The following is a 104,897-nucleotide window of genomic DNA, read 5'->3' as shown; positions in this document are numbered from 1 at the left end:
CCCGGAGGAGGCCAGCTGTGCGTAGTCCCCGGAGGAGGCCAGCTGTGCGTAGCCCCCGGAGGAGGCCAGCCGTGCGTAGTGCCCGGAGGAGGCCAGCTGTGCGGAGTCCCCGGAGGAGGCCAGCCGTGCGTAGTGCCCGGAGGAGGCTTCTCCGTCTGCCTTTACATTATTCATCATCCATGAGACGGCGGCTTTGATGAACTCAGGCAGCTTCAATTCGGCTTTGATGGTGATCTCGCCAGAAGCGAATTTTGTGTCGTTTGCTTCGGCGCGGCAAATCTTGCCGCTGGCCTCAACGACTGCGTATCGCGCAAGAGACCCGTCGTCGGCCAGGACTGGGTAGTAGGACCAGATATCGAGCGGGTTGTCGCAGCTATGGAACCCACCCGCAGCGCAGCGAACGATATTGGCGCTGTCGGATTTGTAGGTCTTGCCGATTTCATATTGGAAACTACGGCAAGCGAGGTTCTTATCAAACCCCTTGAACGCAGTGATGACTTCAGGCGTGGGTTTTGGCGCGGGCTTTTTGGCCATCACGTCGGCTCCTTATTCAGCGGCGACGGGGAATGTTGAGGGAGATGGGCTGTGGTCGTTGATGAAGACGCGCTTGCGTCGGGACATGCGGGCCTTGGCCCGTTTCATGGCTTCCTCAAGCGAGATAGGAGAGAGTGAAGGGCGAATGCCTCGATTGACGAGGATCTCGGTTGCGTCGCTCATCGACATCTCAGGCCAGCCGTTGTCAGCCAGTTCCCCGATGATTTTGCTTTCGCTGTAGGGAGTCATGCCGTCGCTCCCATGTCCTCGAGAATGATCTCGACCATCGCGAGAGCTGCTGAGATGTGACCGGAGAGAGCCGAAGCGTTCTCGTATGGCTCGTCTGAGGAGGTGTCGCGAATGGCGCTGGCTCTGATCAGATCGGCCAAAGCATCCGTCGCCGAGAGTTTTGCTTTCAGAGCGGCGAGACGGATCATCTGCTGATCGTTGGATGGCTGGAGCATCACCGGGCCCCCATCGCGATACGGTCGACGAGTTGAGCGGCGCTCAGGCGGTGCTCATCGTTCCAATCGGGGATGGCAATGCCGTCTTCTGCGAGAGCGAGGACAACGGCCTCGTCTATGTCGGCTCTGAGGCCGGAAACGACAGCGTTCCAGATTTCGCGGTTATAGCGGTTGTCGAGGTAGATAGCGCGCTCGTCTTCAGCGCTATCCTTGACCACAAGCTGGATCTCGCGAGCCGTCCATTCTCCATCGTCATCGTAGGAGACTTCGACCTTGCCTGTGGCGAGAAGTGCGGTGGCATCGCTCAGTGATAGGAGCGGGGCGTCTTCGAACTTGTGTGTGAGGGTCTGCGGCATCGGGGCTCATCCTCGTTGGATGAACCGACAGTCACATATTATGACCGACGCGTCAAGCGGTCCGGATATAAAAAATAGCTATTTCTAGAATGCGAGGTACGAGCCCTTCAGCACGCCAAGGATCTTTAGGGATATAACGCCGTTGGTCAGCTCGGTAGCGCCCGAGTGGACCGGGAATGGTGGATGGTCGCAGCGGGTATGAAGGGAGATGCCGTCAGCGGCGCGAGAGGCGCGCAAGTAAACGATGCTGGTTGAGGCGCCGCCGTCATACTCAAGCATCACCATGTCGCCATCCCGGATCTCGGTTTCCTGGCTCCATAGAATAAGGGTTTCAGAGCTATCGAAGCGGCAGATAGTTCCGCCCTGCCCGCAACAGGGAGGTGGTTTTGCCAGTTGGAAAGCGCCCCTTACTTTGCCCATCGTAGCCCCCGCCCTACCCATAAAGGGGTATGCTCACCGATCGGCTGTTCCCGCGCAATCGTAGAAATCTAACGGGCGATTCAATTGTTCTGTATATCGGGTCTGGGTGTTTAGTTTTTGTTCAGTAACTTTGGCTGAATGGTCGGAATCTGCCTATAACGAGCGCAACGAGGGTAACAGTCTTGCTATCATCATCTATAGCCCACGGTTGCGTTTCGTTCTCTGGGGTACGTGGGATTATAATCGGGTGGAAGAATGACGGTTGGCTTGATCTCGGCCATAATTCGTAAGCTTCATTTCCTACAATCAATTCTTTGCAGGTCCGCTCAATTTCACCGCCTCGGCTGGTTTCAACCACAACGATATCATAGCTCTGCGGTGCGGTTCTGGCTGCTATGTATGGAACGCATATTATGAAGTCCCCGTCGTCTATGCGTTTCTGGTCCATCGATGGCCCGACGACGCGATAGGCTGTCTGAGGCAGGTCAGCAAAACGACCGGGCACGAAGGGTACGGGCTCGTACTTGGCCTCGTCGTGGAAATCGACCGACAGCCAGCGGCCAGCCGCAACCTCTCCGACAACATCGGCATGAGGCACCGATGCCTGTTCCGGTGCTGCTTCCGTCTCGGCGTCCTCCGGGGTCTCGTCGCCCGTCATTAGCCAAGATGCCGAGACCTTGAACGCTTTGGCATAGATCCTGGCGTCAGGCGTGTCGAAGCCGTTTGTCCCGGCTTCGTGGGCCTTATAGGTCGAGATATTCACTCGCATGGTACGAGCGGCAGCGGGCATGCTTTTAAAGCCCGCTTTGAGGCGTGCCTCTTTCAGGCGAGCGGCCCTCTGTTCCCGCTCTTCTTTCTTGCTCCGTGCCATATCCTCGCTTAGCGAGGTTGGTGGATATATTTCATCACTCATTGCTTGACTTATGTCGGTCATGATTTATAGCTATAGCTATGACTCAGTATAGCATCATTGATCGGTGGCCGTCTTTGTCGGATTTCGTTGCGGATCTCGGCATCACGTATTCCGCTGGGAAGGGGATGGCTCACCGTGAGCGACAGGGGTTTGTCATCCCAAGTCCATACTGGAACCGTGCGGTAACGGCTGCTCGGTCCCGAAAGATTACAGGGGTCACACTGAAAAGCCTCGCGGATATGGCCGAGGCCCGAGTGGCCCCACGAGGCGCGCGGGCATGATGGCCGCGCTCACATTATCCAGTTTCTGGGGCCAATCACTGCCCCCTCATAGCTTGCCGCATCGTGCAGCAAGAGCGCCGACCCCTGCCATAGGGTCGCGCCCCACCCTGAAAATAGAGGCCCGTTTTCGGAGTTCTTTGACGAGCTTTTCCGGTTGCGCTCGTGGGGCAAGCAACCGGCTTCCAGTTTTGGGGCATTCACTGCCCTTTCCGAGCTTGCCGGATAGTCCGGTAAGAGGGCCGGGGTTCTCCCGGCTCGTTCAGTGTGGCCTTGAAGCGCGTTTCGACCGGCTTCCTGCCCGCACTCTGTTTGACGCCTCCCTTGACTTGGCCGGGGGCACGAGTCCCGCGCTCCCGGCTCTTTTTCTGAGTTCCCTTCAGGCCATCGATGTACTCGCCAAAGTCGAATCGATGGCCGTTGATGATCATTCGAAGCCCTTCGCTGCGGTGAGTTCAACTCACCACAAGAGGCGTCCGTTATGTTGGACAGTTCATCCAGCGCGAGAGGTCGTGTCGTGACCCTCGTTGTCGACGAAATGCGCGATGCGATTATTGAGCTAGCAGGCAATCGACGGGGCGATGAAACCCGCGACCGTTGGCTAGAGCGCGCTGCCCGTGCAGCGGGGATCTCTTTCCGCACCGCCAAAGCCTTTTTCAACCGGGAAGCCAAGAACCCAGGCATTGAAGCCGTGGAAAAAGTTCGGGTTGCCCTTCGACAGAACACTCCTGCAGACCTGGGGCAGATCCGTGACAAACTCCAATACCTTCAAGCTGAGCAGAATAGGATTGCGGAGCAGGTGCAAGCGCTGGCTAGAGCGCTGGAGCGAGCGGCAAGCCGTTCGCAAGCTGCCCCTCTCTAGGCGGTTCCGCGCGGACCGAGAACGCAAAGCCAATCATATTTTGGAACAAGTTGCCCGGCTCCAAGAGCAGGAGCGCGCTCTATTGGCAAAGGCATTTGCCCTTGCGCCTTGGCTCTCCGGCGAAGAGGGGGAAGAGTAATGGCCGGCTTCACCACGCTTGCTCGTCCGCGCCCGGTTTTCAACCAGCGGCCCGCCATGCCAGTTGTCCCCTTTGAGCGGGTAGGGCGGGCCGCGCCAGTTATCCCGGTCGCCCTGCCGCCGCCAGTAGTCGAGGTGAGACAGCCAACTGTCGCTGAGCTTCTGGATAATTTCAGGCTCGTCTGCTCGTCCGAAGCGGCCCCACGGCTGACGATGCATCTCATCTTGGAGCACGTGGCCGCTGGGTTCCAGGTCACGACGCAGGATCTTAAGAACGAGCGGCGAACCATGCGCGTGGTCCAACCTCGGCAAGCGTTCATGTATCTCGCGAGGGATCTGACGGGGAAATCATACCCGTCCATTGGCCGCGTTATAGGCGGCAAGGACCACACGACCATTATCAAGGGTGCGACCCGCTGCGAGTCCCGCATGGCGGCAGATCCTGATTACCGGCTTGCCGTCCTGACCATCAAGAAACGGCTGGAGGTGCTGGCATGAAAAACGCCACCATCCTCGCCCTTGGTCGCCTCAAGACAGGCGAAATGAACAAGACTGAGAAGGCTTATGCCGACTTCCTTTCCCTGCGCCAAAGGGCCGGGGAGGTAGCTTGGTACAAGTTCGAAGGCGTGAAGCTCCGTCTTGCCGACAGCACGTTCTACAGCCCTGACTTCGCCGTCATGCTCAACGACGGCACCATGGAAATGCACGAGGTCAAAGGCTTCTGGCAGGATGACGCTCGCGTGAAGATCAAGGTTGCGTCAGAGCTTTACCCGTTCCGGTTCATCGCCCTGAAGGCCCGCGCCAAGAAAGACGGCGGCGGGTGGGCTGAGGAGGCGTTCTGATGACTCGTTGGTTCCGCCATTACACAGGACTGGCGACAGATCCGAAGTTCGGCGGCATTGCGCGTCGGGCTAAGGCGACGCGGGAGCGTGTTGTCTTCGTGTGGTGCTACATCCTCGAAAGCGCCTCCGAAACACAGGACGGCGGGGCCTTCGATAATGACGCGGATGCTATCGCGGACGTTCTGGGCTGCGAGACTGAAAGCGTGGCCGGCATTCTGGCGGAAATGGCCCGGATGGGGATGATTGAAGATGGCCGCGTGTGCCGGTGGTCTGATCGCCAATATGAAAGCGACACGTCAACGGAGCGTTCCCGCAAGTCACGGCAACGGAAACGCAACGGCGACGCAACGTTGCATGACCGTTGCGCAACGCCCCCAGATACAGAGACAGATACAGATATTACCTTAGCTGACGCTAAGGATTGCGCGGACGAGGCGGGCGGTGATTTGATCATCGTAGCAGAAGCTCATTCCAATTGGCCGAAGGACGCCTTTGCGCAGTTCTACGGGCTGTACCCTCGGAAGGTTGGAAAGCCCGATGCCGAGAAGGCGCTGGGCAAGGTCCGCAAATCCGGCAGGGTCCCCTTCGCCAAGATCCTGTCAGGGCTCCGGGCCTACCTCGAAACAAACCCAGACCCCCAGTTCATCCCACACCCAGCCACTTGGTTGAACAAGGGCCGCTGGGAAGACGAGCACCCAACAACCGCAACGATTCAGCCACGAGGTGGACCACATGAACAACCTCACCGTAAGTCAGAATTCGCGAGCGCCTTCGACCGTATCGACGAAAGGTTTGAACGGCTTGCTTCCTGGGGAGGCGATAGCCAGAGTTTTCCAGACGGCTCACACCGGGGTTCCGGACACGACGGCATGTGACATCGTGCTCGCGATGGATGAGGCGATGGATTGCGGCCGCGCTGACCCGATCGCCGCGAAAGAGGCTGCAAAGGCCATCGTCGGCAGCTACCGCGCTCGAGACTTCGTTGACCCGGATACCTACCTCATCGGGCTCATTGCGAACCTTGCGCAGTTCCCGGTGGTCGTCATCAAGCTTGCCGCTGACCCGGTCCACGGCATCCCCCGGAAATACAAGTTCGTCCCATCCGTTGCCGAGGTCGCTGACGAACTGGCGGCCCTGTCCGCCCGGATTCGCCTAGCGGCGACAGGGGCGCGACGGGCTATTCCCGCGCAATCGAAGAACCACTGAGGACAACATGACCGACGCATTCCAAACTGAATCCGTATCCGCCGACCAGCTAAAGGCTTTCATCGAGCGCATCGAGCGTCTCGAGGAAGAAAAGGCGGGCCTCTCTGAAGACATCAAAGGGGTCTACCAGGAGGCCAAGGGCAACGGCTTTGATGGAGCCACGATCCGCAAGATCATCGCCCTTCGAAAGCAGGATTACGCAGAGCGCCAAGAGGCTGAAGCCATTCTTGAGCTCTACATGCAAGCCCTTGGTATGGCTGGCTGACCATCATCTTTAGACAGAGGAGGGAAGATACCCACATGCAAAGCGACCTGAATTTCTACGTTGTTTGGAATCCGAACGGAGGGCCTCCGACCTATCGCCATCCATCATACGAGGATGCAGAGCGCGAGGCTGCCCGTCTTGCGGAGAAGTGCAAGGGGCATGAGTTCTTTGTTCTTCACGCGGTGGCGGCGGCGAAACTCCGTGCGCCAGTTGAAATCCGGCGCCTGGACCCAGATCGAGATATCCCATTCTAGGAGCCCCACCCATGACAGAAGGAATGAGCCCGGAGGCAAGGGCGGAGGCCATCACTGGCGTGGGAGACGACGGCGGTCCGTGCGCTGCTGGGTCTCCAATGGCCAAAACCAGGGCTATCTCCAAAGCCATCCGCCAAGCCGAGAACGATGCTCTGGAGAGGGCGGCGGATAAGCTTTGGCCTGAAGGCCAGGAGATCACCCACCCTACGCAGCTAGTCGCCAAGGCGTTCGCGGATGAGGTCCGCTCCCTCAAGCACAGGGACGACCAATGAACGAGATGATCGAGAAGATGGCCGGGGCTATGGCGAAGCGCCGTGAGGAGCTAATCGCCCAGCCCTTGGCGCGGATCTATCCTGAGCTTGCCATCGCCGCCCTCCGCGTTCTCCGAGAGCCTACGGGCGAGATGGTAGCGGGAATGCGCAAGTGGGGCTTGGAAGAAAACTTCGGGGAGGTCGAGGCCAACTTCGAGGAGGCCTTCAAAGCCGCCATTGACTCCATCCTTCCCAAAGAGAGCGAAAGCAAATGAGTGAGGCTGTTCTATCACAAGTCGTCGCGGCGTTGCGCGATACCGCAGACAAGACGCTGAAGGTCGAGGAGCGCAAGCGCACTGGCTACAACCACGTCCCTGGCGGGTTTGGCGAGCAGATTTCCGTTGTTGAGACCTATCCGCGCGAATGGGTGGCTGGGCGTCTCCTCGGCATGGCCGACATGATCGAAGCAATCACCAAGGCCTCCACTCCTACCGATCCAACTGAACCCACCAACTCCCAACAGAGCGGTCACTAAAGCCCGCCTATAGACCACCAACTTTTAAAGGGGACCGACCTTTTGCAACGGGGAAGACCTATGTCCTTCGAGCCTTCATCTCTGACCCATCGCGTCCCGCGTACTTTCAAGACAAAGGCCCGCTCCCGGCCATCGCCGCTTGCGCGCCCGGTACTCAATCCGAGCTGGTACGTCATCTTCACCAACCCGAAGTGCGAGGAGCGTGCACAGGGCGGCTTGGAGGCCCTCGGCTATGCCACCTTCCTGCCGATGATGGCGAAGTGGGTGAAGGTGCCTCCGCATCGCGCCAAGGGGGACAAGAACAAGCGTGAGAGGGTGGAGCGTCCGCTCTTCCCTCGCTACCTCTTCGTCGGCTTGGAGCAGGGGCTGGATTCCTTCTACCCAATCCGCCTGACCGATGGCGTTGCGGACATCCTCAACAACAAGGGGGCACCGATCCGCGTGCCAGACGAGATTATGTCCCGCATGCAGGATGCCTACGAGCGTGGCGATCACGACGAGACGGTGAAGGAAGCCCAACGCTTCGCCGCGAAATTCGCATCTGGCCAGACCGTCCGCATGGCAAGCGGTCCATTCGAGGGCTTCACAGCAACGATCCTCAACGCTTCCAAGACGACCATCGCCCTTGAAGCCGAGGTCTATGGCCGGAAGGTGAAAATCGACATCCCCGCGAAAATGGCTATTGCAGAGCTTGACGCCGTGTGCTAGTCATTGACGTAGGATGACCAGCAAAAACGGAGCGCCTCCTGAGGCGTCGGCTGGCCCAGGCAACGCAACCCGTTAGCCGGTATGGATTTTTATGCCCCGGATCAGAGATGGTCGCGGGGCCTTTTCAGTTTGGTGCAGCGGCGTGGAAGGACACGCAGCGGAGGCGCGATTTGCGTGGGGCGTAAAGCGCTTAAAGATGGCTGACCCGCGCCGTATGAAAGGCGGGCAACGCCGCCCTTAGCCGGTATCAAGCCCGGCCTGCATCAATCCCTTTTGGGGCCGTCATCTCCCACAACCAAAAGCGCTTATCCCCTTGTCGCAAGGTGGTGAGTATGCGCGCCCCAATCCCTTAAGGACGAGCTTTTGCCCCCCCCTGTCGATACGATCAGGCTCGGTGAAGGCGACGAAATCTAAAATAGATAGGTTTAGAAACCATGCCCCGGCCCAAGGGGCTTCCTAAGACTGGCGGTCGCCAGAAGGGCAAGCCCAATATCGTAACCGCTGACATCAAGGCTCTTGCCCGCCAATACGTGCCCTCCGTTGTCACGGAGCTGGCGCGGTTGGCCCAAGAGGCTGAGAGCGAGCAAGCCCGCGTTTCAGCCATCAAGGAGATCCTTGACCGTGCTTACGGGAAGGCGACCCAGCCGATATCCGGCGATGATGACGCGCCGCCTGTCCAGCACAGCATTGCAGTGATCTTCAAGCGGCCCGATGCCGGTTAATGCTGAGTTCCCCGAAAAGCTCCAGTGCTTGTTTGAGCCTGGGCGCTACAAGGTGCTCTACGGCGGGCGCGGCGGTGCGAAGTCATGGGGTGTTGCTCGCGCTCTCCTGATCCTAGGGGCGCAAAGGCCGCTTCGGGTGCTCTGTGCCCGTGAGATTCAGAAGTCGATTGAGGATTCAGTCCACCAGCTTCTTAAGGACCAGATACGGGACCTCGGCCTTGAGGACTTCTATCAGGTTCTCAACACGGAAGTGCGGGGCAAGAACGGCTCGCTGTTCATCTTTGCCGGGTTGAAGCACAACATCGGCAACATCAAGTCAAAAGAGGGCGTTGACATCGTCTGGGTTGAGGAGGCCCGAACGGTTTCAAAGACTTCGTGGGAAACGTTGATACCGACGATCCGCAAGGAAGGGTCGGAAATCTGGATCACGTTCAACCCCGGCCTTGAGGAGGACGAGACCTATCAGCGGTTCGTTCGCACCCCACCAGCCGGGGCCGTCGTCCAGAAGATCAATTGGTCGGATAACCCGTGGTTCCCTGAGGTTCTGAAGGCCGAAAAGGACGACCTGAAAGCCAGAGACGAAGACGCCTATCTCAACGTGTGGGAGGGCTTCTGTAAGCAGACGCTAGATGGCGCTGTGTACGCCTCTGAGATCCGGGCGGCGACGGAGGGCGGGCGCATTACACGCGTTCCGTATGACGCGTCAAAGCCCGTTCATACGATCTGGGACTTGGGTTGGGCTGACAATACGTCGATCTGGTTCGCTCAGGCCGTAGGCTTTGAATTCAGGCTGATTGACTACCTTCAGGACTGCCAGAAGCCGCTCTCTCATTATCTCCAGAAGCTCCAAGAGCGGGGTTACGTCTACGGCACCGATTGGCTGCCGCATGACGCGCAGGCGAAGCAGATGGGCTCCGGTCGCAGCGTCGAAGAGCTGATGCGTGCGGCTGGGCGGACGGTCCGCATCGTGCCACGCCTTTCACTGGCTGACGGCATCAACGCTGCCCGCACAGTGTTCGGCAAGTGCTGGTTTGACGACGAGAAGACGGCGGACGGCCTCCAGTGCCTTCGCCACTACCGCTACGAACTGGACGAAGACAAGAAGACGTTCAAGCGGACGCCTCTCCACGATTGGGCGTCTCATGGCTCTGACGCATTCAGGTATTTCGCCGTTGCGATGGAAGAGCCCCGCGCTGAACGGGAACGCAAGCTGAAGACTCGCCGCGCTGGCGGCTGGATGGGTGCTTAATTCGATGGCAACTGACGAGAACAAGGCACGGAAGGGCAAAGACGCCCAAGATGATGCCGACTTCCTGACGGAAGCTCATCAACGCTATGAATCTGCATGGCAGCGCGAGCGCGATAATATCCGCGAGGCTTACTACGATCTTGAGTTTCTGGTTGGCCTGAACCAATGGGACCAGCCGGCTAAGGCTGCGCGCGATGCTGAAGGACGCCCCTGCCTGACGATCAACGCGCTCCCGACCTACGTTCGTCAGATCACGGGCGATATCCGGCAGATGCGCCCTGCGATCAAGTGTGTCCCCGTCGATGACCATGGCGACCCCAAGACGGCTGATGCCATGGCTGGGGTCATTCGGTACATCGAGAACCGTTCAAAGGCGCAGACGGCGGTTTATGCCAAGACGGCGGATAGTCAGGTTTCCTGTGGCGTTGGCCATTGGCGGGTGCGAGCTGAGTATTCCTCTCCCTCTACCTTCAACCAGGATCTGAAGCTTGAAACGATTGAGGATGGCGTGTCCGTCCTCTGGGACCCGGATGCAACTGAGCTTTCGCGCGCCGACGCCAAATTCTGCTTTGTGCCCGTGGACATGAGCCGGGCGGGGTTTAAGGCCAAATTCCCCGGCAAAACGCCTGAGAGCTATGGTTCAGAAACCTACGCTAGCCAAATGACCGACTGGCTGACCGATGACCATGTCAGGGTTGCGGAATATTGGTACAAGAAGCCCGCCAAGCATAAGCTCGTGTTGCTCAAGGATGGCTCGGTCTTTGACCTGAGCGACAGCAACCCGAAGCGCGCGGAGGAAGCGGCTCTAATCGTCGAACAGGCCCGCGCGGCTGGTATGATCGAACGCGAAGATGAGAGGGACGTTGACGAGGTGTGGCGTTGCGTCATCTCGTGTTCCGAAGTCCTTGAAGGCCCTGAGAAGCATCCGGGCCGATACATCCCCATCGTCCCCGTTTGGGGCAATCAGATCACGATTGGCCGCAAGGTCGTTCGCTTCGGCGCGATCCGTTACGCTCGTGACCCGCAGCGGATGTACAATTACAGCCGGTCGGCTCAAACCGAAGTCGTGGCGCTTCAGCCTAAGGCTCCGTTCATTGGGACGGAAAAGAACTTCGAGGAGCATCAGGACATTTGGGGGACGGCGAACACCGTCAACCATCCGTATCTGCCATATACGCCCGACCCAGCTAACGGGAACCAAGCGCCCCAGCGTGTCCAGCCGGCAGTTTCGTCCACTGGTCTGAGCCAAGAGATTCAGCTCGCGCACGACGACATCCAGCGGACGATCGGCATTTTCAACTCGGGCTTGGGCGCGCCATCGACCGAGCACAGCGGCAAGGCCATCCTCGCGAAGCAGCGAGAGGGCGATATTGGGTCGTTCGTCTACGTGGACAACTTTAGCTTCGCGATCCAGCACACAGGGACGATCCTCGTTGATCTAATCCCGCACATTTACGACACGGCGCGCACTCTCCGTATCACTGGAGAGGACGGGAAGACAGAGGAACTGAAGGTCAACCAGCCTCAAGGCGTGGCGTTCGACGGCCAGGCTGAAATGGTCATGAATGACCTGACGGTCGGCGCTTACGATGTGGTCATGTCCATGGGGCCGAGCTACACCACGCGGCGCGAAGAAGCTCGAGACGGTATGCGTGAGCTCCTCCAGACCAACCCGCAAGCCCTGCCTGCCATTGGCGATCTATACGTCAAGGCGCAAGATTGGCCGATGGCTGATGAGATGGCCGAGCGATTCAGGCTTCTTGCCCCTCCGCAGATCCAAGCCGTCATTCAGGCGGAGTCTGACAAGCCTATCCCGCAGCCGCCCCCCGACCCGATGCAAGAAATGGCCGCGCAGATTGAGCTTAAAACCAAGGATGCCGAGCGGGAATTGACGGAACAGAAAGCCCGCGAAACTAAAGCGAAAGCGGACAAGGCCGAGGCTGAAGCTCTTGCCATTATGGCACCGCTCCAGATCGACCCCGCCGCCGTCGAACAACGGTTCGCGCTTCTTGAACATCTCCTTGGCCAGATCGGGCAGGCGATTTCAGCGCCCCCGATGCCGCCAGAGCCACCAGAAATGCCCCCGGGAGGCCCAATGCCTCCAGAGATGGAGCAATACCCCATTCAGCCACAAGAGCCGCCTCCGGGCGGCTTTTTTAATGGCTCAACCGATCCCGGCGCACCACTGCCGGTCTGACCTTCACGCGAGCAGGCGCAAGAGGTGCCAGCCGCGATGATGAGCAAGCCGTCCCTTCAACCGGGCGGCTTTTTCTTTGGAACCACTTCACATGGATGACAACCTTTCCAATGAGCAGGCGTCGAACGAGGCGCTAGTCACTGAGGAACAACAGTCTGAGGTCACTTCTACGGAGGAAACTCCGAAGGACGAAGCCGATACAGGGACTGAGAGCGACGGCACCGCTGATGATAGCGAAGCCGACCACTCTGAAGACGATCAAGACGAAGACGAGCAGCCAAAGCGCAAGCGCCCATCCGGCGTTGAGCGCCTGAAGCGCCGAAACGAAGCTCTTGAAGCCGAACTAGCTCAGATCCGCAGTCGCCCACCGGTAGACAGTGGCAATCTGGACGCGGCTATCAAGGCTGAAATCGGGGAGCCGCCCAAGGAAGCGGATTACGCCGACTATCTCGCTTTTGAACAAGCGCGCACGGCGTATGAAACCGCGAAACTCGTCATCAAGCCACAAATCAAACGCGCCCTGGAAGGTCAGGCGGCCCAATCGGCTGCTAGGCAGGCAGAAGCGTTTGAAGACTACAGCGAGCGGTTGGAGAGTGCTGAAAAGGCCATCCCTGGCCTGAAAGCCACCATCACGAAAGCCAACATCCAGATTTCTGGAACGCTGACGCAATTGATCGTCGAAAGCGAGAAGGGTCCGCTTCTCGCGCACCATCTGGCGAAGAACCCCGCCAAGGCCGCCGAACTCAACCGATTGCCGCCTCTCAAGGCCGCAATGGAAGTGGCGCGCCTGGAACACCGCCTGTCCCTGCCGAAACCCAACACAGCAACCAAGGCCCCTGCTCCGACCGCTCCAGTCAAGGGCGGTGCTGGTGTGATGTCGCCGTCTCAGGAAATCGACGCGTACATCTCCAAGACCTACCGGCGCTAGGACCATCTCCCCTCGAAAGGAATAGCCTGAGATGGCTAACACTGTCCTTACGTCCAGCATCATCGCGGAAACCTCTGTGAAGATCCTGGAAAACGAACTCGTGATGGCGAACCTCGTCTATCGTGGGTACGAAAACGAGTTCGATAACCGCGTCAACGGCTACAAGCCGGGTGCTTCGGTGTCGATCCGCAAGCCGACCCAGTTCACCGTCCGCGATGGCGCTGTTTCCTCGTCTCAGGACGTTGTGGAAGGCACGACCTCCATCACGGTCAACAAGCAGAAGGGCGTGGACTTCGAATTCACCTCGTCTGACCTGACTCTGAAGATCGGTGAGCTTGCCGATCGCGTGATCAAGCCTGCCATGGTGCAGCTTGCCAATCAGGTCGATCAGGACCTCATGGCGCTCTACAAGGATATCCCGAACTGGGTCGGCACCCCCGGCCAAGTCGTGAACTCCTTCGCAGATTTCGCCAAGGCTCCGGAGCGTCTGGATCTGGGTGCCGTCCCGTCCGATATGCGTTCTGCCGTCCTGTCGCCCACGGACCAGTGGGGCATGCTCGGCTCGCAGACTGCGCTTTACATGCAGGATGCGGCCAAGGACGCCTATCGCAAGGCAAAGCTGGGCGTCATCGGTGGCGTGGATACCTATTCCACCCAGAACGTTCCGACCCACACGGTTGGCCCGCTGGGCGGCTCCCCGCTCGTTAACGGCGCGAACCAGGCCACGACCTACGCCGCGACCAAGGACACCGGCACTCAGTCGCTTATCACTGACGGCTGGACCGCCGCGGCTGCGGCTCGCGTCAAGGCTGGCGACGTGTTCACGATTGCCAACGTCTACGACGTGAACCCGATCACGAAGGCCGTTCTTCCCCACCTGAAGCAGTTCACGGTGGTGGCTGATGCCTCGTCTGACGGCTCGGGCAATGCGACCCTCACGATTGCCCCGGCGATCATCGCCTCGGGCGCGTTCCAGAACGTCTCGGCTGGCCCTGCCGACAATGCGGCCATGACCTTCCTTGGCACGGCTGCCACCGGCTACGCTCAGAACCTCGTGTTCCACAAGAATGCGTTTGCTCTCGCGATGGTCCCGCTCGTGGCTCCTCCGGGTGCGGTCGATGTGGCGCGCAAGTCCACCAACGGCCTGAGCGTTCGCGTGATCCCCTTCTATGACGGCGTGAACGACGTGTCCAAGTGGCGTCTCGACATCCTCTATGGCGTCAAGACCATCGACCCGCGCCTCGCGGCCCGCCTGAGCGGCAGCCCCTAATGCGGCTTGAGACTGAGGGGGAGGGCGAAAGCTCTCCCCTTACTCCGACCTGGGGCTATGCCAAGGACGGGGCCGCCGAGATTTTCCACCTCAAAGCTGGCGAAGCATTGCCAGACGGCTGGGCCGATACGCCCGCCAAGTGGGTACCCCATGTCGAAAACCAAGAGCGAATTGATAACGGAGGCGCTTCAGGAGTTGAACGCTCTCGGCGCGGGTCAAGTCGCAAGCGCTGAGGATATCGCCGCCGTCGATGCTCGCGTTCAGCCGCTCTTGGAGGATCTTGCAAGCCGGAATGCCATTTACATCGGGGACGCTGACGACATCCCCGATTCAACGTTCCCTCATCTCGTGGTGCTGTTGGCCGAAGCCTGCGCCAAGAAGTTCGGAAGGCCGAGGGATACAGATGCCATCACGCTTGCGGAGAACCGCCTAAGGACGCTTGCCCGGATCGGCAGCGGGACGCGTAAGACACTGGCGATCGACAGCGCTCTCCGCCCCCGCCGTCGGTTGGGGGGCTCTCAATGGTAGCCGTTCCGTTCCCTCTATCCTCAACGCCAGGCCTTCGCCCCGGTGAGGGAGAGGGCCGTATTGTCAACGGGTACAACGAAAAGGCGGGCGACCGGGTTTACAACCGGCGCTCTGCGGGGCTGTCCGTGTTTGCCAATACGACCAAGAGCGGGCCGCGTGGGCTCATTGACGTGAATGGGACGTTGTACGCGGTCTATTCAGGCGCTGTCGTGAAGGTATCCTCGGCAGGAACGGTTACTACGCTTACGGGCTCTATCCCCGGAACGGATGGCGTCACGCTTGCCCGAAACAACAAGGTCACTGGTGGAGTCTCAACGCCGGATATCGTGGCCGTCCGTGAAGGCGGGGGGGCGTACATACTGACCGAAACCGCTGTCTCCGCCTACCCCGGCACGAACCTGCCAGCCACGGTCAATTCGGTGGACTTCCAAGACGGGTTCTTTGACTTCACCATCCCCGATGGCCGGATCTTCGCCAGTGAGTTGAACAGCACCAATATTAACGCTCTGTCCTTCGCCACAGCGGAAGCAAAGCCGGACGGCCTCAAGCGCGGGTTCGTCCATGCAGGCACTTACTTTGCGATGGGCACCGAAACCATCGAGCCGTGGAAGAATGTCGGGGCTATGCCGTTCCCCCTGGCGAGAATGACCTCGGTTCTTCCTGTCGGCCTACTTACCACGATGGCGGTGGCTGGCTTTGAACTGGGATGGGACCGGGAGCCTCATTTCGTGGCTCATGACGGCACGGTGCGGGCTCTCAGAGGCTTCGATACTCCAAGGGTCTCCACCCCTGACGTAGAAGCCTTTATTGCCCGTTCCACGGTCTCGACGCTTGAAGCTTATGTCTATACCGCCAAGGGCAACGCCTATTGGGTCCTGTCCTCTGATGCGGGGACATGGGAACTGAACGTTAGCTCTGGTCTCTGGAATGAGCGCTTGAGCACGGGTACCAATCGTTGGCGAGCCTCTCATTCCGTGAAGCTCAATGGCGCTTGGATTATGGGCGACACCCTGTCCACGAACCTCCTCAAGGTTGAGGATGGTTTACGGACGGAAGCGGGCGTAGTCGCTCCCTGGACCATCGAAAGCCAGCCCTTGAAGGACTTCCCGGTGCGGGTGGCGGTCCCAGGCATCTATGGCGACTTTACGGAAGCCGATGGGGCTATGGTTGACGTGTCATGGTCGCATGACGGCGGCAAGACGTGGGCAACGCCTCTCAGCCGCTCATTGTCACAGGCTGACAAATATCCCGTATCTGTAAACCGTGCCGGGCTGTCGACCCATCACGGCTTGCGGGTGCGGTTCTCGTCATCTTCGACGCAAGATTTCTCGTTCATGGGTGCATCTGTGCCGGATCTTCAGCAGAGGCGGCCCTGATGGCATCGAACGACATCACGCCGCTTCTGGATTCCCAGCCGCCGAACCTTCCCTTTAACGTGTCTCGGGTGACAGCGGACGGCAGGCCCACGCAATACCTTCTCGACTGGGAGAATTTCACCAGCGATTGGTTCCGGTCGAACATCGTCAAGACAGACCAGCGCATTGATACGGTGAAGGCGGTTGCGGATGGCGCGTCCGCAGCGGTGACAACGGAAACCAATGCCCGCGTTGCGGCTGATGCAGCGCTTGCAGAGCAGATCACGACGGTTTCGGCCTCTGTGGGCAAGGCGACGGCCAGCGGACAGATTTACTTCGGGGCCATGGCAGGCCCAGCCGGATCCGTTGCGGCCTATGGTGTGTTCCTGACGGCGGGCGACACCTATGCCGGGATGCAGATCATTGCCGAGAGCGGTGGCGGTGCCTCTATCGGGTTCGCGGCGAACGATTTTCGCCTGACGGACAGCGGGACGGCTCAGAACGTCTTCAACTACACGGCGGGGGTTTTTACCTTCAATGTGCCAGTCAGGGTCGGGACGCTCGACATAGCAACGCAGGCTGTCACAGCCCCATCGGTCGTGTCGTCTGGATCGGTGACAGCCCTCAACAGCACTGCTGGGGGGTGGTTCACGCTCATATCGGCATCCGCCACAGGCATCAGCGGGTACGCCGCGATCATCAGCGCAGACTGTCAATACAGACTCGCCAGCGGCACAGGGACGATCACGGGGCGCTACAGGCTGCTGAAGAACGGCAGCACGGTCCTCCGCTCGGGTAACCTGTTTCTGTTCGCTGACTTTTCCCCCATTTTCATAAACAAGCTTGATGCCGACATGGCCGGGTCGAACACGTACGAATTGCAGGTAACGATTGCAACGACGGGCACGGTTACATTCGAGTTCACCGACAAGTCCATCATGATCGATATGCGGAAGCGGTAGCAATGGTTGTTCGGTGGGCCAACTCCGCTCAGACCTATGTGACGGTCGAGGATATGGGGAACGTTCATCAGTTCCCAACAGACGAAACGAGCCCAGATTGGGTCCGCATTAAAGCCATGTGCGAGGCGGGGGCTCTGGCTATCGCGCCGTATGAGCCGCCTGCACCGCCAGACGGCGACTAGCTGACAAAAATTTACACGATCAACAAGGCTCGCTTCGGCGGGCCTTTTTCTTTGGGAGGCTCGCTTGAGTTCACCATTCTCCGGCAAGGCCGGTCGCCTTGCATCCATCTGGCAGGCTCAATACCTCCAAGACCAGCAAGGCCAGATCGATAAGCGTATTCAGGATGGGCAGACGCAATCGCTCGCCTCCCTTGGGAAGGGCTTCGATGCCGCGCGCAGCAGCTACGGCGATGCGATCGATCTTTATAGCCCCTACCGCGAAACGGGCCTGAAGGCGTTCGGCCAATATGCCGATGCAACGGGCGTCAATGGTCAGGACGGCTACGACCGCTCTGTGGGCAATTTCCGCGCCGGTCCAGGCTATGAGTGGCAGAGGGACCAAGGGACGGATGCCGTAGCCCGTAAGCAATCGGCTCTCGGGGCGCTTGGGTCCGGCAACACCATGACGGCTATTGCTGACTATTCCTCGCATCTCGCGGACCAAGAATACGGCAACTATCTGAACCGCCTCAAAGGCGTGAGTGATGTCGGATACAACGCGACCGGCGCACAAGCTGGGCTCACGAAGGGCATTGGCGATCTCTACGCGCAGCAGGGCGCAGGCGAGGCTGGCGTGTATGGCGACAGCACTCGGCTTGGCGTCGGCACTCTCGCTAATACGACAAACGGAATCTCGAATGCCGTGCAAGGTGGGATGATGGCGGGGCAGAACGCAGCTGCGAACCGTTGGAACATGGGGATGAGCCTTGCAAGCCTCGGCGCGAGTGCACTTGGCGGACTGTCCGGGATGCCAACGAATGGCTCAACGCTTGGGTCTCGAATGTTCGGGTTTGGAGGCTAATCCATGTCAGGTGGTTACGGTCCCCCGCTTTTGAATTTCCAGCCCCTCGCGAACCTCGGCAAGACGTTCTTCGATGCGAAGGATCAGGCTCTAGAGCGTAATCTGAAGCAAATGCAGCTTCAATCCGGCGACGAGATTGCGAAGGCAATGGCGAGCGGAATGGGCGGCCCCCCATCGGCAGCGGGTCAACCGACGCAGCCGCTTTCCGCTCTTGGGCAGCCTCAGCCCAAGCAGCCGACATTCGCCGCGATGGACGGCACCAACCCAACGCAACAGCTCGGGGGAGACAGGGAAGCCTTTACCCGTTCAGTGATGCCTTTCGCTCTTGAAGCGTCGAAGCAGACCGGCGTTGACCCCCGCATCATCGTAGCCCAGGCAGCGCTTGAGAGCGCGTGGGGGACAAAGGCACCGGGGAACAACTTCTTCGGTATCAAGTCGCACGGTCAGGGCGGGGGACAGAACCTCGCTACCACCGAGGTTATTAACGGTCAGCCGGTTCAGGTGAACGACAGCTTCCGCACCTATGGCGGCCTTGGCGACAGCGTGAAGGGTTATTCCGACTTCATCAACTCTAACCCCCGCTATGCTTCACTGAAGACAGCGCAAGGGCTCGATAGCCAGATCCAAGCCCTACAGGCATCCGGCTATGCCACAGATCCGAACTATGGGGCCAAGATCGCATCTATTGCGAAGGGGCTACCTGGGGCGGACTTGCCGGCTCCTGGCGCACAGAACGCACAAGGGTTCCTCATCCCCGGTCAAAGCGCAGGGCAGGGCGGTTCCCCCGTCCAGGTGCCCGCCTATGTTCAAAACATGCTCGGCAGCCAGAACCCCTATGTTCGGGCCAAGGGCGTGGAACTCTACCAACAGTACCAGAAGGCGCAGCAGGACTTCGCCGTCAAACTGTGGGAGAAGAATTGGGAGCAAGCGAATAAGGATCGCGAGTTCAGTCTGAAGGGGCAGGAAGTCGGGATTAGCCAGGGCCGTCTTGAGAATGACCGGGAACGCCTCGGGCATGATATGACCAAGCCGCAGGCTGTCGGCAACGCGCTTGTGGGTCCTGACGGCAGCGTAGTTTATCGGGGCCCGAACGTGAAGACGGAAGTCGTCAATGGGCGCATTGTCTACATTGACCAGAACGCGGGGAAGGCCTCGGACATTACCCCGGATGGCATCGACGGCAAGTGGGAAATCAAGACCATCAAGAATGCCGATGGGTCTGAGACACCAGTCTATTTCAATCCAGCCAATAAACAGACCGAGCCGGTTCCTGGCTTTGCCACCGGCCCGTCGAAGGCCGCACTGGCAGAGGCGCAGGCGAAGCAGGCAGCGGATATTGTGGTTCAGGACATCGACAGGATCTTTGAACTCGCCAAACAATCAAGGCTCCCGGTTACGGGCGGCGCCGGGCAGGCGATGTCATATCTCGCTGGAACGAATGCACACGACATCTCCAATCTTGTCACCACGATCAAAGCGAACGCCACCTTCGACAGGCTTCAGCAGATGCGGAAAGCCTCGCCAACAGGAGGTGCTCTCGGCGCGGTCAGCGATAACGAAAACAAACTCCTTGGGTCGGCCATCGGCAGCCTTGAGCAGTCCCAGAGCCATGACCAGTTCATCCGTAACCTAACCCGCGTGAAGAAGATCTATACCGATATCATCCATGGCCCTGGAGCGGGTGGCGAGGGAGGTAGCCTCAAATCCTCGCAAGGCGACGCCCAAGTGGATCAAAGCGGCTGGGTGGCGGCCCCCGGCGGCATTCGGATTAGGGAAAAGCGCTGATGCCTATTTTCGAGGTTGAGCACGGCGCGAAGACCTATGAGGTTGACGCGCCAGACATGGATAAGGCCCTAGCCGGTTTCCAAGCACACATCGGCGGGAATGCCCCCCCCGAGAAGGCCAGCTTTGATGATCGGTTCGGCAACGGGCCGATGGCTAGCGAGAGCCCGATTGCAGCGGGCAAGGCCCCCGAGATGAGCCCGATGCAGGCCGGGTTGCAGCGGTTCGCCGAGGCCAACGACCCACGCTTTGCTGGGCAGCAGCAGGCCCGCAGAACGATGGGCGCACTCGGCGCCGGGCAGGAAGGTATCCTTCAGGGTTTAACGTTCGGGTTCGGTGATGAGTTGATGGCGGGAGCCATGACGCCCATCGAAGCGATCAAGGGCGCGATTACCGGGCAGGATGCGGGCAAGGACATTGGTCAGCGCTTCAGTGATGCCTACACTCGCAAACTTGAACAGGAGCGCGGCAAGCTTGATGTGGCGAGGGAAGAATACCCGATTGCAACGGGCATCGGCAGTGTAGCGGGTGGGTTGACGACAGGCGGCAATCTCGCAAAGGGCGGGGTGACGCTTCTGAACATCGCCAAGCCCACTGTGCCAAAAATGGTTGGTGCGGGTGCGGCGGAAGGAGCGATTTACGGCGGGCTCTACGGCGCTGGCGAAGGCGAAGGGGTTGACGACAGGCTCGCAAAAGCCGGGCGTGGCGCTGCCATTGGCACGCTAGTTGGCGGCGGGCTCGGTGCTATCGGTGCGCGCGGCGCGCAGAAGGCAGCGGAGAAGGCAGTGCCAGATGCTCAAGGGCTAAAGGCCGCCTCCAATGCGCTCTACAAGCAGGCCGAAGATGTCGGGCTCGTGCTCAAGCCGCAGAGTTTCGCCCAAAACGTAGACGACATCGCGGCGACCGTCGCAGAAGCGGGCATAGACCGTTCTATCCATCCGCGCGCTTCGGCGGCATTGGCGCGGCTCGAAGAGGCAAAGGGCCAGCCGATCACTCTGAAGCAGTTCGACGTTCTGCGGCGTGTCCTTGGCGCTGCCGCAAAGAGCAACGAGCCTGATGAGAGGCGCATTGCCTCCATCATGATCGATAAGTTGGATGACTATCTTGCGAACGTCTCGACATCGGAGGTGATCTCCGGCAACCCCAAGATGGCTTCTGGGCTCATCGAGAATGCCCGTAATCTATGGGCGCGCGCTCGCAAGACGGATCTCCTTGACGAGATGAGCCGTCGCGTTGACCTGAACGCTCAGATGTTCTCTGGGTCGGGCAGAGAGAATGCTATCCGCACTGAGTTTCGCAATCTGGCCAAGCGCAGCGACTTCAAGCGGATGTTTAGCCCTGCGGAGCAGGCTGCGGTTGAAAGGGTGGCAAAGGGTGGGCCCGTTGAGAACGGCTTACGCCTCCTCGGGAAGCTCGCCCCGACCGGGGTTGTATCTGGGATTGGCGGGATGGCCATCGGCAACCATGTGGCAGGTCCGGTCGGTGCCGTTGCCGCGCCGGTTATGGGCGGGCTTGCCAGAGCGGGGGCGACGGCTCTCACCGGGCGCAATGTGAAAGCAGCGGAGCTCTTGATCCGCAATGGCGGGGTCATGCCGACCGCTGGAGCGCTTTCAGGGCCTCAGCGGGCAATGATTGATCTGCTCATGAAGGGCAGCTCCCCTCAAGGCACCAGCTTGCCTAATTACGCGCCGATGAGCCTGTCTGAGCTGGGGCGCATGACCCGGTGATGTAGGTGCAGGAAAAGTCGAAAAGCCCCCTTTCGAGCCATCCAGCGGTAAGCTCGAGGGCTATAAGTGCAATAATCACCCCAATGATGGTCTGGGCCAGCATAGGCTTTGCGTTCGGCCCGAAGATTGGTTCGCGGCTCATTTCTTCGGCTCTTTCTTGGGCCGGGCCGGCCTTTAGTGGCTATGTCTCGTCCACCAAAAAAGGAATCCGGCTGTGAGAAGGCCGCCGACCGGCATCACCAGTAGAGTAAGGAACTGGGCAGTCGTCATGGCTTCAAGCCTTTCAACACGTATCGGGCAGCCAAATGTATGGCATTGCTCACCATTATGCAAACCGTACAGGCAATCGCCGTTCCGGTTAAGAGTTTAGGGCCGGGTGAATTCAGGGCTGCGATAACTGGGGCAATGCCACCTACGGCATAAAGAGAAATCCCCATGCCGTTCAAATAGGTAGCTGTTAGCTTTACCCGTTCATTATGGACGAGGCTCATTTTCCGACGTTCCCTCCCCAGAGATAGGACAATATGACGGGGAAGGAAGGGGAGGGGAAGGCCCCATAGCCAACACACCGAGCCGCCTCCGAGCGGCATTCTCTTTAGGGCTCGCTTCGGCGGGCCTTCTTCTTTCGAGCCGCTCCTCACCGGGGCGGCTTTTTCTTTGGAGGCCTTATGAGCGGCACAGCTCCCTATGAGGTGCATGTCACCGGCACAGACGATGAGACGTTCTTGTTCTCTATCCCCTTTGAGAGCGCGGACGGAACGGCTTTCCCGTTCGGTGGCTACGCAATCGAATATGTCGTCGCCAAGCATGGGCACAACATACTCCGGCTCTCTCAAGGCTCAGGCCTTACAGTTTCGCCGCCTAACGTCGTCTTCAAGGCCGCTCGGGGCTCCCTCCATGTGGGGGAATATGACCACGGCTGCCGACTCCGGAGCCTCGAAACGGGCGATGAATTCCAAGTGTTCGACGGCTCCGTGACCATTGGCGAGGGCAATTTCTGATGAAGGTTCAAATCCGCCCTCGGGGTCCGTCGAGTGTGAAGCTGAAGTTCACGCTTGGGCTTCCTGGCCCAATTACGGAGTTCCGGGTCAACCCAACCACATTCGTGATTGAGAGCCGTCCTGCGGGCTCGTCCACATGGGCGGCGGTTCCGGGGGGCAGCCTTGATAGTATCATCGGGCCGTACCGAACGGATGCGCAGGCCGCAGCGTCAGACGCCTCGACAAGCGCCACCAATGCGGCGGCGAGCGATGCCGCCGCGCTCGTTTCGCGGGACCGGGCGGCTGAATGGTCCGACAAGTCTTACAACGTCGAAGTCACTCCAGGGCGCTATTCGGCCTACCATTGGGCCTCGGTCTCCTACAACAACAGCGTTCAGGCGGGTGTGCACAAGGATGCGGCTGCGGCGTCGGCTGGCAATGCGGCGACAAGCGAGAGCAACGTCGCCAGCGGCGTAACCATCGCCACTACGCAGGCGGGCATCGCAACGGCTGCGGCAACTCAGGCAACCGCATGGGCAACCGCGCTTGGACTTCAGGTGCTCGATTTTTCGCAGCCAAGCGACCCCTCTTCCGTTAACGATTGGAGCCTCTGACGATGGCCAGACAACCCCGACAGCTTGCACGGCAGGGTGCCGCCGCTGATCTCCCCAACCGCGCTGCGGTTGATGCTTATGCCGGTCCTGCCGGTGAAGTGATCTCGGATGGCCAGCGCCTGCGCTTGCAAGACGGCTCGACACCGGGCGGGCTCCCTGTCGCGATGATGGGCGATGTCCAGATCACCCGTGTTGCGATGGTGGACAGCAACCGCGTCGGGCAGCCCAAAGACGGACTGGTAGCTTTGACCGTGACCTTGACGGCCCCGCGCACCTATACACTCCCAGCGGCCAACGCCGTTCCCGCTGGCACGGCTATCCGGGTCTTTGACGAGGTAGGGGCCATCAACGGCTCTAACACCCTCTCGGTCGCCCGCTCTGGCACGAACACGATCAATGGCGGCACCGGGTCCGTCGTCATGAGCCGGGCCTATAATACGGTTGCCTTCTATTCGGACGGTACCAGCAAGTGGACCTATGACCCGATCTCGCTGGCCCCTCCTGTGGCGCCAGCTGGCTCCTTGCCGCAGGGCCATCTCTTCGGGCTGAAGGTGTCTCGCCCCTCCGCAACCTCGATTGCCATAGCAGCCGGCAGTTGCGCCTCTGATGATAGCACCCCAGCGACCCTCAATCTGGCCGCCTTCACCAAGAACTTCGTCGCATGGACCGCAGGGACGACTGGCGGGCTCTTGGATGCTGCGGCAAGTTCGGGCTGGTGGCATCTGTTCGTTATCGGCAAGGCAGACGGCACGACGGACGTTTATGGCTCCAAAAGTCTGACTCCGACGCTGCCGAGCGGGTACGTTTCCAAGCGGCGGATCTTCTCGGTCTTTTACGATGGATCTGCGATCCGCGATTTTGTGCACACGCCGTCCGGGTGGGTGCTATGGGCGAGCCCAACCCTTGATCTCAGCACGACGGCCGGAACGACCAGAGCCTTGACGGCGCTCTTTGTGCCGCCCGGATTCCAGACCGAGGCACAGATCAGGGTGCAGATTTCCGCGCCTGTATCAGTTGTCTCTAGTGTGTCAGTCGGCTCTCCTGATGTTGCCGATGTGGCCCCGAGCTTCGCCAATGTAGGCTATGATTTCGTCAATTATAATGGCGGGACCAACGACCAATTCACCCGCGTGACGGTCTTGACGGACAACCAAAGCCGCATTGCGTACCGCGCGGACCAGGCGAATACAGGATTTAAGTTAAGCACGCTCGGCTACCGCGAGATGGCAGGGCGGTTTTGATGGCGGTCTCCTCCACGCTGTACCAGATCGTGCGCTATCTGTCGTACAAGCAGGCGATCCCGGTTGCTGGTCTCGATCAGGGCAACCCTGATGCGGGATGGGGGACGACCTTAATCATCGCGCCGGGGCTCTACACTGTTAACGGGCTGACCTATGATCTGCGACGGCAAGGGCTTTTCGCGCTGATGGCCTACGATGCCACGCCACCATCTGGCCCCGCTCCATACATGAGCGCCGGCTATCAGTTGATTGCCGACCCCAACAATCTCGATCTTCTCGCAGTAGCTCGGGGCATCGCTGAGATGGTGCAGTATGGCTACAAGGATGAGGGGCTCGCGGCGGCTGATTGGCTCGCGACGGCCCGAACCCGCAAGCTCGCATCGCGGTGCGGGCCACTAACGGAGAACTTCGCCAAGCCGATCTTCGCGTCTCTTGGCGTCCCCCATCGGATTTGCCGCCTAGTAACAGGCGAGACGCCGACTGATTTCGATGACGGGCATGTCTTGTCGGAGGTGTTCTTCAACGGGCGCTGGCGGCTCTTCGATTTCCCGAACAATCTCGCCTATACGGCGACCGGTTACACGAGCACGGACGATCTTCTGTCTTTGACGGAGGTGGTAGACCGTGGAGTGTTGAACTGTGTCTTCGTGCCTCTGGCTGAACAGGAGATCCGGGCCGAGGACCCGACCTCGGGGATGCCCCCAGTAGGTATCTACGGCGGGATGATGCTGAAGACTGAGGAAGATACTCGGGAGTGGTTGCGTCGCGTTTACCAGATACCCGGCATCGATACATCTGACGGCAAGACCCATTGGTATCTGCCGTCCGCTTATTCGTCTCGAGCGAGCTACATCACCGGCCTCGGACCCAACAACATCATCGAGACTGAAGCGGCTTGGCGCGCGCTGTTCTATCCGGGGCCTTACTCGACCAGTACGCCTGTCATCCGGCGCCAGGTCGGTGGCTGACGAATGATGGGCGCGGTTACGAGGTGGGGTGCCGCATTTCATTCACAGAGTTCCCTTCGCACTGTGCGCGAGCGGGAACTCCCCACGCCTTTGCTCCTGCCGGAATATCCCGGTTAACAAAGGACATGGCGCCGATCACCGCGCCATCTCCGATAGTGACGCCCATCTGAATGACTGTGTTCGGGCCGATATAGACCCGGCTTCCGATTTTGGTAGGGCGGCGCTCCGGGTCAGCCTTGCCCCCCGAAGTCGCCCACTCGACCGTGTGATGGGTGTAGATATGAACCCCTGCCGAGATCGAGCAATATTCACCGATCTCCAGCCCGCCTGAGCCGTCACGGATAACATTGGGGCCAATCCAGGTTTTAGCTCCCACGCTGACGCTGCCGAGCACGAGCACGTTGTCGTACATCGACGCGCCTTCGCCAAAGCCGCATTCGCGGGCGTTCTGCCAGCGATCTGTAATCAGGTCTCCGAAGGGGAGGCGGCGATTGAATTTTGCCTGTTTCTCCGCCTGAAGCTCGCGCTGGATGTCGTTGAGATCGTGTCTGAGGCCCAAGATGGGTCTCCTTTTGCGGGCGTGTCGCCGCTCCTTAACACGGGAATGATCCCACCCCAAGCCGCCCCTCAACTGGGCGGTTTTTCTTTATCTGGAGAACAGAGAATGGCGAACCTGTCGATGAAGACGGGGCAGAAGGGGCTTGCCCTCATCAAAGAGTTCGAGGGCTGTGAACTCAAAGCCTACCGCGATGCAGTTGGTGTCCTCACCATTGGTTATGGTCATACGGCGGCGGCGGGTGCCCCAACTCCGAAGGAAGGGCTGCTCATCACGCCGAAGGATGCCGAGGACATTCTAAAGCGCGATCTCGGCCAGTATGAGCGCGCCGTGATCGAGTTCGTAACGGTCCCTCTCAACCAAGAGCAGTTTGATGCTCTGGTGTGCTTCACGTTCAACCTCGGGCCAAAGAACCTTCGTAGCTCGACCCTGCTGAAAAAGCTCAATGCTGGGGACTATCAGTCTGTCCCTTCCGAGATGCGGAAATGGGTGAAGGCAGGAGGGAAGACGCTCCCCGGCTTGATCCGGAGACGAGAGGCGGAAGGCTTGTTGTTCGCGACCAAAGCGATGCCCGCCGTGTCGCAATCGCCGCGCGACATCGAACCCATTGAACCCCCGACCAACTGGCTTGTCGCCCTTCTGAAAAGGATCTTCGGATGAATCCTCTGCTTGTCCCTATCATAGGCAGCATTGCTGAGAAGGTCGTTGACCGGCTCATCAGCGCGCCGGCTGTGCCGGTTGCCCGTGTCGATGCCCCCGCCGTTCGGGAGGAGGTCGCCGCCGTCGTCAAGCCCGTCATCGAGCACCTGACAAATAATGAGCCATGGTATGCCTCACGTGTCACATGGGGCGCTATCGCGACGATCCTTTCCGGCCTGTCTGCTCTCATCATGGCGGCAGCCAACGGGGAACCGAGCATCGAGATTTACGCAACGGCCCTGACGGGTATCGGCGGCGGCTTCTACACACTCTATGGCCGGTGGAAGGCTAGAAAGCCGTTGGGTGCATAATGAGCGACGACACCCGCGAACGCATTGTCGCCCTCGAAGTAAAGGTCGAGCACCTTTCCGAGACGCTCGCAGAAACCAACACTGTGGTTAGGGAGCTTCGTGACCTTCTCCTTCAGGCGAAGGGTGCCCGGTGGATGATCGGCATCCTGATAGCCATCGGCGGCTTTATGGCGGGCATTGCCGCGAAGTATCTGCCCTTCCTCCCCCGCTAATCCCCCACAATCGGAGCCTATCCATGGCAGCCCGTATAGCGGCGCTGGTCGCGGTCGTATGCCTCGCTTCATGTGAGGTGAAGACCGCACGCGTCAGCCACCCCTCAAAGCTCGAAAAGACCTGCGCCTATCAAGGCTCATTCCTGCCTTGCTTCATCATGGATGAGGCGAGGGGAACAACGTGGAGCGTGTGAATGCCGACTCCCCCGCTCTCTGATGAAGAGCTTCTGCGATCCTTAGAGGTTCGCAATCGTCACCGAACCCTTGACGACGCCGCAAGGGAATTGGGGATCACCCGGAGCACCTTGCAGAACCGCTTATTGCGGGCTGCGGAGCGTGGGCTTGATGGGTCCACGCCGGTCAAGATCCCGCTGAATCAGAAGGTCAAGGGCATATCGACCCTGACCGATGTAGCTGGCAACGTCATCCTTCAATGGACCAAGACGACGACGGACGAGAAGGCTGCGGCTGTCGAGTCTGCGATTCGAGACGCCTTTGAGCGCTACCGATCCCCGGCAATTCTGCCGGCACCTACGGGCTACACGGACGAGAGCCTGTTGGTCGTCTACCCTGTCGTGGATCTCCACTTGGGCCTGTTCTCGTGGGCGAAGGAGACGGGGGAGGACTACGATCTGAAGATTGCGGCTGACCTTCTCCGGTCCAGCGTGTCAAACCTTGTGGGTCGGGCCGCGCCAGCAAGAACCGCCCTCATCCTCGACATGGGCGATTACTTCCACACCGATAACAGCAAGAACCAGACGGCTCGTAGTGGGAACCCGCTGGACGTTGACACCCGTTACGGCAAGGTGGCTCAAGTTGGTGTAGAGTTGGCCGTCGAAGTGATCGAACTGGCCCTCCAGAAGCACGAGCGCGTTGAATACCGGAAGCTCCCCGGCAATCACGACGACGAAACGAGCCTCATGCTCGCTATCGCCTTGGCGGCTTGGTTCCGCGACAATCCCCGCGTCTCAATCAGCACCGATCCGTCCCGTTTTTTCATGAAGCAGTTTGGGCTCTGCATGGTTGCCGCGACCCATGGCGACATGCTCAAGATGGGGGACATGGCGGGGTATATGGCCGCCAAGTGGCCCCGGGAATGGGGAGAGACAGAACATCGCTATGGCTACACCGGCCACGTCCATCATGACCGTGTGAAAGCGGGCAACGGTGTTCGTCTGGAATCTTTCAACACTCTGGCCGCTAAGGATGCGTGGCACGCTGGCGAGGGCTACATGTCTCCCCGCTCCATGGTGTCGATCACACTCCATCGGGACTATGGCGAGGTTGACCGGCTGACAGCTTGTCTGCCGATGCTGAAGAGGGCGGCATGAGCCCAGAAGACATCGTGACGGAATATAAGGCTCTCAACAAAGGCGACGCAGAAGCCGCGCTTCTGGCGCTCGCCTATGACGCAGTTGAAGCCCTTGGGAGGCAGGCCGGTCAGGTCAGCCGATACTACGCCGCGTGCTCGAAAGCCTACCTTCGGGAGAAGGCAAGGGATGAGGGCCCGGTTCGGATTGATGCGCCAGCGGACCCGATCACGGACGATTGGATCAGGACGGGAGTTGGGCCGTGACAGTCGAAGAATACGATCCAATCATCCGCCCGTTCGTCAGCTATCATGACGGCGGGTTCTCTCTGACCTACACGGACGAGCGAGGTCAGGTTAAGGCGATGAAGCTCCCAGAAATTTGGGTGGCTCGCCTGCAACTCTCTATGGCGGAGGCTTTCCGGGTAAAAGCTGAGGAGCGCGTCAAAGCTGGGAGGCCTACCGGTCATTCGCAGGCCGCCGACTAACCCCCATGTCATAAGGTGAGGGGGCACCTTCGCCTCTCCGGCAGGCTGCCACCTCTCTGGCTCGCCCGCCGCACCTGACGCATTTAAGCTTCCTCGCCACGGTCGAGAGCATTTGCCCGTCTGACGCCTTTAAAAGCTGCCACCACACGATGACGATGTAGCCGCATCCATCACAGATAATGTGCAGCCCGTCATAGCCTTGGCGCTTTAGATCCCCGATTGTTGGCATGTCTTTGTCCGTGAACGAAGCGTGAACATGCCATAGGGTTAAGCGGGAGTCGAATCCTCGCTCATCTCGCGTCCCTCTCTCCGGTGGGGCGGGCTATCTCCTTCGCTTCCTCAAGGAGCTTTTTCATCCCGTCCATGTTTCTGCCTATCCGGTCAAAAGCGGCGTCAGTCCTCCGCCCCCATTGAAGCATTACTACGATGATAAGGACCGCGCCGACAACCAAGGGGACGGCTATCGCCACGAACAAGCTGGGGTGCAAGAGGTGGCTCATCGTCCGCCTCCAATAGAGGAAGGAGAGGCCATGAACGACTCGGGAACATCGTTCGGGACTTTTTCGGGACTTTCGGTCCCGAACTGTGCGTCTTGGCTCCTTTCTGTTCCCAAAATGAATTTCGGGGGTTGCGCAATGGCGACTCGAAAGCTAGATGAACCAAGCCGTTGAGGCGTCGGAGCGTAGCGCAGCCCGGTTAGCGCACTAGTCTGGGGGACTAGGGGTCGGAGGTTCAAATCCTCTCGCTCCGACCATTACCGATCCGGGTCGGTCTTTCCTTTTTATCGTGGGTCTGACGCGCAGCATCGATGCGCCGGCCGCGTTGTTTTTACCTTTCACAGCTTCCCATTAAAAACCCCGCTGCGGATGCGGCGGGGCTGTACTTGGCGAATTGTGGCTTCGCGCGGGTTTACGGATAGGTGCAAACGTAGCGCATGCCGTTGTGAGCCAGGAAGGTGCCCGTGGCCGGGTCGTAGGAGCGGTACTTGCGCGCGCAATAGGCTGCCACCGAGGGGCTCACCGTGCCGGGGGGCGGGGGCGCGGCCGGAGCGGCAGCGGCCTGATTGGCGATCGCACCCGCAATGAGAGCACCCGCTGCGATGCCCGCAACGCCAGCGGCGACCGCCGCACCGTTATCGCGGCGGTAGTAGTACGGGCGGGCGTAATAACCGCGACGGTAATAATACTGCGTGTAGCTTTCGGACGGATAGGCCTTCTGCACGTCGGGTAGAGTGCGGCTCGGGACAGAGTCCGCGCTGGCAGGTAATGCTGAGGCGACCGTGGTCACCGCGACCAGGGCCGCAACGAACGTGCGCATGTCTAACTCCTCGTTTGAAAGGGCGGCTGAGAACTCGACCGCGTGGGATTTGACTGGTTCAATATAGCCTCGGAACGCAGCGTAGCAAATATCGCTCGCGATGATGTGTGCTGGCATACCCAAGAGACAGGCCTGTGAAGACAAGGCATGCGCTAGTAAAAGCCTCCCCATGAAGCGCTGTTTTGCAATTTAAAGTTTGGCGTTGTTTGCTAAAACTCGGAGCACTACGCCTCGTCGCGCGCGCGTCGCTTGCGATCCCGCGCGAGGCCGCACGGGACCTCCGACGGCCGGTGGAGCCGATTCCCCCTTTTTCGACCCGGCGGAGAGACGTCCCACATTTCCTGGGATTGAGGCCGCTTTCGAGTGCGCCAAAAGACCTGAGCCTCTGCCAAACCTCGCCACGAAAAGAGTGATTCTAGTGGAGCTTGGAAATAATTGTGCGCCGTGCGTTTATTCCACGGCGCTTAGTTATGTATTCAAGTCAGTTTATTTGAATTATTGGCAGTTTATGTCGCATAGTTGTTTTTATTGTAACGCTGAATAAAAACTGAGTTTGGTACGAATTATTCACCATAATAACGTTTGTACGGTGTCGTCCGTCCTTAATTACGTTTGGATTCGAGGATTTTCGCAGCGACTGGGAGCACATGCCTAACATTTATCGCTACGGTAGATGCTGGATTTCCTCTGAAAAATTCTTACAAACTAAAACCAATATTATTATGTCTCTTTGTGGGGCCTGCATGGTACGCGCCGCGTTGTTTCTCTCTCTGATCGCCCTGGTTGGATGGGGAAACACCTCCCTCGCATCCGAGCCGTTGCCGGCTCCGACCGGTCCCGTGATCCTCACAATCACCGGAAACATCCAGCAGACGAACGCGCCGGGGCAGGCCCGCTTCGACCGAGCCATGCTTGAGTCGTTCGGCATTCTGTCCCTGACAACGAGTTCGGAGCTTTCGGAGAAACCTCAGCTCTTCGAGGGGGTGTCTCTCCGGGCTGTGCTGGATCGCATCGGCGCGAGGGGTATGACGATGAAGGCGAGCGCGCTGAACGACTACCAGGCCGACATTCCCTTCGAGGATCTGCAATATGAACTCTTGCTTGCGCTGCGCCTCGAGGGGCAGCCCTTGAAGCTCCGGGACAAGGGGCCTCTCTGGGTTGTTTATCCGCGTGACGCTCATTCGATCCTGAAAGATGTCAGGTTCGATTCACGCTGGGTGTGGCAACTAAATCGTTTGCATGTTGAGTAGCGATGAAGCGCAGTCCGCATAACTACAGAACGGCTCTCGTCACGCTGCTCGCCATTGCCGGCTTGGTGGCCTGCCTGGTCTTTACGGTGGTGCGGTTGCTTTCCGTCGAGAGCGATCTGCGCAGCGAAGACACGCATGTCAAGCTTTGGCAACTCACGCAGACGCAGTTCGAGGCGGAGTTATTGGCCGAAGGCCTGGCGCGGAAGGCTGCGAATGATCCCTTTACCGGTCTGGAGCAGGAGCCGAACTTCCGGCTCGCCATCCTGATCAGCAGGTTTGGCGTTCTCATGGAGGGGTCCTACGGCGAGCTCATCGAGAGCCTCGGCGTCATGGGCGGCTTCAAGCAGGCTTATCTCCAGTTGACGCTTGCCGAGCCGCTTTTCGACGAGAACCTCTCGCCGCAGGTCGCCCTACAGCTGAGAGCGCAGGCACGCGACCTTGCCTACATGTTGCGGGACGTCGCCAACAAGGTCGTGCTTCTCAATCGCGAGCATGGAGCCTCGACGCGCTCGAAATACCTGAGCGTTGTGTTCGAAAGCATGGCTTTCATCATCGGCATCGTCATCAGTGCGTCCTTTCTGCTGCTGCGCCTCTTTAAGGGCGTGCGGGAAGCGCAGCAGGCGCAGCGCTTACTGCGCCAGGAGCAGGAACTGTCCGATCTGGTGATCAACAACATCAGCAATCAGGGCATCGTCATCTTCGACGATTTTCAGAATTGCCTGCTGTGGAATCCGGGAATGCAAGGGCTGTTGGGGCTGGGGCCGGATAGCGCGGTCGGTCAGCAACTTCAGAAACTGGATCCGCTTTTCCTCAAGCCGGATATCGTCAAATCCCTTGCATTGGCTGTCCAGGGAACAAGCTCCGTCTTCGAGGATGAGAGCGCTTCAGCGATCGGACAGGAGCGGTGTCTCGAGATCAACTGCTTTCCGCTCAATATGGCGGAGCGCAAACTGGGCATCGCGTTCATTCGTGACGTCACCCAACAATGGCGGGCCCGCAAGCAGGCTGAGCGCGAGAACTTCGATCTGGAGATCAAGGTTCAACAGCGGACGGCCGCTCTGCGTCAGGCCGAACGCCGCCTGATCGCCGCCATCGAAACGGCTCCGGATGGCTTCGCAGCCTTCGACTCGGCGGGCAAGCTCCTCTTCGCCAATGAACAGATCTGGGCGGCCGATCCCATTGCTATCTGGTGCTGGGAGGAAATGACGCTTGCCACCTTCATGCGATGCTTCGCGATGTGCGAGGGCGCCGATACCCGGCTTCTGGATCCGGAACTCGACTTCACTGAGATCGAGCTCGATGTTGTCCTCCGAAAGGACGTGTGGGCCCGTCTCTCCGTCACGAAGGCCGATGGCGGTACGGTTTTCGTGCGCTTGATGGATATTACGGGCTACAAGAAGGCTGCACAGGCCCTGCAAAACGCGCTCGATCGTGAGCGGGAGACCACCAGCGCCTACCGCAATTTCGTTTCAATGGTCTCTCACCAATTCCGCACGCCCTTGGCCATCCTGGATTCCAGCGCGCAGCGAATCCTCCGGCGCGGGCCGAATGTGCCGGAAGAGGAACTCGTGACCCGCGTCCAGCGAATTCGGAACGCGACGAGCCGTCTGACCCGCCTCGTCGACAGCGTCCTGAACGCCGCGAGGCTCGATGCCGGGCGGATTGAAGTGAATCCTACGTCCTGCAATCTGGCCGGGCTCGTTTTGGATATTTGTGACAGGCAGCGGGAGGTGAGCCCTCAGGCCGACATTCGCGTCAATGCGCCTGAAACTCCCATTCAGGTCTATTGCGACACGATTCTCATCGAGCAGGTCGTCATCAATCTTCTATCGAACGCGGTCAAATACTCCGGGGAAACCCCGGTTGTGGAGGTCAAGTTGTGGATGGATGGATCTCGCGCGTTCTGCTCTGTTCGCGATTGGGGCCTCGGCATTCCCGCCGATGAACTCGCGAAGATCTTTGATCGATTCTACCGCGCTCGCACAGCCACCGGCATCGCGGGGACGGGAATAGGCTTGAATTTTGCTCAAAAAATCATGCACTTGCACGGTGGGGAGATTCAGGTGGAAAGTTACGAGGCTGCCGGGTCTTTGTTTACCTTTGACTTGCCTGTATCGAACATAGATCAGGCTCAGCAGGCTGCATGATTGGCTTTATAAGATGAATGCCCAGAAGACGATTTTATGCATTGAAGACGAAGAAGATCTGCGGGTCGACCTTGCGGAGGAATTAGCCGCGGGCGGCTACCGTGTGCTTCAGGCATCCAATGGGACCGAGGCCATCGCGCTGCTGGAAAGCCATCGGCCGGATCTCGTTCTTTGTGACATTACCATGCCGGGCCTCGGCGGTTACGGTGTCCTGAAAGCCATGCGTGAGCAGGGCAGCCTCGCTGATGTACCGTTCATTTTCCTGACCGCCCTGGCGGGTCGGAACGATGTCCTCGTCGGCAAGCAGGCCGGCGCCGACGACTATCTCGTCAAGCCGATCGACTACGAAATTCTGCTTGCCTCGATTTCGGCGCGACTCAACCAGGTGGCGCGCGTGCAATCCGGTGCGGTGCAGCGCGCTGAGGAGGCATGGCAGGAAATCCTGAAATCGTCGCGCGGACACACCGTCGAGGCGCTCTATAAGGCGACCTTCGCCTTCGACCGGTTTCTCGTTGGCGTCGTCATCGTGGACGAGAAGGGCGCGGTGCGCCTGACGAACAAGGAGGCCGAGCGCATTCTTGCGGAGGATGACGGTTTGAGCGTTGCCCAAGGCATGTTGAAGGGCTCGGTGCCGAAGCAGAACGCGAAGCTCTATGAAGGAATCGCGAAAGCCTTCGAGGAAGAGGTGCTGGACGAAATCGTGTCCTATCCGCGCCTGTCCGGTGGTCGTCCTTATCTGGTGTTGATTCCGGGCCAACGCTTCTCTGCGGATGACAAGCCGGAAGCCGTCGTGCTGCTCCTGATCGACACCGAGCAGCGGACCAAGGTCTCGGGTGATACCCTGGTCCGGCTCTACAATCTGACTCCCTCGGAGACGCGCGTCGCTCTCATGCTCATCGATGGGAAGCGCCTGGATCAGATCGCCGAGGAACTCGAGGTTGCCCAGACCACCGTCGTGTTCCACCTGAAAAATCTCTTCCGCAAAACCGAGACGAATCGGCAGGCGGATTTGATCCGCGTGCTGTTGTCGGTGCCGCTGCGAACCGCCGCCGATTGAGGCGCTCCGCGATAAGGGAATGTAATCTTATTTACGTTTCGGTGACCATGGCGTACGAAACGGCTCGCGGCCATAGCTTTGCCATGGTTCATTCAGCTCCCAGAGAGGTTCGGGACGCTATTCCTTCCTGCGAAGGGGAGGAGAATCAGGACCTCTCAAGGAATAAGGTGACGATCATGAAGATCATCCAATTCGTTTCTGGCACGGTGGCCGCTCTGGCTCTTGTGACCGGCCTGTCCGCGGTGACGCCCGCCGCGGCGGGAGATCGCCTGTCGCCGGGGGCGGCGGCGGCTATCGGTGTTCTGGGAGGCCTCGCGGTCGGTGGCGCCATCGCCGCGTCGCAGAGCCCGGTCTATGCCGCGCCTGCTCCCGTTTATGTCGCGCCTCCGCCGCCGCGCCAGCCGATCTATGTCGAATCCGAGCCCGTCTATTACGCGCCGCCGCCGCCGCCGGTTTACGTCGAGCGCTGCGTGACCGAGCGTTACAGCGAGTGGGTTCCCGGCTGGGGCTGGGAACAGCGCCGCCGCAGGGTTTGCCGCTAGTTTGATAGAAGAAAGGCCCGCTCCAAGCGGGCCTTTTCTTTAGGTGGCGAGGGGCAGCCGACGCTCAAGCCTTGTCGGGCTTTGCCATCCATCGAATCAACGGCAGCAGCGGGATTACCCAGGCGAGGCCGAGGAGGATGTAGCCCACGGTCTGCACCGGCTTCGGCGCGTCCGTGATGCGGCCTTCGGCGACGACCATGGCGAAGAGCACGTAGAACCCGATAAAGGCCAGCATCACCACCGTCCCGATCAGCTTACGAGTGCGCATGCGCATTTCGAATATCCTCTTCTGCTGTCGCGCCGTGAAAGATGCCCACCGTGAAGGTGCGTCACCGGCATTGATTGCCTCGCGCAGGTGCTGCCTCTATGTGACAAGCCGCATCCGGCGTTCAAGCCCTAATCGACGATGAGAGTGAGCATGGCTGTCGCAGCCCTAGCCGAAAGCGCGCCTCTGGCAGGCCATCCCAAGACCCGGTCCTTGAGAGCCGTCCGCACCTGGCTTTACATCCTGGCGGCCTTGGTCGTCGCCATGATCGCCGTCGGCGGAGCGACGCGTCTCACCGGCTCCGGCCTGTCCATCACCGAGTGGAAGCCGGTCACGGGGGCGATCCCACCGTTGACCGAACAGGCTTGGCTGGCCGAGTTCGAGAAGTATCGCCAAATTCCGCAATATGAACTCATGAACAAGGGCATGAGCCTGTCCGAGTTCAAGTTCATCTATGCCTGGGAATGGGGGCACCGGCAGCTCGGCCGTCTCATCGGCTTCGTTTTCTTCTTGCCTCTGCTCTGGTTTTGGGCACGCGGCGCCATCAAAGGCAAATTGGTCCTGACGCTTGTCGCCATCGGCGCGCTCGGCGGCCTGCAGGGGGCCATCGGCTGGATCATGGTGGCCTCGGGTCTGGAACCCGGCATGACCGCCGTTGCTCCGATCAAGCTCGCTCTGCACCTGACCGTCGCAAGCGTGATTCTGGCCTGCCTCGTCTGGGTGGCCGCCGGGTTGAAAGACCCAGAGGAGATCCCGAACGAGGGGAATATCGGTCGGTTCGCGCCACGCTTCCTGGTCGGCCTCGTCCTTCTTCAGATCGCGCTTGGCGGTCTCGTCGCCGGATCGAAGGCCGGGCTCACTTACAATACCTGGCCGCTGATGGACGGCGCATTCGTCCCGCCAGGTTCGGCGCTGTTCGTGGTCAAGCCGTGGATCGAGAACTTCGTCGACAATGTCGTCCTCGTCCAGTTCAACCACCGCATGGTAGCTTACGCCATCGTCGCCTTCGCCCTCTGGCATGCGTGGTCGTTACGCCGCCAAGCGCCCGCGTCGAAGGCTTCTCGGCGCTCCACGGCGCTCGCCGGCCTGACCCTCGCGCAAATGGCTCTTGGCATCGTCACGCTGCTGTTCGTCGTGCCCCTTTGGGCCGGGCTGGCGCATCAGGTCTTCGCCATGGCCGTGCTGGGCATGGCGGTGGCGCATGCGCGCGTGAGTGGGCTGACAAAGGCCGCTTAAGCCCGCTTCGGCATGAACAGCCCCGGCACGGAATGGATCAGGGCGTTCAGGGCGAAGCCGATGAACATGAGGCCCGACACCCGCGTGATCGCGATCTCGTAGCGCCGATAGGTCTTACGCACGGCGCTCGCGCCGATGATAGCGACGAGAATCGCATAAGCGACGATTCCGCCGAGACAGCTCGCGACGAGCAGCGCGGGCAACATGCTCCAGGTCAGCGCGCTCGCCTTGGCGGAAAGGAGCGCCGTCAGCGTGGCGACCGCGACCGGATAGGCCTTGGGGTTTGTCATGCCGAAGGTCAGGCCGTGCAGCAGCGGTCGGCGGACCGGAATGTCGATTCGGCCATCGGCGTTTCTCTTGACGCGAATCGCTCTCCAACCCAGCCAGAACAGATAAAGGCCGCTGACCGCTCCCAGAAGATCGAAAACGAAGGAGCCGATGGTGGTGACGCCGATAATGGCGACCAGCGCGAGAGCAGACCACAGGACGTCGCCCGCCAAATGCCCGATCAGGAAAGCCGCGCCCGCGCGCCGACCGCGATCCGCGCCGATTCCAAGGACCGCAAGCACCCCGGGGCCTGGCGTGATGCCATAGACGAAACCGGCGATGCCCGCCGAAAGGAGGAGCGAGAGGTCCATGTGAAATCCAGGAGACGTGGTGAGGGATGACAATGCGATCTTATGTAAGCGGAAGCTCGCCGGTTACGGAAGTCCTGCTTTGCGGAGGCCTATCCGACTCTGTCGTCGCAGCACGTGTTGTTGGGGAGCGGGGCGAGCGGATGCCCTGCGGCGCGAAGCGCGGCAGACTGTGAGATGCGGAGCCTTTACAGTGGCGACCGTGAATGCTGGGTTTGGCTGGGGATATGCACAGCGTTTGGCGGCCGACACCGGAACTGAAGGGTTGCTCTGCTACATAGAAGCAATGTTAATGTACGTGTCACTCGACTGCGCAAGGTCGTAGGAAAAGAGTTATTGGGAGTCGGGCATGAATGTGCTGGTCTTTGCTTCGCGAAAAGGTGGCTCTGGCAAGAGCACGCTCGCGGCTCATCTCGCGAGCTATATCGCCAACCCTTCTCGGCCCACGCTCCTGATCGATGCCGACCCGCAGGGCTCGTTGTCGCTTTGGCATGAACTGCGCGGACAAAGCGACCTGAGCCTCAAGCGCGGCGCGCGCTCTCTGGACGAGACCCTCAAGGAAGCCAAGCGCGACGGCTATCAGTGGGTGCTGATCGACACTCCGCCGAACAAGTCGCCCGCCGTCGTCGAGGCCATCAAGCACGCGACGCTGGTCATCATTCCGACCCGGCCCGGCCTGTTCGACATTGCGGCGCTTCAGGACACGGTCCAGGTGGCGCGCGAGCTGCGCAAGCCCTACGCCGCCGTCATCAATGGCGCTCCCGCCAAGCGCCACGACGTCGAAGTCCCGATCGTATCCGATGCGCGCGGCGCGCTGAACGCGCTCAAGGTTCCGGTCTGGTCCGGGCAGATCACGCATCGCGCCGATTTCTCGCTCGCCCTCGCCGCCGGAGAGGGCGCGAAGGAATTCGAGCCGGATTCGCATGCGGCGGAAGAGATCCAGCGTCTCTGGAACGCGCTCGACCGTTCGCTGAGCGCCATTCATACCGCCTATAAAAAAGCAGGTTCGGGGCGCGCGGCGGCCTGAGCCCATTTTTACCGAAGCGGAATGTTTAAGGGCCCGGCATGACCGGGCCCTCAATTTTTGCGTCGCTGAATCTGAGACCTTTAGGCAGCGTCAAGAGCCTGGTTGAGGTCGTCGATCAGGTCTTCCTTGTCCTCGATGCCGATGGACAAGCGCACCACCTCGGGACCCGCGCCGGCTTGCGTCTTCTGCTCGTCGGTAAGCTGACGATGCGTGGTGGAGGCGGGGTGGATGACCAGCGAACGAGTGTCGCCGATATTGGCGAGGTGCGAGAACAGCTTCAGATTCGACACCAGCTTCACGCCCGCCTCATAGCCGCCCTTGAGGCCGAAGGTGAACACCGCGCCCGCGCCCTTGGGGCAATATTGCTGGGCGAGGTTGTGATAGCGGTCGGAACGCAGGCCCGGATAGCTGACCCAGGAGATTTTGCTGTGCTGAGCCAGATGCTCCGCCACCGCGAGAGCATTGTCCGAATGACGCTGCATGCGTAGCGGCAGGGTCTCGATGCCGTTGATGATCAGGAAGGCGTTGAAAGGCGAAAGCGCCGGTCCGAGATCGCGCAGGCCGAGGACGCGGCAGGCGATGGCGAAGCCGAAATTGCCGAAGGTCTCGCCCAGAACCATGCCGCCATATTCGGGGCGCGGCTTGGAGAGCATCGGATAGCGGTCGTCGCCCGCGAAGTTGAACGAGCCGCCATCGACGATCAGGCCGCCGATGGAGTTGCCGTGCCCGCCGAGGAACTTGGTGGCGGAATGCACGATGATGTCCGCGCCGTGCTCGAACGGCTTGATCAGGTACGGCGTCGCCATCGTGTTGTCGACGATGAACGGGATCCGGTGCTTCTTGGCGATGGCCGCGATGGCCTGAAGGTCGACGATCACGCCGCCCGGATTGGCGATCGACTCGACGAAGATTGCTTTGGTCTTCGGCGTGATGGCGGCCTCGAAGCTCGCGGGATCGTCGGCGTTGGCCCAGGCCACGTTCCAACCGAAGTTCTTGTAGGAATGGTTGAACTGATTGATCGAGCCGCCATAGAGCTGCTTGGCCGCCACGAACTCGTCGCCCGGCTGGAGAAGGGTATGGAACACGAGGAATTCGGCGGCATGGCCCGAGGCGACCGCGAGAGCGGCGGTTCCGCCCTCAAGGGCCGCGATGCGCTCTTCCAGCACGGCGCAGGTCGGATTGCCGATGCGCGAATAGATGTTGCCAAAAGCCTGAAGGCCGAACAGCGAGGCCGCATGGTCGACATCGTCGAAGACGAAGGACGTGGTCTGATAAATCGGCGTCGCCCGTGCGCCGGTTGCGGCGTCGGGCGCCGCTCCTGCATGAATGGCGAGCGTGTTGAACCCCGGCAAACGATCAGTCATTGCAGGCGCCTCTTCCTCGAGATTGTTATGGATCGTTCTATTTAAAGAACGAAACGTTCGGCCGTCAAGGGAGTTGCCGTCGGGAGATCTATCTGGGCCGATTGAGGCTGAGTTTCTGGAAACCCTTGCCGGAAAGGACCGGCTTCTTGGCGCTAAGCATCCGTGAATTGACGCCCTGCCAGGAAATTTCGCCTGACAGCCGCCCGAACTCGATCTTCGGGCAGCGATCCATGACCACCTGAATCCCTTTGGCTTCCGCCCGCGCGGCCGCCTCGTCGTTGCGGACGGAGAGCTGCATCCAGATCACTTTCGGCAGGGGCTGCAAGGCCAATGCCTCGTCCGTAATGGGTCCGGCGGCCTCCGAGTTGCGGAAAATCTCGACCATGTCGATCGGACCGGGCACTTCGGCGAGACTGCCGTAGACCTTTTTGCCCAGAAGCTCATGGCCGGCGATGCCGGGATTGATGGGAATCACGTCGTACCCACGCTCGAGCAAGTATTTCATGACGATCCAGCTCGGGCGCGCCGGATTCTGCGAAGCTCCGACGAGCGCAATGGTCTTCACGCTTTGCAGGATGCCGCGGATATAATCGTTCGGGTAATTGTCGTGGTTCATGCGGGAAACGTATGGGATAGGGCAGGGCAGTTCAATGAGCATCATGCGCCGATGACATCGCACCAACCGATCATGACCCTCGACGCGTTGAGGGAGTTTCTCGACCGGGAATTTCCGCAGATCCATGTTGGGGGGCGGACCTACGAGCTGGAAGAGATCGGCCCGTTCTCCGCTCGCATGCGGATGGATTATCATGAAAAGCATTTGCGGCCCGGCGGCACGATTTCCGGGCCAGCCATGATGGGTCTTGCCGACGTCGCGCTCTACGCCGCAATCCTGGCTCATATCGGCCCGGTGCCGCTCGCCGTCACCACCAATCTCAACTTCAACTTCCTAAGAAAGCCGGAGCAGCAAGCGCTCATCGCCGATTGCCGCCTGCTGAAGCTTGGCAAGCGCTTGGCGGTGGGCGAGGTGTCCATCTATTCCGAGGGCAGCGAGGACATCGTCTGCCATGCCACGGGAACGTATTCGATTCCTGACCGGCGGTGAGAGCCGAGCGCAGTGGAGAGGGTTTCCCGGGCAACCGCGCAAGAGAACGCTATGCGCCCTTTGGAGGCACCAACGCGTCGTCGATTGCCCGCGCCCGCACAGCCGCGGGGCGGGTGCTGATCCGCTGCCAATAGCGCTCAAAGGCTGGCCGTTTCTCCAGTGTTCCAAACATCATGCCCCACCCGATCTGGGAACCGGCATAGACATCGGCCGCAGTGAACCGATCGCCGGCGATATAGTCGGACTGAGTGACTGCATATTCCAGGGCATTCACCACGTCCTCGACGCTGCCGTAGCCTATCGTGCCTCGCCGCTCCTTGGGGACCTCGAAGCCCAGCGCTTTGTTGCTCAAGGAAGCCTCGACCGGTCCGGCCGCGAAGAACATCCAGCGGTAATAAGGACCACGCCGAGAATCGCCCGGCGGGGGAGCCAGGCCGGCATCGGGGAAGGCATCCGCGAGATAGGCGCAGATCGCCCCCGCTTCCGTGACCACCGTGTCGCCATGCCGGATCGCCGGCACCTTTCCCATGGGGTTGATCGTGAGATAGGCTGGGGCCTTCATCGTCGTGCCATACTCCAAAAGCTCGGTCCGATACGGCTGACCGACTTCCTCGAGCATCCAGCGCACGATGCGCCCGCGCGACATGGGATTAGTATAGAAGACGAGTTCGTCGGTCATGAGGGTGCTTCCTCTCGTAGGGCCTCGAGGATTGTAGTGAGGGGTGCCTAAGCTTACAATCTCAACCGAGGATGCGGTAATTAGCTACCGTATATGCGGTATTTAGATACCGTTACCGCAAAAGGCGTTGATTTGTAAGGGTTTTGGAGGTTGCTTTGCATGGCGATTGTCGTTGACTTGCGTCCTTAAACCCTCTACTCACCCCTCACTCGCCGCCGCAATTCGCGGCGGTTATCGTTTTCAGAACCTGAGCCTTAAAGGCTCCAACGGGAAACAGCGCGATGAAGACTACTTCGCTGAAGCCCGCCGAGGTCGAGAAGAAGTGGGTGTTGATCGATGCGAAGGGCCTCGTTGTTGGCCGTCTCGCTACGATCGTTGCCATGCGCCTGCGTGGCAAGCACAAGGCGAACTACACGCCCCACGTCGACTGCGGCGATAACGTTATCGTCATCAACGCCCAACAGGTGGTGTTCACCGGCCGCAAGCGCGAGCAGAAGGTGTACTATCACCACACCGGTTATCCGGGCGGCATCAAGGAACGCACCGCGAAGTTCATTCTCGACGGTCGCTTCCCTGAGCGCGTGGTCGAGAAGGCTGTGGAGCGCATGCTCCCCCGCGGCCCGCTTTTCCGCCAGATCATGGGCAACCTGCGCGTCTACGGCGGCGCTGAGCATCCGCATACCGCTCAGCAGCCGGAAGCGCTCGACGTTGCTGCCCTCAACAGCAAGAATGTGAGAGTCTAATCATGGCGACCCTCCAGTCTCTCGCCGATCTGGGCCAGAACGCCCAGGCCGCCGCTCCGGAAGCTCCGAAGCACGTCCAGAAGCTCGACGCCCAGGGCCGCGCCTACGCGACCGGCAAGCGTAAGGACGCCGTCGCTCGCGTGTGGATCAAGCCCGGCTCGGGCAAGATCGTCATCAACGACCGTCCGGTCGAGGTGTATTTCGCGCGCCCCGTGCTCCGCATGATCCTCGCGCAGCCGCTGCAGCTCGTGAGCCGCGATGGCCAGTACGACATCGTCGTGAACGTCGCCGGCGGCGGCCTCTCCGGTCAGGCCGGCGCGGTTCGTCACGGCCTCGCCAAGGCGCTGACCCACTATGAGCCGGAACTTCGTGGTCCGCTCAAGAAGGAAGGCTTCCTGACCCGCGACTCGCGTGTCGTCGAGCGTAAGAAGTACGGCAAGAAGAAAGCCCGCCGCAGCTTCCAGTTCTCGAAGCGCTAAGCGTCGAATTTATCTTTGCGAAAGGGCGGTCCACGGGCCGCCCTTTTTGTTTGTCCGCGCTCGACGGGATTGTTGACAGCAAAGAACTTCGGGAGCATGGAAACGGCCATGAATAACACGCTGATCATCCGCCGACGCTTGTCGAACGCTCCCGCTGCGCGAGCGCGATGACGGCTGTCCCAGTTTGATCGCAAGCCGCGCTCACCGCGCGGCTTTTTTGTTTTCTCTGAAGCCATATTCCTTATATCAGCGGCCTGACAGGCAGATCGGAGCGGCTATGACGACCATGACCACAAACGCAGCAGGGCTTGGCCAACAGGCGAAGACGGTCTTCATCGACGGCGAAGCGGGCACCACCGGCCTTGGCATCCGCGAACGTTTGCTGGACGTTCCGGGCATTGCTATCCGCAGCATCGCCCCCGAACTGCGCAAGGATCCCGCCGCGAAGCGGGACATTCTGGCCGAGGTCGATCTTGTGGTGCTGTGCCTGCATGACGATGCCGCGCGCGAGACCGTGAGCCTCGTCGAGGGTTTGAATGGCAAGCGCCCGCGCATTCTCGACGCCAGCACGGCGCACCGGGTCAGTCCCGGCTGGGTCTATGGTTTCGCCGAACTAGCACCGACGCAGCGCGACGCCATCGCCAACGCTGATCGGGTCGCCAATCCCGGCTGCTATCCGACCGGCGCCATCGCGCTTATTCGTCCGCTTGTCGATGCGGGCATCATTCCGGCTGATTATCCGATCAGCGTGAACGCGGTCAGCGGTTACAGCGGCGGCGGCCGCTCGATGATCGAATCCTATGAGGCAGGAACGGCTCCGGCGTTCGAGCTCTATGGCCTCGGGTTCGAGCACAAGCATGTGCCGGAACTCCAGCGCTACACGGGCCTGAGCCGGCGGCCGATCTTCATTCCGTCCGTCGGCAATTTCCGGCAGGGCATGCTCGTGAGCGTGCCGCTTCACCTCGACATGCTGCCGGGCAAGCCCAAGGCCGAGGATCTCGAAGCCGTGCTCAAGGCCTACTACAATCGTGGTGGCCTCGTCAGCGTGCTTCCGACGGTTGGCGACAAGCGCGTCGAGCGCATCGAGCCCGAGGCTCTGAACGACACGGACCGGATGGAATTGTGCGTCTTCCGGCATGACGCATACGGACATGCCGTTCTCGTCGCCCGCCTCGACAATCTCGGCAAGGGCGCATCCGGAGCCGCTGTCCAGAATATCCAGTTGATGCTGGGTTTGGCCTGAGGCCCAAGGCATTCGTCGGCGAAGAGTCATTCCTTCGCCGACAGACAAGTGGTCACTTCAATCAGGAGTGAGCCCGCTTGTGGTGGCTGGTGTCGAGGGTGCTTCCCTCGAACGCCACTAGCCGCTGGCGCTGCTCGCCGAGGCCTTCGATCCCGAGGCTCATCACGTCTCCCGGCTTGAGAAAACGTTGCGGCTTCATTCCCATGCCGACCCCGGGCGGGGTTCCTGTCGTGATGACGTCTCCGGGCTCGAGAATCATGAAGTGCGAGACGTAGGACACGATCTGCGCGACGTTGAAGATCATTGTCCGGGTCGAGCCCGTCTGCATACGCTCGCCATTTACGTCGAGCCACATGGACAGGTTGTGCGGATCGGGGATTTCGTCCGTCGTGACAAGCCAGGGGCCGAGGGGGCCGAAGGTCGGACAGCCTTTTCCCTTGGTCCAGGTGCCGCCGCGTTCGATCTGATATTCGCGCTCGGATACGTCGTTGCACACGCAATAACCCGCCACGAATTCCATGGCTTCGTTCGCGCCCACATAGGACGCGCGCTCGCCGATGACGATGGCAAGTTCGACCTCCCAATCGGTCTTCTGCGATCCGCGCGGGATGATCACATCGTCATTGGCGCCGACGATGCAGGAGGGGGCCTTGTTGAAGACGATGGGTTCTGCCGGGATTGCCGCGCCGGTTTCAGCCGCGTGATCGGCATAATTCAAGCCGATCGCGATGAAGTTGCCGACTTTGCCGATGCAGGGGGCGAGGCGCACCCCTGCTGGCGCGAGCGGCAACGTTCTCGGATCAACTGACCTGAGCCGGGCGAGGGCACCCGCCGCAAGAGTTTCGCCGGTAATGTCCGGAACGATGCCCGATACGTCGCGGATCTGACCGCTTGAATCGACAATTCCGGGCTTTTCCTGCCCGACCGTCCCAAATCGCACCAGCTTCATCAAGCGCTCCTGTCATCCCTGACTTGATCTTATTTGGCACATTCATGAAGCGGAGCAACGCACTTTCTCGACGTAAATATGTTGCCGTTTTGTCACGAAGGCGCACAAATTGCGGAATTTTGATCGCTCAACGGTGGATGGAAAAAACTTCCTACGGTTGATCAAGTATACTGGTTTATATATGAACCATGTTTGGATGTTCTTGGTTTTGAAGTAGACGAATAGTAAAATTCAAAACAAAATAGAATAAGTGCTGTTGGATCGGATCGCGAACGGCGAGCCTTCGTTTTTCATTAACCGATTGCGGCCAAATTAAAGCATGGGCAGATTAAGTCTCAACGCGGGATTCCGCGGGCAGAATCAGAACTGATCCAATTAGGGCAGGATCCTCCATGAGCCGTTTCAATCGTTCGTTGACCCTGGCCGCGGTTTCCTTCGCGGCTCTCATTTCCGCTCAAGGGGGAGCCCAGGCGGGCGCCTTCGCTCTTCGTGAGCAGAGCGCCACAGGCCTCGGCATGGCCTTCGGCGGCGTCGCAGCCGGTTCGGCGGGCGTGTCGTCCATGTACTGGAACCCGGCCACCATCACGATGCAGCCCGGCTGGCAGTTCGAGGCGCACGCCAGCGGGGTCATTCCGCGCTCCGACGTCACCCCGACCTTGACCGTTCCGGGTAGCTTGCTGGCTCTTGGTGGGGCTGGCGATGTCGGCAGGGATGGGGTGGTTCCCGCATCCTATGCCAGCATCCAGCTCAATGACCGGCTCTGGGTCGGCCTCTATACCGGCGCGCCGTTCGGGCTGACCACGAAGCCGAACACGACTTGGGCCGGTCAGCTCTATTCCCGGACGACCTCGGTGCTTTCGGCCGAGATTGAGCCGACCATCGGCTACAAGGTCAACGATTGGATGTCGATCGGTGCGGGTGTCCGCGCGCAGTACTTCAAGGTTCGCTTTTTCTCAGCCGTCGGACCGACCCCGGCCGCGCCGTCGCCGTTCGCTGCGAGCGCCGGTCTGGAAGGCGACAGCTGGGGCGTCGGCTACTCGCTCGGCGCGAACTTCACGCCGTTTGCCGGAACCGCGATCGGTGTAGGCTTCCGCTCTGCGGTCCAGCAGGATCTCAGCGGCAGCTTCCAGTATTTCGGCATTCCGATTAAAGCCAACCTCATTCTGCCGGAATCCGTTTCTGTCGGTGTGAGCCAGCGCGTTACCGACGCGTTCACTCTCCACGCCACGGCGGAATGGACGAACTGGAGCCGTCTGGGCTTCCCGCGCGTCACCGACGGCCTGACCGGCGGGCTCCTGGCCCAGTCGCCTTACATACCGCTCGACTATAAGGATGGCTGGTTCTTCTCGCTTGGTGGCGAATACATCATCAATCCGGCTTGGACGGTTCGCGCGGGTCTCGCCTACGAAATCTCGCCGATCGACGTCCATACCCGCACCCCGCGTCTTCCCGATTCCGACCGCATCTGGCTGTCGCTGGGCACGACCTACAACTGGAGCGATCAGCTCTCGTTCGACCTGGCCTATACGCATATCTTCACGGTCGGAAACACCGACATCGACATCTCGCCCGGTAACCCGACTTTCCCGACCCGCGGCGTAGTGCTCGCGGCGAAGGTGGATGCAGGGGTCGACATCATTGCGGCTTCGATCAAGTATCGCTGGGACAACCCCGCGAAGCCGATCCCGGCGCCGATTGTTCGCAAGAACTAAGAGCCCGCAAGGCAAATCGAACAACGAGAAAGGCCGGCATGATGCCGGCCTTTTCTTATGAGGTCGTCATTTTACAGGCTCGTCCGGTTGTCGCGGGCACCTGTTTGGCCTCCGAGCCCGCAGCGCTCGAAAGACGTTCATGAGCTAAGTCAGGCGGCATGACATGGCGAGCCTGCGTTTTGTATGAGGACGACAAAGCTTTCGCCTCTGGTTCATCCCAATGAGCACACTCAACGCAGATCTGGAGAGTTTATCCCAGGCTCAGAGGGCTGCCATTAAGCACGTGACTGCTCGGGCGGTCGCCGACGGCAACTCACCCCCGAGCTGGAGAGACTTCTGCGGGAGGCAGGCGCTGACCCCTCCGCCTTGGATGAGGTCTTGTCCAGGCTCCCACCTGAGAATTAGGCCGCGCCGCGCTTCCAGTCTGTCATTCCGAGGCCGCGTCGGCGGAGCTCGACCCAAAGGGCCGCGCCGAAGGCGTAGAAATCCGAGATTTTAAGCCGTCGGCGTGTGTAGGTTCCGGGTTCCGCTTTGCGGCCCCGGAATGACAGGGTGGAGACGATCGCGATCGCCGAAACGGCCCCCGCGTTTTTTTAGCGGCCTCTAAGCCCGTGCGAGAACGTAAGTCCCGGGCGCATCGCCAAGCGGCGCGAACTTGCCGCCGCCGGGCTCGCGGGCCGCGACCGTGCGGGGGGCCTGCTCCCTGACCCAGGACAGCCAGTAGGGCCACCACGTCCCGGGCGTCTCGGTGGCGCTCTTCACCCAATCCTCCAACTCGCCCTCGACGGGGCCGCCGGTCCAGAATTGATATTTCGGCTTGTTCACGGGGTTGATGACGCCGGCGATATGCCCCGACCCGGCAAGGACGAACTCGACCGGGCCGCCGAAGGTTTTCGAGCCAACGAAGACCGAGCGGGCAGGGGCGATGTGGTCTTCCTTCGTCGCGAGATTGAAAATCGGGATCTTGATCTTCTTCAGGTCCAGCTTGGCGCCCGCAATCTCCATCTCGCCCTTGGCCAGCTTGTTTTCGAGGTAGCAGTTGCGCAGGTAGAAGGCGTGGTTGGCTGCCGGCATCCGGGTGGAATCGGAATTCCAGTACAGCAGGTCGAACGGGAAGGGCGCGTGACCCTTCATGTAGACATTGACCACGTAGGGCCAGATCAGGTCGTTCGGCCGCAGCATGTTGAACGCGTTCGCCATGTGCGCGCCCTCAAGATAGCCGCGCATCTTCATACTGGCCTCAAGGGTTTTGATCTGCCCTTCATCCGCGAAGACCTTCAGATCTCCTGCGAAGGTAAAGTCCACCTGCGCGGTAAAGAAAGTCGCGCTGTCGATGCGCTTGTCGCGCTTTGTGGCCATATAGGCGAGGGTCGAAGCCAACAGGGTTCCGCCGACGCAGTAGCCGATGGCCGTGACCTTCTTCTCGCCTGTGGCCTCGTGAATTGCATCGAGCGCAGCGAAAATGCCTTCGCGCATGTAATGCTCGAAACTCTTTTCGGCATGCTGCGCGCCCGGGTTGACCCAGGAGATGCAGAAGACCGTGAGCCCTTGTGAAACCGCCCACCTGATGAAGCTCTTCTCCGGGTTCAGGTCGAGAATATAGAACTTGTTGATCCAGGGTGGCACGATCAGAAGGGGTCGCTTGAAGACCTCATCCGTGGTGGGAGAATACTGAAGCAACTCTATTAATTCATTGCGGAAAATGACTTTTCCTGGGGTCGTCGCGATGTTGACGCCCACCTTGAAGCCCGTCGGGTCCGATTGACGGATTCGCAACTCGCCCGCGCCGGCCTCGATGTCCTCCGCGAGCATGGTCACGCCGCGAACGAGGTTCGCACCGTTCTGCCGGAAGGTTTCGCGAATGAGTTCCGGGTTGGTCATGAGAAAATTCGAAGGCGAAAGCGCGCTCGAAATCTGCTTCAGGTAGAACTGGGCCTTGTGCCGCGTGCCATCGTCGATTCCTTCGGCGCCATCGACCATCCCTTCCGCCCAACGGGATGTGATCAGATAAGCCTGCTTGAGAAAGTCGAAGATGGGGTTCGTCGACCATTCCGGGTCCTGGAAACGGTTGTCCTTGGCTTCGGGCCGCACGATGGGCTCTGCAGGCTCGCCTTGTGCGCGTTTGAGCGTCGACGCCCAAAGATCGAAAAACTGCGTGCCGAGGCGACTCTGCGCTTCGACGGATTTCTGTGGATCGGACATCCAGGCTTCGGCCACATGACCGAGGGCCTTGATCGCCTCCTCGGTTTCGCCGGACATCCGGGGTTTGGTCTGTTGCTGCTCGAGGGGCTTGAAATAAGCGGCGGCGGCTTTCCCGGCTCCTTCGATGAAACGAGCCATATTGCGGGACAGCTCCTCGAAATCCGGAGTCGAGGGTTGTGCCTTCTCGTCTTCGAGCGGTGTGCTCATAAGGCGCTCTCCCGACGGCCCGCCGCCATTGCTCATGAGCCGCGTTTCCGACATTTTAGCCATTGAGCCCTCATATATGCCAGACACATGTTACGATTCTTGGAACACACAATGCGTTTTTCGACCCCTCTGACGTCCCGCGCCTCCCTCGCTGGCTTGGCGGGCCTCGCCCTTATGGGCCTTGCGGCCTGTGCCGGCGATTCCAATCCCGCGCGTGATCTCGTGGCGTCGGTCGGTGCGGGCCCCAAAATGGCGACGACGCCGGATTTCGTCTCGACGACGAGGCCGGCTACGTTGGAATACATGCCGGTCGGCACGTCGAATCCGGGCCGGACGACCGCTGCGAAAACCGCTGACGAGCTAAAGGCAGTCGAGGCTGAACTCGATGCGGCCCGGACGCGGAACGAGGCGGCGGGAGCCGCGGCTGCTCAATTGGGAGGCACCCCCGCGCCGGAGCCCGTCGTTCTTCCGAAAAAACCGGGTTCCGTTAGGACACAGTAAGGGCTAACAACCGATTCAAATTTGCTGCTCGAGGATCAAAGCCATGACGGATTTTTACCGCATCAAGCGTCTTCCCCCTTATGTCTTCGAGCAGGTCAACCGCATTAAAGCCGCCGCCCGTGCCAACGGGGCCGACATCATCGATTTGGGGATGGGAAACCCCGATCTGCAAGCCCCGCAGCACGTCATCGACAAGCTGGTTGAAACCGTCGGCAAGCCGCGTACGGACCGCTATTCGGCTTCCAAGGGCATCACGGGCCTCCGGCGCGCCCAGGCGGGTTATTACGAGCGTCGCTTCGGGGTGAAGCTGAACCCCGATACGCAGGTGGTCGCGACTCTGGGCTCCAAGGAAGGCTTCGCCAACATGGCGCAGGCCATCACGGAGCCCGGCGACGTGGTCCTCGTTCCCAATCCCAGCTACCCGATTCATGCCTTCGGCTTCCTGATGGCGGGCGGCGTGATCCGTTCTGTCCCGGCCGAACCGACCCCCGATTTCTTCCCGGCAGCCGAGCGCGCCGTGGCGCATTCGATCCCCAAGCCCGTGGCGCTGGTGGTCTGCTACCCCTCGAACCCGACGGCCTACGTGGCCTCGCTCGATTTCTACCGGGATTTGGTCGCCTTCGCGAAGAAGCACGAGCTGATCCTGCTCTCGGATCTCGCCTATTCCGAGGTGTATTTCGACGAGGCGAATCCGCCACCCTCGATCCTTCAGGTTCCGGGGGCGATCGATGTGGCGGTGGAATTCACCTCCATGTCCAAAACCTTCTCGATGGCCGGCTGGCGCATCGGCTTCGCGGTCGGTAACGAGCGCCTTCTGGCGGCGCTCGCCCGCGTGAAATCCTACCTCGATTATGGGGCCTTCACGCCGATCCAGGTAGCCGCGACCGCCGCCCTCAACGGCCCGGACGATTGCATCCGCGAGATGCGCGCCACCTATAAGCGCCGCCGCGATGTCATGATCGACGCCTTCGAGAAGGCCGGCTGGACCATTCCAGCCCCCAGTGCCTCGATGTTCGCCTGGGTGCAGATTCCGGAGCAATTCCGGCCCCTGGGGAGCCTCGAATTCTCGAAGCTCCTGGTGGAAAAGGCGGATGTGGCTGTCGCTCCCGGCATCGGGTTCGGCGAGCACGGCGACGATTATGTGCGGATCGCCCTTGTGGAGAACGAGCAGCGCATCCGCCAGGCCGCCCGCAATATCCGCAAGTTCTTCGATACGGCGGAGCAGACTCTCCACAACGTGGTGCCTTTCCCGCGAGCCGGCTAGGGGGCTTACCACCCACAGCGCATGGACATGCAACCGTAGCAGTCGTAAAGAGCAACGCGACTTTTCTTGAGGGAGCTGTTGTTCGTGGGACGTCCTCTTCGGGTCGGCATCGCCGGCCTCGGCACGGTTGGCGCATCGGTCATCCAAATCCTTGACCGCCAAAATGAAGTCGTTGCTCAACGCGGCGGACGGCCTGTCGAAGTTGTGGCCGTATCGGCCCGCGACCGGGCCAAGGACCGAGGTTTCGACCTGACCGGCTTCACGTGGTTCGACGATCCCGTGGCGCTGGCGAAGTCGGCCGACGTCGATTGCGTCGTCGAACTGGTCGGTGGTTCGGAAGGGACGGCGCTCGAGACGGTCAGGACGGCGCTCTCGCTGGGCAAGCACGTCGTCACCGCCAACAAGGCGCTGCTCGCCAAGCACGGCCTCGCGCTCGCCAAACTCGCCGAAGAGAAGGGCGTATCGCTCGCTTTCGAGGCGTCCGTCGCCGGCGGCATTCCGGTCATCAAGGTTCTGTGCGAGGCCCTGCCGGGAAATAAAGTTTCGCGTCTCTACGGTATCCTCAACGGCACCTGCAATTACATCCTCTCGCGGATGGAGCTGGAAGGGCTGACCTTCGCCGAATGCCTGAAGGACGCGCAGCGTCTCGGCTACGCCGAAGCCGACCCGACCTTCGACGTCGAGGGCTTCGACACGGCGCACAAGCTCGCCATTCTGACGAGCCTCGCCTTCGGTACGCAGGTTGATGCCGACGCCATCTATGTGGAAGGCATTTCCTCGATCACCCCGCTCGACCTCTCCATGGCCTCCGAGCTTGGCTTCCGCATCAAGCTTCTGGGCGTCGCCGAGCGGACCGAGACGGGTATCGAGCAGCGGGTCCATCCAACGATGGTCCCGAAATCTTCGGCCATCGCGCAGGTCATGGGCGTTACGAACGCTGTGACCATCGACGCGGATGCGGTCAAGGAATTGACCCTGATCGGCCCCGGCGCGGGCGGCGATGCGACCGCATCCGCGGTCGTCGCCGACATCGCCGATGTTGCCTCCGGCAAGGCGGAGCCGCCCTTCGGTCGTCCGGTTGGGCACCTCGAAAAGGCCCCGCGCGCGCCGATGCAGCGCCACGAAGGCGGTTACTACATCCGTCTCACGGTTCACGACCGTCCGGGCGTTGCGGCCGGTGTCGCGACGCGCATGGCGGAGGCCGAGATTTCTCTGGAAAGCATCCTTCAGAAGCGCTCCGAGGTCGCGGCGACGCAGGACCGGCATGGTCGCTCCGGCGCTCCCGTGCCGCTGGTTCTCATCACCTATGCGGCGACGGAGGCTGCAATCCGCTCCGCTGTGGAGAAGATCTCCGGGGATGGCCTTATCGCCGAACCGCCCCAGGTCATTCGCATCGAACGCGAGTAGCATCAATCACGGCAGGCCCGAGGGCTCGCCAAGCATCGTCACAAGGGAGACGACACGTCCATGTCGCAAGGCATTACCGTCCAACCGGGCCAGCTCATCGAGCGCATTCTGACCCTGGAACTCGTCCGCGTTACCGAGCGCGCCGCCGTCGCCTCCGCGCGGCTTCGCGGGCGCGGCAACGAGAAGGCCGCTGACCAAGCCGCCGTGGACGCCATGCGCCGCGAATTGAACAAGCTGCCCATCGACGGCACCGTGGTGATCGGCGAGGGCGAGCGCGACGAAGCGCCGATGCTTTTCATCGGCGAAAAGGTCGGCAACAAGAACGGCCCGAAGGTCGATATCGCGGTCGATCCGCTCGAAGGCACGACGCTCTGCGCGAAGGACATGCCGGGCTCGATCGCCGTCATGGCGATGGCGGAAGCCGGTACGCTGCTCGCAGCGCCCGACGTTTACATGCACAAGATCGCGGTCGGCCCCGGCTATTCGGCGGGCGTCGTCGATCTCGATGCCTCCCCGGAAGAGAACATTCACAGTCTCGCCAAGGCCAAGGGCGTGAAGCCGAATGAGCTGACCGCTCTCGTGCTCGACCGTCCGCGACATGCGGATCTCATCGCCGCGATCCGCAAGACGGGCGCTGGCATCCGCCTGATCTCCGACGGTGACGTCGCGGGCGTGATCTTCACCACAAAGCCGGAAGAAACCGGCATCGACATCTATCTCGGCATTGGCGCTGCCCCTGAGGGCGTGTTGGCGGCGGGCGCGCTGCGCTGCATCGGCGGCCAGATGCAGGCCCGCCTCATCCTCGACACGGACGAGAAGCGCGCGCGCGCGCTCCAGATGGGCGTGACCGATCCCAACCGGAAGTACGACATGACCGATCTCGCGCGCGGAGACGTGATCGTGGCCGCGACCGGCGTGACCGACGGCGCGCTTCTGAAGGGCGTCAGCTTCGGCAGGGACGTAATCACGACCGAGACGGTCGTCTATCGCTCTGCCACCGGCACCGTGCGCCGCATCTACGGAGAGCACCGCGAATTGTCGAAGTTCCACCTCGACTAGGATTCAAATCGGCTCCCGTCGAAGCGCGAGGGGAGCCGTTTGCAAAAGGCCGGAAAGGCCAAGTGTAACGAAAGGGGCGCATGATGTCGGACACCAGCAACAACGGTATCGTCATTCGCCCCTTCGGGCCCGGGGACCGTGAGGCCTGGGAGCCGTTGTGGCAGGGCTATCTGACCTTCTACAAGGCGACCTTAGCATCGGAAGTCACCGATAAGACCTGGGCGCGCCTGCTCGATCCCGCCGAGCCCATGCACGGCCTCGTCGCCCTGTTTGATGGCGAAGTCGTCGGGATCGTCCACTACATCTATCACCGCTCGACCTGGACCATCGGCGATTATTGCTATCTCCAGGATCTGTTTACCTCCGAGAAAGCGCGCAACCGCGGCGTCGGGCGCGCGCTCATCGAGGCTGTCGCGGAGAAGGCGAAGGCCGATGGGGCGAGCCGGGTCTACTGGCTGACCCATGAAACCAACACCTCCGCCCAGGCTCTTTATGACAAGGTCGCGTCGCGCAGCGGCTTCATTCAATATCGACGGGTGTTTTGAGCGCGTTTGGGGGTAACCTCTCAAGCGTGACCGAATCAGCTCCTCTTCCCTTGTTTCGCCCCTTCCTTAACGTCACCGAATCCGTCCTCGGCCGCACCTGGGTCGAGCGATGCGACGCGGCGCAAAGCACTCTCGCCGTGGCGATCGCCCAGACCCATGGCCTGCCGGATGTTCTGGCACGCGTCCTCGCGGGACGCGGGGTCGGGATCCATGATGCGGAACGCTTCCTCAATCCGCGCCTGCGCGACCTGATGCCGGACCCGAATGTCCTGACGGACATGGAAAGAGCTGTAGACCGTCTCGCCGACGCTGTTCTTCGCAGCGAGAAGGTCTCGATCTTCGGCGACTACGATGTGGACGGGGCCTGCAGCGCCGCTTTGCTCGCGGAATATTTGCGCGCCTGCGGCGTGCCATATCTCATTCACATTCCTGATCGGATCACCGAAGGCTATGGCCCTAATGTCGATGCGATTCGCGGCCTGAAAGAGCAGGGCGCCCAACTGCTCGTGACGGTCGATTGCGGCACCGCCAGCATCGCGCCCTTGGCCGAAGCGAAGCATCTTGGTCTCGATCCCGTGGTGCTCGATCACCACCAGGCTCCCGAGCAGCTTCCAGAGGCTGTCGCTATCGTCAATCCGAACCGGCAGGACGATCTGTCAGGGCTCGGCCATCTCTGCGCGGCGGGCGTGGTCTTTCTGACCCTGGTCGCTCTCAACCGCGCATTGCGTGCGCGCGGGTTCTTCAACAGCCGGCCTGAGCCGGACCTCATGGGAAGCCTCGATCTCGTGGCGCTTGCGACCGTGGCGGACGTGGTGCCGCTGATCGGGCTGAACCGCGCCTTCGTGCGGCAGGGGCTCACGATCATGCGTAGCCGCCGCCGCATCGGTCTGGCGGCGCTGCTCGACACCGCCGGCTTGGCGGGGGCGCCCGAGAGCTGGCACCTCGGCTATCTCGTCGGTCCGCGCATCAACGCGGGTGGACGCATCGGCGATGCGGCTTTGGGCTCGAAACTTCTCCTGACGGAGGATTCCATTCAGGCCGGGAAGCTGGCCGCCGAACTCGATCAACTGAATCGCGAGCGTCAGGCCATCGAGGTCGAGGCCGTGGCCGAGGCCGAGGCTCAGGCGCTTCTCGCGCTCGAACGTGCGCCGGAACTCCCCGTCGTGGTCACGGCCTCGACGGAATGGCATCCAGGCGTCGTGGGCCTGATCGCGGCCCGGACGAAGGAGCGATTCCGCCGCCCGGCCTTCGCTTTCACCGTGAATCAAGACGGCACGGCGACGGGCTCCGGCCGATCCGTGCCTGGTGTCGATCTCGGTTCGGTCGTTCGGGCCGCGGTCGATTCGGGCCTCGCAATCAAGGGCGGCGGGCACACCATGGCAGCCGGCATCACCATCAACGCGGCGGAAGTGGATCGATTCCTCGCTTTTGTGACGACCAAGCTCGCGGAGCCTGTGAGCAGCGCGCGAATCAATGATCATTTCTCCATCGACGCGGCCATGACCGCAGGTGGCGCGCAGCCGGGAATCGTCACGGTGCTGGACCGGGCAGGGCCGTTCGGCTCAGGGCAGCCGGAACCCGTTTTCGTGTTTCCCCATCACCGAATCGTCGAAGCGCGGGAAGTTGGCAGCGGGGGGCATGTTCGCGTGAAACTGCGCGGGGGCGACGGCTCATTCATTGGCGGAATCGCTTTCCGTGCGGCCGGGCAGCCTCTCGGAAACGCGCTTTCCGGGGCCATCGGCAGCCCGCTGCACGTGGCCGGAACCCTGTCGATCGACCGCTGGGGCGGAGGCGAAAAAGTGGGGTTGCGAATTATGGATGTCGCGAAGCCGGAATAACGCATCTAACGGCTTGCCGTCTTCTGAGAACCCATCTATATGTCCGCCCACTTCGGCGGCACTGCCCCGATTACGCGGCCTTCGTCTATCGGTTAGGACACCAGCCTTTCACGCTGGGAAGAGGGGTTCGATTCCCCTAGGCCGCGCCACTTCATCTCACCGTAAAAATTCAAGTGTTTTATTGACGCGACGGAGCTAGTTTGACTCTGTCGTTCGAATGCGTGCGTTCCTGATATTCTTCATTCTAACGCTGGATGCTCATGCCCCGTTACTTCTTCAATATCCGCGACGGACACGATCTCGATGAGGACGATGAGGGCGTCGAGCTGCCGGACTTCGAGGCCGCGCGCGCCGAGGCGTTGGCGACGGTCGAGGAGCTTCGTGAGGAGCTGGCCGATGCCGGAAATATCGAGCTGGAAATCACCGACGAAACGGGACGGCGGCTCCTGACTGTGCCGTTCTTCCGCGGAGGCCGTGGCGGACGCCGCTAAGCTGATTCTGATCCTGACAGCGAACACTGGCGAAGCCTGACATCACGCTCTCGCCGGCGTCGAGCGTGGCGTTCTCGCACAGGCTATGAGGACGCGCCATATCGAGATCGTTTGAGCGTTATCGTCTCGAACGAGAGGTGATGCGTCCCCCTGCATCCGTGCCACACAACAGCGTCGGTTCGGAGCCATTGCCGACGCCGCGCGTTATCCTGAAAGACGCATCGCACTCTCAAGCTGGGTTCGCGCCCTTTGCAGTTCGCGCGGGATTTGCCGCTCTGTTCACGACATCGCCAGAGCCGGCCGTTCGATGCGTCGACAACGTGGCATGGAGGTCTCGATGAAAACCCCCGATCACGACAATCTACCGTCGGAAGACGATGATGGCATCAGCCGGCGCGGTTTTCTGGAATGCATGACCTGGGCGGGCACTGGTGTTCTCTGGATGGTGAACGACGGTCTTCCACGTTCGCTCGGGCTTTCGAGCGCGCAGGCGGCAAGCGCAGTCAAAAGCAGCCCGCTGACGTTCCTGCAGATCAGCGACAGTCACATCGGGTTCGACAGACCTCCCAACACCGATGCTCTTGCGACCCTTCGCGAGGCGGTGGCGAAGCTCAAGACGCTTCCCGGAAAGCCGTCCTTCATGGTCCATACCGGCGACATCAGCCATCTCTCCCGAGAGAAGGAGTTCGACGACGCGGATCAGCTTATCAAGGAGGTCGGTCTGCCGGTCTTCTATGTCCCGGGCGAGCACGATGTTCTCGATGAAGGGGCGGGCAAGCTTTACCGCGAGCGTTACGGCAAAGGCTCCAAGGGAGCCGGCTGGTATAGCTTCGATCAGGACGGAGTCCATTTCATCGGGTTGGTGAATGTGGTCGATCTCAAGGCGGGAGGCCTCGGGAACCTCGGTGAGGATCAGCTCAAGTGGCTCGAGGGCGATGTGCGAGGGCTTTCAGCGAGCACGCCGATCGTCGTTTTCGCCCATATTCCGCTCTGGAGTGTGTATCCCGAATGGGGCTGGGGCACCGATGACGGCGCACGGGCGCTGTCGTATCTGAAGCGCTTCGGCTCGGTGACGGTGCTGAACGGGCACATTCACCAGATCATGCAGAAGGTCGAAGGCAACGTCGCCTTCCATACCGCGCGTTCGACAGCCTTCCCGCAACCAGCGCCGGGCACGGCTCCTGCGCCGGGGCCAATGCAGGTTCCTGCCGGCGAATTGCGCAAATGGCTTGGTGTGGCGACGGTTAATTACGTTCCCGGCAAAAAAAACCTCGCCATCCTCGACGCGCCGCTGATGGGATAGCAGTGTGACCAGCAGCAACCGGAGGCAATCATGGCGAAATTGTTGGTTGGCCGATTTCACAGATTAGAGCGCTTGGCTTGTCTCCTCGCGCCGTTGTTGGCCGTCGGGACGGTGTTCGCCGATGATCTCGTTGTTCAAGCGGCCGATTCCTCGGGTGAGGTGAAGATCGCGAATTTCACCTTCGCCCCTCAAACCCTCACCGTTTCACCTGGAACGACGGTCACCTGGACCAACACGGACGATATTCCGCACACCGTCACCGCCGAGGACCGCTCCTTCCGGTCGAAGGCGCTGGATACCGACGACCGGTTCAGCTTCACCTTTACGACGCCGGGGGAATACACCTACTTTTGCTCGCTTCATCCACGAATGGTGGGCAAAATCATCGTCAAGGCAGGCGACACGAAGCCCTGACGAGGTGGAAGACCGGAGGGCGCGCATCGGACGAAGATGACGCACCAATGCATCCGTCGCTTTCATCGGACGGCATTAGAAAGCCGCTGAGTTTGCCGCCAGATTGAAATTGGTTTCAATCTGGCGCGTATAATAAAGTATTATGCGCCATAAAAATTAGCACATAACTCGATCTGTGCGGACAATATTCAAAATTCTATTTCATTCTTGGCGAGAAAAAAATCATAACATTATTTAAGAGAGGCATTTTTGCTCGCGATACCACGTTTTGGCCGTTTTTAATCATGAAATACTAAGGCCACGCTTCAATACCAAGTGGGGGAAAGAACATGGATCTCGCAGCGCTGATCGAAAAGCTTTCAGCTGATCCCGTCGCTACATACAAGTCAACTTTGACGACATTTCATCTCGTTGGTCTCGTTCTTGGTCTTGGGGCCGCGACGTTGCTCGACCTGATCATCGTTCGATTTCTCATCAAGAACAAAGTCACGAACGAATATTGCCATGTGATCGAGTTTTCCTCGAAGGTCGTCACCATCGGCCTGACCATTCTGTGGCTGACAGGCCTTGGTTTTCTTATTCACTACGCGCTTTTCGATCCGATCAAGCTGACGAATGAAAAGGTGTGGGCGAAGATCGCGATTGTGGGTGTTCTGACGCTGAATGGCATGTTTATTCACCGCACCGTTCTGCCCTTCGTTCGCAGCCGCATCGGCAATGCCCTATTCGATGGGCTGCTTCCGCGACAACGGTCCGTGCTGTTTGCATCGGGAGCGATCTCGGCGACATCCTGGTATGTTCCGCTTGTCCTCGGCTCACTCCCGCAACTGAATTTCTCGCCGGCTCTGCCGATCCTGGTTGCTTATGGGCTGCTGTTGACGGTCGCTATCGCTGCGACGCATGGGCTCGCACGGGTGGTTCTGCCGCGGTTCTCGACGGTCACGATCCCGCTCGATGAATACGAGACGCTCGTGAACCAGGCCTCGACCGTTCCGATGCCGAGCTTCGTGACCTTTCCGCCGTTCGGTAACGACGGCACGCTTATCGCCGACTTTCGCAGGCGCGCGTGAGGCCTCGCTTCAGACAGGTCGGAATGCCCGGATGGCTTCCGCGCGAAGGGCATCGCCCTCGGCGAGATAGCGCGTGGAATGGTGAAACACCGTCATGCGCCTGACATGGGCGGCGTGGGCAAGCCGTCCGGCCTCTGACGCAGTCAAATGGTGCGCTTCCAGTGCAAGCGCCCTGTCCCGTTCCGGAAAGACGGCCTCGATGAAAAGGTGATCGACGTCGCGCGCCAGAGACAGGATCTTACGCTCGTTTTCCGGGCTGATGGCCGTGTCCGTCACATACGCCAGCGACTGGCCGGGGCCGACGAAGAAAAGCCGATCCTTGATCGCGCTCAGAGGCACTTTGCCGAGTTCGGGAATGTCGAGCTCTCCCGCTTCTATCCCTGCGCGGACCATCGCCTTGGCATCGTTGAGCCAGGGCCCAGTCGGCAGGCGGAGCCCCTTCAAGGCGTCGCGGCGGACGTTCACGCGGGTGGTTTCGCGCAAGCCGAAAGCAAGCGACGGAATGCCGTGATCGAGCGCGACCGCTTCGACATGAAAGTCGTTCTCTGCGAGGACGACGCCCACAGGCAGGTCAGGGCAGGGCACTTCCTGTCGCCGAAAGGCTTGACGGGCAGCGAAATGCGCGGCGCGAGCGATAAGAGGCTCGTGGAATTCGCTCACATGGAGCTGAAAATCGACCGAGGTTTCGTTGACGAGATTCCAGGTGAAGCCCTGAAGCTTGTGCTCGACCCTGTCGATGAAACCGGGCGGCCCGACAAGGTGAAGCGGGCCCGGTCGATGAAGACAAATTCTCAGGAGCCGGTCGAATCCGGCAAAATGATCGATATGCGTGTGGGAAACGAAAACGTGGCTGACGCGCATCAACTCCCGCGAGGACAGGGGAGCAAGATCGCCAAGATCGAAAAGAAAGGCGCGGTGGCCGTAACGAAAGTCAATGTAGAGCCCCGGATCGTCAAACGGGCCGTTGATCAGCCTCGGCTGGATCAGCCAGCTCATCCCGCCCGCAACGCCCGCCAGGCTTGCTCGAAAGCCTTCGCGTTCCTGCGGATGTCCTCGACCGACATGCCCGGCGTGAACAGCGCCGAGCCGAGCCCGAATCCATTCGCGCCCGCCTCGACGTAGGATTTCATGGTCTCAGGCTTGATGCCGCCGACGGGGAGCACGATCGCATCCTTCGGCAGCACCGCGCGCCACGCCTTCACAATGACCGGCGGAATGCCCTCTGCGGGGAAGATCTTGATCCCGTCGGCGCCCGCCTTCAGCGCAGCGAAGGCTTCGGTTGGCGTTGCAACGCCGGGGGTGCAGATGAGGCGAGCCTCTTTCGCGGTACGGATGACCTCGAGGTCGGCATGGGGCATGACGATGAGTTTTCCACCCACATCATGAACGCCGCTCACGTCCTCCAGTCTCAGGACCGTGCCGGCACCGACGAGCACATTCTTCGGCAGGGACCGGGCCAGGATTTCAATGCTGCGAAACGGATCGGGGGAATTGAGCGGGACTTCGATGACGCGAAATCCCGACTCCACGAGAGCATTGCCAACCGCTTCGGCATTGTCCGGGGTCAAACCCCGCAGGATCGCGATCAGAGGAAGATCGGCCAAGAAATCCTTTAGCACCGCATCAACCTCCGGCTCTCAAACTTGTTTCACGGATCCTTACTTGGCGGAGGTGCGCGATCCTTTCAACCTTTCCTGCGCCAGTTGCACAAGCTTTACGCGCTGGAGCTTGCCGCTCGTGGTCTTCTGCAGGGTGTGAGGAGCGACCTCGAAGACGTGGTCCACGGCGATGCTGAGCCTTTGGGTCAGCCGCTCGCGGATGGCCTGACGCATGGCCTCGACCACGTCCGACGTCTTCTGGGTGGTCTCGAAGACCACGATGAGGTTCTCCGTGCCCTTGCTCGGATCGGGAAGCCCGATCGCTCCGACCGCACCGGAGCGAACGCCCTGAACTTCGCCGACGACCTGCTCGATCTCATAAGGGGAGATATTCGCGCCCGCGCGGATGATGAGATCCTTGATACGGCCGGTGATGTAGAGTTGGCCTTCGTCGATATAGCCGAGATCGCCGGTCTCCAACCAGCCGTCGTGAACGTTGCTGGGCGTGGCCTCCTTGTAGTAGCGGCCGACGACGCTCGGACCCCACAGCAGGATCTGTCCCTGAATGCGATCGGGAAGGGTCTTGCCGTCGTTGTCGACGATCCGCGCATCGTGCCCCGGCAGGACCGGTCCGACGCAGGCGATCGGCAAGGCATCGGCATCGGACGCATCGACCGCAGAGGCAACGCCCTCAGTGATGAGGCGGCGTCGTGAGATCATGTCGAATTCCAGCATGTCCGAGGGACGGGTGGTCGATGCGGCGACTGTGCATTCCGCGAGACCGTAGGCGGAGACGAAGAACTCTCGCTTGAAGCCGTGCGGCTCGAAGCGGGTCGTGAACAGGTCGATCGTCCGCTTCTGGATGAACTCGGCCGCGTTGATGGCGCAGCGCCACCGGGAAAGATCGAGCCCGCGCGTGCGGTGTTCCGGCGCGTGCGACGCGACGAACTGATAGGCGAAGTTCGGGGCTGAAGAGACGGTTCCGCCGAAGGTGTGAATGGCCCAGAGCCAACGGACGGGATTCATTGTGAAGAGATTGGACGGCATCAGCACGACGGTCATGCCGGTTGCAAAGCCCGTCATCGTCAAGCCGACAAGTCCCATGTCGTGATAGAGCGGCAGCCAGCTTACGATCACATCCTCGTGCGTCCATTGCCGCGCTTGCGCAAGGCCGCGCACGTTGCTCAGCAAGGTGCGCTGATCGACCAGAAGCGCCTTCGGCTGCGAGGTTGTGCCGGAGGTGAATTGCAGGAAAGCGGGATCGGTTTCCGAGATTTCGCCGCTTGCCACGGCTCGCGCCTCGGGCAGCGCCTCGATGCTGATGGCGGGGCAGCCCGCGGCTGTGAGGACGTCGCAGCAATCCTCCCGAACCAGGACCAGCTTGGCGTTGGCATAGCGTGCCCTTTGCGCCAGCCGCTCGGCCCAATCGGTCGCATCGGCGCTCGCGGGCGGCGCTTCCACCACGCAGGGAACGAAGGAGCCAATGAGGCAGCCGAAGAGGGCCGTGAGAAGCGCGGCTGAGGTTTCGATGGCCAGGAGCACGAAGTCGCCGCGCCGCAATCCCTGCGCCGCCAGTCGCCCGGCAAGAGCCGTCGCTTCTTCCAGAAGTGCGCGGTTCGAGATCTCAGCGATGGTCGTGTTCGACTCGACGACGAAGAAGGCCGTCTTGTCCGGCGCGGCCAAGGCCCGAATGCGGAGGACCTCGACGACGCTTCTCTCCTCGCCGGAGAGGGGCACGCCGGCCATGTTCGACAGATCGATGGCGAGCGACTGCTGCCCCAGAGAGCAGGAATGGGTCTTGTACATGGTGATGTCTCGCGGATGGGCGGTCTAGACGTTTTGCTTTCGCAAAACCGGTGTCCACGTTTGCGGAAAAAAGGCTCTAGAAACGAAGCAGGGCGCCTTCCAGGGTCAGCCCTGGGCCGAAGGCCAGCATGATGCCGAGTTCGCCCGCCTGTGGCCTGTCGTGCTTGATGAGGTGATCGAGCACGAGGAGCACGGTGGCGGATGCGCAGTTGCCGTACTCGCTCAGGACATGCCACGTCGCTTCGAGTTGGCGGTCCGAAATGTTAAGCTTCTGCGCGACGAGATCGACGATCTTCGGGCCGCCGGGATGGATCGCCCAGTGTTTGATCTTGGCCGGATCGACGGATGCCGCTGCGCACAGGTCCTCGACGAACTCATTGATGAGGCTGGCGATGACGAAGGGCACATAGGGAGAGAGCGTCATCCGGATGCCGTCGTCCAGAATGGACAAGGTCATCATGTCCGACGTCTCGTAGGACTGGTGCGTGTGCGTGGCGAGGATTTGGGGGCCGTGGCCCGGCTCCCGCATGGCCATCGTGAACGCGCCGACCGCATCCCCGAACAGATTGTGGACGATTGCCTGTTCGCGGCTCGCTTCGGGCCGGAAATGCAGGCTGCTGAATTCGGCGCAGACACCGATGGTGTATTCATCCGGGCGCGTCACGACGGAATCGATGGCCGTCTTGATGACATTGAAGGCGGCAAAACACCCCATATGGCCGATGAAGGTGCGGCGGACATTGGGTTTGAAGCCGAACCGCTTGGCGAGGAAATAGTCCGGTGTCGGGCCGTAATAGCCCGAGCTGCTCGCCATCACGATGCTGCCGATATCCTTCGATCTGGTCGCGTCCAGAAGGTCTTCGACGGCTTCGCCTGCGACCTCCTCGACGATTCCGGCAAAGGCTTTCATGCGCTCGCCGATGCCACGGGTTTTATGTCCGACGTCGAGCGCCGGGTTCCAGGCCATGTGCCGTTTGCGCACTCGCGTGAGGGTTCCGATGTCGCGGGCATCCGGAATTTCCGCGTACCACTGGTCGAACACGTTGTCCCAAAGCGTTTCCTGGTCGAAGGCTTGCCTGGGAACCGCCGAAGAAAGGCCGACGAAGGTTGGAAGAGCAGAGTTGTTGCCGAGCATGGTTCTACTCCGCGGCCACTTGATGCAGGGCGCTCGCGACGTAGTCGGCAACGCTGCCGACCGTGTCCCGCGCCCCGGCGTAGTGAGCGATAAACCAATCCTCCAGCACGATGGCGGGGTAGTGGGTCTCGATCCCGGCGAAGAACTGCATCAACTGCATCGAGTCGAAGCCGAGATCTCGCGTGAGCGACATTCCCGGCTCAATATTCGGGGCCCCCTTATCGAGGATGGTTCTGCACAGGTCGGTGACCTGCGTCAGGACGTGAGACTGCGCACTCGAAGTCATGGTTGCCCCCTAGCTGTTTTACGTAACGTTATACATCAATTACGCTAGGTTAGATTGAAACGCTATATCTTTTGAGTTGAAAAAATATTACAATCCAACATTGCCATATCGCTATAATATAACAACAAACACATCGGTCCAAATATTCCTAAAAACAACCGTCGATAATTACTTTGCTGGCATCCTGATTGGTGGTTGATGGCAACATGGAATTGCGCCGCTTGGTGATGGTACGATAGAGACGCGCTCGACCGCGCGGCGATGGCGTCGATCGCGGAGAGCGCAATATGTTTCGAGAGACATCATGAAGCCGCCCACCAAGCCGCTCGGCCGTAGCGCAAAAGGCACCCTCGACCGGATCGACCTCGCAATCCTCGAGGCCCTTCGGCAGAGTGGTCGCATCACCTATCAGGCCTTGTCCGAACGTGTGGGGCTGTCGCCGCGTCCCTGCCTGGAGCGCGTGAAGCGCCTGGAGCAGAAAGGCATCATCCGCGGCTATACGGCTTTGGTGGAGCCTGCGGCCCTGGGGCACGACATCATCGCGCTCGCCGGGATCAGCATGCGCGATCCCTCCGTCAGCGCACGGCAACGGCTGGAGCGGGCGTTCTGCGCTCATCCGTCCGTGGTCGAGTTGCAGGTCGTCAACGGTGAATATGACTATATCGCCCGGATCGTTGCGCCGACGCTCGCCGCCTATGAAACCATGACCGAGGCGTTCCTCGCCGATCCCAGCTTCGGCATTGGCCGCATTCATACGACCTTCGTTCTGAAGACCCTCAAGGCCTTCGAGGGCTACCCGGTCCTGGACAGCGGGGATTGACCACCGCAAAGGCTCCCACGACAGAATTGGCTGTGATGATCTAGGATTTCAGCCTCATCGGGAACGGGGTGCGTTTAACCTTGTCCATGGAGGCACCCATGGATCACATCGCGCTCGAAAAATCGGTCACCGCTGCGAACTACGACCCCTTGCCCGTCGTGCTGCGGGAGGCAAAAGGGGTGTGGGCGAAAGACATCGAAGGGCGGCGCTATCTCGATATGATGAGCGCCTATTCGGCCGTCAGCCTCGGTCACGGGCATCCGCGCATTCTCAAGGCCATGATGGAGCAGGCATCGACCCTCGCCGTCACGAGCCGCGCTTACCATACCGAGGTGCTCGGTCCCTTTCTGGATCGTCTGGTGCGCGTGACCGGCCTCGACATGGCGTTGCCTATGAACACCGGCGCGGAGGCGGTCGAGACGGCGATCAAGGCCGCTCGGCGTTGGGGCTACCGCCTCAAGAACATTCCGAATAATCGCGCGGAAATCATTGTTGCGGAAAACAATTTCCACGGCCGAACCACCACGATCGTGGGTTTCTCCTCGGATGAATCCTATCGGGACGGTTTCGGTCCGTTCGCGGGCGGCTTCAAGCTCGTCCCGTTCGGCGACGCGCAAGCGGTCGCGGATGCGATCACCGAGAACACCTGCGCGGTTCTGATCGAGCCCATTCAGGGCGAAGCGGGCATCGTGGTCCCGCCCGACGGGTACTTGAGGGAGCTTCGGGCCCTTTGCGACCGGCACAACGTTCTTCTCATCCTCGATGAAGTTCAATCGGGACTTGGCCGGACAGGGCGCTGGTTCGCCCACCAGCATGAGAACATTCGCCCCGACGGTCTCATCCTCGGCAAGGCCCTCGGCGGTGGCGTCTATCCCGTTTCGGCCTTCGTCGGCACACGCGACTTGATGAAGGTCTTCGATCCCGGTTCCCACGGCTCCACCTTCGGCGGCAACGCTCTTGCCGCGCGGATCGGATTGGAAGCGCTCGCGGTGATCGAAGAGGAGCAACTCGTCGAGCGCAGCGCCGAAATGGGCGGTTATCTCATGGAGCGCCTGCGCTCCATGCGGAGCAACATCGTCAAGGAGGTGCGCGGCCGTGGTCTCTGGATCGGCGTGGAAGTCGATACCAACGTCGTCTCCGCTCGGGCGGTGTGCGACGCGTTGCTTGCGGACGGCGTGTTGTCGAAAGACACACACGGCACGGTCCTGCGCTTTGCGCCGCCGCTCACGATCACCCGCGATGAAATCGACTGGGGCATGGAACGCATCGAGCGGGTTTTCGCCCGCGCCATTCACTAAGTTAAGGACCGGGACATCATGGCTCAGAACCTGAAGCAGAAGACTGATCACCGCAGCCGCCGGGAGCGCCTGGAGGCCTATCAACCGCTGTCGGGCATGGTGGTGCCGCGCTTTGCCGGCATTTCGACCTTCATGCGTTTGCCGCACATTGCACCGACGCAGGCTCCGGGCGAGATCGACATCGCGCTTCTCGGCATTCCGTTCGACGGAGCGACGACGAACCGGCCCGGCACGCGCCTTGGCCCGCGCCAGGTGCGCGAGGCGTCCTCACTGATGCGCCTCGTCAATTACGGGACGCTGGTGGCGCCCTATGAATTGTGCGCCTGCGCGGATGTGGGCGATGTGGCGGTCAACCCGATCGACGTGCAGGACACCTTGCGCCGGATCGAGGCCGAGGTGGCCTATCTGCACAAGGGTGGCGTCACCCCTCTCTCCGTCGGCGGCGATCACATCATCTCCTATCCGATCCTGCGCGCCCTCGGCGCGGAACAGCCGCTCGGCCTGATCCATGTGGATGCCCACAGCGACACGGGGGATACCTATTTCGGCGGGCAGAAGCTGACCCACGGCACGCCGTTCCGCCGCGCCATCGAGGATGGCGTGCTCGATCCCAAGCGCATGGTGCAGATCGGAATCCGTGGCACGATGTATTCCACCGACGAGCGTGACTGGGCGCTCGATCAGGGCATCCGCATCATCGACATGGAAGAGGTCGCGGAAAAAGGCATTCCCTATGCCATCGCCGAAGCGCGCCGCGTCGTCGGCACGGGGCGGACCTATTTCACCTTCGACATCGATTCCATCGATCCCGCCTTCGCGCCGGGGACCGGCACGCCGGAAATCGGCGGGTTCACGAGCCGCGAGGCCCTTCAACTCGTGCGCGGCTTCCGGCGCCTGAACCTGATCGGCGCGGACATGGTGGAAGTCTCCCCGCCGCTCGATCAATCCGGCGGAACCGCGCTCGTGGGCGCGTCCATCGCCTTCGAGCTTCTTTGCCTTCTGGCGGAGGCGCGCTCGGAGCGCGAGGGGGCGGCCGGCGAAGGCCGCCTGAACGTGGTTGGTTCCTAGAGCTTGATCATGTTTCCGCTTGTTCTGATCATGCTCTATGGAGCTTTGCGCAGGCATTGCTGCGCCGTTCTTGAGATCTGCGTCTCGTCTTCGGAGCTGACCTCGTTTCTGAGGACCCGCTTCCATACGTCGCTTTCGCGAAGCGTCTGGACGATGCAGGAACAGGTGGCGCGGCAGAGCCCGGGCTGCCCGTTCTGGTCCGCGCAGCTTGCTTCGCATTCAGCGATGAAAGGCCGGGCCTCGGCCATGGGGCTCGGGCCGGTGATTTGCAGGACACCGTAGAGCAGGGCCAGCAGCACGATCTGGTGCAGCAGATAGATCGGCAGGCTCTTGCGGCCGGCCCAGATCAGGGATCGTGAAAGGGTGCTCCCGCCGCGCCATCGAGCGAGCGCCATCGTCTCGCGGCGCGGCAGCAGCGCCTTGGCGAGGGCGACTCCCAAGAGCACCAATCCGAACCAGGGAAAGATCGGAACATAATCGTTCGTCACGGGGGCGGACGATCCCAGGCCGAGCCAATCGAGCCAGGGCTGATCGAGGACGGGGCTTGTCAGGATCGAAGGCGCGGCGAGGCAGAATACGGAAACCGCTAGAGTGAGGGCAGGATGCAGCCGCAAGAACGGCAGAGCGAGAACGCTCGACACGGCGATGCAATGTAAAATGCCGAAAAAGATGTAGCTCTCGGGAAAGGCGAAGAACGTCACCAGCGTGATGAGGAGAGCCGCGCCGCCGACTTTCGCAAGTCGCCGCAGGAACGGTTTCCGCCGCAGGCCTTGGGCGTGGGCCAGGACCAGCCCGACGCCGGCCAGAAACAGAAACGACCCCGCGATGATGCGCGCGAACCAGCGCCAGGCAGGGATCTGGACGATATTCGTCCCGATCAGGTTGAGGAAGCTCAGGTCCCAACTGAAATGGTAGGTGATCATGGCGCAGATCGCGAGGCCGCGGGCCACATCGATGGCGTCCCAGCGTTGGGAGGCGGTGGCCTGAGCCTGAAGGGAATCTGCTTTCACCGGCGTTCGTCCCGTGCATGACAAGGGGGAGGGCGTTACGATCAGTCCTGCCGCTCCTATATTAGCTTCATGACCGATAGCCTTGCCGCGTCAATCGCCGATCTGCAGGAAATGATCGAGGAGGCCCGCCTCGTCGCCGGTTTCACCGGCGCCGGCATCTCGACCGAGAGCGGCGTGCCCGACTTTCGCTCTCCGGACAGCCCGTGGATGCGCAACAAGCCGATCCCCTTCGATGTGTTTCTCCAGGATGTCGAGGCGAGGCGGGAGGCTTGGCGGCGAAAATTCGTCATGGACGATCTTTATCAGGGCGCACGGCCGAGCCAGGGGCATCTTGCCATCGCCGCGCTTATCTCATCGGGCCGCATGCCCGCCGTGATCACGCAGAATATAGATGGGCTCCATCAGGCGTCCGGCCTCGCGGATCATCAGGTCATAGAATTACATGGCAACGGCACCTACGCGGCATGCCTCGACTGCCGAAGCCGTCACGACCTGCGTGAGGTCAGGGCCCAATTCGAGGCCAGCGGCAACCCGCCGACCTGCAAGGCCTGCGGCGGGGTCGTTAAATCCGCGACCATCTCCTTCGGCCAGTCGATGCCGCAGGAGCCGATGCGAAAGGCCCAGAAGCTCGCTTTGACCTGCGACCTCATTCTCGTGGTCGGATCATCCCTCGTCGTTTATCCGGCCGCCGGATTTCCCGCGCTCGCGAAGGAGAATGGGGCGAAGCTGGTGATCGTGAACCGGGAGCCGACACCCCTCGACGACATCGCCGATCTTGTCGTCCATGCGGAAATTGGCCAGGTTTTGCCGGGACTTATCTGAGGCGGGCGCTCCTACCCCCAAAAACATCGTCGCCCGAAGGCCGTTTCGGACTTCCCCTCAAACCGGACAATGTTATCCTATCGTTAAGAATCGGGTTCTTGTTTCGAGTCTGGGTTTTTTCATGGCTAGCGATTACGGCACCAACTCACTCAACCTTCGAGAGGAGGGCTCCTCTTTCGAAAAGGGGCGCCGTGAGGCTTCCCAGTCTGTCGCGGAAGAGAATGCCCTCGAACTCATTCAGGTTAGCGGCCGGATCAAATGGTTCGATGTCGCCAAGGGATTCGGCTTCATCGTACCCGACAACGGTATGCCGGACGTGCTGCTGCACGTCACCTGCCTCCGCCGGGACGGCTATCAGGCCGCCAATGAAGGGGCCCGGATCGTGGTCGAGGCTGTGAAACGCCCCCGGGGTTTCCAGGCATCCCGCGTGGTGTCGCTCGACGATTCGACGGCGCTTCACCCCTCCGAGCTTCCGCTGCCGCGCACCCATGTCCAGGTGGTGCCGACGAGCGGGCTGGAGCCGGCCATCGTGAAATGGTTCAATCGCCTGCGCGGCTTCGGCTTCCTCACGCAAGGAGAGGGAAAGCCGGACATTTTCGTGCACATGGAGACGCTGCGGCGCTACGGCATCGCGGAGCTGAAGCCCGGCGAGCAGGTCTTCGTCCGCTTCGGCGATGGCTCGAAGGGGCTCATGGCTGCCGAGGTTCGGTTGGCCGACATGAACCTCCCGCATTCGCACTGATGAGCCCGGTCGTGTCTCAGCGGCTCGCATCTGTCTTCGGCGTGATCGCCCTGTGCGTCATGACGGCTACGGCGGCCTATGCCCAAGCTCTTGAATCCCTGACAATTGTCCTCTCGGGCGGGCAGAAGCAGAGCTTCCAGGTCGAGGTCGCCCGAAACAACGCGGATCGCGCGCAAGGCCTGATGTACCGCCGATCGATGCCTGCCGATCGGGGCATGCTGTTCGATTTCGGCCGGGTCGAGCCGGTTTCCATGTGGATGCAGAACACCTACCTCCCACTGGACATGCTGTTTGTCCGCCCCGACGGGACCATCGCGCGGATAGCCGCCAACACGGAACCCCTGTCGACTCGCACGATTCCATCCGGCGAGCCGGTCCTGGCGGTTCTCGAACTCAATGCCGGAACGGCCTCGCGGCTCGGAATCAAGGCGGGCGACCGGATTGAACATCCCCTGTTCAAGCGTTGACGTTAGGAGCTTGCTGAAACCGGGGTGCTCGTGATAGCCAACAGCCCTTCGGTGACGAAGGCGGGGCGTAGCGCAGTCTGGTAGCGCATCTGGTTTGGGACCAGAGGGTCGCAGGTTCAAATCCTGCCGCCCCGACCATCTTCACCGATTGAACGTTTGAGAAAGTGCCGATCCGATGCCCGCACGGATTTACAAGCCCGCCAAATCCGCAATGCAGTCCGGCCTGGCCCGGACCAAGCAATGGCTCCTCGTTTTCGAGCTGGACAAGCCGCGCGAGATCGAGCCGCTCATGGGCTGGACGAGCTCCGCCGACACCCGCCAGCAGCTCCGGTTGTGGTTCGATACGAAGGAAGAGGCGGTTGCCTACGCCCAGCGTGAGGGCATCGCATACCGGGTCGAGGAACCGCAGGAGACCAAGCGGCGCCCCATGGCCTATTCCGACAATTTCAAATTCAATCGCGTTGGCCCCTGGACCCACTAACTCCCCGGGCCTAGACCGACGGCCCCGTAGCTCAGCTGGATAGAGCAACTGCCTTCTAAGCAGTAGGTCGCAGGTTCGAGCCCTGCCGGGGTCGCCATTCCGAAACCCTTTAAATTATTGGATTTGCAGGGTTTTTACAATCCACAGGTCCCGATTGAGCCTTCGGTTGAAGGAGTATCGACTACTGTGTCGAGGGACTTTGAGGGTTCAAACGGTACTTTGAGGGGGTTCACCCCTCAAAACATCCCTCAAAATTTGCTCCAGTCCTGTTCTCGTCGTTTGCTGGGTTCCCATAAAGCGAAAGCCCCGACCTGATGGCCGGGGCTTTGTTCAATATCTGCTGGGGCTGAAAGAGAGAATCTCGTCAACGGTCCCACTGCGCTCGCCGCGCGGCAATGCGTCGGTCGGCCTCGTTGAGTGCCGCAAACGCCTCTTCCTTCTCGATCTGGTCGTAAACCTCCGAAAGCATCTTTTCCGACCCGTGCCCCAGCAGGTGCTGCGCGGCTTTTCGGTCGCCAATCGCTCGGACGACCCGGCTGGCTGCCGTACGGCGAAGGTCGTGATTGCGCAGCCCAACGATGCCGGTCGCCTCCTTCACGTCATCGAACCACGAATCGAAACCCCAGTAGCTGACGGGATAGAGCTTGCCGGGCACATAGATTTCGCCGTTCGTCGGGTTGCGCCACGGCCTCGGGTTAGAGCCCCGGCCCTTGAACCGGAACATGAACACATACTTCGGGTCGCGTCCGATTTGTTCCCGCAGGATCGCTTCCATTTCATCCGTCATGATAATGGTGTGCTCGCGGCCACCCTTCTGGATGATGGTGATGGTCCGCGTGTCAAAATTGATTTGCCTCCAAGTGAACGCCTCAGTGAAGTTCGACAAGCGGAACCCGGCCTTGATGGCGAACTTGAACGCCGCGCCATAACCCTCCCGCAGGTGCTTCTCGATCCGCATCTCCTCCGTATGGGAGAGGGTCCGGCTCCGGGCCTCTGCTTCCCTACGTCGGTAGTCCTTCCACTTGATTGGTGGCATTCCGGGCACTTCGAGAGTGTCGCGAGCATAAAGGATAACCCGCTTCAGCACGTCAATCGACGTGCGGTTCACCGTCGATGGAGCCAGCTTGACAATGTGTCGAGGATCGTCCTTTCCGGGGACGAACGGGCGAAGCTTTTCTGTCTCGAAGTCGAACACTTGCGGTTGGCCAGGGACCATTTTGCGGGTCTTCTTATCGCGGCGGGGTTTCGACAGCTTAGGCATTGACGCGCGCTGATTCACCACCATCTCGACCGTCCTGTTGCGGATGTCAGTGACGAGAGTGTCGGCCCCGATCACGTCTGTCAGCCAAAACAGATACTTTTCATCATCCTGGGCGTTGGCAGCCTTCTCGCCTTGGTTCTTCCAGTAGGCGTCTACGGCCATCAGAAATGTCGGGATCACCGTGTTCCCGTTGCTGTCAATAATTCCCAGTGTCTGCCTCGCGCTGGCCAATATGAGCGCCTTTGCAGCGGCAGCCAACTTCTCTGTCTTGAGATTCTCGACGTACCTCTTGGCCTCTGCCTTCGATGCCTCGAACTCTCTACTCCCCGGCACGCCTCGTGCCTTGATCCCAGTGGAGCCCTTGTGGGGCTTCCCGTCCACCGTGAAATCATACCGGAATGTCTTGCCGCCTTTCGGCAGGATCACAGCCATGACTTCAATCCCCTTGAGCTTGTCCGGCCCGTCTTGCCGCATACCGTGCGGCAAAGCTGTCATCCAGACCGCCTGCTGCTCTCACCAAAGGGCCAAGAGGCTTAGCTTTAGTTGTCTTGGGAGGTCGGACCGACTTGGCCTTGACCGGCCTCGGATATTCTGTCGCCTCGGGTGGTGTTTGGGTGTTCTCGTTTTCGGCAAGGAAGGCGACAATAGCTGAATGGCGGATTCGCCAAATCGGCTTTTTGCTCGTGCCGATGTTCGAGGCTCGCAGTTTCTTCAGCCTGATCAGATCGTACACATGACCGATGTCGCATTCGAGAACGTCGGTGACTTCGTCGGGGCGGTAGACAGCCTCGCCGCTCAGCATGCCGAAGTTCGCGTACAGCGTCGGGTCGAACGAGTGGGATTGATAACTCATGAAATTCACTTGTGAGCGTACCGAGCCAACGCTCATTTGGTTAGAACATGCTCGATAATCGCTCTGCTGAAACTTGCTTTGTGAGTTGTGCGTACATTCGAGAACTTCTGGGCGGTGTTCCGACCCTCCCCAAAATGTACCGGGGAGGGCAGTGAAAAGTCGAAATTAAAGTGGGGTGCCCGCTGTGAGGCAGCCATCTCGCTGCGAAATCTGGTTTCAGAAGTGAACACTCTTGAGTGACTCCATCGCCGGGCCGAAACGGCGGATGAACTCGCGAATACCAGCGCAATCATTCGGCGCGGTGACATTCAAGAATGCAATGAAATCCGGGTCCACCATGTCTGCTTCCCCGTAGGCACGTGCCACCAGCAGCACTTCAACCATTGCGCAGGCGTCGCGGTATTTGCGGGCGTTATAGTAGGGCCTCAGAGCCTCTCGGAGCATTTCGCGGGTAGGGTCGTCTCCACGAGGATGGACCGGGTAACCAACCTTGCGGGCGGCAAAAAGTGAGTTTCCATTCGGCCCCCATGTAACGTCTGACCAAGCCAACTTGGCTGAGAAGAGGAAGCGTCCGGCATTCTTTCTGGTCGCGGGACTGGGTCGGTAGCGCACGCTCGGTGCGACAGCGGTTGCAATGTCGTTGTGCATGAAAATCTCTTGTAGGAATAATCCTGACATAACTCATAATTCCATGATGTCTTCGATGTAAAGAGAAATATAGATTTCGAAATTCCGGCGAATTGTCTCCAAAATTTCGGAACTGACGAAATAATGAAATTTGGTGAACGAAATTTCGACCTGGATATAAACGAACTCGACGCTATTAATACTACGGATCAATCACAAAAGCGGTTGACGACGTGTGTGCTCTGAACTAGAAGTTCGGCGCAATCGCTGGCCAGCACTGACTTTGCCCCCACGATGGCGGCTCTAACTACATCCGGGAGGTCAACTCCCGTCCTGCGGGATGCCCACGATGATGTCCCGGAGGTTTTTGCAGATTTCACCACGCCTTCGTCCCACGATGGACGAGGTTTCCCACGTCGAGCAGCGATGCTTGATGCGCTTGAGGGTGCTCTTGTGCCCTGATGCCGGGAAGTCGTGGGCGCTCACGCACTTCTATTTCCAACACGAGTGAATTGACGATGACCTACACATTGAAAACACGAACAACCGAGGACGACTGGAAGACCGTTGAAGCCGAGAACCCTCTCTCGAAGCGAATTGGAACCGCCCAGCGCCGCGTGCAGCAAGTGCTCGATGGATATGTCCGTGCCTGCTATCTGAGTGGCGGGGCCGGACTGGGTAAAACTCAGACAATCAATGCTGCCTGTGCTGGCAAGACCGTCATTCGTGCGATCCCGCGCGATTACCACGATCTTCTCTTCTGGTTCGAGCAATCCAGGGGAAAAATCCCGCTGATCTTCGAAGAGTGCGATCATCTCTTCAGATCAGAGCGGTGCCTGAACCTCCTGAAGATGGCCACGGACCCGAACGGTCCGAAGGTGATCCGTATCCGGGTGCCGCCGAAGAAAGGCGAGGTTTCGACCGACAAGACGATTCCTCTGACCGCTCCTCTTGTCTTTGCGCTGAACGGAGACCTTAACAATTACAGCCATTGGCCGAGTGCCTGCATCGCACACATTTTGGCATTGGCGAGTCGCGAGCACCCCATCACCATCGACGGAGATCGGGCAGAGCGGTGGGAGTACACCATCTCTCTCGCGGTCCTGCACAACCTGCTCAGAAAGACAGAGGATCGGAAAGCCTTCATCCCGCTGGCCGTGCAGAACGAAGCAATCGCATGGTTCACCGAGAACCTGTGGCGGCTGGACGAAGTGTCACCGCGTCGTCTGAAGAAAATCGCGCAGACGATGATGCTGCATCATTCGGCACGGTACCGATACGGGATGCAGGGGCTCCAAGACGATTTGGATCAGTTCCTTGTGTCCAGCACTTTGACCGGATTGATGCATCCTCCGGTGCCGACGATTTTCGTCACGCCATATGAAAGTTTCAAAGGCCAACCTGGGACTGAGCCCTCTCGGGAAACATCCATGAAAAGCGTGTCTCCAAAAGACACCAGTGAGACGACCCCGCAGAACCAACACTCTGACCAAACAGCCGAAGACCTTTCCGATTGGTCCAACGAGGACCTCGCCGATCTTGCTGACGAGGCTCTGACCGAACTCCTGCGGCGCAATCCAATCGCAAAGTTGCTTCGCTGGGAAGCCGACAAAGCGACGATCACGGTTCAGGCGGCACACGGGGGTGCAGACTTCAAAATGTTACAGCGAGGTCCAGACCCACAGGTCACAGCAGAGCAACGGGCTCTCAATGCGCTTTCACACGAGAATTGGTGAGTGCGCGACAGTGGCCAACCCCCGACGATGGCCAACCATAGATCGGTTCTCCAGTTGCCGAAACGTGACAAGCGGATATGGACCGGGCGAAAGTTGATTTGAGGATTGTAGAGATGACGACAACACCCGTGTGGGACGACCCCGATTTCGAGGAGCCCGATGTTGATCGCGGACTTCTGTATGCCCCCAGTCTGACGACGGCTCAGATCAAGCGGCTGCCACAGGTGCGAATTCAGAAGCTCACCGAGAAGGCCGAACACTGGAGCAAGGCCATGCTGGGCAATCAGTACCCTATTCGCTTGAGCGACGAACGGTGGGTTCTCCAGGGATACCAAGACTGAGGTCGCCTATCATCGCCAGACCGAAAGAAATCGACTTTCGGAACGTGCCTGTGAGATAAATACAGTCATACTCTTCAGGCTTAGCAATCGGGTGGCAGCCGCCCAAAAACAGTATCCGGGACTATACGAGGCATGGCCTAGCCATATACGCCGCAGACCGGACCGATGAGGTAGAAGGGACCGACGAGACGGACATCATCGCCCAAGTTGGTTGATGAGTAACGGCTGCTCGGCAATGGGCTGAAAAAGTCGCTTTGCAAGAAGGCACTACCAAGAATGGCGCGCGCCTTGAGCGATTCGGCGACGCGCTTACGGATATCCGGTCGCTTCATTGCCGAGATATCTGTGCTTCAATCTCCACCAGATTGATAACCGTCAGACCACATGGAACGACCCCAGGCACAAGGCGGGCGGATGAAAAAGGCGTTTAACGCACATCCAGTCCATCACCCCAAAGCCTGATCACTAGGTGCGTTCGCGTCAGAATACGGCTGCTACAGCAGGTCTCGGGTGACCACCTGCGCCGGGTAAAACCGGCTACGCGGCTTATGAAGTCGGATACCTCGGAGCATACCGATCACATTCTCTCCTCTTCTTCCCATCGATTTTCCTTCTCTGGGAAGGAGAGGGGAGAAATGAAGCGTGTCCTAGAGCATGGGCGAGAAAGCAACTTCCTAATGCAAATCCAGAAGGTATCGCCACCAAGCACTACGGGATTTCCAGGAAACCGCGAATGGCCGGAGTGCAGGTCTGGACTGAGCGTAGCGAGGGAAGACCCGCACGGATGCCGTGAAGCGGTGCAGGGTCACGGAGTGATCCCTGCCGCAATCAACTTCCTTATAGACGTGGCATTGCTTGCGCGTGCTTGGTCCCGAGAAACACGTTCGTGCAAAAATCGCCCAGATGGCACTTGGGGACCATGCGATTGTGCCGATCTCTCGGCGAAATACACACCAGGACGTGCTCGCCAAGAGTGATGCAGATATCCTGATGCTCAAGATGGCGCTCTAGAGACCGGTCCTGGCGCAGACCTCATTCATTATCGAGGAAGTGAGGTCCAGCGGAAACAGCGGGTCCTCACGGCCCGAAAGCAAGTTTCTCGCATCAAGTCCGACGATCCCTCTACACCCTACGCTCGAATTGCGCTTAGACATGCAGGTCAAAATTTCCAGTCCGTCGAAATACCCACGCAGGAACTAAACTGCTTTCCCCAAGCCAGGGCTTCTTCCTTTCCATGCGGTCGGTGCGGGCTCGTCTCGCTGTATGCGAGCCACGCAATCATCAATGCAAACGATGCTTCGGGATTCTCGCAGAGCACCTCAATAGTGAAAGTTGGAAGAATGAAGACAGGCTCAATGCCGACGATCTCCGCTGGCGCGTGCTCCTGGATCATATCCTGAAGGTCCTCCCATTCTGCCTTGTGAGCGTATAGGTGGGCGATGCAGCCCGGTCTCTCACGTTTGGCAGGGTGAACGGCTTCAAGATCGCTGTAGTGCATTGGAACCCTCGGGGCTGGTGTTCACGCTTATTTAGCCTTGAGGTCTCGGGCGCTGGCAGAGCAGGAAAACTGAGTTTAAGCGGCTCTCGCAGGTGAACAGGCGAGTTGCCCGAGTAGCGGGATACGCACTGGAAAAGCCTTCGGCCCGTCACCGCCAACCATCAGCCGAACTCAGGCGTGGAGCCGGAGTGGGCGGGAAAGTTAGTTTGCGAAAGGTGACGGGAGACTGGGAGCGCCTATAGACGAGCACTGGGCGTCTCATCCCACGTCCTGCCATCAAGATTACGCCCAGTCCGACTCTTTACGGGTCCACCCCACTGCTTGAAGTGGAACGCTACTCCAGCCTCGACGCATATATCACGTATGGCCCGTACCCATTCCACATCAACGGGCCTCGCACCGGGACCGCTCTCTCCACCAACGATCACCCAGTCGATTCCTTTCAAGTCGAGGCCGGGCACCAATGGTCCGAGCAGCGGCTCCAGAGACAGGAACTTCACTTTGGCCCCCGTCTCTCTGAGCCGATCAATGCGCCAAAGATGGTCAGAGTTCTCAACGCTCACTCCCATCCAGGTATTGCTGGGCCACGTCAGGGACGGCGAGAGTTCCAGCAGTCGATCCGCTCGCTTTGTTAGCACCTGGAAGGTATGGCGTGGGGTGGCTGCCATAACTCCGAAAACGTCCTTGATGAAGGTGAGTGGCACATCCTCGTGAAATAGGTCAGACATGCTATTCACGAAAACCCGGCGTCCCTTTCGCCACTTCAGCGGGACTTCAAGGGCTCCATAATCGAGCACCACCTTGCCAGTCCACTTGTAACGACCACCAGTCTTTCGGGTGGTACCCGAGTATTTCTCTAGCCCGAACGCCTCCAGGCGCGCAGCCATCCTCATAGCATAGCAGTTTGTGCAGCCGGGCGAGACAATGGTGCAACCAGCAACTGGGTTCCATGTTGCGTCGGTCCATTCGATAGAGGAGGAACTGCCCACTTCAACTCCTCCTCGGGAGCGTGACCCGGACGTTGTCGCCGAACGTCGGCTGCCCGGCTCTCGGTTTACGTTTGGCTGCTGGTGGGTCGGCGACAATCCGCCCTGCCGCCTCCATCTCCCCGAGAACTCGTTTATAGTTTTTGATGACGAATGGACGATTTACATGATGCTCTTCATACACAGCCTTCATCGTCATCGTCCGGCCAGCGAAGCGGATTGCCAGATCGTCGGCGAGCCCTGCGAGGGGTTGACTGAGTGAGAATAGGAGTGGGCATCTGGCGTCGGCAGGGGAGTACGCGAATGAGGGCACACCCTGGTCTTCGGTAGAACTCTCCCGTGCCATGATGTCCTTCATGATTTCGTATCCCCGGATGTTCTTGGACACGAAGATAAGGGCATGGGAGGTGCGGCTGCCATCTTCTCTCCTGAAGCGGAAAGGTAATACGAACTTAGCTCCCAAGTCCTTGAGCGCGGCTGCAAGCTCCTCCAGGATGAAGGGCTCTCGTTCGCCAGATGACATCTCGGCCATGGTCGCTCGCATAGCCTGAACACGCTCTTGTCCGAAGAGTGCGTCCATATGATGCCGAACGGCATCGTTGTTTAGCCCTGCGTTGATGCGGGAGTAGTTGAAAAAGAAGACACAGTCGCAGCCCCAGTCCTTGATGATCGCCTGGATGAAGCCACGAGAGAGCCCCTTGTATCCGAACGGATCGACGAAGGAGAACGTCGGACACAGGTTCACACGCCTGAACATCGACTCCGCATCTGCATCAACCTCACCGCAGTAAACCTGTGGCGGGTGTTTCAACTGCGAGACGCCCGGCAATGCCGAAATAGCTGAATTAAGCGAGTTCACATTGTCTGGGTCCTTGTCATTGAACATCGTAACTAGGACATCCGACAGCTTTGGGTTGGCCAGCGCTTGTTCAAGTACCATGATTGGTGTGGACTTGGAGCCATCCTCGTACCGTCCCGGTCCAGCGAAGAGGTCGATATAGGCAAGACGCTCGATGCCCCCGTATGCCCGCTTCACGCTGAGCATCACATTTGACCACGCAGCGAAGTACTTAGCCACGATGCTGGCCTTCACCTCCGACTGCTCACGCTGTTCCTCGAAAAATCCGTTCCGTTCCGCCATCATCGACTCCCTACACTCTGGGAAGATAGAGGGCGTCTGATGCGAACAAAAGTGGAACGCGGGGGTGAGGGCAACTCTACCCACAACCTTTGCGAGGATGGGAAGCTTCGGCGCTCAGGCCACTCCTATTCTTCAACTGTTAGTCTAAGTGGACGCAACGACGCTATTCTTTCACGATCTGCTCGATCTTCACTCCCAGCGCCTCTGAAATGTACCAAAGCGTCGTGAGAGTCGGGTTCTTACGGCCATTCTCCAGATGGGAGAGATACGCCTGATCAACCCCAAGGTCGGCGTCCAGAGCTTCCAGCCTATCCACAAGCTGCCACTGCGACAGCCCCGCCGCGAGACGATAGCGGCGCACATTCCTGGCAACGATCTGCTGGATATCCATACAGCAGACCGAAACCGAACTTGCCAAACTGACCTATGGACAATAATCCATATTCGTACGCAAATCTTGTAACAGGGTACGCTGGAGGGTCAGGTGAGCAGCTTCTGGATCGTTTTCTTCGCTCAGATCACCATCATAAGCATCGTAATTGGCCTTTGGACTAAAAAATCTGGCCCATCGAACATCTTGGCGGGAGGAATCATGAGTTTCATCGCTGCCGGATTCATCATCTTCAATTACGGTGATTTGGCTCCAGAGGACAAAAACCACTGGCTCCTCACCCCGGTCAGGTTTGTCGCGCCGACAGGGCAGACGAAAGCTGCCACAGTCAGCAATCGGACCGAAAAGCAAGTTTCCTTCAAAGATGCCTACGGCGTTGCTCAGCGGACCTTCGAAACGAAGAGGTTGGAGTTTGCTCAGCAGTATGCAGCGGCTCCTAACGAGATCAAAAAATCGGCTGTTTGGAATGCCGCTAACCAATGGACGATCAACTACTCAAAGCAAGAGGGCCTAACGGCAACCAGATGGATCGGGCGCGTGGCCAAGATCGCCACAAACCAGGGTGGGGATTGGGCTGAGATTGAACTGGTCTCTAACTATGAAGGTATGAACATTACATACCATGCCACCGGGCTGAAATCAGGAACGCTGGTCTACAACAAGGTGGCCGAACTTAGTTCAGGCGACATTGTCGAGTTCGATGCAGGGTTCAGTGAATCGTCCACGAAGGGCTTCTCGGAGGGGTCTTGGACGGAAAGAGGCTCTCTGGAGCAGCCGGTGTTCGTAGTTAGTTTGACGGACATTAAGAAGTGGATGGCAAAGCCGAATTCTTGATCGGTACCATTAGCCGAACTCGGGTCGGAGCGGTTTGGCGAGAAAGTTAGTTCGGAAAAAATAGAGCGACGGCTGAGGTGGGGCGGGTCCAGAAATTGACGGCCAATGAAGTAGGTACGATCCTCAAGCCGTGCCGAATGCGCTGATGCTCTCCAGCTATGAGGATAGGATGACAGGAGTGAACGCGGCTTTCGCCTATTTCGGAGCAGCCGGTCGAAATCCTCGCTGGAGTTGGTCCGCTCGGAGCCCCGATGGGAAGACCGTAGTGGTGACGATGTGGAAGGACCTCATCACCTATGAGAATGGCACGGCGATCTACGATGGTGGCGACGTAATTATCTAGCGAACTGAGGAGGTCTACCAGGAAGCCGCAAGCGGATTCTTTCCAGACAGAGAGGTTGCCTCGTTTACCACATCGCGATCTCGCTCATCGTTCGCCATGAAAATAAATTCCGATGGAAGCAGCGCTCGCGCCAGATAACATGTCGATATCCGTGATGTGCTGTAGACTGTGGACTGAACATGAGCCTGCGTGACGCATTCTTACGCGACTTCAAAGTTGACTTACCCGTTGGGGATGGCGCTGGCACACGAACCGATCCAATCTCCATCCTAACGGGGGACCCGCACGGGGTCTCACGGGCAGCGGAGATCACATTATCTCTACTCCAGAAGGGTGGGGGCTATGCCCAAGGAAGCGAAATCTTCTGGCGCATCCTCGCTCGCGAACTTCACGAAGAAGCAGGAAAGGTGCTCTTTCGTCTGGGGCTTCAGAGGGTCGCCCTCACGCCGACAGAAGTCGTCGGTGAGAAGGTCAGCTACTTCTTCTCCACTCCTCAGCATCTGCTAGACGCTGTTCCAACCCCCTACGTGATCCATATCGATCCAAGTCTCGCGCTGGCCTTTCCGTTCAAGATTGCTGGACTGGACTATTCCGCGTTCAGGGATTTCGAACGTGAGCAGTCCGGCCTTGGGTATTGCGTCGGGTACTCTGGGCCAAGGGTCGAGGCGACGCTCTATGTTTATAAAGCAGATATCGCTGCACCTCCGGAGATGGTGGCCAGACGGGAATTGGACAGCACTCTGCGGCAACTTCATGGGAGCCATCAGGGTGTGCGGCCCTACTCGGATACGTCCTTTGGAGCGCACGCTCTCGGAGTTGAATTGAATCTGGGCGATCACAGGCGCGGGCTCGTGATGATCGATTCTGTTGGACCCAAGCTATTCAAGTGGCGAGTCACATGGCTGAACGACGAACGTCGTACAATCGTCGAGGAATTTGTCAGGCAGTCACGCCAACTGCTGCCACGGGACCAGGGCGAGCCTCAGATGCACTGATCGCAGTCACACTCAGGCGAGGAGCCGGAGTGGGCGGGAAAGTTAGTTCGCCAGAAACTGACGGCCCACTGCGACAGCCCCGCTGCGCCGACGATGGTCATCGAACCTTCGCCAGCATCTGCCCCCGCACATCCTTCCCGTCCACCTGCTTTTCGGCCATCAGGAACAGACCCTTGCCGCCGCTGGCCTTCTCCCATAGCGTCCCGATGGCGCGTTTCTCGTCGGTGTCGGCGGCATCAGTCAGGTGCGCGCCCTTGTATTCGACCGCGAGGATGCGGCCATCGGTCAGTTCCGCCACAAAGTCGGGGTAGAACTTCCCTGATGCCGTCGGCAGCCAGAACGCGCCGGGGTGACGGGGCACGTTCCTGACCCAGTGTTTGACCTCGGGCAGGCTGTCCAGCATCTTGGCGCAGTTCAGTTCCTCGCCGTCGTCAGCGCCGTCGAAGGCTGCGACCTGATCCCAGCCGGTGAAGTGCTTGGAGAACCGATAGGAACCGCGATAGGTGCGGACACCGGCGAACATGTCGCCCGTGAACACGAAGCCGTTGTCGAAGGAGATTTCGGGCTTGGCCTCCGGGGCAAACAGCGAGCGTTGATAGACGCCCTCGCGTTCGTTGGCCCGGATGTCGGCGATACGCTCCTTGACCTTGCGGGCCAGCGGATACTTGCACTGCATCAGCGCCGACAACGGGATGTTGCGCGGGCCGGTGAGGTAGTTCACCAACTCGGTCAGCCAGCGTACCAGTTCCCCCTGTCCGATGAACTTGTCGCGCACCTGCCGGTCGAGAAACAGCACCAGCGTCTGATCGCTCCACCCCTCAACCGAGATGTCGAGCAGGAGTTGGGCGCTCTGGTCGGCGTGCTTCACGAACAGCCGTTGTTGGTCGATGTCGATCTCGAATGTGTCCGCCGTGGCCTGTATGGCGAAGTCCTTGGCCTCCAGCTTCGGCGAATGGTCGGTGAGCGACCAGTCGTGATATTCCATGAGGATGTCGGTGTCGGCGAGTTCAAGCTCGCCCTGCACCCACGCCATCAGCGCCGGGACGGTGAAGGTCTCGCCCCGCTCGGCAGGCGAGGCTTGGTGCAGATGCTCGGCCTCGTAGCTGGCGACCTGTTCGGAGAAGCCGTCTGCTTCCGTCTCCGGTAGTGCTGCGATCAGCTTCTCTTTCTCAGCAGGGCTGAGGAAGCCGGTGATCTTGACCACGGCCTTGCCGTCGTCCCCGATTGTCACCCGGACCTTGGACGGCGCGGCAGCTTCCAGTTCCTTCACGGCAGCGGGGTCGGCGTCAAGCGACACGGTGACACTCGACTGCGGTCGGCGAGCATGGCCGAACAGCCCTTCGGTCAGGTCAAGCTGCTCGGGCAGGATGTTGTCCTCAGCCTCGCCTTCCTCGAAGCCCATGGCGACGAGCCGGTCTTTCAGCGCGTGCGCGGCCTCCGAAAACGACTTCGATGTCAGGTTGGCATAGGCGCGGTTGAGCGACGGGATCGACCGCTTCTTCGCATAGGGCATGCGCAGCACCCGCCCCAGTAGCTGCTCGGCATCGGTGGCGCTGTGGATGTTGGCGACCGAGCAGAAGACATAGGCGAAGGAGCAGTCCCAGCCCTCTTTCAGCGCCTCCACGGTGATGATGAAATCAATCGGGCAGTCGGGGTCGAACAGGTTGATGCCGTCGAGGTCGCGCTGGTCGCCGGTGGCAACGGCGATGCGGTGCTCCTCGATACCCTCCACGTCGATCAGGTGCTGCCTGAGCACGGCGACGGTGACTTCCTCGTCCTTGTTCTGGGCTTGGAATAGGACTATGGGGCGGATGTAATCACGCTCCCGACCCGCGTCCTCGGCAAGCTCGGCCCGCTTCGAGATCGCGCCGGTCACGGCAGCCTGCCATGTCTGATGCTCGGCGAGCATGACCGGCAGCTTGATCATTTCCTCGTCTTTGAGTTCCTGAGCCGAGACCGAATGCAGAATGTTGGAGTTGGCGCGCGGGGTCGCAGTGAACTCGATGATCGCGGTCGGGTTCACGCGGTTCTGCATATCCCGAGACAGCCCGGTGACGGCCTTGTGCGCCTCGTCAACGATCATCAGCGGGCGGTGCAGGTGCATCAGGTTGGCAAACGAGAACTTGATCGTGCCCGCACCCTTGCCGTCTTCTATGGTCTCCAGCCCCGGCATCTTGTCAGGTACGCCGGTGAAGTGCGGCTCCAGCATTTCATGGTGGGCATAGACCTTACGGCCATCGGTGTCCTTCACGCGCAGCGTCTGGATCGTGCCGACCACGACACAGCAGTTCGAGTGCAGGTCATGCGGCAGGAGTTGGGTGAAGTCGCCGATGTCGAACACCCGCACCCGACCGGAAAACGCTTCGTCCAGGGCGGCACGATACGGGTGCCGGGGGTTCTTGAGCGCGTCCACCGTCTGTTTGCGAATGGTGGTCGTCGGCACCAGCCACAGCACCAGCGGGAAGTCGCGTTCGATCCACGTCTCCTTGGCGATGTTAACGGAATGAGCAGCGAGTACCGTCTTACCGCCACCGGTCGGCAGCCGCAGGCAGGCATAGGGCGTCTCATCCAGACCGTTCAGGGCCTTGTAGGAGCCTGCGAAGCCTTTGAGGCGTCTCGCCATCTCGGGTTCAGCAACAATGGCCCCATAGGCCGCGCTGGGGCCTTCCACGCGGGCCTTGGTGAGGAACCGCCGCAGCGTGTCGAGTGTCTGCGATTGATAGGTCTTGAGTTCCATCACGCCCGAGCCTTCACGTCATAGGGGGTCTGCTTGAAGGTGATCTGCTCGCGCAGCAGAGACGCATCGGACAGGGCCGAGCGTTCTCCGTACACGGTAACGGGACCGGCAAAGTCCTCGGGCAGCGCGCTACGGATCACGGCGAGTGTCTTCTTCGTCAGTACATTGCCGCCGCTGGCCGACTTGTCGCCCAGAATGCCGTTGTAGAGCAAGGCATAGGCGCAGCCATCATGGACGCCGAGCACCGGCGACAGCGGATCGGGCTTGGACCATGGCGACCGGACTTCCGAAAACCACACATGAGCGGCGAGTACGGGAAACTCGATGTCGGGACGTATCTGCCCGGTCTCGTCGAACACCGATGCGCCGAGCCGGAAATAGCGGAAGCCACCGCCGCCCTTCCAGTTCACGGCCCCGGAAATGCCACCCTGTTCGCCGTCCACGACCTTCTTGAGGCGCGGCTGGCAGTGGGTTACGGCATGGTCGCCCATCTCGATGCCGATGTATCGACGGCCCATCTTGTGGGCGACTGCCGCCGTGGTGCCGGAGCCCAGGAAACTGTCCAATACGAGTTCGCCGGGTTTGCTGGCGATGTGGATGATCCGCTGCATCAGGCGTTCGGGTTTGGGAGTGCCGAACGGGCTTTCGTCGCTGAACAGGTCAAGGATTTCTCGCTTGGATGCCTCCGTGGTGCCGACTTCTTCCGCCAACCAAAGGGACATCGGCACCAGTCCGGCCTCTTCGCCCATGTATTGCTTGATACGGGGCTTGCCGCTGCCACCTTTCGGGAAATAGACCCTGCCTTCCGCAAGATACTGAAGAAACACGGGCTCGGTCGCTCCCCAGCAGCGTCCGCGTGGCGGCTCATGCCGAGTGCAGTTGGGTGATGTGATTATATACATCTGATTGGGGCGATACCCTTGGGCCGAGAAAGGGATCGAGCGCCACGGACCTCGCGGGTCATTGTCGATGTTGGAATAACCCTTGTCGTTGGGAGGCAGCGGGTTCCGAACAGATTTCCATTCTTGGGCCGACATCTTGCCATAGATCAAGAGCGCGTCGTGCGATGATCCTATAGCCGCCCGGTTCTCTCTTGACGTGCGCTTCTGCCAAATGATCTCAGCCAGAAAGTTCCGCCGCCCAAACACCTCATCCATCACGACCTTGAGGTAATGCCCCTCATTGTCGTCGATGCTGACCCAGATGCTGCCGTCTTCGGCCAGCAATTCGCGCAGCAATTCCAGCCGGGGCCAGATCATCGCCAGCCATTGGCTGTGTTCCAGATTGTCGTCGTAATGCTCGAAGGCCGACCGGGTATTGTAGGGTGGGTCGATGTAGATGCACTTGACCTGCCCAGCGTAGAACGGCAGCAGCGCCTTCAAGGCATCGAGATTGTCGCCCTGGATGAGCATGTTGCCGGTATCGCGGTCGCCGTAGCCGAGGCCGGGGACTTCCTCCAGTAGGCGATAGGGCACGCTCCCGGCAGCCCTGATGTCGTCGTCCCTCGTTAACCATTTCAGTATCGGCATTCCGTACCCAGCGCCCCAGACCCTCAATGGCTGGAAGCAGTACCTGATTTGGCGCGGGGATCAAAGTTTGACGTTGCTCTCAGAGCCATCACCGGCGAGGTCCGAGACTGGCGTCAAGGTGATGTCGATGGACTTCACCTTCTCGACTACGGGATGACAGTCCGGTCGAGCACTGCCCAGCGGATTTTGGGAGCCTCTCGCGATGCAGCTACGGAGGCTGGCGCAAGTAGCTGAACCAGCCGAGAGAAAATGTCCCTGCCGTTCTTGGTTCGCTCAGGCTTGCGCTTGGCCTTCGACTTCACCCACTCGGGGCGGCTGTCCCGGCCATAACGATCCGTATCAGTCCGAAGGCAGGACACCGTGGCCCTCCCGATCCAGTCGGCCAAGGCAAAAGCGGCTTTCTGCCCACAGCGGTAATCTCGACCGTCGCAGCCTGACGCATCTGGCCCCTCTTGGGGTATCGATCTCATGTAACAGAATACGATTTCAGGCAATCTCAATCGGTTGGGGCAGCCTCAAGGAAGCTTCAGCGCTCTTCCTCAACAAGCCGGGCAACGGTTATCGTCGCCCTCTGCGCCACTCTGAAGGCGGCACGAAGGTCCCGTCCCACAGTCCCGCACGGGCTCGCCGAGCGGTTAGTTCGTCCGGGACATACTCTTGGCTGTACTCACGATAGGCGATGGCCCACCCGGCGCGAACCATCCACTGGTTCATGTCCTGGCCTCTGGCGCGACAGACTGCAACGACCCGGCCATATCTGTCGGTGTCGCGCGGCTCGCAGGAGACCGTTGCCCGGCCAATCCAGTCAGCCAATGCAAAAGCGGCTTGCTGGCCGCAGCGATAATTCCGCTCCCTCGCGTCCTGGCAAATTTGACCACTTTCAGGCGCATCGATCCCGTGCAGGCGGATGCGGGTCCCGGCGATCTCGATAGTGTCTCCGTCGATGACGCTCGCCTGACCGGCAATCGGTTGGGCCTGGGCCGAAAGGGAAGCGAGAAGGAAGCTGAAGAAAACAAAGAACCGCAACTGCTGGCACCTGCCTTACGCAAAGGAAGGTAGAGATAGCAGCGACCAGCGGACGCGCCCAGATGATCAAGGACGGCAGGCCAAAAATTATTTGACAGATTTCGGATCGGTGGGAGCGTGAGGTATCCGCAACTGCAACGGAGATGCTTTTGGTCCCGTCATTTCAACCCCGTCCATTCAGGTACCATCGGCCCATCAGCGGATGGATTACAAACAAACTGGTTGCGTGCGATGAAGTCGTCAACGGCACACTGCGCCGCTACATTTCCGCTTCAAAGCTGCGCGCTCAAACGATGGCCCTGGTCCTCAGTGAACTTGATCTCAAGTGCCCTGACGTTCTCGCGTCCCGTCTTCGTCCTCTGAATAACGAAGTCAGATTTCCCGAACCCCTCGTTAACATCAGCTACACAATCCTGCACCGCCGAGTTCGTGACATCGTTCGGTGCCTTTATCCAACCGCCCCTGGAATGGTCGGAACGCTTGGAAAGCTTGGAAACGAGCCTCTCTCTGAGGAGACCTGCCGCCTGCTGGTCGAGTTGCACACGCGTCCTGAGCACCGCTCACGCGTTCGAGCATTGATGCACTATAGCCGCCCAATCACCGCTAAGCACATCGAGATCGCACACCGTCTCGATTCCGTCCTTGTCCACTCTAACATCCTGGACCGCATTTACAGCGTGGATCAGGTTGAGAGTGCGAACGCCGCCCTTACGCTGATCCGTAGAGTAGTCTCGACGGCCTCCGATCAAGCTATTCGCCAGTCAGTTGAAAATCTCCAGCCGAAGACGGACCTTGCAACATTCTTCACTCGCTGGGTGAGTAAGATGGATCGGCCTCCGGCTGTGCCGCCAATTCCGAAAGATGATCCTGATTTTGCGGTGCTGACGACGGGTGAGGCAATGATCGCACTCGGGCGGCGCTATCAAAATTGTGCCGCCCAGCAACTGCCGCCGCTCATCGCAACTGGATCACGAGCGTACATCGAGTGGCTCCATGATCCTGGAGCAATTGCGGACTGTCGTCGAACGACGGACGGACGGTTCATCCTCGTTGATATCCATGTGCATGGGAACGGACGGCCCAGTGCAGCACTCTGTGCCACGGTCCGACGTAAGCTCGCAGCACGGGGAATTCCGGCTCTTTCCCCTGGCGACGGCTGCCCTCGTGTGCGCGACGTTCTTCATCTGCTCGGAATCTGGGACACGGTCGGCGATCTGGGTTTCGAGCACGAAGCCAACATGGAGGAGGGGCTGGCTGCCGTGGAAACGGAGCTTGCGGAGCCAGCCCAAGCAGCATGACACTGTCTTAGATTGGCCCAGTAGCGCCGTGTTGAGGGGGCCGCATGCTTCAAGCCACCCTCATTGCCCTGCTGAACCTCGCAAATGGCTCGCGCCAGCATTCGGTCCCAGGCTATCCAGCACCATTGGCGGGCGACTACTTCTTTCTCGGACGCCACTTCATTGCAGTCTTGGCTACACAGCCCTCCGGGCAGCTACCTGCTCCCGCCTCCTCGTGCCCCAGGTGCCGCATCAATTTTGCGACGACTGCACCTGCGCTGGCTGTGCCGAGGTCATGCGGGCCGTATAGAGCACCGAGTTCTCGTTGAAGCAGCGGATCGATGCCGGAAAGGGCAGGCAGCCCGGCTTCAGTCGCCTTCAGCGCGGCCTCTCGCCCTTCTGCCGACCAGATAATCTCCTCCATCCGCAAGAAGGTCGGGTCGTCGTTCGTGAGACCCTCTGTGGAGTGCAGGGGAAGCCCTGAAGACTCGATCAGGTCGATGATCGGTTGTCCTCCCTTGTCACGCCGATCAACGGCGTTCTGGTAGAGTTGCCGTCTTTTGTCAGGTGTCATGCGTTGAAGGTCTTCAAGGCTATAGATTGTCATGTGCTCCCCCAGCAATGTTCCTGCGTCCATTTCTGCATATGTCGGCGATGTACGTCTCTCTCGTTCAATTGCCTAAATACCGGATGACCCATCATACAGCCCCGCACATCGTTGATTGCATCGGCCTCAACCGACAGACCCTTGCCCGTCCTGGACAGTTCGAACACGCCCTTAGCGAGAGGCGAGAATGGTGCGAGGAGCACTGCACCGAAGCCTATGTGATCGAGCCGATTGGACCTGACCCAGAGCGATTGATTGGTCGCCGGTTTCGATTCCGAAGCCTCACCGATGCGGCCCTTTTCAAGGTGTGGTTTCCAACGCGGCTTTGAAACCGAGCGCTGACGCATTTAGGCCGTTACATAGCAAGTGGGTAGGGGGCGGTATTATCCTGAAAGTTGCTTTCTTCGAGAGGAGACGATCACAACAGTATGGGCATGGGATCGATACTGGAGACGAGGTCAGCCACGGCAGGGTTCCGGATTACAGCCGGACGCTTCCTGCGAGCGGGGATCGTCAGCTTCCTGGACTGGTAGCGGGCCTGACGAGGGCCGCACCGAGTGATGATCTCAGGTCGGACTGCTGAATAAACGGCGTCCCACAAGTCGGCAGAACTGATGTGGTGCAACGTGGTCGGCCAGCGAGCATTCAGCGCAGAGAAGAACTCGGCCTCGGTGACAGCATCGAGCGCCAATACGCCACGGACCCGGCCATCCTGGGAATGGGAAAGCCATACGTGAAGTTCAACGGAGTTCCACCACCGGTCAACTCTTCGACGATAGTCGATCAAGTTTCGGATTTGGGTGCGCCAGCCCCAGAAGTTAGCCAGTGAGGGCGAAAAGACCTCGAACTCAATGGCGAATAGCTGGCGAGGCTCGGTGGCGAGGATACGGCGGGCAAGTCTATTCGAATACCGGCGTGAGCAGGGTACGCAGTCGATTTGGGCGCAGCGGTTCTGTGAGCAACACTTCCTCATATGAGGATTTATCATCAGGACACAGAAAGCTAACGCGAACGAGCGACCCTGAAACTAACTTTGGATCGACGGCTGAACAGCATCTTCGCCGACATCAGGAGCGGTGAGACAGTCCCGCATGACCAAGGTTCTCCGGGAACTCCGAGCATGTCTTCAGGCCGTTCCACAGATGTTGTCCCATTTAGCAGGTTGGGAAGTTCCACCGGCCTGTCCCAAAAATGCCTGCGATCCGAGTACACGTCACAAGCCAAGATCAGCGGTAACCGCGTTCGTGAACAAACTGCCTTCGCGAATGTATTTCCTGAGCACTTCCATGTTCTTATGCCGGGTCGTGGCAGCGATCCTGCGCTCTTCCACACCGCTCTTGGCTGCCTGGGTCGCGAAGCCAGCGCGCAGGCTATGGCCCGAGTACTCGCCATCAAGACCCGCCTGACCAGTCCACTTCTTGACGATCAGCGCCACGCTCTGATCCGACATTCGGGCCTTGACGTTGCCATGCCGATCAATGGCTCGGAACACGCGACCTCCGCTGATGCCCGCACGCTCCAGGTAGGCTTCCAGATTGGCGACCGGGCAGAGATTAGTGCCGGTGCGCTCGATGGCGATCACCTGACCTTCGCCGAACTGGTCGCCCTTTGAACGTGTGATGACGAGCCGGATTCCCTCTGACGAGAATGTCAGGTCCGTGACTTCGAGAGCGACAAGCTCGGAGCGACGGAGAGCCCCGGCCATTCCGATCAGGATCAGAGCCCGATCTCGTTGGTCCGCCAGGGTCTCAGACGAGCCATCGAGGGCACGCTTGAGCAGCGGGGTGGTCAATGCTGTGACCTGACGCTGCCGGACTGTCTTGGTGCGACGCAGCCCATCCATCACGAGTGCAATCTCGCGGCAGCGCGTATCGAAGGGATGGTCAGCCATTCGATGAGCCGCCGCAATCGAGGACAGGCGACGATTGAGAGTTGCCATCGAATACCGGTCTTTGTGCGCGGTCATGTAGAGCGCAACAGTCCGGGGCAGCGCAGGGAGTGCCTGAAGGCCCGTGTTCCTGCACCAGGACGAGAAATGTGACCAGTCGTTCTGGTAAGCGCGTACGGTATTCGCCGAGCGAGCCCGAGAAGCAATTTCGGAAGCCTCTTGTTCGAGTTCGATCAGGTCGGGCGAGGGGAGGTGATCAGGCGCAATAACGAGGTCGTTCATCGGCTTCTCATTAGTGATAGTCTACATTATCATTAGTTAGGATTTTGGCCAGAAACCGCTCGGTCTTAACAGGTGGCATGTGAGCGTAGTTAACAGCGTTTTAGATTCGTTGTTGAGGTGCACGGCTTTGTAATTGAATCATTTAGGTCCGTGCGAAGTAGCCATCCGATAAAACGCGATAGCGGGCACTGGTGGATGTAACCGGCGATCTCTGACGGCTTCAAAGTGCTGTCATTGCGTGCTTACAAACCCTGACCGTCGCTTTTCTGACTGCGATCTCGCGCGGGACCATCTCATAACTGAGACTTCAGACCCAGCGCATCGCCCATGCATCGAGTTCGCCCGAGCCCTCGTGCAGCTTTTTCGCCTCGACATATTCCGGTGAGTTCCAGACGGAGTGGAATACCCTCGGCTTTTGTCTGATTTGACCGAGTACTAAGATTTAGTAGCTAACCTTCGTCGAGATCGAGCCATCAAAATGCTTGCCGCTAAGCCCCCAATGCTTATCCAACTTCCTCCCGCAGTGCGCGCCATATACGCAGCAGTCGCAGAGCTAGAGGCGGCATATCCTGGTCGGAAATTTACGCCAGATGGCCACTTAGTGGGCTCTATAGGTGAGGTGATTGCAGCCGAAACCTTCGGTCTTGAGTTGTTTCCGATGTCTGAGCGCGGTCACGATGCTCGTGACCAGGAAGGTCGGCTCGTTCAGGTGAAACTCACGGGTGGTCGGAGCGTATCACTGTACTACACCTGCGAGCGACTAATTGTTCTAAGGATGGTGAGCACAGCGGAGGCGGAAGTCGTGTATGACGGACCGGGTGAACCAGTTTGGAATGCTTGTGGTCCGATGCAGAAGAACGGACAGCGGCCTATCAGCATCACGAAATTAAGGTCCCTGAGCGCCACCCTGGCCTCCAAAACCATGAGACCCCAAGATGCGGCATGAACCTGACTCGCTGTCGGCCTACAGACTGCGGCGCGGTATGTTTGGCTGCAAGCTTTCTGGGGCTTCAACCCAGAGGATGAGGGTTAAATTGCCTTCACTCGGGAGGGGCCATCACGCCGCGCAAAGGAAAAGTTCCGCGCGCTTGCCCGTTGCTCACCTCACGCCACACGGCATATCAACCGCCGAGGCTCTAATCGCCGCTGGATGAAAGTTCAGCGGCAGGTCATCTGCTCCAAATTCCTACCTGATCAGGTTCAGATTACGCCGATTTCCTTGAACACAGCCAATACCTCTGGTTTCAGAGTGTACCTGACGCTTCCGCCGGATCGGTCCTTTGAGATCAACACGCTTGATTGGTCCTCCCCCGGCTTCATGAACTTCTTGAAGCAGCCATAACGGTCGTAGACCAAGTGTCCGATAACCAGACTAAGGCCCCCTTTGCCATAGGCTTTCCGAGCGTCCTCATAGGACCCACCCGGATTAGCGGCCATCCAGCGTATGATCTGCTCTTCCTCCGGGCTTGGAAGGCGGGCCTTTGTGAAGGCATGCCCAATAGCGGCATAAAGGTCGAGGTCTTTGACCTGTTCGGCCATAGCCTCAAAGGAGTCGGCCTGCTCTTGAGAGAACTCGATAGGACGGGATTTCAATTCCGCGTCGCACGCCGCCACGAGGGTGGTCAGCCCGATCTTCTCGGCACGTTCGCGCAACGCCTTCACGTCGTTGGTCGCCTGTTTGGACAGGCGGGCGATAGCTGCGGCTATGTGCTTTTCGGCTGTATGCTTGTCAGAATTGGTGCCCATCTGCCGTCCGGGTGCTGTACTATGGCAATGTAGGATTGCTCAGGTGGGACCAGTGAACAAGCCGCTTTTGGGCCTGACTGATCCAGCCGTCAGACGGATGATCAAGATCGTCAAGAGGCGAGGCTACCACTCGGAAGGAGCTAAACGAGGTTCTCCCTCCTGATGAATTCTCGCCAGAGAAGATTGAGGAGGTGGTGAGGCAAAGCACCGAATGGGCGTCCCCATTGTCGAAGGGTAAGAGACACAGGTGGCACGTTTAAACTGAAAACGTCCGTGCGCGTGTGACCAAACACTCAAAGCTGAGACGCAGGGATTTCAACGGTTTGCCCGTCCTCTGAGGCCAGATAGGCGCTCCAAACTCCCAGAGGCATGTGGCTTGCAATGGCATCACACCATGACTGGGGAAGCCTGATCGGGAAGACGTGCGGCCTGTCCTGATTGAAGTACACTTCTTGCTCGAAGTATTGACCAGCCGATGCATTCTCTGCTTTCAAGGGATGGGCTCAGATTGGTGCTGTAGCGTGGGTTCTCCGATAGCTGGTTCAGGACAATCCGCAGAATCTCGGGATGCTTGGCAAGCACAGGTGCCGGTAGCGTACATTCGTGAGGCCCAAACGATATCTCGACACCAGTCAAGATGCGTGTCTTGGCCCCGCAAGTAGGTTGCCAGCAAGGCATCAACGCGGTTCGGACGGCGACCGTGGCATCGCTGCTGGCCGGAATGCCGAACTGGAAGCGGCTGCGGAAGACCACGTCCAAAAATTCATTCATCGGCAGAACTTGATGCCAGCGGTCCCGAAGACTAGGCGGGGTCGCATCCTGATATGATGGGATAAGAGCTAAAAACCCTCCCTTTAGGCTCCCGCCGATGCTTACGGCAGGAAGGTCAAAAGTGATTGGAAAATCAGATTGGCGAAAGAGCCAAACGCCGCGAACGCCAGACTCTCTATATCTCTGTTGTCGCCGTGAGGTTTCGGAATTCGTCTGTTTGGACCACTGAACTTCGATGGCAACCTTGTATTTCCCCTTTCGCGCGAGAACATCAGCCCTCCATGGCTCGCCAGAAGGAGTGATTTCCATGGCTTCAGTTTCAGCCACCCAGCCGTGGTTACGCGCTGCCATGACAGCCAACCACTTCAGGTGACGATGTTCTTCTGTTTCAGAGGTGGATTTGCATCCCCCGCGAGCGATGTGCGCAAAGAACTGGGTTTTGAGGCTCGACCGCTTTAAAGCTACCAGTGCTGAGCAGCACGGCATCCTGAGATGGCGTGCCTTTTTATTCTCACGCTCTAGGGCCTGCCACTCGTCTTCGGATAGGTCGAAAGAGTGGATGCTCCGTCCAGTGGGGTCGAGACATCGCAGCGGCATCGTTGGTTCCGATCTCCTCCTCCGAACATTACTGCATCACCTTGGCGGCGCAATAAGCTCTCCCTATTCACATCAGGACGGTTGTGCGGAACCGTGGTCCTGGGCGTCCTCAATCCTTCCCACCTCTGATCCTGAGCTTCCGCATCATCGGCGGGAGGTCCGGGGGAGGGCGGCTGGTCGCCACCAGATCGGTGAAGCGAGCCTTGCACTCGGGATCATACGCATTCGGAGATCGCTCCCACGGAAGTGACTTCCTCGGGCAGTCGAAGGCGATCTTGCTGCGTCAACGGAATAGTCCGGCGTGTGCCATCCCTCAAAATATCCCTCAAAAATTTGAGGGGAGTATCCTAAGTGCGTAGAAATAACCGAGGTTTCTTCATGAGCCTAACTTCTTCTAAGCAGTAGGTCGCAGGTTCGAGCCCTGCCGGGGTCGCCAAGGACTTCAATAACTTAGCGCCATTTTCAGAGCGTCATTCAGACAAGCGGGCATCTGCTATTCAGATAAATCGCCCCGATTTGTTCGCACGGAACGCCCTTTTTGGTGGCGTCGATGGTCTGCTTTTGTGTCCGTTTGACGTAGGTCGGCAGGTCTTCGACGTCTTATGACGGGAGATCGCGCGGAATCGGTCAGGTCGGCGTCACCCATCTCGGTCATGCCCCCGTGACGGAAGGAGGTCAGGCTCAATTCGTCACGCAGGCCGGCGAGGCGGATTAGACGCTTGGCTTCGTGCGCCATGTAGGAAAGATCGCCCGCTTGCGTCACCCAGGGAATCGGAAGACCAGCGGTTCCGTCGTCCCAGTCCCGCACGAGCATCAAGCCCGAGATCCGGCCACTCTTGATCAGATCGAGCCGCACCATGAGTTCCGGATAGAGTGGAACCTTCGCTCGGCCTCCGTGCGGAAGCGCAGCACGGCGATGACCTTCCCCTGGCGCTCAAGGGACTGGTCGGCTGGCGTCACGCCCTCGGCGACGTCGATCCGGCGCAAGATCACGCGCTAAAGGGGAAATTCAGTTGGCAGTTTTCGCCGGATTTTAACGGGGCAGGGATTGAGGGGCCGATCCGACCCGCTCAGCGGAGATCCGGATGCGGGCCGATGGATCCTTTCGCTTCGTCTGACCCGGCTCGAGAAAGACCCGAATGGACCAGATCTCGTTGGCTTTGAGAGGCGGTTGGGGTCCATCAGCTTGTCGCGGGTCCATGGTGCTGTGGTTCGGCAGTTCGGCGATAGTGTCTCGCATTACAGTGCCCCCGAAACGAAGCCCCCGCAGGGAAGCTCGACCGTGCAGCCAGTAGGAAAACTTGGTTTAGCCTAAGCTCTGTAATCTTCGGCAGCCTCCCCGGGGGAAACCGGACCTCGGTTTCCCTTCATCAATTCCATACTTGGACCCAAAGCGGACAGCGACGCTTTCGGTTAGCTGCCCATGGCGATCGCCCTGGCGGGACGGACCCATCCGGGGTGGAGAAATGCGGTTCGCTACCTATTTCGGAAGAGCGGTGGGAAAAAAGGCCGGAGTACTGGCTTCACAGCGAAAGGAACACGCAATGGCCAAGAATACGATTTGCCTCTGGTACGATAAGGACGCCGAGGCTGCCGCCCACTTCTATTCCGAGACCTTTCCTGACAGCGCGGTGGGTGCCGCGTACCGTGCACCCAGTGACTACCCGGCCGGCAAAGAGGGCGACGTGTTGACGGTCGAATTCACAGTCGTGGGCGTTCCTTGTATCGGCCTCAACGGAGGTTCCGCGTTCAAACATAACGAAGCCTTCTCGTTCCAAATCGCCACCGACGATCAGGAAGAGACCGACCGCTACTGGAATGCCATAGTCGGCAACGGCGGCCAGGAGAGCGCGTGCGGCTGGTGCAAAGACAAGTGGGGAGTGTCCTGGCAAATCACGCCGCGCGCGCTGACGGAGGCGCTGGCGGCAGGCGGCGATCAAGCCAAACGCGCGTTTGACACGATGATGGACATGAAGAAGATCGACATCGCCGCGATCGAGGCGGCGAGGCGCGGTTGATGCTCCATCGCGTATGGCGGCAAATTGCTGCCAGCAGATGCCCGCTCCTGACCCATTTCAGACATCAAGTGTCTAGCCGCAAGGCGCCATGTCAGCCGAACTGATCAATAGAAGCGTTTCGGATGTTCGGCGATCTCATGCAGACGTGGCTACGCCCACCACGGTTGATCTCGGTGACGACACACATCCGCCAGCATCAAGCGAAACGCTTGGCGCCGGCGACACAAACGACAACGAGCCCCGTCGCCGCGATCATCGTCCAGGCGACCGGCTCGTGCAGCAGCAGGGCCGCGAGCGCCAGGCCGAAGAAGGGCTGGAGCAGTTGCAGCTGCCCGACGCCCGCTATGCCTCCGAGCGCGAGGCCGCGATACCAGAAGACGAAGCCGACCAACATGCTGAAGATCGACACATAGGCGAGGCCAAGCCAGGCAGGACCGCTGATAACGTCCCAGGATTCCGGCATCGTTATCAGTGCGACCATCGCCATCGTCGGTAGCGCCAGAAGGAGAGCCCATGAGATGACCTGCCAGCCGCCGAGCCTTCGCGAGAGCGATGCCCCTTCGGCATAGCCGAGGCCGCACAGCAGGATGGCGGCTACCATCAGCAGATCGCCCATGAGCGAACCCGCGCCGCTGTTGAAAAGGGCAAAGCCCGCGACCGTCGCACCGCCGAGCCCCGAGAACAGCCAGAACACCGGCTTCGGCCTCTCGCCGCCGCGCAGCACGCCGAAGAGGGCGGTCGCGAGCGGCAGGAGGCCGATGAAGACAATGGAATGCGCCGAGGTGATGTGCTGGAGCGCAAGCGCCGTCAGCAGCGGGAAGCCGACCACAACGCCGAGCGCGACCACGGCAAGCGAGCCGAGATCGCCGCGCGCGGGTCTCACTTGCCGAAGCAGAACGAGGAAGGCTGCTCCAAGAAGCGCGGCGATGGCCGCGCGGGCCGAGGTCAGAAACAGGGGCGAGAAGTCGCCGACGGCGACCCGCGTCGCCGGCAAGGAGCCGCTGAAGATGATGACACCCAAGAGGCCGCTGCCCCATCCGTCCGTTGTTCGATCCATGATGCCTAGCTTTCGGAAAGCAGCATCGTAGGAAACCGGGGCTGGTGCGGACAGGGACAGTGCCATACAATTCAACAAAACTGTATGCATATGATAAGCCATACAATCGTCGGAGGACGAATGAAGGGCGGGGACAATACACGCACCGGCGAGGTAATGGCGGCGATCCGTCTGAAGGTGTCGAGCCGTGCACTCGTCTCCGGCGATCGGTTGCCTTCGATCCGGAGCTTCGCCGCGACCATGGGCGTGTCGCCGTCCACGGTCGTCGAGGCCTATGATCGTCTTGCCGCCGAGGGCCTGATCCGCGCCCGGCGCGGTTCTGGCTTCTACGTCGCCGGCAGCGGCTTGCCGCCGATGACGCTTAGCGAGGCGGGGCCGCCGCGCGACCGGGCGGTCGATCCTTTCTGGGTGTCGCGGCAGTCGCTCGACGCCGATCCCAAAGTCATGAAGCCCGGCTGCGGCTGGCTGCCGGCGGACTGGATGCCGAATTCCGCTCTTCGCCGCGCGTTGCGGACACTCGCGCGGGGGGAGGATGCGGTGCTCGCCCATTACGGCAGCACGCGCGGCTCGCCGACCCTACGCCGGTTGCTGCTCGGACGGTTTGCTAAAGAGGGCCTCGAGGCTTCGCCCGAACAGCTCATGCTGACGGGTTCGGGGACGCAGGCAATCGACCTGATCTGCCGCTTCATGCTGAGGCCCGGCGACGCGGTGCTGGTCGATGACCCATGCTATTTCAATTTTCAGGCGCTGCTTCGGGCGCACCAGGTCAGAATCGTCAGCGTGCCCTACACGCCGACCGGTCCCGATATGGCAGCCTTCGAGACGGTGCTGACCGCTGAGCGACCGCGCCTCTACATCACCAACTCCGCGCTTCATAATCCGACCGGTGCCACCCTCTCGCCGCAGACCGCGTACCGGCTCTTGAGCGCAGCCTCGGCCCACGACCTTACGATCGTCGAGGACGACATCTTTGCCGATTTCGAGCCGGAGCCGTCCCCACGTCTCGCCGTTCTCGATGGGCTCGACCGCGTCATTCGGATTGGCAGCTTTTCGAAGACGCTCTCCGCCTCGATCCGCTGCGGCTACATCGCCGCGCGAAAAGACTGGATGGAGGGTCTGGTCGACCTCCAGGTCGCGACCAGCTTCGGCGGACCGAGCCCGGTTGCGACAGAGCTGATTGCCAGTGTTCTTGCAGGTGGCAGCTACCGCAAACACATGGAGGAAATACGCGGGCGTCTCGCCCGGGCCAGACGCGAGGTGGCTATCCGGCTGGAGTCCCTTGGCATCCGGCCGTGGCTCATGCCGCGCGGCGGCTTCTATCTCTGGTGTCGTCTCCCGGAGGGGCAGGATTCTGCCGTGCTTGCCCGCATGGCCGTGGAGGAGAAGGTCGTTCTGGCTCCGGGCAACGTGTTCAGCGTCTCGCGGGCGGCCACGGCCTTCCTGCGCTTCAACGTCGCGCAGTCGGGCGACTCGCGGGTCTTTCCAGTCCTTAGGGGGGCAATGGCGGCTGCGAAAAAATAAGAAGTGGTGCGTCGCTTCGTGACGAGCTGGGGTCGAGGAAAAGGCTTTCGACCGCCCGTCGCGGAGCATCATTTCATAGCGCCGCGTTCCGCGACCGCGAAACTCAACTGTCCATCCCGAGGCATGGATCCTGCCTTGCACCTCTTCGGGTATTCCGGCGGACAACCGCCTTCGCGGCTTCGCTTGACGCGCTGCTGTTCATCTTTGTCTCCATCAACTGGCTTGGGATTGTCCGTGGCTCCGAGCCATCGACTGCAATCGATCGAAGAGATCCGGTCTGAGCGAGGAGGCCGTTTCGCGGACGATGAACCGGCCGGATCCGATAGCCTGTCAGACGCCGGCCCCTCAGCGAGAGTTTCAATCAGGAGGTGCTCTCTTGTTGGAGGACCAATGTTCTCTCGTTGCCAACTGGTACGCACCTTGGATTGCGCAACGGCCTCGCATCCCTTTCGGCGCGTTGATGCTATTGGGGACCGGAGCCGATAACCCCAAGGAGTCAGGCATCTGACCGTTTTTATCAAGCGGGTGTCCCCTACAATCAAGCAGGCCGTCACGAAAAGCGTGTAGAACGCAATCATGTGGCTGGTCCGGCCTTGGCCGCGAGGAGGGGGTTTGCCCTCCTCGCCGAACACGGGAGCATCACGGATATGAAAGCGACGTCGCTTGCCCTTTCCTTGATCACCGCCGGCCTCCTGACAATCTCCGTGGCCAAGGCCCAACAGGTGACCGGCACGCCAGGCTCACCCGGCGCAACAACGACCATCGACGGCAAACAGTTGCCGCCGCCAGATCCCCCGTTCGGCGGGGTGATCGAGGAGAGAGCCTCGGAGTCGAAGCCGTGGTGGGCGCCGCGCATCGTGCCGCCCAAGGGCGCGCCCAACGTGTTGCTCATCATGACCGACGATGTCGGCTTCGGCGCGCCGGGCACGTTTGGCGGCGTCGTTCCGACACCGGCTCTGGATCGCATCGCGCAGAACGGGCTGCGCTACACGAACTTTCATTCGACCTCGCTATGCTCGCCGACGCGGGCGGCCCTGATCACGGGTCGCAATCACCACGTCGCCGGGTTTGGAGTCGTGGACGAAATCGCGACGGGGTTCCCGGGCTACGACTCGATCATTTTGAAAGCGAACAGCACCATAGGCACAATTTTGAAGGAGAACGGATACGCGACCTCGTGGTTTGGCAAGGATCACAATACACCCTCCTATCAGGCCACCCAGGCAGGGCCGTTCGACCAGTGGCCGATCGGTATGGGCTTCGAGTATTTCTACGGGTTCGTCGGCGGCGATGCCAGCCAGTGGCAACCGAACCTGTTCCGCAACACGACGGCCATCTATCCCTTCCAGGGCAATCCCGGCTGGAACCTGACGACAGCCATGGCCGACGAGGCCATCCAATACATGAGACAATTGAAGGAGATCGCGCCCGAAAAACCGTTCTTTGTCTATTACGTCCCCGGGGGCACCCACGCGCCGCATCATCCGACGGCGGAATGGGTCAAGAAGATCAGCGACATGCATCTCTTCGACGGCGGGTGGAACAAACTCCGTGAGACGATCTTCGCCAATCAGAAGCGGCTCGGCATTATGCCTGAAAGTGCCAAGCTGACGCCCTGGCCGAAGGAGTTGCCGAATTGGGATTCCCTCAGTTGGGACGAGAAGAAGCTCTTCATCAAGCAGGCCGATGTCTATGGGGCTTATCTCGCCTATACCGATCAGCAGATCGGCCGCGTGATCCAGGCCGTTGAAGACCTGGGCGAGCTCAACAACACCTTGATCATCTATATCAGCGGCGACAACGGCGCGAGCGCGGAAGGCATGATCAACGGCACGCCGAACGAATTCACGACCTTCAATGGCGTGTCCGTGCCCGTCAGAGATCAGTTTCTCTGGTACGAGTTCTGGGGATCGGAACGGACCTACCCGCACTTCGCAGCGCCTTGGGCGTGGGCGTTGGACACGCCCTTCAAATGGATGAAACAAGTGGCGTCGCACTTTGGCGGGACCGCCCAGGGCGTGGCCATGTCCTGGCCCGGCCACATCAATGACGTGGGCGGCGTCCGCCGTCAGTTTCACCACATCATCGACATCGCCCCGACAATCCTTGAAGCGAGCGGCATTCCGCAGCCCCAGATGAGTAACGGCATCGAGCAGCGTCCGATGGACGGTGTGAGCATGACGTATACGTGGGATAAGGCCAACGCCGTTGCCCCGTCTCGGCGCACAACGCAATATTTTGAGATGCTCGGCAATCGCGCCATCTATCACGATGGATGGGTGGCGGCGACGACGCCGGCAACCCTTCCCTGGGAGTTAAGCACGGCGACCCCTCCGGATGTGATCACCGGCTACAATTGGGAGCTTTACAACGTTCAGACGGATCCCACCGAGTCCGATGATTTGGCTACAAGGATGCCGGGGAAGCTGAAGGAGATGCAGGATCTGTTCTATGCCGAGGCGCAGAAGAACAACGTCCTGCCGCTCGACAATTCGTCGCTTGCACGCTGGAACACGCCGCGCCCGAGCCTGACGGCAGGACGCAATGTCTTCACCTACTCGGGCGGACTGAGCGGCGTGCCGGCCAGCGGCGCGCCGGACATTCTCAACAAGTCCTACACCATCACGGCCGAAGTCGAGATCCCAGAGGGCGGCGCAGAAGGCATGATCGTCACCCAGGGCGGGCGCTTCGGCGGCTACGGCCTGTTCCTGAGCAAGGGTGAGTTCGGCGTCGGCCGGGGCAAGGTCGTGTTTCTCTACAACCTCCTCGACCTCAAGCGTACGATCTGGGAAGGGCCGGAGATGGAAGCCGGCAAGCACATGATCGTCTTCGACTTCAAGTCGGACGGTCCGGGCTTGGGTAAGGGGGGCACGGGCGTGCTGTCTGTGGACGGCAAGGAAGTGGTCAGGAATTCCATGGAGCACGCCACGCCGATCACGTTCCCGGAGGATGAAACCTTCGACATCGGCCAGGACACCCGCACCGGGCTCGCGCTGGTGGAATATCGCTACGATGTTCCGTTCAAGTTTACCGGCAAGATCGACAAGTTGACCTTCAAGCTCGAACCGGAACAGGGCGCGACCGTGAAGCCCTAACCGCCTCGAGCCATTGCCGACAGGGTCGCCAGCGCGAGGGGCCGAGTTGAAGCGGGCAATGAAAAAGGTGCTGATTTTCGCCGCTGTCGCCGAAGCCGCGACCGGCTTGGCGTTGCTGGTTGTTCCCGCGCTCGTTGGGAGGTTGTTGCTCGGTGAGGAACTGACCGGAGTCGCCATGCCGGTTGCGCGCGTGACCGGCATTGCCCTGATAGGGTTGGGGGCCGCCTGCTGGCCGGGCCCGCCACTGGCCGGCATGTTGATCTACAGTGCGGTTGTCGCTCTGTATCTCGCCTATATAGGCTTTGCAGGCGGATTGACCGGCGTCTTTCTGTGGCCAGCGGTCGCTTTGCATGCGACCCTGGCAGTCCTTCTTGGACATATTTGGCTGGTTGGCGCCAGTCGGCCGGCCAATGGCGGCGACGGCATCCGATAGCAGCGACGCGCGGGCTTTGTTGCAATTTAGTTTTTCAAACGACCGCTTTTGGCACGAGGCTAAAGTAACGCCGTAGTCTGCTCGTAGGGCATGAGCGGACGTTTGTGAGGGCAGAGCATTTCGGCGTCCGCCCCTGAAGGAGGTCAAGCGCGCTTGGCCTCATCGTCAAGTTAATTAGATGCTGAGTTCGAATGTTGGTGCCTTTTCGCCTGGCAGTCCAGAAATTACATTCGTGGGGTGTTCCGACCGACAATCGCGGTTGGTCGTAATGGGACTGCCTTCATTGCACGGAAGCAGCCTGGAGAAGCAAACCCAGTTGGTACCTTGTGGCCACCGATGACAAGATGATCCCCGTCGGCGCGCAGCGCATGATGGCCAAGCGCGCTGGCGCAAAAACCGTCGACCAGCCGGGCAGCCACGCCATTTATGTTTCCCAGCCTGCGGCGGTCGCGAAGCTCATCAAGCAGGCGGCCGCAGGCGTAGGCGCCGATTGACGAGATCGCCAAACGGCCCCGAAAATCCAGGCGCCAACCGAGTCGGCGTTGGTCAGATCATGCCGTCTGCTCGCTCCATCGGAATGGTTGCGGAGGAAGGATCGGAACTGTGCGGCGACCCGCGGCATCCGCGCAAAAGTGTCGATTGCGGATTGGGCCGCCCTCGTTGTGAGGTCCCGCGCGAGGCAATCACCCCAAGCCTCCAAAATGGTCTCAATGTATCGGCGGTAGAGTGCTCGGGTGCTTGGCGCCGTGCGGTCTGCCCAGTCTGGATGACTTTGGTAATCGGCCAACAGTGCCCTGAACGTGTTCTTGTTGTATGCGGCCTGCTCCACTTCGGCTTTGGCTGTGTTGTCGACGCACGCCAGAATTCCTCGATTCTGCTCGGGTAGGATACTGTCACGACACCGCTTGTCTCAGGCGGGGAGCTGCCCTTCTGCGAGCACCCAACTGCGGAAGATTGCAACTTCTGGGCGCGTCAGGCTGGCTTCCGGCGTGATGATCACGTAGGGCTGGCGAACCGGCAATGAGATCCCGAAGGGATCGATCAGGCGGCCGCTTGCGAGTTCCTGTGCCACCAGAAAGTCCGGGACCAGCGCGAACCCAGCCCCGGAAAGACAGGCCTCGATCGCGAGATAGGTGAGATTGAAGGTGAGGCCGGGGCGTAGTTCGAGATGCCCGAATCCCGCGGCCGCGAACCAGGCTTCCCAGCCTTCATCGTGCCAGCCGGGTTCTGCGAAATCGACCTTTATCATGGGTCTCGACAAAAGGTCCGCTGGCGTCGGCGCCGGAGGCAGCGCCGCAACAAGTTGAGGCGCCGCTACAACCACTTGTCTTCCACCGATCAGCAGGTCCTGTCGCATGCCCGGAACGGTGCCTCGGCCGTGATAGATGGCAACGTCGGGGTCGGGTTCGTTCGCGTTCCATCGGTGGGGCAGGGCAAAAACCGCAACCGAAATATCGGGATGGGTTGCCCGAAAGCGTCCCAGCCGTGGCGCGAGCCATTTGGTGGCGAGGGAGAACTGGCAACGCACGGTCACGGCAGTGCCGTGGAGTGGCGATCGGGCGGCGACGCTTGCCGCTGTGATCTGATCGAAGATCGACGCAATCCGGGTGGCGAAGACTCGACCCGTCTCGGTCAGGACGACGCCGTTGGCGCGGCGCTCGAACAGAGGACCGTCAACCCAGGCTTCGAGCTGTTTCATGTGGTGGCTCACCGCTCCCGGTGTCACGCCCAGCTCAGCCCCGGCCCGGGCAAAACTCAGATGCCGGGCGGCGGCTTCGAATGCCCGTAAGGCGGGCAGCGGAGGGAGGTGACGGGCCATGAGGTAGACTCAATCTGATTGCGGGTAAGCGGGAAAATTATTGGTTTGCACGAATGAGCAACGCAACGTCATCTTGCCGTCATGAACCACAAGTGAGCAAATTTATGTCTCGGGCCCATGCAATCGCCGCCGCCACCGCCTATGCGACTGACGGTCGGTTCCTCGCCGACCTCACTCGTCGCGTCGCCATTCCGACGGAAAGCCAGAATCCCGCACGCGGTCCCGACTGCCACCGATATCTGTCGGAGATCAGCGATGACTTATCGCTCCTCGGTTTTACTGGTTCGGTCATCCCGAACTCTGACCCGGCCGGCGGCCCGCTTCTTATCGCCAGGCGTCACGAAGGCGACGATCTGCCGACGCTGCTGGTCTATGGTCATGGCGATGTGGTGGCCGGCATGGAAGGCGCCTGGGAGAATGGCCGGGACCCATGGCAGGTCAGCGTCGAAGGCGATCGCATCTATGGCCGAGGCACGGCGGACAACAAGGGCCAGCACACCATTGTCATGCTGGCGCTCGAGGCCGTCTTGGCCACGCGCGGCCACCTCGGGTTCAACACGGTCGCCCTTATCGAGACCTCCGAGGAGGTTGGTTCGCCAGGCTTACGAGAAGTGTGTGTGACGCATCAGGCCGATCTCAAGGCGGACTGGCTTATTGCGTCGGACGGCCCGCGTCTTTCGCCCGACCGACCCACTCTCGACGGCGGTACGCGCGGCACGGTTGATTTCGATCTCATCTGCGATCTCCGCGCCGGGGC

The 104,897-nt window shown here is 60.1% G+C and carries 111 protein-coding genes, 4 tRNA genes and 1 pseudogene (1 of these 116 only partly in view); 75 read left to right on the top strand and 41 right to left on the bottom strand.

Going from position 1 to position 104,897, the window contains the following annotated elements:
- The 6 genes from I2H38_RS15135 to I2H38_RS15110 all read right to left on the bottom strand — a co-directional run.
- On the bottom strand, positions 1-534 hold a 534-nt coding region (locus I2H38_RS15135; protein WP_456085379.1), incomplete at its 3' end, for a DUF7666 domain-containing protein.
- Positions 535-546: 12 nt separating this feature from the next.
- On the bottom strand, positions 547-783 hold the full coding sequence (locus I2H38_RS15130) for a hypothetical protein (protein ID WP_196272688.1): 237 nt from the start codon (positions 781-783) through the stop codon (positions 547-549).
- Positions 780-998, bottom strand: coding sequence for a hypothetical protein (locus I2H38_RS15125; RefSeq protein WP_196272687.1), 219 nt, complete (start codon positions 996-998; stop codon positions 780-782). The genes I2H38_RS15130 and I2H38_RS15125 overlap by 4 nt, the downstream gene beginning before the upstream one ends.
- Positions 998-1,354: a hypothetical protein gene (locus I2H38_RS15120; RefSeq protein ID WP_196272686.1), complete on the bottom strand. Its 357-nt coding sequence runs from the start codon at positions 1,352-1,354 to the stop codon at positions 998-1,000. The genes I2H38_RS15125 and I2H38_RS15120 overlap by 1 nt, the downstream gene beginning before the upstream one ends.
- A gap of 84 nt (positions 1,355-1,438) precedes the next feature.
- Positions 1,439-1,639 (bottom strand): hypothetical protein, encoded by a 201-nt coding sequence (locus I2H38_RS15115; protein ID WP_196272685.1) that lies wholly within the window; start codon positions 1,637-1,639, stop codon positions 1,439-1,441.
- Between the two features lie 256 nt (positions 1,640-1,895).
- Entirely contained in the window at positions 1,896-2,708 is an 813-nt protein-coding gene (locus I2H38_RS15110; RefSeq protein WP_196272684.1) for a S24 family peptidase, read from the bottom strand.
- A 774-nt stretch (positions 2,709-3,482) separates the two neighbouring features.
- Between I2H38_RS15110 and I2H38_RS15105 the strand changes: the two genes are divergently transcribed.
- From I2H38_RS15105 to I2H38_RS14990, 24 genes are all read left to right on the top strand, one after another.
- Positions 3,483-3,827: a hypothetical protein gene (locus tag I2H38_RS15105; protein ID WP_196272683.1), complete on the top strand. Its 345-nt coding sequence runs from the start codon at positions 3,483-3,485 to the stop codon at positions 3,825-3,827.
- A gap of 138 nt (positions 3,828-3,965) precedes the next feature.
- Positions 3,966-4,463, top strand: coding sequence for a helix-turn-helix domain-containing protein (locus I2H38_RS15100; RefSeq protein ID WP_196272682.1), 498 nt, complete (start codon positions 3,966-3,968; stop codon positions 4,461-4,463).
- Complete coding sequence (locus I2H38_RS15095; protein WP_196272681.1) at positions 4,460-4,807, top strand: DUF1064 domain-containing protein; 348 nt, start codon at positions 4,460-4,462, stop codon at positions 4,805-4,807. The genes I2H38_RS15100 and I2H38_RS15095 overlap by 4 nt, the downstream gene beginning before the upstream one ends.
- Positions 4,807-5,682, top strand: coding sequence for a hypothetical protein (locus I2H38_RS15090; RefSeq protein ID WP_196272680.1), 876 nt, complete (start codon positions 4,807-4,809; stop codon positions 5,680-5,682). The genes I2H38_RS15095 and I2H38_RS15090 overlap by 1 nt, the downstream gene beginning before the upstream one ends.
- Before the next feature lie 25 nt (positions 5,683-5,707).
- Positions 5,708-6,013: a hypothetical protein gene (locus I2H38_RS15085; protein WP_196272679.1), complete on the top strand. Its 306-nt coding sequence runs from the start codon at positions 5,708-5,710 to the stop codon at positions 6,011-6,013.
- A gap of 7 nt (positions 6,014-6,020) precedes the next feature.
- Positions 6,021-6,278 carry a DUF2312 domain-containing protein gene (locus tag I2H38_RS15080; protein WP_196272678.1) on the top strand — a complete coding sequence of 86 codons (258 nt, stop codon included), beginning with the start codon at positions 6,021-6,023 and terminating at the stop codon, positions 6,276-6,278.
- Between the two features lie 522 nt (positions 6,279-6,800).
- The gene (locus I2H38_RS15075; RefSeq protein ID WP_196272677.1) at positions 6,801-7,058 is read left to right on the top strand and encodes a hypothetical protein; all 258 of its coding nucleotides are present in this window, start codon (positions 6,801-6,803) and stop codon (positions 7,056-7,058) included.
- Positions 7,055-7,318, top strand: a complete 264-nt coding sequence (locus I2H38_RS15070; RefSeq protein WP_196272676.1) for a hypothetical protein — start codon at positions 7,055-7,057, stop codon at positions 7,316-7,318. Before I2H38_RS15075 ends, I2H38_RS15070 begins: the two co-directional genes overlap by 4 nt.
- Before the next feature lie 60 nt (positions 7,319-7,378).
- Complete coding sequence (gene nusG, locus I2H38_RS15065) at positions 7,379-8,026, top strand: transcription termination/antitermination protein NusG (protein WP_196272675.1); 648 nt, start codon at positions 7,379-7,381, stop codon at positions 8,024-8,026.
- 434 nt (positions 8,027-8,460) lie between these two features.
- Complete coding sequence (locus I2H38_RS15060) at positions 8,461-8,748, top strand: hypothetical protein (RefSeq protein WP_196272674.1); 288 nt, start codon at positions 8,461-8,463, stop codon at positions 8,746-8,748.
- Positions 8,738-9,997: a PBSX family phage terminase large subunit gene (locus tag I2H38_RS15055; protein ID WP_196272673.1), complete on the top strand. Its 1,260-nt coding sequence runs from the start codon at positions 8,738-8,740 to the stop codon at positions 9,995-9,997. Before I2H38_RS15060 ends, I2H38_RS15055 begins: the two co-directional genes overlap by 11 nt.
- A gap of 4 nt (positions 9,998-10,001) precedes the next feature.
- Positions 10,002-12,194, top strand: coding sequence for a portal protein (locus I2H38_RS15050; protein WP_196272672.1), 2,193 nt, complete (start codon positions 10,002-10,004; stop codon positions 12,192-12,194).
- 91 nt (positions 12,195-12,285) lie between these two features.
- Complete coding sequence (locus I2H38_RS15045) at positions 12,286-13,122, top strand: hypothetical protein (RefSeq protein ID WP_196272671.1); 837 nt, start codon at positions 12,286-12,288, stop codon at positions 13,120-13,122.
- Between the two features lie 31 nt (positions 13,123-13,153).
- A complete protein-coding gene (locus tag I2H38_RS15040) occupies positions 13,154-14,392 on the top strand; it encodes a P22 phage major capsid protein family protein (RefSeq protein WP_196272670.1) in 1,239 nt (412 codons plus the stop codon).
- 150 nt (positions 14,393-14,542) lie between these two features.
- Positions 14,543-14,920, top strand: a complete 378-nt coding sequence (locus I2H38_RS15035) for a hypothetical protein (protein WP_196272669.1) — start codon at positions 14,543-14,545, stop codon at positions 14,918-14,920.
- Positions 14,914-16,296, top strand: a complete 1,383-nt coding sequence (locus I2H38_RS15030) for a hypothetical protein (RefSeq protein WP_196272668.1) — start codon at positions 14,914-14,916, stop codon at positions 16,294-16,296. Before I2H38_RS15035 ends, I2H38_RS15030 begins: the two co-directional genes overlap by 7 nt.
- Complete coding sequence (locus I2H38_RS15025) at positions 16,296-17,237, top strand: hypothetical protein (RefSeq protein ID WP_196272706.1); 942 nt, start codon at positions 16,296-16,298, stop codon at positions 17,235-17,237. The genes I2H38_RS15030 and I2H38_RS15025 overlap by 1 nt, the downstream gene beginning before the upstream one ends.
- 246 nt (positions 17,238-17,483) lie before the next feature.
- A complete protein-coding gene (locus I2H38_RS15020) occupies positions 17,484-18,260 on the top strand; it encodes a hypothetical protein (RefSeq protein ID WP_196272667.1) in 777 nt (258 codons plus the stop codon).
- Between the two features lie 3 nt (positions 18,261-18,263).
- A complete protein-coding gene (locus I2H38_RS15015; protein WP_196272666.1) occupies positions 18,264-20,045 on the top strand; it encodes a glycoside hydrolase family 73 protein in 1,782 nt (593 codons plus the stop codon).
- Positions 20,045-21,769 carry a hypothetical protein gene (locus I2H38_RS15010; protein ID WP_196272665.1) on the top strand — a complete coding sequence of 575 codons (1,725 nt, stop codon included), beginning with the start codon at positions 20,045-20,047 and terminating at the stop codon, positions 21,767-21,769. Before I2H38_RS15015 ends, I2H38_RS15010 begins: the two co-directional genes overlap by 1 nt.
- Positions 21,770-22,437: 668 nt before the next feature.
- Positions 22,438-22,770, top strand: coding sequence for a hypothetical protein (locus I2H38_RS15005; RefSeq protein ID WP_196272664.1), 333 nt, complete (start codon positions 22,438-22,440; stop codon positions 22,768-22,770).
- The gene (locus I2H38_RS15000) at positions 22,770-23,363 is read left to right on the top strand and encodes a hypothetical protein (protein ID WP_196272663.1); all 594 of its coding nucleotides are present in this window, start codon (positions 22,770-22,772) and stop codon (positions 23,361-23,363) included. Before I2H38_RS15005 ends, I2H38_RS15000 begins: the two co-directional genes overlap by 1 nt.
- Before the next feature lie 2 nt (positions 23,364-23,365).
- The gene (locus I2H38_RS14995) at positions 23,366-24,604 is read left to right on the top strand and encodes a hypothetical protein (RefSeq protein WP_196272662.1); all 1,239 of its coding nucleotides are present in this window, start codon (positions 23,366-23,368) and stop codon (positions 24,602-24,604) included.
- Positions 24,604-25,572, top strand: coding sequence for a transglutaminase domain-containing protein (locus I2H38_RS14990; protein WP_196272661.1), 969 nt, complete (start codon positions 24,604-24,606; stop codon positions 25,570-25,572). The genes I2H38_RS14995 and I2H38_RS14990 overlap by 1 nt, the downstream gene beginning before the upstream one ends.
- A 16-nt stretch (positions 25,573-25,588) precedes the next feature.
- On the opposite strand, the gene I2H38_RS14985 is transcribed toward I2H38_RS14990, so the two are convergent.
- A complete protein-coding gene (locus I2H38_RS14985) occupies positions 25,589-26,131 on the bottom strand; it encodes an acyltransferase (RefSeq protein WP_196272660.1) in 543 nt (180 codons plus the stop codon).
- Here I2H38_RS14985 and I2H38_RS14980 point away from each other — a divergent pair.
- The 6 genes from I2H38_RS14980 to I2H38_RS14955 all read left to right on the top strand — a co-directional run bounded on the left by I2H38_RS14980 (position 26,117) and on the right by I2H38_RS14955 (position 29,147).
- Positions 26,117-26,788, top strand: a complete 672-nt coding sequence (locus tag I2H38_RS14980) for a lysozyme (protein ID WP_196272659.1) — start codon at positions 26,117-26,119, stop codon at positions 26,786-26,788. The genes I2H38_RS14985 and I2H38_RS14980 overlap by 15 nt on opposite strands.
- Positions 26,785-27,138, top strand: a complete 354-nt coding sequence (locus I2H38_RS14975; RefSeq protein ID WP_196272658.1) for a hypothetical protein — start codon at positions 26,785-26,787, stop codon at positions 27,136-27,138. Before I2H38_RS14980 ends, I2H38_RS14975 begins: the two co-directional genes overlap by 4 nt.
- Positions 27,138-27,350, top strand: a complete 213-nt coding sequence (locus I2H38_RS14970; protein ID WP_196272657.1) for a hypothetical protein — start codon at positions 27,138-27,140, stop codon at positions 27,348-27,350. Before I2H38_RS14975 ends, I2H38_RS14970 begins: the two co-directional genes overlap by 1 nt.
- A 194-nt stretch (positions 27,351-27,544) precedes the next feature.
- The gene (locus I2H38_RS14965) at positions 27,545-28,681 is read left to right on the top strand and encodes a hypothetical protein (RefSeq protein ID WP_196272656.1); all 1,137 of its coding nucleotides are present in this window, start codon (positions 27,545-27,547) and stop codon (positions 28,679-28,681) included.
- Complete coding sequence (locus I2H38_RS14960; protein ID WP_196272655.1) at positions 28,678-28,926, top strand: hypothetical protein; 249 nt, start codon at positions 28,678-28,680, stop codon at positions 28,924-28,926. The genes I2H38_RS14965 and I2H38_RS14960 overlap by 4 nt, the downstream gene beginning before the upstream one ends.
- Positions 28,923-29,147: a hypothetical protein gene (locus I2H38_RS14955; RefSeq protein ID WP_196272654.1), complete on the top strand. Its 225-nt coding sequence runs from the start codon at positions 28,923-28,925 to the stop codon at positions 29,145-29,147. The genes I2H38_RS14960 and I2H38_RS14955 overlap by 4 nt, the downstream gene beginning before the upstream one ends.
- Before the next feature lie 290 nt (positions 29,148-29,437).
- Here I2H38_RS14955 and I2H38_RS14950 read toward each other — a convergent pair whose 3' ends face one another.
- Entirely contained in the window at positions 29,438-29,647 is a 210-nt protein-coding gene (locus I2H38_RS14950) for a hypothetical protein (RefSeq protein WP_196272653.1), read from the bottom strand.
- Positions 29,648-29,823: 176 nt separating this feature from the next.
- Between I2H38_RS14950 and I2H38_RS14945 the strand changes: the two genes are divergently transcribed.
- Positions 29,824-29,901: transfer RNA gene (locus I2H38_RS14945), tRNA-Pro, on the top strand.
- A 155-nt stretch (positions 29,902-30,056) separates the two neighbouring features.
- On the opposite strand, the gene I2H38_RS14940 is transcribed toward I2H38_RS14945, so the two are convergent.
- Positions 30,057-30,464, bottom strand: coding sequence for a BA14K family protein (locus I2H38_RS14940; RefSeq protein ID WP_196272652.1), 408 nt, complete (start codon positions 30,462-30,464; stop codon positions 30,057-30,059).
- Positions 30,465-31,111: 647 nt separating this feature from the next.
- Between I2H38_RS14940 and I2H38_RS14935 the strand changes: the two genes are divergently transcribed.
- From I2H38_RS14935 to I2H38_RS14920, 4 genes are all read left to right on the top strand, one after another.
- Positions 31,112-31,714, top strand: coding sequence for a molybdopterin-dependent oxidoreductase (locus tag I2H38_RS14935; protein ID WP_196272651.1), 603 nt, complete (start codon positions 31,112-31,114; stop codon positions 31,712-31,714).
- A gap of 2 nt (positions 31,715-31,716) precedes the next feature.
- Positions 31,717-33,861, top strand: a complete 2,145-nt coding sequence (locus I2H38_RS14930) for a sensor histidine kinase (RefSeq protein ID WP_196272650.1) — start codon at positions 31,717-31,719, stop codon at positions 33,859-33,861.
- 13 nt (positions 33,862-33,874) lie between these two features.
- A complete protein-coding gene (locus I2H38_RS14925) occupies positions 33,875-34,918 on the top strand; it encodes a response regulator (RefSeq protein WP_196272649.1) in 1,044 nt (347 codons plus the stop codon).
- Between the two features lie 176 nt (positions 34,919-35,094).
- Positions 35,095-35,460, top strand: coding sequence for a hypothetical protein (locus tag I2H38_RS14920; protein WP_196272648.1), 366 nt, complete (start codon positions 35,095-35,097; stop codon positions 35,458-35,460).
- A 64-nt stretch (positions 35,461-35,524) separates the two neighbouring features.
- Here I2H38_RS14920 and I2H38_RS14915 read toward each other — a convergent pair whose 3' ends face one another.
- Complete coding sequence (locus I2H38_RS14915; protein ID WP_196272647.1) at positions 35,525-35,734, bottom strand: DUF2842 domain-containing protein; 210 nt, start codon at positions 35,732-35,734, stop codon at positions 35,525-35,527.
- Positions 35,735-35,878: 144 nt separating this feature from the next.
- Here I2H38_RS14915 and I2H38_RS14910 point away from each other — a divergent pair, with 144 nt between their 5' ends.
- On the top strand, positions 35,879-36,961 hold the full coding sequence (locus I2H38_RS14910; RefSeq protein ID WP_196272646.1) for a COX15/CtaA family protein: 1,083 nt from the start codon (positions 35,879-35,881) through the stop codon (positions 36,959-36,961).
- Here I2H38_RS14910 and I2H38_RS14905 read toward each other — a convergent pair.
- A complete protein-coding gene (locus I2H38_RS14905; RefSeq protein WP_196272645.1) occupies positions 36,958-37,599 on the bottom strand; it encodes a LysE family translocator in 642 nt (213 codons plus the stop codon). The genes I2H38_RS14910 and I2H38_RS14905 overlap by 4 nt on opposite strands.
- 346 nt (positions 37,600-37,945) lie before the next feature.
- On the opposite strand from I2H38_RS14905, the gene I2H38_RS14900 reads away from it, so the two are divergent.
- Entirely contained in the window at positions 37,946-38,623 is a 678-nt protein-coding gene (locus I2H38_RS14900; protein ID WP_196272644.1) for a ParA family protein, read from the top strand.
- Positions 38,624-38,703: 80 nt separating this feature from the next.
- Here the strand turns inward: I2H38_RS14900 and I2H38_RS14895 are convergent, their stop codons facing one another.
- Both I2H38_RS14895 and I2H38_RS14890 read right to left on the bottom strand, forming a co-directional pair.
- Positions 38,704-39,987 carry an O-acetylhomoserine aminocarboxypropyltransferase gene (locus I2H38_RS14895; protein ID WP_196272643.1) on the bottom strand — a complete coding sequence of 428 codons (1,284 nt, stop codon included), beginning with the start codon at positions 39,985-39,987 and terminating at the stop codon, positions 38,704-38,706.
- An 88-nt stretch (positions 39,988-40,075) separates the two neighbouring features.
- The gene (locus tag I2H38_RS14890) at positions 40,076-40,648 is read right to left on the bottom strand and encodes a CoA-binding protein (protein ID WP_324617410.1); all 573 of its coding nucleotides are present in this window, start codon (positions 40,646-40,648) and stop codon (positions 40,076-40,078) included.
- Between the two features lie 6 nt (positions 40,649-40,654).
- On the opposite strand from I2H38_RS14890, the gene I2H38_RS14885 reads away from it, so the two are divergent.
- Complete coding sequence (locus I2H38_RS14885; protein ID WP_196272642.1) at positions 40,655-41,092, top strand: PaaI family thioesterase; 438 nt, start codon at positions 40,655-40,657, stop codon at positions 41,090-41,092.
- Between the two features lie 49 nt (positions 41,093-41,141).
- Here I2H38_RS14885 and I2H38_RS14880 read toward each other — a convergent pair whose 3' ends face one another.
- A complete protein-coding gene (locus I2H38_RS14880) occupies positions 41,142-41,771 on the bottom strand; it encodes a glutathione S-transferase family protein (RefSeq protein ID WP_196272641.1) in 630 nt (209 codons plus the stop codon).
- 281 nt (positions 41,772-42,052) lie between these two features.
- Here I2H38_RS14880 and rplM point away from each other — a divergent pair, with 281 nt between their 5' ends.
- Both rplM and rpsI read left to right on the top strand, forming a co-directional pair.
- Complete coding sequence (gene rplM, locus I2H38_RS14875) at positions 42,053-42,514, top strand: 50S ribosomal protein L13 (protein WP_196272640.1); 462 nt, start codon at positions 42,053-42,055, stop codon at positions 42,512-42,514.
- Between the two features lie 2 nt (positions 42,515-42,516).
- Positions 42,517-42,993: a 30S ribosomal protein S9 gene (rpsI, locus tag I2H38_RS14870; protein WP_196272639.1), complete on the top strand. Its 477-nt coding sequence runs from the start codon at positions 42,517-42,519 to the stop codon at positions 42,991-42,993.
- On the opposite strand, the gene I2H38_RS20725 is transcribed toward rpsI, so the two are convergent.
- Positions 42,990-43,229: a hypothetical protein gene (locus I2H38_RS20725; RefSeq protein WP_210324822.1), complete on the bottom strand. Its 240-nt coding sequence runs from the start codon at positions 43,227-43,229 to the stop codon at positions 42,990-42,992. The two genes, rpsI and I2H38_RS20725, sit on opposite strands and share 4 nt — an antisense overlap.
- Positions 43,230-43,279: 50 nt before the next feature.
- On the opposite strand from I2H38_RS20725, the gene argC reads away from it, so the two are divergent.
- Positions 43,280-44,236: an N-acetyl-gamma-glutamyl-phosphate reductase gene (gene argC / locus I2H38_RS14865; RefSeq protein ID WP_196272704.1), complete on the top strand. Its 957-nt coding sequence runs from the start codon at positions 43,280-43,282 to the stop codon at positions 44,234-44,236.
- Positions 44,237-44,297: 61 nt separating this feature from the next.
- Here argC and I2H38_RS14860 read toward each other — a convergent pair whose 3' ends face one another.
- Positions 44,298-45,185, bottom strand: a complete 888-nt coding sequence (locus tag I2H38_RS14860) for a fumarylacetoacetate hydrolase family protein (RefSeq protein ID WP_196272638.1) — start codon at positions 45,183-45,185, stop codon at positions 44,298-44,300.
- Positions 45,186-45,577: 392 nt separating this feature from the next.
- On the opposite strand from I2H38_RS14860, the gene I2H38_RS14855 reads away from it, so the two are divergent.
- Positions 45,578-46,897 (top strand): OmpP1/FadL family transporter, encoded by a 1,320-nt coding sequence (locus tag I2H38_RS14855; protein ID WP_196272637.1) that lies wholly within the window; start codon positions 45,578-45,580, stop codon positions 46,895-46,897.
- A 603-nt stretch (positions 46,898-47,500) separates the two neighbouring features.
- Here I2H38_RS14855 and I2H38_RS14850 read toward each other — a convergent pair.
- On the bottom strand, positions 47,501-49,306 hold the full coding sequence (locus I2H38_RS14850; RefSeq protein ID WP_196272703.1) for a PHA/PHB synthase family protein: 1,806 nt from the start codon (positions 49,304-49,306) through the stop codon (positions 47,501-47,503).
- A 111-nt stretch (positions 49,307-49,417) separates the two neighbouring features.
- Here I2H38_RS14850 and I2H38_RS14845 point away from each other — a divergent pair, with 111 nt between their 5' ends.
- The 11 genes from I2H38_RS14845 (at position 49,418) to I2H38_RS14795 (ending at position 59,198) form a co-directional block, all read left to right on the top strand.
- On the top strand, positions 49,418-49,807 hold the full coding sequence (locus tag I2H38_RS14845; RefSeq protein ID WP_196272636.1) for a hypothetical protein: 390 nt from the start codon (positions 49,418-49,420) through the stop codon (positions 49,805-49,807).
- Between the two features lie 43 nt (positions 49,808-49,850).
- Positions 49,851-51,071: an LL-diaminopimelate aminotransferase gene (locus I2H38_RS14840; protein ID WP_196272635.1), complete on the top strand. Its 1,221-nt coding sequence runs from the start codon at positions 49,851-49,853 to the stop codon at positions 51,069-51,071.
- An 84-nt stretch (positions 51,072-51,155) separates the two neighbouring features.
- Complete coding sequence (locus I2H38_RS14835) at positions 51,156-52,478, top strand: homoserine dehydrogenase (RefSeq protein WP_196272634.1); 1,323 nt, start codon at positions 51,156-51,158, stop codon at positions 52,476-52,478.
- 60 nt (positions 52,479-52,538) lie between these two features.
- On the top strand, positions 52,539-53,537 hold the full coding sequence (glpX, locus tag I2H38_RS14830; RefSeq protein WP_196272633.1) for a class II fructose-bisphosphatase: 999 nt from the start codon (positions 52,539-52,541) through the stop codon (positions 53,535-53,537).
- Positions 53,538-53,617: 80 nt separating this feature from the next.
- Positions 53,618-54,082 (top strand): GNAT family N-acetyltransferase, encoded by a 465-nt coding sequence (locus I2H38_RS14825; protein ID WP_229426719.1) that lies wholly within the window; start codon positions 53,618-53,620, stop codon positions 54,080-54,082.
- A gap of 26 nt (positions 54,083-54,108) precedes the next feature.
- Entirely contained in the window at positions 54,109-55,920 is a 1,812-nt protein-coding gene (gene recJ / locus I2H38_RS14820) for a single-stranded-DNA-specific exonuclease RecJ (RefSeq protein ID WP_196272632.1), read from the top strand.
- A 74-nt stretch (positions 55,921-55,994) separates the two neighbouring features.
- A tRNA-Glu gene (locus I2H38_RS14815) sits at positions 55,995-56,069 on the top strand.
- 111 nt (positions 56,070-56,180) lie between these two features.
- Positions 56,181-56,411, top strand: a complete 231-nt coding sequence (locus I2H38_RS14810; RefSeq protein ID WP_196272631.1) for a DUF6894 family protein — start codon at positions 56,181-56,183, stop codon at positions 56,409-56,411.
- A gap of 337 nt (positions 56,412-56,748) precedes the next feature.
- A complete protein-coding gene (locus I2H38_RS14805; protein WP_196272630.1) occupies positions 56,749-57,714 on the top strand; it encodes a metallophosphoesterase family protein in 966 nt (321 codons plus the stop codon).
- A 30-nt stretch (positions 57,715-57,744) separates the two neighbouring features.
- On the top strand, positions 57,745-58,128 hold the full coding sequence (locus tag I2H38_RS14800) for a cupredoxin domain-containing protein (protein WP_196272629.1): 384 nt from the start codon (positions 57,745-57,747) through the stop codon (positions 58,126-58,128).
- Positions 58,129-58,457: 329 nt separating this feature from the next.
- Positions 58,458-59,198: a hypothetical protein gene (locus I2H38_RS14795; protein ID WP_196272628.1), complete on the top strand. Its 741-nt coding sequence runs from the start codon at positions 58,458-58,460 to the stop codon at positions 59,196-59,198.
- A gap of 9 nt (positions 59,199-59,207) precedes the next feature.
- Here I2H38_RS14795 and I2H38_RS14790 read toward each other — a convergent pair whose 3' ends face one another.
- The 5 genes from I2H38_RS14790 to I2H38_RS14770 all read right to left on the bottom strand — a co-directional run bounded on the left by I2H38_RS14790 (position 59,208) and on the right by I2H38_RS14770 (position 64,023).
- Positions 59,208-60,194, bottom strand: coding sequence for a ribonuclease Z (locus tag I2H38_RS14790; RefSeq protein WP_196272627.1), 987 nt, complete (start codon positions 60,192-60,194; stop codon positions 59,208-59,210).
- Entirely contained in the window at positions 60,191-60,802 is a 612-nt protein-coding gene (locus tag I2H38_RS14785; protein ID WP_210324819.1) for a 2-dehydro-3-deoxy-6-phosphogalactonate aldolase, read from the bottom strand. Before I2H38_RS14785 ends, I2H38_RS14790 begins: the two co-directional genes overlap by 4 nt.
- 54 nt (positions 60,803-60,856) lie before the next feature.
- A complete protein-coding gene (locus I2H38_RS14780) occupies positions 60,857-62,602 on the bottom strand; it encodes an AMP-binding protein (RefSeq protein WP_196272625.1) in 1,746 nt (581 codons plus the stop codon).
- A gap of 76 nt (positions 62,603-62,678) precedes the next feature.
- Positions 62,679-63,737, bottom strand: a complete 1,059-nt coding sequence (locus I2H38_RS14775) for a type III polyketide synthase (protein WP_196272624.1) — start codon at positions 63,735-63,737, stop codon at positions 62,679-62,681.
- A gap of 4 nt (positions 63,738-63,741) precedes the next feature.
- Entirely contained in the window at positions 63,742-64,023 is a 282-nt protein-coding gene (locus I2H38_RS14770) for an acyl carrier protein (RefSeq protein WP_196272623.1), read from the bottom strand.
- Positions 64,024-64,327: 304 nt separating this feature from the next.
- Here I2H38_RS14770 and I2H38_RS14765 point away from each other — a divergent pair, with 304 nt between their 5' ends.
- The 3 genes from I2H38_RS14765 to speB all read left to right on the top strand — a co-directional run bounded on the left by I2H38_RS14765 (position 64,328) and on the right by speB (position 67,209).
- A complete protein-coding gene (locus I2H38_RS14765; RefSeq protein WP_196272622.1) occupies positions 64,328-64,843 on the top strand; it encodes an Lrp/AsnC family transcriptional regulator in 516 nt (171 codons plus the stop codon).
- Between the two features lie 98 nt (positions 64,844-64,941).
- The gene (gene rocD / locus I2H38_RS14760) at positions 64,942-66,141 is read left to right on the top strand and encodes an ornithine--oxo-acid transaminase (RefSeq protein WP_196272621.1); all 1,200 of its coding nucleotides are present in this window, start codon (positions 64,942-64,944) and stop codon (positions 66,139-66,141) included.
- 18 nt (positions 66,142-66,159) lie between these two features.
- Entirely contained in the window at positions 66,160-67,209 is a 1,050-nt protein-coding gene (speB, locus tag I2H38_RS14755; RefSeq protein ID WP_196272620.1) for an agmatinase, read from the top strand.
- A 35-nt stretch (positions 67,210-67,244) separates the two neighbouring features.
- Here the strand turns inward: speB and I2H38_RS14750 are convergent, their stop codons facing one another.
- The gene (locus tag I2H38_RS14750; RefSeq protein WP_196272619.1) at positions 67,245-68,219 is read right to left on the bottom strand and encodes a DUF1624 domain-containing protein; all 975 of its coding nucleotides are present in this window, start codon (positions 68,217-68,219) and stop codon (positions 67,245-67,247) included.
- 69 nt (positions 68,220-68,288) lie between these two features.
- Here I2H38_RS14750 and I2H38_RS14745 point away from each other — a divergent pair, with 69 nt between their 5' ends.
- From I2H38_RS14745 to I2H38_RS14720, 6 genes are all read left to right on the top strand, one after another.
- Positions 68,289-69,041, top strand: a complete 753-nt coding sequence (locus I2H38_RS14745) for an SIR2 family NAD-dependent protein deacylase (protein WP_229426718.1) — start codon at positions 68,289-68,291, stop codon at positions 69,039-69,041.
- A 121-nt stretch (positions 69,042-69,162) separates the two neighbouring features.
- Entirely contained in the window at positions 69,163-69,783 is a 621-nt protein-coding gene (locus I2H38_RS14740) for a cold-shock protein (RefSeq protein WP_196272618.1), read from the top strand.
- Positions 69,784-69,842: 59 nt separating this feature from the next.
- Complete coding sequence (locus I2H38_RS14735; RefSeq protein ID WP_229426729.1) at positions 69,843-70,250, top strand: DUF192 domain-containing protein; 408 nt, start codon at positions 69,843-69,845, stop codon at positions 70,248-70,250.
- A 61-nt stretch (positions 70,251-70,311) separates the two neighbouring features.
- Positions 70,312-70,388 (top strand) — tRNA-Pro (locus I2H38_RS14730).
- 37 nt (positions 70,389-70,425) lie between these two features.
- The gene (locus tag I2H38_RS14725) at positions 70,426-70,731 is read left to right on the top strand and encodes an ETC complex I subunit (RefSeq protein ID WP_196272616.1); all 306 of its coding nucleotides are present in this window, start codon (positions 70,426-70,428) and stop codon (positions 70,729-70,731) included.
- A gap of 20 nt (positions 70,732-70,751) precedes the next feature.
- A tRNA-Arg gene (locus I2H38_RS14720) sits at positions 70,752-70,828 on the top strand.
- Positions 70,829-71,095: 267 nt separating this feature from the next.
- Here I2H38_RS14720 and I2H38_RS14715 read toward each other — a convergent pair.
- The 3 genes from I2H38_RS14715 to I2H38_RS14705 all read right to left on the bottom strand — a co-directional run bounded on the left by I2H38_RS14715 (position 71,096) and on the right by I2H38_RS14705 (position 73,493).
- Positions 71,096-72,487: a tyrosine-type recombinase/integrase gene (locus I2H38_RS14715; protein WP_196272615.1), complete on the bottom strand. Its 1,392-nt coding sequence runs from the start codon at positions 72,485-72,487 to the stop codon at positions 71,096-71,098.
- A complete protein-coding gene (locus I2H38_RS14710; protein ID WP_196272614.1) occupies positions 72,429-72,845 on the bottom strand; it encodes a helix-turn-helix domain-containing protein in 417 nt (138 codons plus the stop codon). The genes I2H38_RS14715 and I2H38_RS14710 overlap by 59 nt, the downstream gene beginning before the upstream one ends.
- Positions 72,846-73,061: 216 nt before the next feature.
- On the bottom strand, positions 73,062-73,493 hold the full coding sequence (locus I2H38_RS14705; protein ID WP_196272613.1) for a hypothetical protein: 432 nt from the start codon (positions 73,491-73,493) through the stop codon (positions 73,062-73,064).
- Between the two features lie 497 nt (positions 73,494-73,990).
- On the opposite strand from I2H38_RS14705, the gene I2H38_RS14700 reads away from it, so the two are divergent.
- Complete coding sequence (locus I2H38_RS14700; protein WP_196272612.1) at positions 73,991-75,208, top strand: hypothetical protein; 1,218 nt, start codon at positions 73,991-73,993, stop codon at positions 75,206-75,208.
- 113 nt (positions 75,209-75,321) lie between these two features.
- Entirely contained in the window at positions 75,322-75,549 is a 228-nt protein-coding gene (locus tag I2H38_RS14695; protein WP_196272611.1) for a hypothetical protein, read from the top strand.
- A 1,159-nt stretch (positions 75,550-76,708) separates the two neighbouring features.
- On the opposite strand, the gene I2H38_RS14690 is transcribed toward I2H38_RS14695, so the two are convergent.
- From I2H38_RS14690 to I2H38_RS14675, 4 genes are all read right to left on the bottom strand, one after another.
- Positions 76,709-77,047, bottom strand: a complete 339-nt coding sequence (locus I2H38_RS14690; RefSeq protein ID WP_196272610.1) for a hypothetical protein — start codon at positions 77,045-77,047, stop codon at positions 76,709-76,711.
- Between the two features lie 236 nt (positions 77,048-77,283).
- Complete coding sequence (locus I2H38_RS14685; protein ID WP_196272609.1) at positions 77,284-78,036, bottom strand: DUF5131 family protein; 753 nt, start codon at positions 78,034-78,036, stop codon at positions 77,284-77,286.
- Position 78,037: 1 nt separating this feature from the next.
- Positions 78,038-79,174, bottom strand: coding sequence for a three-Cys-motif partner protein TcmP (locus tag I2H38_RS14680; protein ID WP_196272700.1), 1,137 nt, complete (start codon positions 79,172-79,174; stop codon positions 78,038-78,040).
- Positions 79,175-79,337: 163 nt separating this feature from the next.
- Entirely contained in the window at positions 79,338-79,565 is a 228-nt protein-coding gene (locus I2H38_RS14675; RefSeq protein WP_196272608.1) for a helix-turn-helix domain-containing protein, read from the bottom strand.
- Positions 79,566-79,658: 93 nt separating this feature from the next.
- Between I2H38_RS14675 and I2H38_RS14670 the strand changes: the two genes are divergently transcribed.
- The 3 genes from I2H38_RS14670 (at position 79,659) to I2H38_RS14660 (ending at position 81,737) form a co-directional block, all read left to right on the top strand.
- Positions 79,659-80,399 carry a hypothetical protein gene (locus tag I2H38_RS14670; RefSeq protein ID WP_196272607.1) on the top strand — a complete coding sequence of 247 codons (741 nt, stop codon included), beginning with the start codon at positions 79,659-79,661 and terminating at the stop codon, positions 80,397-80,399.
- Positions 80,400-80,568: 169 nt separating this feature from the next.
- Positions 80,569-80,742 (top strand): hypothetical protein, encoded by a 174-nt coding sequence (locus I2H38_RS14665; RefSeq protein WP_196272606.1) that lies wholly within the window; start codon positions 80,569-80,571, stop codon positions 80,740-80,742.
- A gap of 179 nt (positions 80,743-80,921) precedes the next feature.
- Positions 80,922-81,737 carry a hypothetical protein gene (locus I2H38_RS14660; RefSeq protein ID WP_196272605.1) on the top strand — a complete coding sequence of 272 codons (816 nt, stop codon included), beginning with the start codon at positions 80,922-80,924 and terminating at the stop codon, positions 81,735-81,737.
- Positions 81,738-81,834: 97 nt separating this feature from the next.
- On the opposite strand, the gene I2H38_RS14655 is transcribed toward I2H38_RS14660, so the two are convergent.
- The 3 genes from I2H38_RS14655 to I2H38_RS14645 all read right to left on the bottom strand — a co-directional run bounded on the left by I2H38_RS14655 (position 81,835) and on the right by I2H38_RS14645 (position 87,029).
- Positions 81,835-84,474 (bottom strand): DEAD/DEAH box helicase, encoded by a 2,640-nt coding sequence (locus I2H38_RS14655; protein ID WP_196272604.1) that lies wholly within the window; start codon positions 84,472-84,474, stop codon positions 81,835-81,837.
- Positions 84,474-86,003, bottom strand: coding sequence for a site-specific DNA-methyltransferase (locus I2H38_RS14650; RefSeq protein ID WP_196272603.1), 1,530 nt, complete (start codon positions 86,001-86,003; stop codon positions 84,474-84,476). Before I2H38_RS14650 ends, I2H38_RS14655 begins: the two co-directional genes overlap by 1 nt.
- Positions 86,004-86,561: 558 nt before the next feature.
- Entirely contained in the window at positions 86,562-87,029 is a 468-nt protein-coding gene (locus I2H38_RS14645; RefSeq protein ID WP_196272602.1) for a thermonuclease family protein, read from the bottom strand.
- 578 nt (positions 87,030-87,607) lie between these two features.
- Here I2H38_RS14645 and I2H38_RS14640 point away from each other — a divergent pair.
- Positions 87,608-88,327: a hypothetical protein gene (locus I2H38_RS14640; protein WP_196272601.1), complete on the top strand. Its 720-nt coding sequence runs from the start codon at positions 87,608-87,610 to the stop codon at positions 88,325-88,327.
- Positions 88,328-88,463: 136 nt separating this feature from the next.
- Here I2H38_RS14640 and I2H38_RS14635 read toward each other — a convergent pair whose 3' ends face one another.
- Positions 88,464-88,913, bottom strand: a complete 450-nt coding sequence (locus tag I2H38_RS14635) for a hypothetical protein (protein ID WP_196272600.1) — start codon at positions 88,911-88,913, stop codon at positions 88,464-88,466.
- A gap of 1,213 nt (positions 88,914-90,126) precedes the next feature.
- The gene (locus tag I2H38_RS14630; protein WP_196272599.1) at positions 90,127-91,083 is read right to left on the bottom strand and encodes a site-specific integrase; all 957 of its coding nucleotides are present in this window, start codon (positions 91,081-91,083) and stop codon (positions 90,127-90,129) included.
- A gap of 478 nt (positions 91,084-91,561) precedes the next feature.
- On the opposite strand from I2H38_RS14630, the gene I2H38_RS21520 reads away from it, so the two are divergent.
- Entirely contained in the window at positions 91,562-92,029 is a 468-nt protein-coding gene (locus I2H38_RS21520) for a DUF6998 domain-containing protein (protein ID WP_407664078.1), read from the top strand.
- Between the two features lie 254 nt (positions 92,030-92,283).
- Here I2H38_RS21520 and I2H38_RS14625 read toward each other — a convergent pair whose 3' ends face one another.
- The 4 genes from I2H38_RS14625 to I2H38_RS14610 all read right to left on the bottom strand — a co-directional run bounded on the left by I2H38_RS14625 (position 92,284) and on the right by I2H38_RS14610 (position 95,184).
- Positions 92,284-92,829, bottom strand: a complete 546-nt coding sequence (locus I2H38_RS14625; protein ID WP_196272598.1) for a hypothetical protein — start codon at positions 92,827-92,829, stop codon at positions 92,284-92,286.
- Positions 92,830-93,216: 387 nt separating this feature from the next.
- A complete protein-coding gene (locus tag I2H38_RS14620; protein WP_229426728.1) occupies positions 93,217-94,086 on the bottom strand; it encodes a competence protein CoiA family protein in 870 nt (289 codons plus the stop codon).
- A gap of 604 nt (positions 94,087-94,690) precedes the next feature.
- Positions 94,691-95,056, bottom strand: coding sequence for a hypothetical protein (locus tag I2H38_RS14615; RefSeq protein WP_196272596.1), 366 nt, complete (start codon positions 95,054-95,056; stop codon positions 94,691-94,693).
- On the bottom strand, positions 95,038-95,184 hold the full coding sequence (locus tag I2H38_RS14610; RefSeq protein WP_196272595.1) for a hypothetical protein: 147 nt from the start codon (positions 95,182-95,184) through the stop codon (positions 95,038-95,040). Before I2H38_RS14610 ends, I2H38_RS14615 begins: the two co-directional genes overlap by 19 nt.
- Positions 95,185-95,741: 557 nt before the next feature.
- Here I2H38_RS14610 and I2H38_RS14605 point away from each other — a divergent pair.
- On the top strand, positions 95,742-96,215 hold the full coding sequence (locus tag I2H38_RS14605) for a VOC family protein (RefSeq protein ID WP_196272594.1): 474 nt from the start codon (positions 95,742-95,744) through the stop codon (positions 96,213-96,215).
- Between the two features lie 196 nt (positions 96,216-96,411).
- Here the strand turns inward: I2H38_RS14605 and I2H38_RS14600 are convergent, their stop codons facing one another.
- On the bottom strand, positions 96,412-97,272 hold the full coding sequence (locus I2H38_RS14600) for a DMT family transporter (RefSeq protein ID WP_196272593.1): 861 nt from the start codon (positions 97,270-97,272) through the stop codon (positions 96,412-96,414).
- Positions 97,273-97,392: 120 nt separating this feature from the next.
- Here I2H38_RS14600 and I2H38_RS14595 point away from each other — a divergent pair, with 120 nt between their 5' ends.
- From I2H38_RS14595 to I2H38_RS14580, 4 genes and pseudogenes are all read left to right on the top strand, one after another.
- Entirely contained in the window at positions 97,393-98,793 is a 1,401-nt protein-coding gene (locus I2H38_RS14595) for an aminotransferase-like domain-containing protein (protein ID WP_210324817.1), read from the top strand.
- Between the two features lie 647 nt (positions 98,794-99,440).
- Positions 99,441-101,888, top strand: a complete 2,448-nt coding sequence (locus I2H38_RS14590; protein ID WP_196272592.1) for an arylsulfatase — start codon at positions 99,441-99,443, stop codon at positions 101,886-101,888.
- A gap of 58 nt (positions 101,889-101,946) precedes the next feature.
- Positions 101,947-102,321, top strand: a complete 375-nt coding sequence (locus tag I2H38_RS14585) for a hypothetical protein (protein WP_196272591.1) — start codon at positions 101,947-101,949, stop codon at positions 102,319-102,321.
- A 296-nt stretch (positions 102,322-102,617) separates the two neighbouring features.
- Positions 102,618-102,815: pseudogene (locus I2H38_RS14580) on the top strand (alpha/beta fold hydrolase); the annotation flags it as partial.
- A 416-nt stretch (positions 102,816-103,231) separates the two neighbouring features.
- Here the strand turns inward: I2H38_RS14580 and I2H38_RS14575 are convergent.
- A complete protein-coding gene (locus tag I2H38_RS14575) occupies positions 103,232-104,140 on the bottom strand; it encodes a LysR substrate-binding domain-containing protein (RefSeq protein ID WP_196272590.1) in 909 nt (302 codons plus the stop codon).
- A 104-nt stretch (positions 104,141-104,244) separates the two neighbouring features.
- On the opposite strand from I2H38_RS14575, the gene I2H38_RS14570 reads away from it, so the two are divergent.
- Positions 104,245-104,897, top strand: the 5' end (the start) of a protein-coding gene (locus I2H38_RS14570) for a M20 family metallopeptidase (RefSeq protein WP_196272589.1). 748 nt of this gene lie beyond the right edge of the window; the window shows 653 of its 1,401 coding nt (coding positions 1-653); it begins with the start codon at positions 104,245-104,247; its stop codon lies beyond the right edge, outside the window.

Source organism: Microvirga alba (assembly GCF_015694465.1).
Taxonomy (GTDB): domain Bacteria; phylum Pseudomonadota; class Alphaproteobacteria; order Rhizobiales; family Beijerinckiaceae; genus Microvirga; species Microvirga alba.
The sequence above is the reverse complement of the archived record's forward strand: the minus strand, read 5'-3'. Positions and strand labels throughout refer to the sequence as shown.

Excerpts from the sequence above, each read along its gene's own strand:
- I2H38_RS15055 (WP_196272673.1), top strand. The coding sequence starts at position 8,738 with ATGCCGGTTAATGCTGAGTTCCCCGAAAAGCTCCAGTGCTTGTTTGAG.
- I2H38_RS14620 (WP_229426728.1), bottom strand. The coding sequence starts at position 94,086 with ATGCCGTGCTGCTCAGCACTGGTAGCTTTAAAGCGGTCGAGCCTCAAA.
- I2H38_RS14735 (WP_229426729.1), top strand. The coding sequence starts at position 69,843 with ATGACGGCTACGGCGGCCTATGCCCAAGCTCTTGAATCCCTGACAATT.
- I2H38_RS15035 (WP_196272669.1), top strand. The coding sequence starts at position 14,543 with ATGTCGAAAACCAAGAGCGAATTGATAACGGAGGCGCTTCAGGAGTTG.
- I2H38_RS14675 (WP_196272608.1), bottom strand. The coding sequence starts at position 79,565 with ATGGATATCCAGCAGATCGTTGCCAGGAATGTGCGCCGCTATCGTCTC.
- I2H38_RS14725 (WP_196272616.1), top strand. The coding sequence starts at position 70,426 with ATGCCCGCACGGATTTACAAGCCCGCCAAATCCGCAATGCAGTCCGGC.
- I2H38_RS15015 (WP_196272666.1), top strand. The coding sequence starts at position 18,264 with ATGTCAGGTGGTTACGGTCCCCCGCTTTTGAATTTCCAGCCCCTCGCG.
- I2H38_RS14925 (WP_196272649.1), top strand. The coding sequence starts at position 33,875 with ATGAATGCCCAGAAGACGATTTTATGCATTGAAGACGAAGAAGATCTG.
- I2H38_RS14900 (WP_196272644.1), top strand. The coding sequence starts at position 37,946 with ATGAATGTGCTGGTCTTTGCTTCGCGAAAAGGTGGCTCTGGCAAGAGC.
- I2H38_RS15110 (WP_196272684.1), bottom strand. The coding sequence starts at position 2,708 with ATGACCGACATAAGTCAAGCAATGAGTGATGAAATATATCCACCAACC.
- I2H38_RS15070 (WP_196272676.1), top strand. The coding sequence starts at position 7,055 with ATGAGTGAGGCTGTTCTATCACAAGTCGTCGCGGCGTTGCGCGATACC.
- I2H38_RS14880 (WP_196272641.1), bottom strand. The coding sequence starts at position 41,771 with ATGACCGACGAACTCGTCTTCTATACTAATCCCATGTCGCGCGGGCGC.
- I2H38_RS15040 (WP_196272670.1), top strand. The coding sequence starts at position 13,154 with ATGGCTAACACTGTCCTTACGTCCAGCATCATCGCGGAAACCTCTGTG.
- I2H38_RS14850 (WP_196272703.1), bottom strand. The coding sequence starts at position 49,306 with ATGAGCACACCGCTCGAAGACGAGAAGGCACAACCCTCGACTCCGGAT.
- I2H38_RS14635 (WP_196272600.1), bottom strand. The coding sequence starts at position 88,913 with ATGACAATCTATAGCCTTGAAGACCTTCAACGCATGACACCTGACAAA.
- I2H38_RS15060 (WP_196272674.1), top strand. The coding sequence starts at position 8,461 with ATGCCCCGGCCCAAGGGGCTTCCTAAGACTGGCGGTCGCCAGAAGGGC.
- I2H38_RS21520 (WP_407664078.1), top strand. The coding sequence starts at position 91,562 with ATGCTTGCCGCTAAGCCCCCAATGCTTATCCAACTTCCTCCCGCAGTG.
- I2H38_RS14690 (WP_196272610.1), bottom strand. The coding sequence starts at position 77,047 with ATGCACTACAGCGATCTTGAAGCCGTTCACCCTGCCAAACGTGAGAGA.
- I2H38_RS14625 (WP_196272598.1), bottom strand. The coding sequence starts at position 92,829 with ATGGGCACCAATTCTGACAAGCATACAGCCGAAAAGCACATAGCCGCA.
- I2H38_RS14845 (WP_196272636.1), top strand. The coding sequence starts at position 49,418 with ATGCGTTTTTCGACCCCTCTGACGTCCCGCGCCTCCCTCGCTGGCTTG.
- I2H38_RS14960 (WP_196272655.1), top strand. The coding sequence starts at position 28,678 with ATGAGCCCAGAAGACATCGTGACGGAATATAAGGCTCTCAACAAAGGC.
- speB (WP_196272620.1), top strand. The coding sequence starts at position 66,160 with ATGGCTCAGAACCTGAAGCAGAAGACTGATCACCGCAGCCGCCGGGAG.
- rplM (WP_196272640.1), top strand. The coding sequence starts at position 42,053 with ATGAAGACTACTTCGCTGAAGCCCGCCGAGGTCGAGAAGAAGTGGGTG.
- I2H38_RS14595 (WP_210324817.1), top strand. The coding sequence starts at position 97,393 with ATGAAGGGCGGGGACAATACACGCACCGGCGAGGTAATGGCGGCGATC.
- I2H38_RS15030 (WP_196272668.1), top strand. The coding sequence starts at position 14,914 with ATGGTAGCCGTTCCGTTCCCTCTATCCTCAACGCCAGGCCTTCGCCCC.
- I2H38_RS14765 (WP_196272622.1), top strand. The coding sequence starts at position 64,328 with ATGAAGCCGCCCACCAAGCCGCTCGGCCGTAGCGCAAAAGGCACCCTC.
- I2H38_RS15025 (WP_196272706.1), top strand. The coding sequence starts at position 16,296 with ATGGCATCGAACGACATCACGCCGCTTCTGGATTCCCAGCCGCCGAAC.
- I2H38_RS14970 (WP_196272657.1), top strand. The coding sequence starts at position 27,138 with ATGAGCGACGACACCCGCGAACGCATTGTCGCCCTCGAAGTAAAGGTC.
- I2H38_RS15090 (WP_196272680.1), top strand. The coding sequence starts at position 4,807 with ATGACTCGTTGGTTCCGCCATTACACAGGACTGGCGACAGATCCGAAG.
- I2H38_RS14715 (WP_196272615.1), bottom strand. The coding sequence starts at position 72,487 with ATGACAGCTTTGCCGCACGGTATGCGGCAAGACGGGCCGGACAAGCTC.
- I2H38_RS15050 (WP_196272672.1), top strand. The coding sequence starts at position 10,002 with ATGGCAACTGACGAGAACAAGGCACGGAAGGGCAAAGACGCCCAAGAT.
- I2H38_RS14810 (WP_196272631.1), top strand. The coding sequence starts at position 56,181 with ATGCCCCGTTACTTCTTCAATATCCGCGACGGACACGATCTCGATGAG.
- argC (WP_196272704.1), top strand. The coding sequence starts at position 43,280 with ATGACCACAAACGCAGCAGGGCTTGGCCAACAGGCGAAGACGGTCTTC.
- I2H38_RS15000 (WP_196272663.1), top strand. The coding sequence starts at position 22,770 with ATGAAGGTTCAAATCCGCCCTCGGGGTCCGTCGAGTGTGAAGCTGAAG.
- I2H38_RS14935 (WP_196272651.1), top strand. The coding sequence starts at position 31,112 with ATGCCTAACATTTATCGCTACGGTAGATGCTGGATTTCCTCTGAAAAA.
- I2H38_RS14840 (WP_196272635.1), top strand. The coding sequence starts at position 49,851 with ATGACGGATTTTTACCGCATCAAGCGTCTTCCCCCTTATGTCTTCGAG.
- I2H38_RS14950 (WP_196272653.1), bottom strand. The coding sequence starts at position 29,647 with ATGAGCCACCTCTTGCACCCCAGCTTGTTCGTGGCGATAGCCGTCCCC.
- I2H38_RS15075 (WP_196272677.1), top strand. The coding sequence starts at position 6,801 with ATGAACGAGATGATCGAGAAGATGGCCGGGGCTATGGCGAAGCGCCGT.
- I2H38_RS14825 (WP_229426719.1), top strand. The coding sequence starts at position 53,618 with ATGATGTCGGACACCAGCAACAACGGTATCGTCATTCGCCCCTTCGGG.
- I2H38_RS15100 (WP_196272682.1), top strand. The coding sequence starts at position 3,966 with ATGGCCGGCTTCACCACGCTTGCTCGTCCGCGCCCGGTTTTCAACCAG.
- I2H38_RS14995 (WP_196272662.1), top strand. The coding sequence starts at position 23,366 with ATGGCCAGACAACCCCGACAGCTTGCACGGCAGGGTGCCGCCGCTGAT.
- I2H38_RS14745 (WP_229426718.1), top strand. The coding sequence starts at position 68,289 with ATGACCGATAGCCTTGCCGCGTCAATCGCCGATCTGCAGGAAATGATC.
- I2H38_RS15085 (WP_196272679.1), top strand. The coding sequence starts at position 5,708 with ATGGATTGCGGCCGCGCTGACCCGATCGCCGCGAAAGAGGCTGCAAAG.
- I2H38_RS15080 (WP_196272678.1), top strand. The coding sequence starts at position 6,021 with ATGACCGACGCATTCCAAACTGAATCCGTATCCGCCGACCAGCTAAAG.
- I2H38_RS14575 (WP_196272590.1), bottom strand. The coding sequence starts at position 104,140 with ATGGCCCGTCACCTCCCTCCGCTGCCCGCCTTACGGGCATTCGAAGCC.
- I2H38_RS14590 (WP_196272592.1), top strand. The coding sequence starts at position 99,441 with ATGAAAGCGACGTCGCTTGCCCTTTCCTTGATCACCGCCGGCCTCCTG.
- I2H38_RS14655 (WP_196272604.1), bottom strand. The coding sequence starts at position 84,474 with ATGGAACTCAAGACCTATCAATCGCAGACACTCGACACGCTGCGGCGG.
- I2H38_RS14885 (WP_196272642.1), top strand. The coding sequence starts at position 40,655 with ATGACATCGCACCAACCGATCATGACCCTCGACGCGTTGAGGGAGTTT.
- I2H38_RS15125 (WP_196272687.1), bottom strand. The coding sequence starts at position 998 with ATGCTCCAGCCATCCAACGATCAGCAGATGATCCGTCTCGCCGCTCTG.
- I2H38_RS14905 (WP_196272645.1), bottom strand. The coding sequence starts at position 37,599 with ATGGACCTCTCGCTCCTCCTTTCGGCGGGCATCGCCGGTTTCGTCTAT.
- I2H38_RS15005 (WP_196272664.1), top strand. The coding sequence starts at position 22,438 with ATGAGCGGCACAGCTCCCTATGAGGTGCATGTCACCGGCACAGACGAT.
- glpX (WP_196272633.1), top strand. The coding sequence starts at position 52,539 with ATGTCGCAAGGCATTACCGTCCAACCGGGCCAGCTCATCGAGCGCATT.
- I2H38_RS15115 (WP_196272685.1), bottom strand. The coding sequence starts at position 1,639 with ATGGTGATGCTTGAGTATGACGGCGGCGCCTCAACCAGCATCGTTTAC.
- I2H38_RS14640 (WP_196272601.1), top strand. The coding sequence starts at position 87,608 with ATGCACTATAGCCGCCCAATCACCGCTAAGCACATCGAGATCGCACAC.
- I2H38_RS14860 (WP_196272638.1), bottom strand. The coding sequence starts at position 45,185 with ATGAAGCTGGTGCGATTTGGGACGGTCGGGCAGGAAAAGCCCGGAATT.
- I2H38_RS14855 (WP_196272637.1), top strand. The coding sequence starts at position 45,578 with ATGAGCCGTTTCAATCGTTCGTTGACCCTGGCCGCGGTTTCCTTCGCG.
- I2H38_RS14700 (WP_196272612.1), top strand. The coding sequence starts at position 73,991 with ATGACCTACACATTGAAAACACGAACAACCGAGGACGACTGGAAGACC.
- I2H38_RS15045 (WP_196272671.1), top strand. The coding sequence starts at position 12,286 with ATGGATGACAACCTTTCCAATGAGCAGGCGTCGAACGAGGCGCTAGTC.
- rocD (WP_196272621.1), top strand. The coding sequence starts at position 64,942 with ATGGATCACATCGCGCTCGAAAAATCGGTCACCGCTGCGAACTACGAC.
- I2H38_RS14920 (WP_196272648.1), top strand. The coding sequence starts at position 35,095 with ATGAAGATCATCCAATTCGTTTCTGGCACGGTGGCCGCTCTGGCTCTT.
- I2H38_RS14695 (WP_196272611.1), top strand. The coding sequence starts at position 75,322 with ATGACGACAACACCCGTGTGGGACGACCCCGATTTCGAGGAGCCCGAT.
- I2H38_RS14890 (WP_324617410.1), bottom strand. The coding sequence starts at position 40,648 with ATGATGCTCATTGAACTGCCCTGCCCTATCCCATACGTTTCCCGCATG.
- I2H38_RS14705 (WP_196272613.1), bottom strand. The coding sequence starts at position 73,493 with ATGCACAACGACATTGCAACCGCTGTCGCACCGAGCGTGCGCTACCGA.
- I2H38_RS15130 (WP_196272688.1), bottom strand. The coding sequence starts at position 783 with ATGACTCCCTACAGCGAAAGCAAAATCATCGGGGAACTGGCTGACAAC.
- I2H38_RS14910 (WP_196272646.1), top strand. The coding sequence starts at position 35,879 with ATGGCTGTCGCAGCCCTAGCCGAAAGCGCGCCTCTGGCAGGCCATCCC.
- I2H38_RS14975 (WP_196272658.1), top strand. The coding sequence starts at position 26,785 with ATGAATCCTCTGCTTGTCCCTATCATAGGCAGCATTGCTGAGAAGGTC.
- I2H38_RS14650 (WP_196272603.1), bottom strand. The coding sequence starts at position 86,003 with ATGCCGATACTGAAATGGTTAACGAGGGACGACGACATCAGGGCTGCC.
- I2H38_RS14585 (WP_196272591.1), top strand. The coding sequence starts at position 101,947 with ATGAAAAAGGTGCTGATTTTCGCCGCTGTCGCCGAAGCCGCGACCGGC.
- I2H38_RS14660 (WP_196272605.1), top strand. The coding sequence starts at position 80,922 with ATGAGCCTGCGTGACGCATTCTTACGCGACTTCAAAGTTGACTTACCC.
- I2H38_RS14665 (WP_196272606.1), top strand. The coding sequence starts at position 80,569 with ATGACAGGAGTGAACGCGGCTTTCGCCTATTTCGGAGCAGCCGGTCGA.
- I2H38_RS14605 (WP_196272594.1), top strand. The coding sequence starts at position 95,742 with ATGGCCAAGAATACGATTTGCCTCTGGTACGATAAGGACGCCGAGGCT.
- I2H38_RS15120 (WP_196272686.1), bottom strand. The coding sequence starts at position 1,354 with ATGCCGCAGACCCTCACACACAAGTTCGAAGACGCCCCGCTCCTATCA.
- I2H38_RS14600 (WP_196272593.1), bottom strand. The coding sequence starts at position 97,272 with ATGGATCGAACAACGGACGGATGGGGCAGCGGCCTCTTGGGTGTCATC.
- I2H38_RS14740 (WP_196272618.1), top strand. The coding sequence starts at position 69,163 with ATGGCTAGCGATTACGGCACCAACTCACTCAACCTTCGAGAGGAGGGC.
- I2H38_RS14965 (WP_196272656.1), top strand. The coding sequence starts at position 27,545 with ATGCCGACTCCCCCGCTCTCTGATGAAGAGCTTCTGCGATCCTTAGAG.
- I2H38_RS15010 (WP_196272665.1), top strand. The coding sequence starts at position 20,045 with ATGCCTATTTTCGAGGTTGAGCACGGCGCGAAGACCTATGAGGTTGAC.
- I2H38_RS14805 (WP_196272630.1), top strand. The coding sequence starts at position 56,749 with ATGAAAACCCCCGATCACGACAATCTACCGTCGGAAGACGATGATGGC.
- I2H38_RS14680 (WP_196272700.1), bottom strand. The coding sequence starts at position 79,174 with ATGGCGGAACGGAACGGATTTTTCGAGGAACAGCGTGAGCAGTCGGAG.
- nusG (WP_196272675.1), top strand. The coding sequence starts at position 7,379 with ATGTCCTTCGAGCCTTCATCTCTGACCCATCGCGTCCCGCGTACTTTC.
- I2H38_RS14770 (WP_196272623.1), bottom strand. The coding sequence starts at position 64,023 with ATGACTTCGAGTGCGCAGTCTCACGTCCTGACGCAGGTCACCGACCTG.
- I2H38_RS14800 (WP_196272629.1), top strand. The coding sequence starts at position 57,745 with ATGGCGAAATTGTTGGTTGGCCGATTTCACAGATTAGAGCGCTTGGCT.
- I2H38_RS14780 (WP_196272625.1), bottom strand. The coding sequence starts at position 62,602 with ATGTACAAGACCCATTCCTGCTCTCTGGGGCAGCAGTCGCTCGCCATC.
- I2H38_RS15095 (WP_196272681.1), top strand. The coding sequence starts at position 4,460 with ATGAAAAACGCCACCATCCTCGCCCTTGGTCGCCTCAAGACAGGCGAA.
- I2H38_RS14615 (WP_196272596.1), bottom strand. The coding sequence starts at position 95,056 with ATGGTGCGGCTCGATCTGATCAAGAGTGGCCGGATCTCGGGCTTGATG.
- I2H38_RS14990 (WP_196272661.1), top strand. The coding sequence starts at position 24,604 with ATGGCGGTCTCCTCCACGCTGTACCAGATCGTGCGCTATCTGTCGTAC.
- I2H38_RS14895 (WP_196272643.1), bottom strand. The coding sequence starts at position 39,987 with ATGACTGATCGTTTGCCGGGGTTCAACACGCTCGCCATTCATGCAGGA.
- I2H38_RS14775 (WP_196272624.1), bottom strand. The coding sequence starts at position 63,737 with ATGCTCGGCAACAACTCTGCTCTTCCAACCTTCGTCGGCCTTTCTTCG.
- I2H38_RS14915 (WP_196272647.1), bottom strand. The coding sequence starts at position 35,734 with ATGCGCATGCGCACTCGTAAGCTGATCGGGACGGTGGTGATGCTGGCC.
- rpsI (WP_196272639.1), top strand. The coding sequence starts at position 42,517 with ATGGCGACCCTCCAGTCTCTCGCCGATCTGGGCCAGAACGCCCAGGCC.
- I2H38_RS14790 (WP_196272627.1), bottom strand. The coding sequence starts at position 60,194 with ATGAGCTGGCTGATCCAGCCGAGGCTGATCAACGGCCCGTTTGACGAT.
- I2H38_RS14940 (WP_196272652.1), bottom strand. The coding sequence starts at position 30,464 with ATGCGCACGTTCGTTGCGGCCCTGGTCGCGGTGACCACGGTCGCCTCA.
- I2H38_RS14710 (WP_196272614.1), bottom strand. The coding sequence starts at position 72,845 with ATGAGTTATCAATCCCACTCGTTCGACCCGACGCTGTACGCGAACTTC.
- I2H38_RS14930 (WP_196272650.1), top strand. The coding sequence starts at position 31,717 with ATGAAGCGCAGTCCGCATAACTACAGAACGGCTCTCGTCACGCTGCTC.
- I2H38_RS14630 (WP_196272599.1), bottom strand. The coding sequence starts at position 91,083 with ATGAACGACCTCGTTATTGCGCCTGATCACCTCCCCTCGCCCGACCTG.
- I2H38_RS14795 (WP_196272628.1), top strand. The coding sequence starts at position 58,458 with ATGGATCTCGCAGCGCTGATCGAAAAGCTTTCAGCTGATCCCGTCGCT.
- I2H38_RS20725 (WP_210324822.1), bottom strand. The coding sequence starts at position 43,229 with ATGGCTTCAGAGAAAACAAAAAAGCCGCGCGGTGAGCGCGGCTTGCGA.